We start from the raw sequence: 99,100 nt of genomic DNA, 5'->3' as shown, positions 1-99,100 counted from the left end.
AGGCTTAACCTTACAACGCCAGAGGCGTTTTTGAGAGACACGATTTTCAGCCTGTACCGGATAATAATTTGCGGAAACGAAAGATTTTGCGGCGTGACGAGGCGCAGAGCGAAGACATCAGCGGGAGCATACTGAAGTATGTGACCGGTGTGGCTGAGCGATGGCAACGCGGTCATGACGTAAAAGATTCGTTTCGTGCACAAAGAATTTGCCTGGCGGCTTTAGCGCGGTGGTCCCACCTGACCCCATGCCGAACTCAGAAGTGAAACGCCGTAGCGCCGATGGTAGTGTGGGGTCTCCCCATGCGAGAGTAGGGAACTGCCAGGCATCAAATTTAGTGTGCTGATATGGCTCAGTTGGTAGAGCGCACCCTTGGTAAGGGTGAGGTCCCCAGTTCGACTCTGGGTATCAGCACCAGTTAAGACACGAGTTCGGTAAATAAAAGAATTTGCCTGGCGGCTGTAGCGCGGTGGTCCCACCTGACCCCATGCCGAACTCAGAAGTGAAACGCCGTAGCGCCGATGGTAGTGTGGGGTCTCCCCATGCGAGAGTAGGGAACTGCCAGGCATCAAATAAGAGAGAGCCCTTCGCGTATGCGAAGGGCTTTTTTCGTTGTGGCAATCCACTTTCGTTGTGGAAGTCCGCAATAAAACGCCCTCATAGCAGCCCATCACTCTTCACGTTTATCATCGGTGCATCAGTGCATCAGTACCTCAGCAGAATGAGCGCATTCAGACAGTTTTCAGGCTATAAAAAACCCGGCACCAGGCCGGGTTGTAAGATCACTGAGCCAGTAATCAGTGAATAACCTGCGATAAAAACGCCCGTGTGCGCTCCGATTTAGGGTTCGCAAAGAACTCCTGCGGTGGCGCAACTTCGACGATCTCACCCCGATCCATAAAGATCACCCGGTCAGCCACGGTTCGGGCAAAGCCCATCTCATGGGTGACGCACAGCATGGTCATCCCGTCTTCAGCCAGACCAATCATCGTATCCAGCACCTCTTTAACCATCTCAGGATCCAGTGCTGACGTTGGCTCATCAAACAGCATAATTTTAGGCTTCATACAGAGTGAGCGGGCGATGGCGACACGTTGCTGCTGTCCACCAGAGAGCTGGCCTGGAAATTTATGGGCATGCTCGGCAATGCGCACGCGTTCCAGATAATGCATGGCCAGTTCATCTGCTTCCTTCTTAGGGATCTTTCTCACCCACGAAGGTGCCAGCGTACAGTTCTGCAATACGGTCAGATGCGGGAAGAGGTTAAAGTGCTGAAATACCATGCCCACTTCGGTGCGCACGCGCTCAATGTTACGCACATCATCGTTCAGGTGGATACCGTCAACAACAATGCGACCCTGCTGATGCTCTTCCAGATGATTAATACAGCGGATCGTCGTCGATTTGCCGGAGCCGGAAGGCCCGCACAGCACGATGCGTTCACGGGGTTTGACCTGCAGGTTGATGTCTTTCAGTACGTGAAACTGCCCGTACCATTTATTCACGTTCTCAAGCGAAATCATCAACGCGTCGGAAGTGTGTGTCATAGAGTCAGTCATGTAAAACCTCAGTGCGATGTACGCCCGGTGTGAAAGCGCTTTTCCAGATACTGGCTGTAGCGCGACATGCTAAAACAGAAAATCCAATAGACCAGTGCAGCAAAGACATAACCTTCAGTCGACATCCCCAGCCAGGTCGGATCGACCGTTGCCTGCTGGACGCTGCTGAACAGATCGAAAAGACCAATGATGATGACCAGGCTGGTATCTTTAAACAGTGCAATAATGGTGTTAACCAGACCGGGAATGGTGAGTTTCAGCGCCTGCGGCAGAATCACCAGCATCTGCGTCTTCCAGTACCCCAGCGCCAGAGACTCGGCTGCTTCATACTGGCCTTTAGGCAGTGCCTGAAGACCACCGCGAACCACCTCGGCCACATAGGCGGACTGGAACAGAATGACGCCCACCAGTGCGCGCACCAGCTTGTCGATGTTAGTACCTTCAGACATAAACAGCGGCAGCATCACTGATGACATAAACAGCACCGTAATCAGCGGCACGCCACGCCAGAACTCAATAAAGATAATCGACAGCGTGCGGACCACCGGCATACGTGAACGACGGCCAAGCGCCAGCAAAATACCCAGCGGCAGCGCACCGGCAATACCGACCGACGCGATAATCAACGTCAGCGTTAATCCTCCCCACTGACGTGTTTCGACACGCTCCAGCCCCAGATACCCGCCATACAGCAGGAACCAGACAATCACCGGATAGATCATGGCCCATGCCGCAATGTAGCGTCCACGATACGGCAGGCTCTTCAGGAACATCGGCACAATCGACACCAGGCCGATCACCAGCGCCAGATTAATACGCCAGCGCAACTCATGCGGATAAAGCCCATACATGAACTGGCCGAAACGCGCATGGATAAACACCCAGCAGGCTCCCTCTTTGGTGCAATCGGCGCGCGTGGTACCAATCCAGTTTGCCTGAAAGACCAGCCAGTTCAGCGCGGGCGGAATAACGTGCCAGATTACCCAGATGCAGAACAGCGTCAGTAACGTGTTAAACCAGCTGGAAAATAGATTTTTACGAGCCCAAAGCCAGGCGCGACTGACAGGCGTCGTCGGGACGGGGGGCGTTTCATGCGTAGTCACAGACATAGTTATCCCGTTCTCTTAACGCTCAACCAGCGCAATTTTGCGGTTATAGAAGTTCATAAGCATCGATATCAGCAGACTGATAATCAGGTAAACGCCCATCGTGATAGCGATCGTCTCAATGGCCTGACCAGTCTGATTGAGCACCGATCCGGCAAACAGCGATACCATATCGGGATAACCGATAGCGGCGGCGAGTGAGGAGTTCTTTACGATGTTCAGATACTGGCTGGTCAGCGGCGGAATAATGACGCGCATGGCCTGAGGGATGATGACCTGGCGCAGCGTTACCGGATTCGGCAGACCCAGCGACCGGGCGGCTTCATGCTGCCCATGCGGCACAGACTGAATTCCTGAGCGGATCACTTCAGCGATAAACGACGAGGTATAGATCGACAGTGCCAGCGTCAGTGCCGCCAGCTCCGGTATCATCACCGAGCCGCCGCGGAAATTGAATCCACGCAGTTGCGGCACATCCCAGTGCATCGCTGCGCCAAACCCAAGATGCGCAAGCAAAGGAAAGAGAATCAGCATTCCAACGGCTGCGGGCCAGGTGCGACGTAACTCACCGGTTTTTAACTGGTGCTGGCGGTTAAAGCGGTACAGAGCATAGCTCACCGCTACCGCCAGAAGCAGTGCGATAACAAACGGCCAGCTGCCAGGTGCATAGGTCGGCCACGGCACATAAAGTCCGCGATTACTGACATACGCCAGATCAAACGCATTCAGCGCCTGGCGTGGGCCTGGCAGATTGCGTAAAACCGCGAAGTACCAGAAGAAAATCTGAAGCAAAGGCGGGATATTACGGAAAGTTTCAATATAGATATTTGAGAGCTTCCGCAGCAGCCAGTTGTCAGACAGGCGGGCAAGACCGACCGCGAATCCGAGAATCGACGCGAAAACAATACAGAGCGCAGAGACCAGCAGCGTGTTGGTTAATCCAACCAGAAACACGCGCGCGTAGGTATCTCCCTCCGTGTACTCAATAAGATGCTGAACGATGCCGAAACCGGCAGTGCGTTCAAGAAATCCAAACCCCGATGTAATGCCGCGATTGTCCAGGTTAATAATGGTGTTATGCACCAGATAACCCACCACACCAAGCACCGCGACGACGGCGATGAGCTGATAAATCCAGGCGCGAACCGTGGGATTACCAAATGAAAAATCCCTTTTCACGGTTGGGCGTTGTGACATGTTGAAACCTCAATACGAGAGCTGGGGCAGGGCACCGCAGAATACGGTGCCCGATTGGTGAGGTCTGTTAACGTACCGGTGGTGCGTACTGGATACCGCCCTGATTCCACAACGCATTCTGGCCACGTGCGATCTTCAGTGCGCTATCTTTACCGACGTTACGATCGAAGCTTTCCTGGTAGTTACCTACCTGCTTAACGATGTTGTAGGCCCACTTATTATCCAGCTTCAGATCTTTACCAAAATCACCTTCGGCGCCCAGGAAGTGTGCCATGTCTGGTGTCGTTGGTTTGGCTGTCATCTGGTCGACGTTTTTCGAGTTAATACCCATCTCTTCCGCATTCAGCATGGCATAGAGCGACCATTTGACGATGGTGAACCAGTCATCATCACCACGACGTACCAATGGCCCCAGCGGCTCTTTGGAGATCACTTCTGGCAGAACAATAAAGTCGTCAGGCTTGCCGAGCTTAATGCGTAAGGCGTAAAGCTGAGACTGGTCAGATGCCAGCGTATCGCAGCGTCCACTATCCAGTGCTTTCGCAGATTCATCAGAGCGGTCAAAGGTCACTGGCGTATATTGCATTTTGTTGGCTTTAAAATAGTCCGCCACGTTCAGCTCGGTATCGGTACCTGACTGAATACAGACCGTCGCGCCATCCAGCTCTTTCGCACTTTTCAGGCCGGCTTTCTTGTGAGTCAGGAAGCCGATACCGTCATAATAGTTCACGCCCGCAAACAGAAAGCCCATGCCGCCATCGCGCGATGAAGTCCAGGTGGTATTGCGTGAGAGCACATCCACTTCGCCTGACTGCAGCGCGGTGAAGCGCTCTTTCGCAGTCAGCGGGGTATATTTCACTTTGGTCGCATCGCCAAACACAGCGGCAGCCGTCGCACGACACACATCTACATCGATACCGGTAAACTTGCCACCCGCATCTGCGTAGGAGAAGCCCGGCAGGCCGTCACTGATACCACATTGAACAAAACCTTTTTTCTTTATCGCATCCAGAGTGGTGCCTGCGTGTGCTTGCTGAGCAAGGCCAACCAGTGAGGCGGCGGCGATCAGCGTAGAGAGCATCATCTTTTTCATAAAGCATCCTGTGTGGCGGGATCATGTTGTTATGTTTGCGCACTTTAATGTGCGTTTTTTCCTGTCTATGGCGGTCAGCCATCCACGACTCTGCAAAGCTGATGCCAGTTTTGCAGAATCCTGAATTCATATGAAAGAACGGTTAATATTCGGAAGTACTTAGAAAGTTTCGCTAATATGGCGCACCAAAAGGAAGCAATGCGAGTCGACTCGATCACAATTAGTGCAAATAGTTTCACTATATGGGAGCAGTGTGAGCAATCGCTCATGCATATATGTACGAAGGGATGGTATTGCTTTTTTAATGCGTAGAAAGTCACATCCCCAGCACTGGCAGGGGTTTGGGCTGGGTGATTTTCAGAAGAGAGATTAAGTCAAATCAGCACAAGCAAAAGCGAGAAGGTGAAATATCACGCCAGCAATTGCAACTATAGTTACCATATTACCCGCAAATGTTTCACTGGTCTGGCGATGAATTTGTGTGAACAGGCACAAATAAAAACGCCAGCCCGAAGGCTGGCGTGATTAACAGACAGAACTAAAAATCAGTTCATGCCGTATTTTTTCAATTTCTTACGCAGCGTACCGCGGTTGATACCCATCATCAGGGCAGCACGGGTCTGGTTGCCACGGGTATACTGCATCACCATGTCCAACAGAGGCTGCTCGACTTCAGCCAAAACCAGCTCATACAGGTCGCTCACATCCTGACCATTCAGTTGAGCAAAATAGTTCTTCAGTGCCTGTTTAACCGAATCACGCAAAGGTTTTTGAGTTACCTGATCCTGTGAGTTAACGGTAGAAACGGTCAGTACGTCAGAATTTACGCGTTGTTCGAACATAGTTCTTTCAGCTCTTTATTTCGTTACGCAAGATTTTCGAAGTATGCCTCCAACGCCTCCAGCTGTTCGCTGGCATCCTCAATGGCGTTGAATGTGCGCCGAAACTGGTCATTCGGGGCGTGCTCCTGCAGGTACCAGGAGACGTGCTTTCGCGCTATACGGTATCCCTTGCCTGAACCGTAAAAGTCGTGCAGCTCACGTATATGCGAAACAAGCAAGCGCTTGACCTCTGCCATTGGCAGCGGGGCAAGCAACTCCCCAGTGTCCAGATAATGCTGGATTTCCCGGAAGATCCACGGTCTTCCCTGAGCAGCGCGTCCTATCATCAGAGCATCGGCCCCTGTATAGTCGAGCACCGCTCTGGCTTTATGCGGGTCAGTTATGTCTCCATTCGCGATAATCGGAATGGAGACACTCTGCTTAACTGTCCGAATGCTGTCATATTCAGCTTCTCCGTTGAACAGGCAGGCACGAGTGCGACCATGTATCGTCAGAGCCTGTATACCGCAGCGTTCAGCCAATTGGGCAATCGCGACACAGTTCCTGTTTTCAGGATCCCAGCCAGTACGAATTTTCAGCGTAACCGGCACATTCACTGCATTAACCACTGCGGAGAGGATAGACTCCACCACGGTGGGATATTGCAGCAAGGCTGAACCCGCCATTTTGCGGTTAACCTTCTTGGCAGGGCATCCCATATTAATGTCGATGACCTGTGCACCAGCCTCAACATTAATGCGTGCAGCTTGCGCCATTTCACTGGGATCGCAACCGGCAATTTGCACGGCGCGAATGCCTGGCTCATCACTGTGAACCATGCGTAATCGGGATTTGTCGCTAGCCCACACTTCCGGGTTAGAAGACAACATCTCAGAAACTGCCATACCTGCACCCATTTCGTGACACAGCGCCCTGAACGGCCTGTCGGTAATACCGGCCATCGGTGCTGCAATCAGTCGATTTCTCAGCTGGAGGTTTCCAATACGCATGAAGTCAGAATGGCCATACTGTGTCTGCAAGGCGGCGTATATTACGCATTTTTGCAGGAAGATGAAAGGCCAAACTTTGAACAATCAGCAAGAAAGATCAATGAAATCCGGATGATGATCGGGGATTATGATTATTCACCTTAAATATCAGTCAGTTAATTTTTTATGCTGAAATTGTGAACAAAAGTTTTTCCAGAAAAGTACGTCAATTCACCAGATAAAAAACGTCACATAACGTGATTAACGATACAAGCATCCATTTCAAATCGCAAAATCCCGCAGCTTACGCTGCGGGCTGGTTGAATGTTCTGTTAAGGCACTGCGGGCCGGCCAGTGCGATATCAGAAGGGGTAGACAGGCGCCAGATTCAGGATTTAATCCCGGTAATTCGGCACCACTCCTCTTTAACGGCAACCGGGTCGAGTGTGAACTCGCCGGCATATGCTTCACAGACGCTCTCAGCCTGGCTCTCCAGAACGCCCGAAAGGCCCAGGTGTCCACCAGACTTGGGCAGTACACTGATCAGCGGTGCCAGCTCACGTAGCGGACCGGCCAGAATATTCGCGACCACCACGTCAGCCTGCAGGTTGTCGGGTTGCTGGTGGGGCAGATAAAGTGACAGGCGGTCAGAGACGCCGTTGCGCTCTGCATTATCCCGGCTGGCCTGAATGGCCTGCGGATCAATATCAATGCCAATTGCCTGAGCTGCACCCAGCTTCAATGCGGCGATCGCCAGGATCCCCGATCCACAGCCAAAATCGATCACTGTTTTGCCGTCCAGATCCAGACCGTCAAGCCAGGTGAGGCAAAGTGAGGTAGTGGGGTGGGTACCCGTTCCAAACGCCAGACCCGGGTCAAGCATCACGTTGACGGCATCGGGATCCGGCACGTCACGCCAGCTTGGGCAGATCCAGAGACGTTCGCCGAAGCGCATTGGGTGGAAGTTTTCCATCCATTCGCGCTCCCAGTCTTTGTCTTCGATCTGCTCGATCCGGTGGCGAAAACCGGCGCCCAGCAGCGGATGCTGCTCCAGTTCGGCAGTAATGACAGCCATGTCAGTTTCAGCATCGAACAGGCCGATCACATCAGTATCACCCCACAGACGCGTTTCGCCTGGCAGTGGCTCATACACCGGCGTGTCATGGGTATCCTGAAAAGTCACTGAAACCGCACCGATGTCCATCAGCGCATCGCTCAGCGTTTCCGCATGTTCACCTGAGCTGTTAATTTTGATTTGAATCCACGGCATAACGTCTCTCTTTCCGTCAGTGTTGCGGCGCGTCGACCGCTTGCGGCGCGCGTCCAAACAGGTTGCCCACTAAAAATGCCAGCAGGCTCAAAAGCAGTGAGGGCACGATGGGGTGAAAACCCAGTATCTGCAGGTTAAGGCTCGCCAGAAAAGCGTAGCAGCCTCCCCCCACCACCATGCCGGTGATGGCCCCAGCGGCATTAGCGCGCTCCCAGTAGAGGCCCAGAACCAGCGGCCACAGGAAAACCGCCTCAAGGCCGCCAAATGCCAGCAGGTTGAGCCAGATAATCATATCGGGTGGATTCCATGCCGCCATCAGCAGCAGGAGACCCAGTGCGAAGGTAATGGTGCCAGATAACAGTCGCAGCCGCGTCTCATTTTCCAGCTGTTGCGGTGCGACACGCAGATAGAGATCTTTAATCAGCGTGGCCGAGGCCTGTAACAGCTGGGCATTAATGGTCGACATGATCGCGGCCATCGGTGCTGCCAGAAACAATCCGGCGGCTAACGGAGGCAGTACGGTAATCATCAGGACAGGAATAACACTATCCGGCACAGTCAGGTTAGGCAGAATTGCCCGGCCCAGCGCACCGGCCAGATGCATTCCCAGCATCAGAATCACCACCACAATAGTGCCGAGAATAATGGCCCGATGTACGGCTTTGCTGTCTTTATATGAGATGCAGCGCACCGCAGTATGCGGCAGGCCAATCACGCCAAAGCAGACCAGCACGACAAACGAGCTGAGGAAGGTGGGTGTAATGATTTCGCCTGGCCCCTGCGGCGACAGCAGAGCAGGATCGATGTCATGCAGTTTCTGCACGGCCGTGCTCAGGCCGCCAGCCTGATGAATCACCGCGAACAGCAGCAGAAAGGTGCCAATCAGCATCACAATGCCTTGCATCGCGTCATTCAGCACGCTGGCACGGAATCCGCCGAACGCAGTGTAAAGCGCGATAGTGCCGCCAAAAATCAGCAGACCGGTGTCATAGGGGATACCTGCGGCGGTTTCAAGCAGCCGCGCCCCGCCAATAAACTGCACTGTCATGGCACCGATAAAGGCGATCAGCAGGCTCAGGCTCGCCAGCCAGATCAGCAGCGGGCTCTGATAGCGGGCGTAGAGCATGTCATTCAGCGTCACCGCATTATGCTTACGCGCCAGAATGGCAAACTTCTTCCCCAGCACACCTAACGACAGCCAGACGGCGGGCACCTGTACCATCGCCAGCAATACCCATCCCAGCCCATATTTATAGGCAGCACCGGGGCCACCAATAAACGAGCTGGCGCTGATATAGGTGGTAGTAAGCGTCATTGCCAGCACAAACCCGCCCATGGAGCGGCTGCCAAGGAAGTATTCCGTCAGGAAACTGCCTTCACGTCTTTTACGAACGGCAAATACCGACAGCGCGGCAATGACGACAAGATAAATCAGCAATGGCAGGATAATTTCACTGTTCACTTTTATCCTCCAGCGGCATGTCGCGGAAAATGACCCGCACCATCATCCAGCACAGGAAAATGAACAACAGGGGAGCAAACAGGCAGGAGAGTTCGAACCAGCGCGGCAGACCGGTGACACCGATTTCACTGCCACCCAGCCAGGCAGAGAGCCCCCAGGCCGCGAGCCAGAGCAGCGTGAGCCAGAGCGACCAGCGCGCCTCTTTATGAGCCTGTATAAAACGAGCGTCCATGATTCAACCTTAACGCCAGCGGAAAAAGAAAAAGGCCGGATTAACCGGCCTCTGACTACTCAGCGTTGCGATTACTTCTCGTGCAGGCCGAGTTTTTTCTCCAGATAGTGGATATTGGTTCCACCGTGCTGGAAGTTTTCGTCGGACATGATTTTCATCTGCAGTTCAACGTTGGTTTTGATACCGTCGATGATCAGTTCCGCCAGTGCATTTTTCATGCGGGCGATGGCCACGTCGCGTGATTCGCCGTAAGTGATCAGCTTACCGATCATGGAGTCGTAATAAGGCGGCACGGTATAGCCTGAATAAATATGCGACTCCCAGCGCACGCCAAAACCGCCTGGCGCGTGGAAGCGAGTAATTTTACCCGGGCTTGGCAGGAAGGTCACGGGATCTTCGGCGTTGATACGGCACTCGACCGCATGTCCGCGAATGATCACATCTTCCTGTTTGATCGACAACGGCTGGCCTGCGGCGATACGCAGCTGCTCTTTGATCAGATCAACACCGGTGATCATCTCGGTCACCGGATGTTCCACCTGAATACGGGTGTTCATCTCAATGAAGTAGAACTCACCGTTTTCATACAGGAACTCAAACGTACCTGCGCCACGATAGCCAATCTCAATACAGGCTTTAGCACAGCGATTGCCGATAAAGCGACGCTGTTCCTCAGTAATACCTGGGCCTGGCGCTTCTTCAACCACTTTCTGGTGACGACGCTGCATTGAGCAGTCACGTTCGCCCAGATAGATCGCGTTGCCCTGACCATCAGCCAGTACCTGAATCTCGATGTGGCGTGGATTCTCCAGATACTTCTCCATGTAAACCATGTCGTTGCTGAATGCCGCTTTGGCTTCCGCTTTCGTCATGTTGATGGATTGTTCCAGATCTTTGTCGCTGCGCACGACGCGCATACCACGACCGCCACCGCCGCCCGAGGCTTTGATGATGACCGGATAACCGATGCGCTTAGCAAAGGCACGGTTCTTGTCCATATCATCGGTCAGTGAACCGTCAGAACCCGGTACGGTTGGGACGCCTGCTTTCTTCATCGCATTGATCGCAGAGACTTTGTCGCCCATCAGGCGAATAGTGTCTGCTTTCGGGCCGATAAAGATAAAGCCGGAGCGCTCAACCTGCTCGGCAAAATCGGCATTCTCAGAGAGGAAGCCGTAGCCTGGGTGAATCGCCACCGCGCCGGTAATCTCTGCAGCAGAGATCAGCGCCGGGATATTGAGGTAACTTTTAACTGACTGCGCCGGGCCGATGCAGACAGTTTCGTCTGCCAGCAGCACGTGCTTCAGGTCACGATCCGCGCTTGAGTGAACCGCGACAGTCTTAATGCCCAGCTCTTTACAGGCACGCAGAATGCGCAGTGCGATCTCACCACGGTTAGCAATAACAATTTTATCCAGCATGATCTGCCCCGTTACTCGATGATAACCAGTGGCTCGTCAAATTCGACCGGCTGACCGCTTTCAACCAGGATAGCTTTCACTACGCCTGACTTATCAGCTTCGATCTGGTTCATCATTTTCATGGCTTCGACGATGCACAAGGTATCGCCAGCATTCACTTTCTGGCCAACTTCCACAAAGGCTTTCGCATCCGGGCTCGGCGTACGGTAGAAGGTCCCTACCATCGGTGAACGCACGATGTGACCACTGATTTCAGCCGGTGCCGCTTCGGCAGCCGCTGCAACAGGGGCGACAGCTGTTGCCAGAGCAGGCTGTTGAACCGGCGCAGCGTAAGCCTGCTGCATCATCGGGTAACCCGTATTGACAGGGGCACGACTGATGCGAACGGACTCTTCACCTTCAGAGATTTCCAGCTCAGAAATGCCAGACTCTTCAACCAGTTCGATCAGTTTTTTAATTTTACGAATATCCATGAGTGGGGTTCCGTACTCAGTTTGATTAATGAGATTGAGACAGGCGTTTTACTGCCGTTTGTAAAGCCCATGTGTAGCCGTCAGCGCCAAGCCCACAGATCACGCCAGCAGAAACATCAGAAAGATAGGAGTGATGGCGGAAGGGCTCGCGGGCATGCACATTAGAGAGATGAACCTCGATAAACGGTATTTCTACCGCCAGCAGGGCATCACGTAATGCGACACTGGTATGGGTAAACGCGGCAGGATTAATGATGATGTAATCCACATTGCCTTTGGCCTCATGAATGCGATCAATCAGCTGAAATTCAGCATTGGTCTGCAGGTGGCTCAACTCCACATTCAACTGGTCTGCCTGACGCGTCAAATCGTCCACGATCTGACTAAGCGTGGTATGACCATACTTCTCAGGCTCACGTGTTCCCAACAGATTAAGGTTGGGCCCGTTCAAAAGCAGAATATGTAATTTATGCGCCATCGTGCTGCCATCTCCCGCAATCATTGAGGCATCGCGTAAAATACCTTGCGAATCTTCATTTGTCACCTTTCGGGGCTAAAAAGAAGACCCGACGAGCAATAAAGCCGGGCATTATATCCGTTTCGTGTCATTTCGCAGCAAAATACTGGTCTTATCTGCGAAGATGATCGGATGTAGCCTGCGGGCCACATCTTTTATCAGAAAACGGCAGAGGAAAACAACGGGTGAAGCGCTAGCGGGACCACCATTTGAGAAATTTTTTGTAACGCCACGCTAACAGTATCGCAGCAAGAAGGGCATAGATAAGTGGCTGGGGTGACAGGATTTTCACCGACCAGATATAGTGAATCGGCACAAGGATCGCGACAAGATAGACCGCGTTGTGCAGGGTTTGCCAGCGCTTACCGAGTCTGCGCTGAGCGCGCTGGAAAGAGGTTACCGCCAGGGCCAGTAATATCAGCCAGCTGATAATACCCAGCGTCAGGTAGGGACGGGAGATCAGTTCGCTGCCCAGCAGACGCAGATTGTCCACGCCCAGCTCCAGCAGGTAATAGCTCAGCAGATGAAGGGACGCCCAGACAAAGGTCCATACGCCGAGCAGACGACGCGTGCGGATAAGAAGCGGCTGCCTGCCGTAACGTGCCAGCGGTGAAACCAGTAGCGTCCCCAGCAGCAGTTTCAGCGCCATGCGGCCGGTAAAATGCTGAATATCTTTTGCCGGATCCGCACTCAGTCCACCCTGCATTGCGGCCAGAATCAGATAAACCAGCGGCAACAGGGCCGCCAGATGCAGGATCACCTTGAGCCATGTGATCTGTTTTAGCGACAGGCGGACCACCTAGTAATTCTCCCGTAAATCCATGCCTCGGTAGAGTGACGCTACCTGTTCGGCATAACCGTTAAACAACAGCGTTGGCTGGCGTTCGACCTTCAGACTGCCGCCAGGGCCAATGAATCGCTCTGTCGCCTGCGACCAGCGAGGGTGATTAACATGGGGATTCACATTGGCATAAAAGCCATACTCGTCGGCAGCAATCTGATTCCAGGTCGTTGGCGGCTGTTTGTCGGTCAGCGTGATTTTCACAATCGACTTGATGCCTTTAAAACCATATTTCCACGGTACCGTCAGACGAATCGGTGCGCCATTTTGCGGCGGCAACGCTTTGCCATAGACACCGGTGGTCAGTATCGTCAGCGGGTGCATCGCTTCATCAATGCGTAAACCTTCTACATAGGGATAGTTGAGTCCGCCGCCAATAAAGCGATCTTTCTGGCCGGGCATCTGCTCCGGGTCGTACAACGTCTGGAAGGCGACAAAGCGCGCTTTGCTGGTGGGTTCCGCCAGCGAAAGAAGCTTATTCAGCTCGAAGCCTATCCAGGGCACGACCATCGACCAGGCCTCTACGCAGCGCATGCGATAGATTCGCTGTTCCATAGCAAACCGCTTAAAGATGTCATCCATGTCCAGCGTCACAGGCTTAGCCACTTCGCCATCAATGGTCAGCTTCCAGGGGGCAGTTTTTAGCGTACCTGCATTGGCAGCCGGATCGGCCTTATCCAGCCCGAACTCATAGAAGTTGTTGTAGCCAGAGACTTTATCCTCAGGTGTTAAGGTCAGATCGGCCTGATATTTCGCCGGTTTAGTAAAGTCCAGCGCCCGGCCAGCGGGCGCGGGTGGACGGTCATTACCTTTAAACCAACTGAGAATATCGGCATTCGCCACGCCCGGCATACCCATTGCCGCCGCGCTCAGTCCCAGCGTTTTCAGCACCTGGCGGCGCTTCAGGTTAAAAATGCTTTCCGGCGTTACGTCGGCTTCGGTCAGGTGGGGTATGCGTTTCATTTGGCTTCTCCAGACAGGATGTCATCATCCAGCATGATGACTATCGCTGATATCAGCCAGTTTCGCTGTGAAAATGTGAAATTTCCTGGCTGAGCACGGCGATGAGAATGCACTGAAAGTTGCCGGGATTAACACCTGCGATGATATCCCGGGGATATACTTCGGCTTCATGCGTCCAGGCGCTGTCGGCAGGGGCAAATTATGCTATTTTGCTCGCGTTTTCGTCAGGCTAAGGGTACAAGGTCGGATGATCCGGTTATCACCGCAGTAATACAGGCACAGGGATGCGATTAACCACAAAATTATCTGCGTTTATTACCTTTTTAAGCTTGCTGGCAATGTCGTTGATGCTGGCTGGCTGCGCATTAAGTGTTTTCTGGTTCAGCCATCAGCGGGTTGAGCATCGGGCGCAGGTGCTGGCGACGGAGGTCGATCAGGCGATGTTCACTGAGTCGCCTGCAGCGTTGCACGGCTGGCTTACGCGTATGATGCCGATAATGAATGCTGAGCAGATTTCTCTTCACGACGGCAAACAGACTTTTCTCACTCTCTCCCGACACGAAAATCAGATGCTGGAAGACGAGCCCAATCGTTTTTTTCAGGTCGATGTGCCTTTAATGCATCAAACCGGATTACAGCTGCGGGTCGTTACCCTTGATCCTGCTAAAACCTGGCTACGTTCTATCACCGGAACTTACACTCTGGGCATTCTGTTTACCGTTGTGCTGGTGATGAGTCTGTTGTTGCTGATGATGCATCGCTGGCTCAGTCGGCAGTGGCGCGGCATGGAAAATTTTGAAGCACGGGCAGAGGCGATTATTAACGGTGAGCGTGGAATCATGCCAGACCGTGGTGCGGATGAGTGGCCTCCCAGGGCGAGCCGTGCCATGGATCTCTTGCTGGCGGATCTGCAGGAAGCGGGCGAACAGCGCCTGCGTATCGACACGCTAATCCGTACCTTTGCCGCACAGGACGGGCGTACCGGTCTTAATAACCGACTTTTCTTTGACAACCAGCTCGCGACTTTGCTGGAGGATCAGGAAAATGTCGGCACTCACGGTGTTGTGATGATGGTGCGTCTGCCCGATCTGGACACACTGAAAGACAGGCTGGAGCAGGGACTGGTTGAGGAGTACCTGTTTAATTTCGTCAACATGCTCTCTACTTTTGTGCTGCGCTACCCTGGCGCTTTACTGGCACGCTATTTCCGCAGTGATTTTGCCGTATTACTGCCGCATCGCAGCCTCAAAGAGGCTAACAGTATTGCTGATCAACTTATTAATGCTGTCGATTCTCTGCCGCCGATGCGCATGGTGAATCGTGATGATCTGATTCACATCGGTATCAGTGCCTGGCACAGCGGACAGACCGTGCCGCAGGTAATTGAAAATGCTGAAATGGCCACCCGACGAGCGGCACTGCTGGGCGGTAACAACTGGACTAACGGTGCTGGAAATCCTCAGGATGCCGGACGCGGAAGTGTGCGCTGGCGAACCTTGCTGGAGAACACACTCAGCCGGGGTGGCCCAAGGCTTTACCACAAACCCACCGTTAATATTGAAGGTAAAGTTCAGCATCGGGTGATGCTGACCCGCATCTTCGATGGCGATAAAGAGGTGCTGGCCGCAGAATATATGCCGCTGGTTCAGCAACTGGGGATGGCTGATGCCTGGGATCGCCAACTGATGACCCGCATTGCCGCACTCTCAGAACTCTGGCCGGAAGAGACGCTGGTCATCCCGGTGACAATAACCTCGCTCCTGCAGCGTCCATTTGTCGTCTGGCTACAGAATATGCTGTTGCAGTGTCCGAAAGCACAAAGAAAACGATTTTTATTTGAACTTGCCGAGGCAGATGTATGTCAACACATCAACCGTTTAGCGCCAGTATTCCGCGCACTTAAAGCCTTTGGCTGCCGGGTTGCCGTCAATCAGGCGGGTCTGACTGTGGTCAGCAGCGCCTATATACGACAGCTGCCGCTGGAACTGATCAAGCTTGATGCGGGTCTGGTCCGTAATATTGAGCGGCGAACAGAAAACCAGCTGTTTGTGCAGAGCCTGCTTGAAGTCTGTAAATGTACTGGCATTCAGGTGTTTGCAACGGGTGTTCGTACAAAGGCGGAGTGGCAGACATTAGTGGCGCTGGGTGTCGCAGGCGGACAGGGAGACTTTTTTGCCTCTTCGCTTCCGGTAAACAGTAACGTGAAGAAATATTCTCAACGTTACCGTATTTAATGAATTGCCGTCGTAACAACGACAATTTGCGGTTTTTTTAATGTTTAGCCGCATCTGAATCCCTGACCTTGCTGCCGGAAATGTTAGATTTTATGTCGGGCATGGCGCAGGGAAAACGCGGGAAAAGCAGTGCTGATGGCGTCTGGTCGGCATTCTGCTGTTGCAGATCGTCGGTTCAGATGACTTAAACGCAATCAGGCGTCTTTTTTCACCGAAGCAGAACGTTTTTGCGCCTTGTGGCAGCTTCGTGTGGTTGGTAAAGTAAGCGGATTTTATTTTCCGCCCCCAGCTTGCAGGATTATCCCTTAGTATGTTTAAAAAATTTCGTGGCATGTTTTCCAACGACTTGTCCATTGACCTGGGTACCGCGAATACCCTGATTTACGTAAAAGGACAGGGCATCGTGCTGAACGAGCCTTCCGTGGTCGCTATTCGACAGGACCGTGCCGGTTCGCCGAAAAGTGTCGCGGCCGTGGGTCATGACGCCAAACAGATGCTCGGCCGTACGCCAGGCAATATCGCAGCTATCCGTCCGATGAAAGATGGCGTTATCGCTGACTTCTTCGTGACCGAAAAAATGCTGCAACACTTCATCAAGCAGGTTCACAGCAACAGCTTTATGCGTCCCAGCCCACGTGTGCTGGTCTGCGTGCCCGTTGGCGCAACCCAGGTAGAACGCCGTGCGATTCGTGAATCGGCTCAGGGCGCAGGCGCGCGTGAAGTCTTTCTGATTGAAGAACCGATGGCTGCGGCGATTGGTGCAGGTCTGCCCGTTTCTGAAGCAACCGGTTCAATGGTCGTCGACATTGGTGGTGGTACAACAGAAGTGGCCGTGATCTCCCTGAACGGTGTGGTCTACTCCTCATCAGTCCGTATTGGTGGTGATCGCTTCGATGAAGCTATTATTAATTATGTGCGTCGTAACTACGGTTCACTGATTGGCGAAGCGACCGCAGAACGCATCAAGCATGAGATCGGTTCAGCGTACCCGGGCGATGAAGTCCGCGAAATTGAAGTCCGTGGTCGTAACCTGGCAGAGGGTGTACCGCGCGGCTTTACGCTAAACTCCAACGAAATTCTGGAAGCGCTGCAGGAGCCATTAACCGGCATCGTTAGCGCGGTGATGGTTGCCCTTGAGCAGTGTCCGCCTGAGCTGGCTTCAGATATCTCGGAACGTGGCATGGTGCTGACCGGTGGTGGTGCATTACTGCGTAACCTGGATCGCCTGCTGATGGAAGAGACGGGCATTCCGGTGGTGGTTGCTGAAGATCCGCTGACCTGTGTGGCTCGCGGTGGCGGCAAGGCGCTGGAAATGATCGACATGCATGGCGGCGATTTGTTCAGCGAAGAATAATTGCCTCAACCGGCTGAGAACGCAATGATCATGCGAGGGAGTGGCATGTGAACCGGCGATATCTGTGCCGGTACAGTGCGTTCAGCCCAGGGAAGCACGGTTTTTTGCCGTCGCTTCCTCTCCTGTTGTCGAGGATCACGCAGATTATATGAAGCCGATTTTTAGCAGGGGGCCTTCCCTGCAGTTGCGTCTTTTTCTGGCGGTAATTGTGGCGATTGCCATTATTATTGCCGACAGCCGTGTGGGTTCTTTTACCCAAATACGCAACTATCTGGATACGTCGGTCAGTCCGTTTTACTTCCTGGCCAATGGACCACGTCAGCTGTTGGATGGCGTGTCCGAGTCGCTGGCATCGCGTCAGCAACTGGAGCAGGAAAACAAAGCGTTACGTCGTGAACTCTTCCTGAAAAACAGTAACCTGCTAATGCTGGGGCAATATAAGCAGGAAAACGCACGTCTGCGTGAACTGCTGGGTTCACCGCTGCGTCAGGATGAGCAAAAGATGGTGACGCAGGTGATCTCCACCGGCACCGATCCTTACACCGACCAGGTTGTGATCGACAAAGGCAGCGTTAACGGTGTCTATGAAGGTCAGCCGGTCATCAGCGACAAAGGTGTGGTGGGTCAGGTCATCGCGGTCGGACAACTCACCAGCCGTGTTCTGCTGATCTGTGATGCATCTCATGCCCTGCCGATTCAGGTGCTGCGTAATGACATTCGTGTGATTGCCGCCGGCAACGGCTGTAATGAAGATCTTCAGCTTGAGCATCTGCCGGGTAATACTGACATTCGTGTCGGCGATGTGCTGGTGACGTCTGGCATTGGTGGTCGTTTCCCTGAAGGTTATCCGGTGGGTGTGGTTTCCTCTGTGAAAGTGGACACCCAGCGCGCTTACACGGTGATTCAGGCCCATCCGACCGCCGGTCTGCAGCGTCTGCGTTACCTGCTGTTGCTGTGGGGCGCTGACCGCAATGGCGATATGCCACTGCCGCAGGATGAGGTGCACCGCGTTGCGAACGAGCGTCTGATGCAGATGATGCCGCAGGTTTTACCGCCTGCCGGTGAAATGGGCCCGCCAGCGCCAGCCGCTCAGATGGGACCGCCTGCTCCGTCTGCCAGCAGCAGCGGACAGAGCAACTCCTCGCGTTCACGCGGGGGCCAGCCTTGAGTCGATATCGTAGCCAGGGACGCTGGGTCATCTGGCTCTCTTTCCTGGTTGCGTTAGTCCTGCAAATCATGCCGTGGCCGGAAGAGATTTATATGTTCCGGCCCTCATGGCTGCTACTGATCCTCATCTATTGGGTTCTCGCACTGCCACATCGGGTCAATGTCGGTACTGGATTTGTGCTGGGTGCCATCATGGATCTGGTTGCCGGATCGACGCTTGGCGTGCGTGCGCTGGCGCTCAGTATCATCGCCTACCTGATTGCCTTTAAGTTCCAGTTATTCCGCAACTTAGCGTTGTGGCAGCAAGCGTTAATGGTTATGGTGCTGTCACTGGCGATGGATGTGATTGTCTTCTGGGCAGAGTTCCTGGTAATCAACGTTTCATTCCGACCTGAAATTTTCTGGAGCAGTGTCGTCGACGGTATTCTCTGGCCCTGGCTATTCTTATTAATGAGAAAAATTCGTCGTCAGTTCGCTGTTCAATAAGGAAATTTATGGTAACCCTTTATCTTGCTTCCGGTTCACCGCGTCGTCGTGAGCTGTTAACTCAACTTGGCCTGACATTTGAGCGCATCGTGACTGACGTTGAAGAGCAACGTCAGCCAAATGAAGCGGCGGAAATTTATGTCCGCCGTCTGGCAAACGACAAAGCGCAGGCAGGTGTCAGACTGGCCGCGCAGGATCTGCCGGTGCTGGGCGCGGATACCATCGTGGTGCTGAATGGCGACGTGCTGGAAAAACCACGCGATGCCGCCCATGCCCACGCGATGCTGCGCAAACTCTCGGGCCATACACATCAGGTGATGACGGCGGTAGCGCTGGCCGACAGCCAGCAGGCGCTGGATTGCGTTGTGACCACTGATGTGACATTCCGCACCTTAACGGAGACCGACATCGACGACTATATCGCTACCGGCGAACCGATGGATAAAGCGGGTGCATACGGTATTCAGGGCAGGGGAGGAAACTTTGTCCGAAAAATTAATGGAAGCTACCATGCAGTGGTCGGATTACCTCTGGTTGAGACAGCGGAGCTGATCAGCCATTTCCAGTCACTGCGTGCTGTAAGAGGTCAACATGACGGCTGAATTACTGGTTAACGTCACGCCTTCTGAAACGCGTGTTGCCTATATTGACGGCGGCATCCTTCAGGAAATACATATTGAGCGTGAAGCGCGGCGCGGCATTGTTGGCAATATTTACAAAGGACGTGTCAGTCGTGTTCTGCCCGGCATGCAGGCCGCCTTTGTCGATATCGGGCTGGAAAAAGCGGCTTTTCTGCACGCCTCTGACATCATGCCGCATACTGAATGTGTGGCGGGTGACGAAAAGAAAAACTTCATCGTGCGTGATATCGCTGAGCTGGTGCGTCAGGGACAGGATCTGGTGGTTCAGGTCGTCAAGGATCCGCTGGGTACTAAAGGTGCCCGGCTGACGACGGACATTACCCTGCCTTCGCGTTACCTGGTCTTTATGCCGGGCGCATCGCATGTTGGTGTCTCTCAGCGCATTGAGAGTGAGAAAGAGCGCGATCGGCTTAAAGCGGTGGTGGCTGACTACTGCGACGACCTCGGTGGCTTTATCATCCGCACCGCCGCAGAGGGAATTGGAGAAGAGGAGCTGGCGCAGGACGCGGCTTTTCTCAAACGTCTCTGGACCAAAGTCAGCGAACGTAAAAAGCGCAACCAGACCCGCTGCCTGCTTTACGGCGAGCTGGCGCTGGCCCAGCGTATTCTGCGTGATTTTGCCGGCGCTGCGCTGGATCGCATCCGGGTCGACTCCCGTCTGACCTGCGACATGCTGGTGGAATTTACCGGTGAATATATCCCGGAAATGGCCGGCAAGCTGGAGCTTTACAACGGTAAACAGCCTATTTTCGACCTGTTTGATGTCGAAAATGAGATTCAGCGTTCGCTGGATCGCAAAGTTGAACTAAAGTCAGGCGGATATCTGATCATCGATCAGACCGAAGCGATGACGACTATCGATATCAACACCGGTGCGTTTGTCGGCCATCGCAATCTGGATGAGACGATCTTTAATACCAATGTTGAGGCCACTCAGGCGATCGCGCGTCAGCTGCGACTGCGTAATCTGGGAGGCATTATCATTATCGACTTCATTGACATGAGCAATGAAGACCACCGGCGCCGGGTACTGCATTCGCTGGAAAGCGCACTCAGTAAAGATCGGGTTAAAACCGGTATCAATGGGTTCTCGGCGTTGGGTCTGGTGGAAATGACGCGTAAGCGTACCCGTGAAAGCATTGAGCACGTTCTATGTCAGGATTGCCCGGTCTGCAAAGGGCGCGGCACGCTGAAAACCGTTGAAACGGTTTGCTATGAGAGCATGCGTGAAATTGTCCGGGTTCACCACGCCTATGATTCTGACCGTTTCCTGGTCTATGTTTCACCGACGGTCGGTGAAGCGTTAAAAACCGACGAGTCTCATGCACTGGCTGAAGTTGAAATCTTTGTCGGCAAGCAGGTCAAAGTCCATGTCGAAGCGCTTTACACTCAGGAGCAGTTCGACGTGGTGATGATGTAACACCAGTCCAAATACCGGTTTCTTCGGAAATCGGGCTGAAAAATCGCCCTTGTTTGAGATAAAATGCGCGCTTTTAACGCTTTCATCTGAAGACGGTCGGGTATTAAGAACCAACTATCCGTCGTTTACGGAACACAAGGAGAGGCGTGCGTGAGGCAGTTGCCGAGGATTTTGTTACTGCTGGTCGCGGCAATCATCGTGATTGTCGCGCTGCTGGTCAGCGGATTGCGTCTGGTGATGCCGCATCTCGACAGCTATCGCAGCAACCTTCTGCAATTCATCTCTGACCGCACAGGTGTGCCGGTTAACGCCAGCCAGTTAGAGGGCAAGTGGGAGAACTTTGGCCCGACTCTGCAGGTACGCGATCTCAACGTTGATCTTAATGAGAACGGTAAACTCTCGATCAATCGCATCAACCTGGCGCTCGACGTCTGGCAATCCCTGCTGCACTGGCGCTGGCAGTTTCGCGATCTGACCTTCTGGCAGCTGCACCTCGAGACTAATCGTCCTTTACTCGACAACGACAAAGAGAAAAACAGCTTCCGTCCGGCGCAGATTAATGAACTCTTTCTGCGTCAGTTTGACCACTTCGACCTGCGGGATAGCACCATCCGTTTCCGCACCCCTTCCGGCCAGCATGCTGAACTGGCGATTCCGCGACTCTCCTGGGTCAACGAAGACAACCGCCACCGGGCCGAGGGTGAAGTCAGTCTGTCGAGCTTTACCGGCCAGCACGGCGTAGTTCAGGTGCGGCTCGATCTCAATGACAGCAACGGCGTACTCAATGATGGTCGCATCTGGATGCAGGCCGACGACGTCGACATGCGTCCATGGCTGGGCCGCTGGGTGCGCGATAACACCCGCCTGGACAGCGCCCGCTTCAGCCTGGCAGCCTGGGTCAACCTGCGTGATGGCGACATTTATGCCGGTGATCTGCTGCTGCGCAAGGGGGGCGCCAGCTGGCAGGGCGAGACCGGCCGACACCGCATAGACGTCGATGGGCTGACCGCGCATTTGTCACGCTTCCAGAATGGCTGGGTCGTCAATGTGCCGCACACGCGGCTCAGCACTGACGGCCAGTCATGGCCCGCCGGCCACTTCTCTCTGTTATGGCGTCCTGAGGATAAACAGCTGCTGGGGCCGGAAGGTCAGCCGGAAGTACGTGTTCGCGCGACACAACTGGTATTGAGCCATATTGCACCTATCGTTCCGCTGTTTGCGCCGCTCTCTCCGGCGCTGTTTGAAAACTGGCAGACGCTGCAGCCACAAGGCACCGTCGATGGCCTGGCGCTGGATATTCCCTTACAGCAGCCTGAAAAAACCCGCGTCCAGGTAAAGTGGCGTGATTTCAGCTGGCAGCACTGGAAATTGTTGCCGGGCATCAGCCATTTAAGCGGTGAAGCGCGCGGCAGCCTGAGCAATGGTCAGGTCAGTGTAGATATGGGGGCGGCAACCGTTCCCTATGGCGATATGTTCCAGGCCCCTTTAGAGATTAAGCGCGTGACCGGTGCGGTGCGGTGGCTGCGTGATGAACATGGCCTCACGCTGGCGGGTGAAAACCTTGACCTGCAGGCTCGCTCGCTCTGGGCGCGTGGGGATTTCAGCTATCAGCAGAATAGCGGTGGTGAACCCCGTCTGGATATTCTGGCCGGTATCCGGCTTACCGATGCGGGCGATGCCTGGCGCTACTTCCCGGTACCGCTGATGGGTAATAGCCTGACGCACTATCTGAGTGGGGCAGTGAAGGGTGGCAGGGTGGACAATGCCACGCTGCTGTTTGCAGGTAACCCGGCGCTGTTCCCGTTCAAGCACAATGATGGCATGTTCCAGGTCTGGGTGCCGCTTCGCCAGGCGACCTATGCGTTTCAGCCCAAATGGCCGGCGTTGAGCAATCTCGATATTGACCTTAACTTCCTGAACGACGGTCTGTGGATGAAAGCACCCATTGCCCGACTGGGCGAGGTGGACGCGCATAATGTCACGGCGGTGATCCCGGACTATCTTAAAGAAAAACTGATCATCGACGGGGATATCAGCGGCGAAGGTCCGCAGATCGCTGACTATTTCGATCAGACGCCGCTGAAACCTTCATTGGGTGCCGCGCTGTCGGAGCTGGAAATCAAAGGCCGCGTCGGTGGCCATCTGAATCTGGATATTCCATTGGATGGCCAGCAGGTGCACGCCCGCGGCAATGTCGATCTGAACAATAATTCACTGTTTATCAAGCCGTTAAAAACCACGATCAACAACCTTTCAGGCCGCTTCCGTTACGACAATGGCAATCTGGAGAGTGAGGATCTGCGGGCAAACTGGTTTGGTCAGCCGACGGGCGTCCGTTTCAGCACCAAAGAGAACCCGGACGACTTTGGCGTGAACGTCAACCTTCAGGGCGACTGGCAACCCGCTAAAATCAGCGAGGTCCCGGCAGCTGTCAGTAAGCAACTGGGCGGGCATCTCCCCTGGCAGGGCGACGTGAATATCACGCTGCCCCATCATGGCGGGGCGCGTTATGACGTGGTACTGAACGGTAATGCCAAAGAAGTAAGTAGTCACTTACCTGCACCGCTCGATAAAAATGCCGGTGAGGCAATGCCGATTGCCATTCAGGCCAGCGGTGACCTGAACCATTTCGATCTCAGTGGCAGCATAGATGAAGACCACCGTTTTAACAGCCGCTGGTTGCTGGAGCCGACGTTGCGTGTTGACCGCGGCATTTGGCTGAATGATGCCCGGAAAACGCCGGCTCTGCCCGATCATGCTGGCATGGTGCTGAACCTGCCTGCGCTGGATGGCGAGGCCTGGGTGGCGATGATGGCTGCCGGAGGTTCTTCCGGGACACGTGCATCAGGCGGCGGTAGCGATTTCCAGACGGGTGGCGTCACGCTGCCGGGTAACATCACGCTGCGCAGTCCGGCAGTCACGCTGGCCGGGCAGCAATGGCATGATGTTGAGGCGACGCTGGCGCAGGGTTCAGGCGGCAATAGCCAGGTCAGCGTCAATGCGAAAGAGTTGCGTGGTGCGCTGCTAATGGCACCTAAAGCGCCGTGGCAAGTGAACCTGGATTACCTCTACTACAATCCGCAGTGGGGTAATGATGCAGGTGATGCCGATAAAGGCGGCAAAGCGTCTCCTCAGCAAGCCAAAAACATTAATTTCAGCCAGTGGCCCGCTCTGCAATTACGCTGTAAAGAATGCTGGGTGCTCGGCCAGAAATATGGTCAGATATCTGCGGCGCTGCAACCTGAAGGAGATAAGTTAGCGCTTACTAATGGTAAAGTGGATACCGGCAGTTCGCAGCTTAAAATTAACGGTGAGTGGATCAACCGTCCCGATGACCAGCGCACCTCGCTGAAGGGGACGCTCAAAGGCCCGAATGTCAATAACGCGACCAACTGGTTTGGTGTCAACACGCCGCTGCGCGATGCGCCATTTGATATTTCTTACGATCTGCACTGGCGCTCTGCCCCCTGGCAGCCCTCCGCAGAGACGCTGAGCGGTACCCTGAAGACCCACTTTGGCAAAGGCCAGATTGCGGATGTCAACACAGGCACAGCGGGAAAAATCCTGCGACTGGTGAGCTTTGATGCGCTGCTGCGCAAGCTGCGCTTCGACTTCAGCGACACCTTTACCAACTCGTTCTATTTCGATTCGATTAACGGCACCGCCTGGATCGAAAACGGCAGGATGCGCACCGATAACCTGCTGGTGGATGGGCTGGAAGCCGATATCGCCATGCAGGGCAATCTCGACCTGGTAAAACGTCAGATTGACATGGAAGCGGTGGTGGCGCCGGAAATATCCGCTTCAGTCGGCGTGGCAACCGCCTTTGCCATCAATCCGGTGATTGGTGCCGCGGTGTTTGCCGCCAGTAAAGTTCTGGGACCCCTTTGGAACAAGATATCGCTGCTGCGTTATCACATCAGTGGCCCACTGGATAAGCCGGAAATCAATGAAGTACTGCGTAAACCGCGTGAAACTGACAACAAGTGAATTTGACGCCGTACCGGAATTACCGCAGGCTATGATTATCTGAGCACATAATGAGTGAGAAACGATGACTCTGAACCTGGTAAGTGAGCAGTTACTGACTGCTAACGGCATTAATCAGCAGGACCTATTTTCCCTGTTAGGGCAGCTTTCAGAACGTCGTCTGGATTATGCCGATCTCTATTTTCAATCCAGCTTTCACGAATCCTGGGTGCTGGAAGATAAAATTATTAAAGATGGCTCATACCATATCGATCAGGGTGTGGGCGTTCGCGCGGTCAGCGGGGAGAAAACCGGCTTCGCCTATGCAGACCAGATCACACTGAATGCACTGCGTCTCTCTTCTGAAGCGGCACGTAGCATCGTACGTGAACAGGGAAATGGCAAGGCACACACGCTCTCTGCCGTAATGAACCGTTCGCTCTATTCTGCGGTCGATCCGCTGAGCAGCCTGACACGTGAAGATAAAATTGCCCTGCTGCATCGCGTTGATAAAGTGGCCCGTGCGGCTGACCCGCGCGTGCAGGAAGTCAATGCCAGCCTGACCGGTGTTTACGAGCAGGTGCTGGTGGCCGCGACTGACGGCACACTGGCGGCTGACGTTCGTCCGCTGGTTCGCCTCTCTATCAGCGTTCAGGTTGAAGATCAGGGCAAGCGTGAACGCGGCGCAAGCGGCGGCGGTGCGCGTACCGGTTATACGTTCTTCCTTGAAGATGAAAATGGCGAAGTGCGCGCTGATGCCTGGGCGCGTGAAGCGGTGCGCATGGCGTTGGTTAATCTCTCTGCTGTAGCGGCACCTGCCGGCGCATTGCCGGTGGTGCTGGGTGCGGGCTGGCCTGGCGTCCTGTTGCATGAAGCAGTTGGTCACGGTCTGGAAGGCGACTTTAACCGCCGTGGCACCTCAGTGTTCAGCGGTAAAATCGGTCAGCAGGTTGCGTCTGAACTCTGTACCGTGGTGGATGACGGCACCCTCGAAGGGCTGCGCGGTTCACTGGCGGTGGATGATGAAGGCGTTCCCGGCCAGTACAACATGCTGATTGAGAATGGTGTGCTGAAAGGCTACATGCAGGACAAGCTCAATGCGCGACTGATGGGCGTCAGCCCGACCGGTAACGGACGCCGCGAATCCTACGCCCATCTGCCGATGCCGCGCATGACCAACACCTACATGCTGGCAGGCAAATCATCACCGCAGGATATTATTGAAAGCGTTGAGTACGGCATCTATGCGCCAAACTTTGGGGGCGGTCAGGTGGATATCACCTCCGGCAAATTTGTCTTCTCAACCTCAGAGGCTTATCTGATTGAGAACGGCAAAATCACCAAACCGGTCAAAGGTGCCACGCTGATTGGCTCCGGCATTGAAGCGATGCAGCAGATCTCGATGGTGGGTAACGACCTGGCGCTGGATAAAGGCGTGGGCGTCTGCGGTAAAGAGGGCCAGAGCCTGCCGGTCGGTGTCGGTCAGCCTACGCTGAAGCTGGATAAACTGACCATCGGCGGCACCGCCTGATGTGACCTCAACAACCCGCCACCTGGCGGGTTGTTAGCTTTTACGGTGCTGCTGATACTGTTCAGCCACCTGTTCAAAATAGCCGGTCAGGTAATCGATACAGACCTGCACCTTAAGCGGCAACTTATCTTTCTCGGTATAGAGTGCGTAGACCGGCCGCGGATCGGACTGATACTGCGGAAAAAGAATATCGATCTCACCCGCGTTGATCTCATTAATCACCCACATCATTGGCACATAGGCGATGCCATTGCCCGACTTCAGCCAGCGGATCAGCGTCAGAGAATCATTCGTCACGAAACGTCCCTGCGGTGACAGGCGGGTCACCAGGCCTTCCGGCGCAATCAGCTCGAAATTGTTGTCGGGCCGTACGCTATATTCCAGCCAGGAAAAATTATCAATGTCAGCTGGTTTCTCGGGCGTGCCATGCTGCGTCAGATAGCTTTTTGCAGCGCACACCACCATTGGCATGGCACCAAGACGACGTGAAAAGAGGCTGGAGTCTTTTAGTGCGCCCACCCGAATCACCAGATCCAGACCATCCGCAATCAAATCCGGCGCCGGTACACCGGTAACCAGATTCACACTCAGTCCCGGGTACTCCCGCAGCATGTCGCTGGTCATGCCGGCTAACACATTCTGTGCCATGGTTGAGGAGCTGCCAATTCGCAGTTCGCCAATGGGCGTGTTGTTAAACGCATAGAGCTGCTCATGCACCTGCGTCGCTTCGGCCAGCATACGGCGACAACCCTGATAATAGATTTTACCCGCTTCGGTCAGCCCGATACTGCGGGTGCTGCGATTCAGCAGCTTAACCTGCAATGCATCTTCCAGTTTCGCGACAATCTGGCTAATTGATGAGACGCTAAGATGAAACTGGCGTGCCGCGGCGGTAAACGAACCCAGTTCGACCACTCTGGCGAAGACAGACATGCCTTTCAGTCGTTCCATTATTTACTCTGGCTTAAAAGTGATTTAGATCACATTCTGTAGAAAACGTATAGTCAGGCGCGTTACTATATGCGCGCCGGGGTATTTCCCGGTGATTCTTCATTGCCTGATACCCTTCGATGATACGCTATTATTAAGCCAGCTGCGGTTCGGATAGCGCTGCCAGATGGTTTTCCCGCGGAATCTGAAAAGGCAAAGGAGTATCCCGGCAAGGTCGAACTAAGGATTTTTGATGAGTGTGCTTCCGGTATTTGTCATGTTTGGGCTCTCTTTTCCGCCCGTTTTCATCGAACTTATTATTTCACTGATGCTGTTCTGGTTAGTGAAACGTGTGCTCACGCCGAGCGGTATCTACGATCTTGTCTGGCATCCGGCACTTTTTAATACAGCGCTTTACTGCTGTGTGTTTTACCTTGTCTCCCGTTTATTAGTCTGAGGTTGAAGTGAAAGCACTCATAAGAAAAATCGCGCGTTACGCGATCACTATTCTGCTGGTCATCATCGCTGTGGTAATCATTTTCCGCGCCTGGGTGTTCTACACCGAATCGCCCTGGACCCGGGATGCACGTTTCGCGGCAGACGTGGTGGCGATTTCGCCTGACGTCACCGGCCTCATTACCGATGTTCCGGTACACGACAATCAGCTGGTTAAAAAGGGCGATACGCTGTTTGTGGTTGATCGGCCGCGCTATCAGAAAGCGCTTGATCAGGCACAGGCGGATGTTGAGTACTATCAGGCACTGGTGAGTGAGAAACGTCGCGAAGCCGGACGACGAAATCAGCTTGGCACCTCCGCGATGTCGCGCGAGGCTATCGAGCAATCCAATAACGATCTGCAAACCAGTGAGCATCAGCTGGCGAAATCGGTGGCAACACGCGATCTGGCGGCGATTGACCTTGAACGCACCACTGTAAAAGCGCCATCCGACGGCTGGGTCACTAACCTTAATGTCTATAAGGGTGAGTTTATTACCCGTGGTTCTGTGGCAGTAGCGCTGGTTCAGCAGCACTCCTTCTATGTACTGGCTTACCTGGAAGAGACCAAACTGCACGGTGTTGAGAAGGGTTACCGCGCGGAAGTTACGCCGCTTGGCAGCAACATTGTATTGCGTGGCACGGTCGATAGTGTGGCGGCTGGCGTGACCAATAGCAGCAGTTCGGTCGACAGTAAAGGCATGGCAACAGTGGACTCCAACCTGGAGTGGGTCCGTTTGGCGCAGCGTGTGCCTGTGCGAATTCGGCTGGATGATCAGCCAGGTAATCGCTTCCCGGCAGGAACCACGGCAACGGTGGTGATAACGGGTCAGGTCGATCGTCAGCCTGAACAGGTGTCACCGATGATCCGACTGTTTAATCGCCTGCGTGAGTTTGGTTAAGAGGGCGATATGATCCAGTTTCTGCGTTTCCCGGTAAAGCTCACCTTTGCGCTGGTGTTAGCGCTGATGGTGGGGTTCCACCTGAACCTTGAAACGCCACGCTGGGCAGTGATGACCGCCGGGATCGTGGCGGGCGGCACCGCGTTTGCGGCCGGTGGTGATCCCTATTCAGGGGCGCTGCGTTATCGCGGTGTTTTGCGTATTATCGGGACATTCATTGGGTGTATTGCCGCGCTGACCATCATGATTGCCACCGTTCGTGCGCCGGTCGTGATGCTGCTGCTGTGCTGCATCTGGGCAGGGCTCTGCGTCTGGCTTTCGTCGCTGATCAAAGTTGAAAACTCTTACGCACTGGGACTGGCGGGCTACACGGCGCTCATTATTGTGGTCACGGCCAACGCCAGCGGCGGTCTGACACTGGTACCGCAATACGCCGTTGAGCGTTGCAGTGAAATCGTTCTCGGTATTTTGTGTGCCATTCTGGCCGACATGATTTTCTCGCCACGTTCAATCAAAAAAGTGATCGACGCCGAAGTGGATTCGCTGCTGGTGGCGCATTATCACCTGCTGCAACTCTGCGTCGCACATGGTGATAAAGAAGAGGTCGACAAAGCATGGGGAGCCCTGGTGCGTCGCACTTCAGCCCTGAACAGCATGCGCAGCCAGCTGATGATGGAGTCGTCACGCTGGAAGAACAGTCACCGCCGTTTGCAGATGCTGAACACGTTGTCGCTGACGCTGATTACGCAGGCTGCTGAAACCTTCCTCATTCAGAATTCTCGCCCTGACTACATTCCGCCTCAATATCGTTTGATGGTTGAAAAGCCCGCGTCGACGGTTGAAGAGGTGCACAAGCGGATGAAAGTGATGCGGCGGGTGATCGGTGCCAGTGGCAAATCGACGCCGGTCACGCTGGCCAGTTGGGTTAGCACTGCCACCGAATATCTCCTGCTGCTCAATGGTATTAAAAGCAACAGCCGAATCACCTCGCTGGAAGAGGAGATTTTACAGCGGGAAGTGGTGATTCAGGCGCGTTCCGCTGAAACACATCATGCCATGATCAATGGTATTCGTACCTTTGTTGCCACCGCGCTGGGTTCACTGTTCTGGCTTTATACCGGCTGGACCTCAGGCAGTGGCTGTATGGTGATGCTGGCGGTAATCACCGCACTGGCAATGCGTATGCCTAATCCACTGATGATGGCCAAAGATTTTCTCTACGGCATGACAGTCGCGGTTCCGCTGGGTGCGCTCTACTTTATGTATGTTCTCCCTGCTACTCAGCAGAGCGCATTGCTGCTCTGCATCGCAATTGGCGTGCTGGGCTTTATCGCTGGCATCTTTATTCAGCGGCGTCAGATCGGCACGCTGGGCGCCTTAATTGGTACTCTCAACGTCGTGGTTCTTGATAATCCGATGCAATTTCATACCAATGTCTTTCTGGACAACGTGCTCGGACAGGTTATCGGCTGCTTTGTGGCGATGATGGTGATCCTGTTAATTCGTGATAAATCAAAGGCGCGTACCGGACGCAAGCTGCTGAATCGCTTTATGTATGCGGCCGTCTCCGCCATGACCACCAATCAGGCGCGGCGACGTGAAAACCATTTGCCAGCGCTCTATCAGCAACTGTTTTTGCTGCTGAATCTGTTTCCAGGCGATATCAATAAATATCGCATCGCGCTGACACTGATCATTGGCCATCAGCGCTTACGTGATGCAGACGTGCCGGTTAACGCAGACCTCTCTGCGTATCACCGACAACTGCGTTACACCGCAGATCGGGTGATCTCCGCCAGCAGCGACGACAAGCGCCGTTACTACTTTGAGCGTCTGCTGAAGGAGCTGGATGTCTATCAGGAGAAACTGGTCCATTACGATGCACCCGTCAGCGTAACAGAACCCGTAAAACGACTGGCGATGATGCTGGATAAGTATCAGAACACGCTCATCCAAATCTGAAACTGGCCGCTGTCACCTGCAGCGGCCGGCGCAATCCCCGCCCGACACAAAATCTGTCGCTTTTGCCAACTATACTCTTCAGACGGAAGCGTAAAACTGACAGGAGCGAATCAATGAAATCACTGCAAGAGAGCGAACTGTTCCGGACCGGCTATTTAGCGGACGGTCAGTGGCATCAGGCTGCCTCCACTTTTGACGTCACTAACCCGGCAACCGGTGAGGTGATTGCGCAGGTTGCAAAAGCAGGGAAAGCTGAAACGGAACAGGCAATCGCCGCCGCAGAACGTGCCTTTCCTGCCTGGCGGGCGAAGACGGCGAAAGAGCGCGCTGACATTCTTACTCGCTGGTATCAGTTGATCATTGAGAATAAGCGCTGGCTTGGACAGCTAATGACGACCGAACAAGGCAAGCCCCTGAAAGAGGCGGAAGGGGAAGTCGAGTATGCCGCCAGTTTTATCCAGTGGTTTGCCGAGCAGGCGAAACGAGCTAATGGAGAGATCATTCCACCCGCAAAACCAGGCTCCCGTATTCTGGCCACTCGCGAGCCGATTGGCGTAGTGGCTGCCATCACGCCGTGGAATTTTCCGATGGCAATGCTGACCCGCAAACTGGGCCCGGCTCTGGCAGCAGGCTGTACCGGCATTATTAAACCCGCCAACAACACGCCACTTTCCGCCTTTGCCTTGCTGGCACTGGCGAAGCAGGCAGGCGTGCCAGATGGCGTACTGAACGCGGTCGCGGGTGATACTCATGCTATCAGCGATGCAATCATGGCCAGCAAAGGGGTGCGCAAAATCTCGTTTACCGGCTCTACCCAGGTGGGCAAGCTGCTGATGCGCAATGCCGCCGAAACCATGAAAAAAGTATCGATGGAGCTTGGCGGGAATGCCCCTTATATCGTGTTCGACGATGCCGACATTGAGGCTGCCGTTCAGGGTGCGATTGCCAACAAATTTCGCAATGCGGGCCAGGTGTGCGTCAGCGTTAATCGCTTTTACATTCACAACGCCGTCTATGACCGCTTCACACAACAACTGGCCGCCGAAGTGAACGCGCTGAAGGTGGGCAACGGGATGGAAGAGGGCGTCATTGTCGGCCCCTTAATTGAAGCATCAGCAGTGGAGAAGGTTGAGCAACACGTTAAAGACGCGGTAGCGAAAGGTGGCAAATTACTGGCGGGCGGCGAACGTCATGCACTGGGCGGCAACTTCTGGCAGCCGACCGTAATTACCGAGGCACACGAAGGTATGCAACTCGCCCAGGAAGAGACGTTTGGTCCGGTGGCCGCCTGTTTCCGCTTTGATGACGAAGAGGATGTCATCCGCCGGGCCAACGATACGCCGTTTGGTCTTGCCGCTTACTTTTACACTCAAAATCTGCAACGGGTGTTCCGTGTTTCAGCGGCGCTGGAAAGTGGCATGATCGGTATTAATGAATGTGCTGTTTCAACCGAGCTGGCACCCTTTGGTGGTGTTAAAGAGTCGGGTCTGGGTCGGGAAGGCTCGGTACTTGGCATGGAGGAGTATCTGGAGGTCAAAGCGCTGCATCTGGGCGGCTTGGACTAGCGGACATGAACGGGGGCGGCAAAGGCCGCCCGCAGACGGAGCATGGGAGCCGTCAGCATGAAAATCGAGCGTTTTGATTTTAATGAAATTGTCGATCAGGCCCATTTTTTCCGCCAGTTCAGCGAGCGTTTTACGCTGGAGGAACGCCGCATCTGCGACCTGGATGGATTATGGGATGTCGTGACGAGCGATCTGTTACCCATGCCACTGGAGATTGAATTTATAAATCTCGGCAGGGGACAGCGGCGTCGCTATGGTGCGCTGATTCTGTTATTTGATGAAGCGGAAGAGGAGCTGGAAGGCAGGCTGCACTTTAACGTCAGATAAAAAAAGGCCCCGGCGAGCGGGGCCAAAGGGTTCGTCATAAATCTGACGAGGAATTACTTATAAAGCTGTGCGGTGATGTGGTAGTTATCACCCGTGCGCGCTTCAATGACTTTATAGGCGCTGGCACCTTGTTCATCCGCTTTCTGTGAAAGCGCTGCACGGTAATCCATTGGTGCACCCGCGGTTCCACTGATGCTTACGGTGCCCGCAGGCTGCAGGTTCTGCGTCTGATCGCCGGTTACCAGCTGCGCAGCAGATGCGCCAAACGCCATAACGGAAAGCAGACTGACTGTAGCGATGGTTGTTTTGATATTCATGATTATCTCCTCAATACAATCAACAACCTGCGGTTACTCATAAAGGCGGGTCGTCGATATTTTCATGCGCCTTCAGGCGCCATCACGGTTAATTATTTATAAAGCTCAGCGGTGACATGCCAGGTGTTATCCTGGTTGTTTTCGATGATGCGATAGTGGCTTGCACCCTGTGCGTCCGCTTTCTCAGACAGGACCTGACGGACATGCGTCTGGTCACCGTTGCGTCCACCAATACTGATGGTCTGATTCATTGATTGCAGGCCCTGTGCCTGCTCATTGGACACCAGGCTTGCAGCACTGGCACCTACTGAGAACAGTGAAGCCAGACTCAGTGCGGCAATCGCTAATTTCGTTTTCATGGTCAAATCTCCTGAATTATTTGCTTCACTCCGGAGCGCAAAGGGCGAGTCAGACGGAGAACCACTGGCATTATCGGGCTACGCCTTAGTTATACAGTGCGGCGGTAGCGTGATAATTGCCGTTGTTGTAAGCCTCAATCACGCGATAGGCTTTTGCGCCCTGCTGATCGGCTTTGTCACTGAGTTGCTGCTTAATATCCATCGGTGAACCGGCAACGCCGCTGACACTGATGGTGCCGACTGCCTGCAGATCCTGTGCCTGAGAGGCATCGATAGATTCTGCGGCAACTGCACCAAATGAAAGGGCAGAGAGAATGCTCAGGGCAGCGATGGTAGTTTTTACGTTCATAGATATTTCCTCGTCGTCTATTTTTATCTTTTTAGTTAGTGTGATTTGCATCACGAAAAGAAGTATAGAACTAATAACGACAGAAATTAATACTCCGCTAATAATGTTTTTTTGTGATTCTTTATCCTTATGGCTACTTTTAATAACTTAACGTTATAAAAACGGGTTAAAAAGTAGCCTTTGAGGGTTTTATAATCACAAAAACAGTGAGATAGATCACTTTAACGTTTAGTGCGAAAGTTGGCGGGGATTGGACTGGAGTTTGATCTGGATCCGGGCAATGTTACCGGATCGGTGATGTAAAGCAGTGTAAAATAGCGCAAATAGTGAAGCAGAGTAAGCGATATGTCTGACGGTCAGGCGCATGAAAGCGGGCTTATGACATATTAAGCAGCGGAACAGTGTGATGTAACACGGTGAGAAGAGAAAACAAACTGACGACCTGGCACGGGAGTGCAGGCCGTCAGTCAGCAATCACAGTTCCTGTTCAAACAGGTTCAGGATTGCGCTGTGCAGTTGCTTAACCGTGAAGTCGCGCGCACGGGTGATAAAGATCGTGTCATCGCCAGCAATGGTGCCAAGAATCCCTTCCGACTTACCCAGTGAATCCAGCAGGCGTGCAATCAGCTGTGCTGCGCCCGGGCTGGTATGAATTACCACCAGGGCATCGTTGTAGTCGATATCCAGTACCAGGTTTTTTAACGGACTTGTCGTGGTCGGCACACCCAGCTCAGCAGGCAGGCAATAGACCATCTCCATCTTGGCATTGCGGGTGCGCACAGCGCCAAACTTGGTTAGCATGCGCGAGACTTTGGACTGATTGATATTTTCAAAGCCCTGATCCTGAAGCGCCTGAACAATTTCGCCCTGGGAACTGAATTTTTCTTCTTTTAATAAGGCTTTAAAAGCCTTGATCAGATCGTCTTGTTTCGATGGGTTTCGCATAGGTTACCAATAAATAGAGAGAATAACCGCGCAGCCGCCTGCGGCAGAGTAGTGATTATGCATTTTAATGCATTTTTATGCAATCGGTCGATTGATGAGCAGGGTTCGGGCGGCTAGCGGGCGGCGATAATAGCAAATAAATACGCTCAGACCAAAACCCCCGTCACAGCCCCGGAAGGCGAAGGTTGCAAAGTTGTTATATTATTGGTGGTGTAGTAACAGAAATAGCAACAGAAAACGCTCACAGCCGTTCTCTGTCTGACGACGGCAAAGTTGTCGGTCATTCAGGCGCAATGATAAGTAACTTTTGAATCCGGCGATTAACTGTGAAAACACGTAGAATTAACAGCGGATATTTATCATCGCCTGAGCAGTTGATTAAGGTCTGACACAGATAGAATTTCGGCCCATCTCTGCCCCACCTTAATAAGGAGTTAAGAATGAAAGTTGCCGTTCTCGGTGCCGCTGGCGGCATAGGCCAGGCGCTCGCACTTCTGCTCAAAACCCAGCTTCCCGCAGGTTCAGAACTCTCACTGTATGACATCGCGCCGGTTACACCGGGCGTTGCCGTCGATCTCAGCCATATTCCTACTGCAGTGTCTATCCAGGGGTTCAGTGGAGAAGATGCCACCCCCGCCTTACAAGGTGCAGATGTGGTACTGATTTCCGCGGGTGTCGCACGTAAACCTGGTATGGATCGCGCAGACCTGTTTAACGTTAACGCTGGTATTGTTCGGAACCTGATCGAACAGGTCGCTACCACGGCGCCTGAAGCATTGATTGGTGTTATTACCAATCCGGTTAACACCACCGTTGCGATTGCGGCAGAAGTGCTGAAAAAGCATGGCGTTTACGACAAAAATCGCCTGTTCGGTGTCACCACACTGGACATCATCCGTGCCAATACCTTCGTGGCAGCGCTGAAAGGCAAACAGCCAGATCAGATTGAAGTACCGGTCATTGGCGGTCACTCTGGTGTAACCATTCTGCCGCTCCTGTCGCAGGTCAAAGGTGTCAGCTTCAGCGATCAGGAAGTGGCTGATCTGACCAAACGCATTCAGAACGCCGGTACCGAAGTGGTGGAAGCCAAAGCGGGTGGCGGTTCGGCCACGCTGTCGATGGGCCAGGCAGCTGCACGTTTCGGTTTATCACTGGTTCGTGCACTGAAGGGTGAGGCGAATGTGGTGGAGTGTGCTTACGTGGAAGGTGAGGGTGAACATGCCCGCTTCTTCTCTCAGCCATTGCTGTTAGGTAAAAACGGCATTGCTGAACGCATGCCAATTGGTACTCTCAGCGCGTTCGAACAGCAGGCGCTGTCAGGCATGCTGGACACGCTGAAGAAAGATATCGCTCAGGGCGAAGAGTTCGTTAAGCAGTAACTGACGGCTCAGAGTTGTAATAACGCCCGGCTTTGCCGGGCGTTTTGCATTACAGGCCGCCAGATTTATAGGCGCGGGCTGCAGGTGCCCCGTTGCTGGCAGGCACCTTCTTGCCCAGGGTCTCCATACGCATCTGGAATGGCGGGAACGGCATCTCAATACCGTGCTGGTCAAATCCGCTCAGAATCAACTGATGCAGCTCGTGGCGCAGCGGCATTCGGTGTCCCATCTCCGCAGCATGCACACGGAGTTCAAACAACTGAATTCCCTGCTGCAGATCGACCAGGAAGGCTTCTGGCTGCGGCGTGTCCAGCACATAGCTGCAGCGCTCAGCCGCCTGAATCAGAATGGTTGTGACCTGTTCACTACTCACTTTCGCCGGTGCCGGAATAGTCAGTACCACGCGCGTGACGGAATCTGACAGCGACCAGTTAATAAACTGCTCGGTGATAAAGGCCTTGTTGGGCACGATGATCTCTTTGCGGTCCCAGTCGGTAATGGTGGTCGCACGGGTATTAATCCGCGTGATACTGCCGGTCAGGTCACGGATCGTCACGGTATCGCCGATACGAATGGGCTTTTCGAACAGGATAATCAGGCCAGAGATAAAGTTGGCAAAAATCTCCTGCAGACCAAACCCCAGTCCTACACCCAGTGCGGCAACCAGCCACTGCAGTTTCGACCACTCAATGCCGATCATTGAGAAACCAATCAGTCCGCCAATCAGCAGCAGCAGATATTTGGTCAGTGTGGTGATGGCATAACCTGTGCCAGGCGTCAGATTGAGATGCTGCAACAACGCCAGTTCAAGCAGTGCGGGCATGTTACGCACAAGCTGCGTGGTGATAATAAACACCAGAATAGCGATCAGGACTGACCCCAGCGTGATGGGTTGAATCGACTCGACGCCCTGTACGGACGTACTGACATCCCACAGCTGAATATTCTCCAGGAAGCCGAAGGCCGAGTGGATCTCTGACCACAGCACAATCACAGAGACCAGAGCGATCAGCGTCAGGATCGAGCGCACCAGCCGCAGCGACTGCGCACTGATCGCATCCAGATCGATCACAGGCTCTTCGATCTCAATCGCGTCGGTATTGAGAGAGCCTTGCTCCTTCTCTTCTTCGCTGCGCGCACGATTAGCCAGCATATCGGCACGGCGCTGACGGGCGCGATCAAAGCCAAGACGGCGGCGCTGAATCAGCATCCAGCGGCGGATGATGTGATAGATAACCAGAAGCAGGAACCAGATGGCGACCGAGGTCTCCAGTCGCGCCAGCAGCGCCTGCGCAGTAGCCAGATAACCCACAGCAGAGGCGAGGGCAGCCATCAGTGGCATGGCGATCATCAGGTTCCACAGCATCCGGTTCACCATGTTCTCGCCATTTCCTTCTTTATCGAGATAAAGCGGAATGCCGGAACGTTTCAGGCTGACGGTAACAATGCTGATTGCCCCGCAAATCAGGATGAAACAGAGACGGCCCAGTGACGAGGAGAACTGTCGATCCTCCAGATTGCCAAAGGCGATCAGCAGCATAATAAGCGGCACAATCAGGCCGATACTCAGCGAGTAGTAGCGCATGGCGCGCGCCACCCGATTTTGCGGCCAGCGGAAATGCACAATGAAGAGTCCGTTGGGACGGGCAAAGGCGGCGCTGATCATAAACGCCCACAGCAGCGGCAGCGTGGCGGTAATACCATCACCAATTGCCACGGCGATAGGGTAGGGCCAGGCGTTCTGCAGACCATAACCCAATGCCCCCCACAATACCGGTAGCGGTAGCGCCACCAGGATCGACCAGAACACGGTGCGGATGGTCAGGCGGAAACGATCCTGGGTGACCTTGCCGACTTTGCTGGCGGAGCGATCAAGGAAAGCATTGAAGTGACGACGAGAACTGATGCTGAAGCCGACCAGCAGCAAGGCACCCATAATGGGGATCACCGAATTGCGGCTGGTAAACATCATCGCCATCGCTTTGCCAAGCTGACCCAGCGTATCCAGCGACAGCAGACGGGAAAGATCTTTGGCCAGATCCAGCGGATAACTTAAACCGATCGGACTGACATCGGCGGTCCAGAAAAGATAGCGGTGGGTCGCGTCTTTGACTTCCGTCAGCGCATCCTGCAACTGGGTGTTGCCGACTTTGAGCTTGGTAATCTCCAGAATCAGCGTGTCACAGCCAGATATCAGCGAATTAAGCAGCTCCCGCTGGGTGCGTAGCTGTGCATCAAGAATACGCTTCTGTTCAGCAGTAAAGGGTTGACCATCGGCCTGTCGTCCCTTGCGCAGCGTCTCCTGGCGCTCCAGCAGATCTTCATAATAGAGACGCTGTACGCGAAGCTGTGCCATCTCATTGTCAATCTGCTGCGACTTAGGCATCTCCGGCAGGCGCGCAACCTGTGCCCGAAGCGCTTCGCCCAGCAGATTAGAAGCCCCCAGCCACTGGGACTGCTCGCGCAGTGTAGAGAGCGCCTGACGGACCTGAATAATCTGATTAGTCGCCAGCCGCTGCTGCGATGCCACCAGATCCATGCGCTGCGCCTGTTGATTCAGGGCAACCGAGAGTTCACGGTTAACCCGAAACTGATCGCTAATCTCTGGGGGCAGATCGCCACTGTTTTCCGCCAGTTGCTCGGTACGGGCCAGTGCAACTTCCGCTTCGCGTTGCCGCTGATCGTTGAGCTGGTTACGCAGTGCCTGCAGATAGTTGTCGAGCTGAGTGGCTTTGCGCTGGTGGGCTTCAGCCCGCATCCGCGCCAGTTCCTGGCGATTATTGGCAGAGAGCTGTGCCAGCTCAAGTTCATCGACGAGTGCTTTATTCGCGGCACTTTCAGCCTGACGCGCTGCCAGCTGCAACTGGCCCTGCGGTGAACTGCTGCTGACGCCCTGCAGCCGGCGTTCACTCTCCGTCATCGCCCGACGCGCTTCCGTCTGCTGCTGTGGAAGCTGCGACAATGAATCACTGATCTCCCGCGCACGATCCTGCTCCTGGCGCGCCTGACGGCCCTCTTCCAGCAACTGGCTGCTAACCTGCAGGATCTCCTGATCCAGCTCGGCGCTGCTCATGTTGCTTCGCACCGTTTTTCCGTTGTCACTCAGCGCAGCAATCTGCTGACGCAATTCGCGCGCCAGACGCGGGAAGTCATCAATCACCTGCTGATATTGCGCCGCGCGCTCCAGGGAATCATCACGTTCTGAGAGGAAGTTTAAGGCGGCTTCAATTGTCTGGATCTGTTCGGCCTGAGCCGGAGAACTTTTGGCCGATTTTATCTCTTCCAGCTGCTGTTTGAGCTGGCTGGCGTCAGGAAGGCTGGCCGCAAAGGCCGGGCTGCTGAGCCACAGGCTCAGCAGCAGGAGGAGAATCGAACGCACAGAGGACACTCAATTTAATCGACAATGACGTCGGAAATGTCTGTGGCGACCGGCAGCGCAATCGCCAGCGGTTGACCCAGACGGGTTTTGCTTTCTGCTTCCAGGCTTTCCGCCAGTTTGACGCGACCGGGCGCGAACAGGTTGATGACGGTAGAGCCGAGTTTAAAGCGGCCCATTTCCTGACCTTTCAGCAACACCACGGCGCCTTCGTCGTCCGCAGCCGGATAATGCCAGCGCTTAATTACGCCTTCACGAGGCGGCGTTATCGTGCCAGCCCAGACGGTCTCAATACTGCCGACAATGGTGGCACCCACCAGGATCTGCACCATCGGGCCGATATCGGTTTCGAAGTAGCAGATAACGCGCTCGTTACGGGCAAACAGGTTAGGAATGTTACGCGCGGTCAGCGGATTTACAGAGTAGAGGTCTCCGGGCACGTAAATCATCTCACGCAGGATACCGTTACACGGCATGTGGACGCGGTGATAATCGCGTGGAGCCAGATAGGTAGTGACGAACTCACCCTCCACAAATTGAGCGGCCATCCGCTCATCGCCGGCCAGCAGGGCATCAATGGTGTAGTGATGACCTTTAGCCTGGAAAATCTGATCGCCATGAATATGGCCGAGCTGACTGATCGCACCATCCGCAGGCAGGGCAATGAGGCTGGCGTCAGCATCCAGCGGACGCGCATCGTCTTTGAGCGGACGAACGAAAAAGTCATTAAACGTGCGATAGCTTGTGGTATCAGGCTTACGCGCTTCCGCCATATCGACTTTGTAAAACCAGACAAAGATGTCAATGACCAGTTTGGTCAACCAACCACCGCGGCGACTGGCGCCCCAACCGGCAAGTTCAGTCAGCCATTTCTTCGGGAGAATATGATTCAAGCCGAGTTTTAAACGATCAAACACCTTAGCCTCCTGGCTATTTCAGGACGTTGTAAAAAAGGGGACGGATTGTAGCAGCGCCCCGTTCAGATGGCGACTATACGCGATTTCCGGCACGCTGCACGGCCTGAACGCACCACTGGAACGCACTTCGCAAAAAGCGCCGGCTTATCCGTTCAGACGCGGTTATACCGATTAATTTTCGCTATCAGGGAAATTTTTACGCGTTTTTACCTGCGCCATGCTCTCCAGGATGCGGTGGTAGTTAGCGAAACGGGACCGGTTGATTTTTCCCTGTTCGACCGCTTCACGAATGGCACATCCCGGATCGCTGTCATGTTTACAATCGCGGAATTTGCAATAGCCCAGGAAGGGTCGGAATTCGACAAAGCCGCGTGTTACCTGTTCCGGCTCCAGATGCCACAAACCAAACTCACGGACGCCAGGAGAATCGATCACGTCGCCGCCGTGCGGGAAGTGATACAGCCGCGATGCGGTCGTGGTGTGCTGGCCTAAGCCAGAGCCATCCGACACTTCGTTGGTCAGAATCGCGACCTGCTCTTCTTTGTCGAAGCCGAGCAGGGCATTCAACAGACTCGATTTACCCACACCGGACTGACCAGCAAAGATACTCACGCGGTCGGTCAGGGCCGCTTTCAGATCGTCCAGGCCGTTTTTTGCCCGGCTGGAGACCATCACTACGCGGTAGCCAATGTTGCGATAGATATCCATCTGTTGATCGACAAAGGCGCGCGCCTTGTCATCCAGCAGATCGGTTTTGTTCAGGACCAGTAACGGTTCGATGTCCAGCGTTTCGCTGGCGACCAGATAGCGATCGATGATGTTAAGCGACAGTTCCGGCAGGATCGCAGAGACGATAATGATCTGATCGATATTCGCCGCCATGGGCTTCACGCCGTCGTAGAAATCGGGGCGGGTTAATACGCTGGTGCGCTCATGCACCGCTTCAACAATGCCTTTGCCGCCGCTGGTGGCCGGACGCCACATCACCCGGTCGCCCGTTACCAGAGAACGGATCGTGCGGCGGATATTGCAGCGGTGGGTGACGCCTGCGCTATCCTCAACATCAGCATGCATGCCAAAACGACTGACAACGACCCCATCTGCAGCTTCACCAAACATGTTGTCATCCGCTTCCGGACGCTCTCTGCGTTGGTTGAGACGGCGATCGTGGTTAGCGCTTACGCGACGTTGTTGGCCCTTCGACAGTTTATTTTTACTCACTCACCCTCACAGCGTTAGCCAGATTTCGCCCGGCTGGGCAAAACGTCTATGATACACCTTATTCATCGTGAATGACGACTACAGCAACCGCAGGAAAAAGCATGGCTACTGGAAATGAACAGAATCTGATCTGGATTGATCTTGAGATGACCGGACTGGATCCGACGCACGATCGCATTATTGAGATTGCAACCCTGGTGACTGACGCCAACCTGAACATTCTGGCAGAAGGTCCGGTCATGGCGGTCCATCAGTCCGATGCGCAGCTGGCGCTGATGGATGAGTGGAATGTCCGCACCCATACCAACAGCGGTCTGGTTGCGCGGGTGAAGGAGAGTCAGATTGACGATCGCGCAGCAGAGCTGGCGACCATTGAGTTCCTGAAACAGTGGGTTCCGGCGAAAACGTCGCCTATCTGTGGTAACAGTATCGGGCAGGATCGTCGCTTCCTGTTTAAGTACATGCCAGAACTGGAAGCGTATTTCCATTATCGCTATCTGGATGTCAGTACGTTGAAAGAGCTGGCACGTCGCTGGAAACCGGAGATCCTGCCTGGCTTCAAAAAAGGTGGTACGCACCAGGCGCTGGATGATATCCGTGAGTCTGTCGCGGAGCTGGCTTACTACCGCGAACACTTTTTGCAGCTTTAATCCACTGAGGGTGCGCATGAAATCACCAGTTTGCTGTTTTAATCATCAAACGCGCTGAAAGCGAAAATATTTGCTTTCAGACGCTTGCAGCAGCAACGATTTCTCGTATAATGCGCACCCCGTACCGGTGAAGAATTTATTAACGGTACAAGGCGCGGGAATAGCTCAGTTGGTAGAGCACGACCTTGCCAAGGTCGGGGTCGCGAGTTCGAGTCTCGTTTCCCGCTCCAGTTTTAAAATGTAAGCAGTAACCTCTTTGCGGGAATAGCTCAGTTGGTAGAGCACGACCTTGCCAAGGTCGGGGTCGCGAGTTCGAGTCTCGTTTCCCGCTCCAGTTTTGATTAAGCAGTGCCCTTCTATGCGGGAATAGCTCAGTTGGTAGAGCACGACCTTGCCAAGGTCGGGGTCGCGAGTTCGAGTCTCGTTTCCCGCTCCAGTTTTGATTAAGCAGTGCCCTTCTATGCGGGAATAGCTCAGTTGGTAGAGCACGACCTTGCCAAGGTCGGGGTCGCGAGTTCGAGTCTCGTTTCCCGCTCCAGATTTACATCACCCTGTTTCAGTCCGTTTTCCGGCTGTTTTACGCCGCGGGGTTTTGATTGTTTCCTGAAGGTTATCCACAACACTGCATCCCATCATCTGCGCCCTTTACGGCGATCTGTAAATTGTTTTTGAACAGAGTTATCCACAGCTTTGTGCTTTAACCGAAGCGATAGCCTCATTATCAAATAAACACAACTTTTACATAAGTTATTGATATTTAGATAAATGAAGATATTTCAATGTGTTATTTCGCAGCGAAATCAGTGTTATTGCATTTGAATGACAACAGCTTTTTATTTTTATTCACAGCATGTGGAAAACGATAATTCACGATCGGGCTGTACAATCACGCATCACGCGGTAATCCCTTCTCTACTGCACGAACCAGCCGCTTCTGCTGGGCAGGCTGCACTTCAACCACGATTTGCTCGCGTTTCTGCTGCTGCTGTGCGATTGCCCACAGAATGTGTTCATCCAGTAGTTCACTCTCACCCAATCGTTGCTCCAGAATCTGAATAATTTCGGGTGACCAGGGCGCATTGCCCAGCGCGACAGCGATGTTACGCAGCCAGCGTAAATGACCAATGCGACGAATCGCTGAGCCTTCTGTTATGCGTAAAAACTTCGCCTCATCCCACTGAAACAGATCGATCAGTTCCGGTGCATGTAACGCCGCTCGCGGTGAAAAATCGCTTTCGTCACTAAGTTGTCCATAGCGATTCCACGGACAGATCAGCTGGCAGTCGTCGCAGCCATAAATCCGGTTGCCCATCAGCGGACGAAACTCTTCCGGGATAGCCCCTTCCAGCTCAATGGTGAGATAGGAGATACAGCGACGGGCATCGACGACGTAAGGCTCAACGATAGCGCTGGTGGGGCAGATGGTCATGCAGGCGACACAGCGACCACACTGCTCCTCCTGCGGGGCATCTGACGGTAGCGGAATATCGATGAGCAGTTCGCCGAGGAAAAACCACGAGCCCGCTTCCCGATTCAGAATCAGAGAATGTTTGCCCGTCCACCCCAGTCCTGCTTTAGCCGCCAGTGGGCGCTCAAGCAGCGGCGCCGAATCCACGAACGGTCGAAAATTCAGCTCGCCACAATGCTGCTGGATCATTTCTCCGAGCTTTTTCAGTCGATTGCGCAATACTTTGTGGTAATCGCGACCGAGTGCATAACGGCTGACATAGCCCAATTGAGGATTTTTCAGCGTGCTGGCAAAGGCGGCTTTGGCCGGAAGGTAGTTCATGCGAACGCTGATGACACGCAGCGTGCCGGGTAGCAGTTCATGAGGACGCGCCCGCATCATGCCGTGTCGCGCCATCCACGCCATCTCGCCTTGATATTGTTTGTCCAGCCACGCCTGCAGGCGCGGCTCTTCTGCGCTGAGATCGGTGTCGGTGATGCCGACCTGCTGAAAGCCGAGATCCAATCCCCATTGTTTAATCTGTTGTGCGAGTTGATGAAGATCGAGAGGGTATGACATGAGTGACCAGGATTCGAAGAAAAACAGCCGTAGTTTACCATATTCTGTCTGGCCTGCGCAGGCTGTGCCAACGCTTGAGCAACAGGGCGCCGATGTACTCGGAATTACCCTGTATGAGCTCATGCTGCGAGCCGGGCAGGCTGCTTATAACCATCTGAATGCGTACTGGCCTGATGCCAGCCACTGGCTGATTCTGTGCGGTCACGGCAACAACGGTGGTGACGGTTATGTCGTGGCGCGGCTGGGGCAGGCGGCTGGGAAAACCGTTACGCTGCTGGCGTGCGAAAGTGAAAAAGCGTTGCCGGAAGAGGCGCAGCGCGCGCGGGAGGCATGGCTGGATGCGGGCGGTGAAATTCATGCGGCCGATGCCGCCTGGCCAGAGCGGGTGGATGTGATTGTTGATGCGCTGCTGGGAACCGGCTGTAATCGTGCGCCCGGGAAACCCTATGTCTCACTTATCCAGCGGGCCAACGCCCACGCTGCACCCATACTCGCCATTGATATGCCTTCCGGCTTATCCGCCCGCAACGGCACCGCACCTGGTGAGGTGATTAATGCCAGCCATACGCTGAGTATGGTCGCACTGAAACCGGGTCAGATCACCGGCAAGGCGCGAGACTACATCGGACAGCTCTGCTATGCCGATCTCGGCCTGGCCACCTTTCTGGCGGGCGAAGCGGCGCCCATCGCGCGTTATGACGCCAGTGCATTAACCCGCTGGCTAAAACCGCGTAAGCCGACCTCCCACAAGGGCAGTCATGGGCGGCTGCTGGTCGTCGGGGGCGATGCCGGTACCGCGGGCGCGGTACGAATGACCGCAGAAGCCGCGCTACGCAGCGGCAGCGGATTAGTGCGAGTACTTACTCACAAAGATAATATCATTCCGATTCTTACCGCCCGGCCCGAAGTTATGGTCGATGAGCTGACCGATGAACGGCTGACTGAGGCGCTGGAGTGGGCCGATGTTATTGCGATTGGGCCTGGTCTGGGTCAGCGTGAATGGGGCAAGCGGGCGCTGGAGCAGGTCGCGCTTAGTGAAAAGCCGATGCTTTGGGACGCGGATGCGCTTAACCTGCTGGCAATCAGTGCGGAGAAACGTCAGAATCGCATTATTACGCCGCATCCTGGAGAAGCGGCGCGTTTACTGAATATAGAGACCAGTGAAATTGAGAGTGACCGCTTACATGCAGCGCAGACATTGGCGCAGCATTATGGTGGCGTAGTGGTTCTGAAAGGTGCCGGCACGATCATTGCCAGTGAGCGGGGCGAACTGGCCTTTGCGGATGTGGGCAACGCCGGCATGGCTTCTGGTGGTATGGGCGATCTCCTGAGTGGAATTATCGCCTCGCTGGTGGGTCAGAAACTCACGCTGTTTGATGCAGCCTGCGCTGGCTGCGTGACACATGGTGCAGCGGCCGATGCGGTGGCTGCAGAACGCGGAACACGCGGTATGCTGGCAACTGATTTACTGGATCTGCTGTGGCAATTTGTTAATCCTGAGATGAATAAAGAAGCATGAAGACCTGTGTTATTTCTTTGCCCGATGAGGCGGCTACGCTCGATTTGGGCGCTCAACTGGCGCGCGCCTGTGGCAGCGCGGCAGTCATTTATCTCTATGGCGATCTGGGGGCGGGTAAAACCACCTTCAGCCGCGGCTTTCTGCAGGCGCTGGGTCATCAGGGCAACGTCAAAAGCCCCACTTATACGTTGGTTGAGCCTTACTCGCTTAACAACCATACGCTCTATCATTTCGACCTTTATCGACTTGCCGATCCTGAAGAGCTTGAGTTCATGGGCATCCGTGACTACTTCAGTGGCGATGCCATCTGTCTGGTGGAATGGCCGCAGCAGGGTGCCGGTTTTCTGCCCTCGCCCGACCTTACGTTAACGCTGCGCTACGTGGGCGAAGCGCGTGAGGCAGAGCTGACGGCACAGTCGGCATCGGGCCAGAAATGGCTGGAACTGTTTGATCAGAGCAGGGATAAGACATGATGTCACGGATGAAAATAGCGCTGGTAACACTGCTGCTGCTGGTCTGTACGCCTCTTTTTGCCGCTACTCTGTCAGATATCAAAGTGGCCAATGGCGACAGTCAGGCCACCATCACCCTGAACTTTGCAGGACAGCCTGCCTATGCCTTTTTCTCACTGCACAACCCGAATCGTGTGGTGCTTGATGTTAACCAAAGCGGCGTGGTTCAGGGACTGCCACTCAATTTCAGCGGCGAAAATATCGTAAAGCGGATTCGTACCAGCACCCCTAAAGATAAACAGAGTGTGCGGCTGGTGTTTGAACTGATGCAGGCGGGTAAAACCCGAGCGGTCACCCAGCGCAATGGCAATAGCTATAGCGTGGTCTTCACAATTACCGGTAAGGCGCCTGCTATTACGCGCAGTGCGCCTGCGCCGGTCACGGCCCCGAGACCTGTGCCGACACAGAGTGCCGACGCGGTTAACCCATTTAATTCCAATCCAGTGACCTCAGTGACCTCAGTGACCAGCACGGCCAGCACCGTACGTCCAGGTCGTGCGGTCAGCCAGAATGACACCGTGATTGTGGCGATTGATGCCGGACATGGCGGTCAGGATCCGGGCGCTATCGGGCAACGCGGGTTGAAAGAGAAGAACGTCACAATCGCCATTGCCCGCAAACTGCGAGTGTTGCTAAACAATGATCCGATGTTCAAAGGCGTGCTGACGCGTGATGGCGACTATTTTATCTCGGTCATGGGCCGCTCTGATGTCGCGCGTAAAGCCAATGCCAACGTGCTGGTGTCAATTCACGCTGACGCCGCGCCGAGCCATGCGGCGACTGGCGCATCGGTCTGGGTATTATCCAACCGTCGCGCAAATAACGAGATGGCTAACTGGCTGGAGCAGAAAGAGAAACAGTCTGAGCTGCTGGGCGGCGCAGGTGACCTGCTGGCCAACAGTCAGGCCGATCCTTACCTCAGCCAGGCGGTACTGGACCTGCAGTTTGGTCACTCGCAGCGCGTGGGTTATGACATCGCCCAGAAAGTGTTACAGCAGCTACGCAGCGTAACGTCGCTGCATAAACGTCTGCCTGAGCATGCCAGCCTGGGCGTGCTGCGTTCGCCAGATATCCCTTCTTTGCTGGTGGAAACCGGCTTTATCAGTAATTCCTCGGAGGAGCGACTGCTTGGCAGTAGCGCACACCAGGATAAGATTGCGCAGTCGATCTACAGAGGTCTGCGCACTTATTTCCTGGCGCACCCGCTACAATCCATCCCAAAGGAGGAAAACCGGCCGCTGGGCTCGTCGCCAGCGGTCAGCGTAGCCAGTAATCCGGCGACCGGTGTACCGCAATACACCGGTGTGACACAGCGTCATACGGTGACGCGCGGGGAGACACTTTCCGGCATTGCCGCAAAGTATGGTGTCAGCATGGACACGCTGCGTGGGATGAACGCGCTGAAGCGTGATGTGGTGTGGGTCGGACAGCGATTAAAAGTCCCGGCCAGTGCAGTGGCGAGTCGAACTGCGCGCGCGGCACCACGCGGTGTAGTACGCCATAAAGTGGTGGTCGGTGATTCGCTGACTGGCATTGCCGCACATTACGGCGTCAGCCCGAAAGCGATAATGCAGACTAATAATCTCAAGTCGACCAACGTCATGTTGGGGCAGAACCTGAAAATTCCTGCATCCTGATTGCTTGCCCGGCCGCTGCGCCGGGCTACCAGTTAAAAGGAAAACCATGCCGATTCAAATTTTACCGCCACAACTGGCTAACCAGATTGCGGCGGGTGAAGTCGTTGAGCGTCCTGCATCGGTGGTCAAAGAGCTGGTGGAGAACAGTCTGGATGCTGGCGCTACGCGCATTGAAGTTGATATTGAAAAGGGTGGCGCAAAGCTTATCCGGATCCGTGACAACGGCTGCGGCATCGTTAAAGCTGAGCTGTCGATGGCGCTGGCCCGGCACGCTACCAGCAAAATAGCCTCACTGGATGACCTGGAAGCGATTATGAGTCTGGGCTTTCGCGGTGAAGCGCTGGCCAGCATTAGTTCGGTCTCCCGCCTGACCTTAACCTCACGTACCGCCGATCAAACTGAAGCCTGGCAGGCCTATGCGGAAGGGCGTGACATGACGGTGACAGTTAAACCGGCAGCGCATCCCTGCGGCACCACGCTGGAAGTGCTGGATCTTTTTTATAACACCCCGGCACGCCGCAAGTTTATGCGCACGGAGAAAACCGAATTCGGCCATATCGACGAAGTGATTCGTCGTATTGCGCTGGCACGTTTTGACGTGGCGATATCATTAAGTCACAACGGTAAAATGATGCGTCAGTACCGTGCTGTCAGTGAGGAGAGTCAGCGTGAACGGCGACTGGCGGCAATCTGCGGCACCACCTTTATGCAGCATGCGCTGCGAATTGACTGGCAACATGATGACCTCTCGCTGCGTGGCTGGGTTGCCGATCCCGCAGGGTCGCGACAGGTCACCGATCTGCAGTATTGCTACGTCAATGGCCGGATGATGCGCGACAAGCTGATCAATCATGCTATCCGTCAGGCATTCCAGACACAGCTTCAGGATGACCAGCAGCCCGCTTACGTGCTTTATCTGGAGATCGATCCGCATCAGGTGGATGTCAACGTTCACCCGGCCAAGCATGAAGTACGATTTCACCAGTCACGTCTGGTACATGACTTTATTTATCAGGGCGTGGTCAGCGCGCTTCAGGCGATGGCGGCACCCACCTTACCCGCGCTGCAGGCCGAAGAACCCGCGCCACGCTGGCAGCCTGAAAATCGTCAGGCGGCCGGGGGAAATCATTTTGCGCAGCCTGCAGCGTCTGCCAGTGAGACAAAACCCTCGTCCGCGCGTGAAACTCCGCCTGTCTGGCAAAACAAAGAGAATGTTTATCGTCAACGCGAAGGCGCGGTTTATCAGCAACTGCTGAAAACCCCTTCCGGCCCCCCCTCGTCCGGCACCACACCGCCGCTGAGCGCCCGCGAGCCAGCACCGCGTCCGGCCCCGAAACCCTCGCCGCTGGCCCCCCATGCCCAGAGTTTTGGCCGGGTGCTGACGATTCTGCACAATCACTTTGCGCTGCTGGAGCAGGACCAGACATTAATGCTGATGTCGCTGCCGGTTGCGGCACGCTGGCTGAAACTGGCTCAGCTGGAACCGGGTGAAGAGGGGCTTAAGCCGCAGCCGCTACTGATTCCAGTCAGGCTGAAAATTGCGCTGAATGAACGACAGGCAGCAAAAGAAAACAGTAGTCTGCTCAATCAGATGGGTATCGATCTTCAGATCGATGGTGAACACGTGACGCTGCGCGCGGTGCCTTTACCGTTACGAACACAAAATTTACAAATCTTGATTCCTGAGCTGTTAGGCTATCTCGCCCGGCAGCAGGAGAACACTGCGACGCAACTGGCCCAGTGGCTGGCGCAGCGTCAGGAAACAGCGTCCTCCGACTGGAATCACTCACAGGCGATCAACCTGCTGGCAGAGCTTGAACGGCTTTGCCCACAGCTGCTTAAATCGCCGCCTTCAGGCTTATTACAGCCCATAGAGATTGAGAGCGCGGTCAACGCGTTGAAGCATGAGTGAATTAAACCAGGCTGGCCGGCCAAAGGCTATTTTTTTGATGGGACCTACGGCTTCGGGTAAGACCGCTTTAGCGATTGAGTTGCGTAAGCACTTACCCGTGGAACTTATCAGCGTTGATTCTGCCCTTATTTATCGTCAGATGGATATTGGTACGGCGAAACCGTCGGCTGAAGAGTTAGCAGTGGCGCCCCATCGTCTGCTCGACATCCGCGATCCCGCAGAAGCCTATTCGGCAGCGGAGTTCCGGCGGGATGCTTTAGCAGAAATGGCGGAAATCGTTGCAGCCGGACGAATACCGTTGCTTGTTGGTGGAACCATGCTCTACTTCAAGGCGTTACTTGAAGGATTGTCGCCGTTGCCCTCGGCCGATCCTGATGTTCGTCAGCGGATAGAGCAAACGGCGCGTGAAAAAGGCTGGGATGCTTTACACCGCCAGCTGTGTGAAATCGACCCGGTTGCCGGCAGTCGTATTCATCCGAATGATCCGCAGAGACTTTCGCGAGCACTGGAAGTTTTTTTTATTTCGGGTAAAACTTTAACGGAACTGACAAAAACATCCGGTGAAGCGTTACCCTACGACGTGCAACAGTTTGCCATCGCCCCCGCGAGCCGCGAATTGCTGCACCAGCGTATCGCGTTGCGTTTTGAGCAGATGTTAGCGTCAGGATTTGAAGCGGAGGCTCGGGCCCTGTTTGCACGAGGTGATTTGCATACGGACATGCCTTCCATTCGTTGTGTTGGCTATCGTCAGATGTGGTCTTATTTATCGGGCGAAATCGATCACAGCGAAATGGTTTATCGGGGAATTTGCGCGACCCGGCAACTTGCTAAGCGACAGATAACCTGGTTACGCGGTTGGGAAAATGTTCACTGGCTTGACAGTGACGAGCCCCGGCTGGCGCTTGATACAGTGTTACAGGTTCTTAGTGCGAAGCATGGGTGATTGTGTACAATTGATGGGTTATCGTGCGCAAATTTTTACGCAGTATTTTTCGAACCATAGGTTCTACTAGCAACAAACAACAAGCATATAAGGAAAAGATAGAATGGCTAAGGGGCAATCATTACAAGACCCGTTTTTGAACGCACTGCGTCGTGAACGTGTTCCGGTTTCGATTTATCTGGTTAACGGTATTAAGCTGCAGGGTCAGATAGAGTCATTTGATCAGTTCGTCATTTTGTTGAAAAACACGGTAAGTCAGATGGTTTATAAGCATGCCATTTCTACCGTTGTTCCTTCGCGCCCGGTTTCTCACCATAGCAATAATACCGGCGGCGGCAGCAACAATTATCATCAGGGCGGCAGCAACACAACTGCGCAGCCACAGCCACAACAAGACGGTGATAGCGCAGAATAACGCGTCATCGTACAGCCAGGCACGGAAGACAAACGTTTTCCGTCCTGGTCTTTATTTAGCGAGGTTATAGCTTGTTTGACCGTTATGAAGCCGGTGAGCAGGCCGTACTGGTACACATCTGGTTCTCCCAAGACAAAGAAGTAGAAGATTTACAGGAGTTTGAAACCCTGGTTTCTTCTGCTGGCGTTGAGGCGCTGCAAGTGGTTACTGGCAGCCGTAAAGCGCCGCACCCCAAGTATTTTGTCGGTGAAGGAAAGGCCGTTGAAATTGCCGATGCGGTAAAAACAACTGGAGCATCGGTCGTGTTATTCGATCATGCCCTCACGCCCGCTCAGGAAAGAAACCTCGAGCGCCTGTGCGAATGCCGCGTCATAGATCGCACTGGTTTAATTCTGGATATCTTCGCCCAGCGTGCACGTACCCACGAAGGTAAATTGCAGGTTGAGCTGGCACAGTTACGCCATCTTGCGACACGTCTGGTACGTGGCTGGACTCACCTTGAACGCCAGAAAGGCGGGATCGGTTTGCGTGGTCCGGGTGAAACACAGTTAGAAACAGACCGACGACTGCTGCGCGGACGAATCAGTCAGATTTTGTCTCGTCTTGAGCGGGTTGAAAAACAGCGTGAGCAGGGACGTCAGTCTCGTGCCAAAGCGGATGTGCCAACGGTTTCGCTGGTGGGTTATACCAACGCCGGCAAGTCGACCCTCTTTAACGCCATGACTTCTGCCAACGTCTTTGCCGCAGACCAGCTGTTTGCGACCCTTGATCCCACACTGCGCCGCCTGAATGTTGCCGATGTCGGAGATGTGGTGCTGGCAGACACGGTCGGCTTTATTCGCCATCTTCCTCACGATCTGGTTGCCGCTTTTAAAGCCACACTGCAGGAGACGCGTCAGGCGACGCTGTTAATGCACGTGATTGATGGCGCGGACCTGCGCGTGACAGAAAATATCGCCGCTGTTGATGCCGTACTGGAAGAGATTGAAGCGGATGAAATCCCGACGTTACTGGTAATGAATAAAATCGATATGCTTGACGGTTTTGAACCGCGTATCGATCGTAACGAAGAGAATCTGCCCATTCGCGTCTGGCTCTCCGCTCAGACCGGTGTGGGTATTCCGCTGCTATGGCAGGCGCTCTCTGAACGTCTGGCGGGTGAAATTGCCCAGCATGCGTTACGTCTGCCACCGGAAGCGGGGCGACTTCGTAGCCGTTTCTATCAGTTGCAGGCGATTGAGAAAGAGTGGAATGAAGAAGACGGCAGTGTAGGATTGCAGATACGTATGCCCATCATTGAATGGATGCGTTTATGTAAGCAGGAACCGTCGCTGACCAGTTACATCGTTTGATATTGCCCGACGCACTTACCTCAAAATTGAAGATTGTCGCATTTTCGTTGCAGGCCAGATACGCAGGATTTACCCGGGTATTTCGGATTTCAGCAAGGCGGCAACTGAGTGAATCCCTGGGTGCTTACTGCTGTAAGTGACCGGGGTGAGCGAAGGCAGCCAACATCGCTGCAATCCGAAAGATGAAGGGTAAAAACCGTAATTACAATAAATGGAGTAGAGACATGGCGTGGAATCAGCCCGGAAATAACGGACAGGACCGCGACCCGTGGGGAAGCAGCAATAATCAAGGCGGCAACTCTGGGGGAAATAAGGGAGGACGGGAATCCGGGCCTCCTGATCTGGATGATATCTTCCGTAAGCTGAGCAAGAAGCTTGGTGGACTGGGCGGTGGCAAACAGAGCGACAGCGGTCAACGCGGCTCCGGCAGCGGTGGCAAAATTGTTGGCATCGTGGCTGTTGCTGCTGTAGTCATCTGGGCTGCAAGCGGTTTCTACACCATCAAAGAAGCGGAGCGTGGCGTAGTGACGCGTTTCGGTAAGTTCAGTCACCTGGTCGAACCCGGCCTGAACTGGAAACCTACATTCATTGATCAGGTTCGTGCGGTTAACGTTGAATCAGTACGTGAACTGGCGGCTTCAGGTGTCATGCTGACTTCGGACGAGAACGTTGTGCGTGTCGAAATGAACGTGCAGTACCGCGTGACCGATCCGGAACGTTATCTTTATGCAGTCACCAGCGCGGACGACAGCCTGCGTCAGGCAACTGACAGCGCGCTGCGCGGCGTGATTGGTCGTTCCACCATGGACCGCATTCTGACTGAAGGCCGTACCGTGGTGCGTAGCGAAACCCAGCGTGAAATCGATGAGACGATTCGCCCTTACAACATGGGTGTCGCGGTTGTGGACGTTAACTTCCAGGCTGCCCGTCCGCCGGAAGAAGTGAAGTCTGCCTTTGATGACGCGATTGCGGCACGCGAAAACCGTGAGCAGTACGTCCGTGAAGCAGAAGCTTACGCCAACGAAGTTCAGCCTCGAGCTAACGGCCGTGCGCAACGTATTCTGGAAGAGGCGCGTGCATACAAAGAGCGTACCGTTCTGGAAGCCCAGGGTGAAGTGGCGCGATTCGCCAAAATTCTGCCGGAATATAAAGCCGCGCCTGAAATCACCAAAGAGCGTCTTTATATCGAGACGATGGAACGTGTGCTGAGCCATACCCGCAAAGTCCTGGTTAACGATCGGGGTAATAACCTGATGGTGCTGCCGCTGGATCAACTGATGCGTGGCACCCAGGCTGCACCGGGCCAGAGCGGTCAGAAGGGCAGTAACAGTTCTTCGCTGCCGGCTATCTCCGATCGCGGCGCCAGCCGCAATGACACGTCGTCATACAGTCCGGACAACATCATGGATCAGCGTCGGGCCAATGCTCAGCGCAGCGACAGCCAGCGCGAAGGGAGAGAGTAATCGATGCGTAAGCCAATAGTATTTTTGATCATTGTCGTGCTGGTGGCGCTCTATGCGTCGCTGTTTGTGGTGCAGGAAGGGGAGCGAGGCATTGTTCTGCGCTTCGGCAAAGTCCTGCGCGATGGTGAAAACAAACCGCAGGTGTTTGCGCCGGGCCTGCATTTCAAGATCCCATTCCTGGAAACGGTTAAAACGCTGGATGCGCGCATTCAGACCATGGATAACCAGGCCGATCGCTTCGTCACTAAAGAGAAGAAAGATCTGATCGTCGACTCTTACATCAAGTGGCGTATTAGCGACTTCAGTCGCTACTACCTGGCTACCGGCGGCGGTGATGTCTCTCAGGCGGAAGTGCTGCTGAAACGTAAGTTCAGTGACCGCTTGCGTTCTGAAATGGGCCGTCTGGATGTGAAAGATATCGTAACGGACTCTCGTGGTCGCCTGACGACGGATGTCCGTGATGCGCTGAACACCGGTTCTGCTGGCAGCGATGATGAAATCGCAACGCCTGCTGCCGATGACGCTATTGCCAGTGCAGCGGCTCGTGTAGAGCGTGAAACCAACAGCAGCGAGCCGGCGCCCAATCCGAACAGTATGGCGGCATTAGGTATTCAGGTGATGGATGTGCGTATCAAGCAGATCAACCTGCCGACTGAGGTTTCCGATGCGATCTTCAACCGTATGCGTGCCGAGCGTGAAGCGGTAGCGCGTAGCCAGCGTTCGCAGGGTCAGGAAGAGGCTGAAAAACTGCGTGCTCAGGCCGATTATCAGGTGACACGTACTCTGGCTGAAGCCCAGCGTGAAGCGCTGATTACACGTGGTGATGGTGATGCGGAAACGGCGCGGTTGTTTGCGGATGCGTTCAGCAAAGATCCTGACTTCTACGCTTTCATTCGTAGCCTGCGCGCCTATGAAAACAGCTTCAGTGAAAATCAGGATGTGATGGTGTTAAGTCCGGATAGCGACTTCTTCCGATATATGAAGGCGCCCTCTAACGCGACACGTTAAGAACTGATATAACCTGTAGGCCGACAATGTTGTCGGCCTTTTTTTTGGGTATCAGAATGAAAACGAGCATCTGGATGGCACTGGCGCTGGTATTAGTGCTGGAAGGGTTGGGACCGATGTTTATGCCACGCGCCTGGCGACGCATGATCCTGACGATGAGCCGTTTACCCGATCGCCTGCTGCACCGATTTGGTGGTGGACTGGTGGTGGCTGGCATGGTGATCTATTGCATGCTGAGTCTGCACGGCAACCTGTAAACCGGGAGAAGATCGGCTAAATTGTGCCTCTTTGCGCCGTTATCCCCAATATGTTGTAGTGATCAAAACGCAGGCAAAAAAGCGCGCAATCGTATGCTAAAAGTGCTGAAAAGCATAGGATCAGATGGTAGAATCCTTTTTTAAGCAATCGGTGATTTTGAGAAATGGGTAAGAACGTCGTCGTACTGGGCACCCAATGGGGTGACGAAGGTAAAGGTAAGATTGTAGACCTTCTGACTGAGCGCGCGAATTACGTTGTGCGTTATCAAGGCGGCCACAATGCGGGCCACACGCTTGTCATCAACGGTGAAAAAACCGTCCTCCACCTGATCCCTTCTGGCATTCTGCGCGATAACGTGACCAGCATCATTGGTAACGGCGTAGTGCTCTCTCCTGAAGCCTTAATGAAAGAGATGAAAGGCCTGGAAGCGCGCGGAATTCCGGTACGCGAGCGTCTGCTGATTTCTGAAGCCTGTCCGCTGATCCTGCAATATCATGTTGCGATGGATATGGCGCGTGAACGTGCCCGTGGTGCCAAAGCGATTGGTACGACTGGCCGTGGCATCGGTCCTGCTTATGAAGATAAAGTTGCCCGTCGTGCACTGCGCGTCAGCGACCTGTTTAATAAAGAAACATTTGCCGCCAAACTGAAAGAAGTCGTCGATTTCTACAACTTCCAGCTGGTGGAGTATTACAAAGAGCCGGCAGTCGACTTCGATAAAGTGCTGAGCGATGTGATGGAAGTCGCTGACATCCTGACTGGCATGGTGGTTGACGTCTCTGAACTGCTGGATGTCGCGCGTAAGCGTGGCGATCTGATTATGTTTGAAGGTGCGCAGGGTACGCTGCTGGATATCGATCACGGGACTTATCCGTACGTGACCTCATCCAACACGACCGCAGGTGGTGTTGCAACCGGTTCAGGCATTGGTCCGCGTTATGTCGACTACGTTCTGGGTATTGTGAAAGCTTACTCAACCCGCGTTGGTGCAGGCCCGTTCCCGACCGAACTGTTCGACGAAACCGGCGAATTCCTCTGTGCGCAGGGTAATGAGTTTGGTGCGACCACCGGTCGCCGCCGCCGTACCGGCTGGCTGGATGCAGTAGCGGTTCGCCGCGCGGTTCAGATCAACTCCCTGTCAGGTTTCTGCATGACCAAGCTGGACGTGCTGGATGGCCTGAAAGAGGTGAAAATCTGTGTGGCTTACCGTATGCCTGATGGTCGCGAAGTGACCACCACGCCACTGGCGGCAGAGAACTGGGAAGGCATTGAGCCGGTTTACGAGACCCTGCCAGGCTGGAGCGAGACAACGTTTGGCGTGAAGACGCTGGAAGGTTTGCCTCAGGCCGCGCGTGATTACATCAAGCGTGTTGAAGAGGTAACAGGTGTGCCGATTGATATCATCTCAACCGGTCCCGATCGTAGTGAAACGATGATTCTGCGCGACCCGTTTGACGCATAATCATTCAGGCCGGACACTGTCCGGCCCTTGTTTTTCCACTCTCAGATGCCACTTAATCTCCCTTCGCTTGTCAAACCTTGTGCTGGCTTAAAAAAACGCACGGCTGATCAGACTCTGGTTTATCATCGTAGTTAATCGAATGGCGATCCGATTCAATCCTGACATCAATCGTAAGGCGAATAACCTAATGGCACGCCTGAAGGTTCACCGAGGTTACTGTGCAGCTCACGAGTTTTACTGATTATGGCTTACGCGCCCTGATTTATCTGGCATCGTTGCCAGAAGGTCAGCAGACCAATATTACGGAAGTGACAAACACCTATGGTTTGTCCCGCAATCATATGGTCAAAATCATCAATCAGCTGAGCCGGGCGGGCTATGTCGCCGCCACGCGTGGTAAAAACGGCGGCATTCGTTTGGGTATGCCAGCGCGCCAGATTGTCATTGGCGACGTGGTACGTAAGATGGAGCCACTACAACTGGTTGACTGCGCCTCCTGTTCCATCACGCCAGCCTGTCGTCTGAAGCAGGCATTACATGATGCAGTGCAGCGATTTTTGCAGGAGCTGGATAACTATACCCTGGCAGACCTGGTCGAAGGCAATACACCACTTTATGAGATCATCTTGTCCAGATCGCCAGTGGCAACAAATATTAAATGACATCGGAGGAACCGCTATGTCAAAAGATCCATTTCAGGATAGAGAAGCTGAAAAATACGAAAACCCTATTCCGAGCCGTGAATTTATTCTGGCTCTGCTAGAAAAACGTGAAAAACCGGCCAGCCGTGAAGAGCTGGCTGAAGAGATGAATCTGCAGGAAGAAGAGCACCTTGAGGCGCTGCGTCGCCGCCTTCGCGCTATGGAGCGTGATGGTCAGCTGGTGTTCACCCGCCGTCAGTGTTATGCCCTGCCAGAACGCCTTGATCTCCTGCGCGGTAAAGTCATTGGCCATCGTGATGGCTACGGCTTCCTGCGGGCAGAAGGCCAGAAAGATGACCTTTACCTCTCCGCAGAACAGATGAAATTCTGTATGCACGGTGACGTGATCCTGGCGCAGCCGCTGGGTGCCGATCGCAAAGGCCGCCGCGAAGCGCGTGTGGTTCGCGTGCAGGAACCCCGCAACAATCAGATCGTTGGCCGGTACTTTACCGACGCTGGCGCAGGTTTTGTGGTACCGGACGACAGTCGCCTGAGTTTTGATATTCTCATCCCGCCTGAAGAGACGATGAATGCCCGTATGGGTTCCGTGGTGGTGGTTGAGCTGGTCCAGCGTCCGAACCGTCGCAGCAAGGCGATCGGTAAAATTGCAGAGATTCTGGGCGATGATATGGGCACCAGCCTGGCCGTAGATATGGCGCTGCGTACCCATGAAATTCCGCACACCTGGCCGCCAGAAGTGGAAGCGCAGATCAGTAAGCTGAAAGAAGAAGTGCCGGAAGAGGCCAAAAAAGGCCGCGTCGATCTGCGTAAACTGCCGCTGGTCACCATCGATGGTGAAGATGCCCGTGACTTTGATGATGCTGTCTACTGTGAGAAGAAGCGCGGTGGCGGATGGCGTCTGTGGGTGGCGATTGCCGACGTGAGTTACTACGTCCGTCCTGGCACGCCACTGGATGACGAAGCGCATCAGCGCGGCACCTCAGTTTACTTCCCGTCGCAGGTTGTTCCGATGCTGCCCGAAGTACTGTCGAATGGCTTATGTTCGCTTAACCCGCAGGTCGATCGTCTCTGTATGGTGTGCGAGATGACCATTTCGACCAAGGGCAAGCTGACAGGCTTTAAGCACTACGAAGCGGTAATGAATTCCCATGCGCGTCTGACCTATAACAAAGTCTGGAACATCCTGCAGGGCGACAAAGAGCTGCGTCAGCAGTATGCACCGCTGGTCAAAGACCTCGAAGAGCTGAATAACCTCTATCATGCGCTGGAAGCTGCCCGTGAAGAGCGTGGCGGCATCTCGTTTGAAACGGAAGAGGCGAAGTTCATCTTCAACGCCGAGCGCCGTATTGAACGTGTTGAGCGTGCATCACGTAATGACGCCCACAAACTGATTGAAGAGTGCATGATCCTGGCGAACATCGCCTCGGCACGCTTCGTTGAGAAAAATCAGGAACCGGCACTGTTCCGCGATCACGATCGCCCGACCGACGAGAGCATCAAGAGCTTCCGTACCGTGCTTAATGAGCTGGGACTGACGCTGCCTGGCGGCAATAAACCGCAGCCGGTTGATTATGCAGCGCTGCTGAAGCAGGTTGCCGATCGTCCTGATGCGGAAATGCTGCAAACCATGCTGCTGCGTTCGATGAAGCAGGCCGTTTACGATCCGGAAAACCGCGGTCACTTTGGTCTGGCACTCTCGTCCTATGCGCACTTTACTTCGCCGATTCGCCGCTACCCGGATCTGACGCTGCACCGCGCTATCAAGTATCTGCTGGCGAAAGAGCAGGGTGAAGGCAAGGGACTGGTTCAACGTGCCATCAAGTACCTGATGCCTAAAGATAAAAATGCCAAAGATCTCACTACGGCAACCGGCGGCTATCACTACGAGATGCCGGAGATGCTGCAGCTGGGTCTGCACTGCTCCCTGACCGAGCGCCGTGCGGATGAAGCGACCCGCGACGTCGCGGACTGGCTCAAGTGTGACTTTATGCAGGATCAGGTTGGCAATGTCTTCAACGGCGTCATCTCCAGCGTCACCGGATTTGGCTTCTTTGTCCGCTTAAGCGATTTGTTCATCGACGGTCTGGTGCACGTTTCAACGCTCGACAACGATTACTACCGTTTTGATCCGGTTGGTCAGCGTCTGATTGGTGAATCGGGCGGTCGCACCTATCGTCTGGGTGACACGGTTGAAGTGCGTGTTGAAGCGGTCCACATGGACGAGCGTAAAATCGACTTTGCTCTGATCTCCAGCCAGCGTCAGGTCCGTGGTGAAGGTAAAACCGCGCGTGACCGGGCAAAACGTGACGATAACGCCCCAACGAAACGCCGTCGCAATGCGAGCAGGAAGTCTAACTTCGAGCCGGATTCTGCGTTCCGGGGTGATAAAGGCAAGCCCGCCGCTGCGGATTCCGCGAATAAAAGTAAAAATGTCTCGGAAAAAACCCGTAAAATCGCCGCCGCCACCCGGGCGAAGCGCGCCAGAAAAAAGGCGCAGCCTGACTGATGCGCGCACCCGCCCTTTCTCCTGAGAAAGGGCGGTCATTTATTCATTTCCAAACACTGAGCAGATCGATGAGCGAAATTATTTTTGGTATCCATGCCGTGCAGGCGTTGCTGGAACGTGACCCACAACGTTTCCAGGAAGTCTTTATCCTCAAAGGCCGCGACGACCGTCGCCTGCAACTCGTGGTCGCCGCGCTGGAAGCTCAGGGGATTGTTATTCAGCTGGCCGAGCGCAAGTGGCTCGACAGCCAGGTTGAAGGCGGTGTGCATCAGGGTATCGTAGCTCGGGTGAAACCGGGCCGTCAGTATCAGGAAGGCGATCTGCCGGATCTGCTGCAGAGCCTGGACAAACCGTTCCTGCTGGTGCTGGACGGTGTCACCGATCCCCATAACCTGGGTGCCTGCCTGCGCAGCGCTGATGCTGCCGGTGTTCACGCCATCATCGTGCCAAAAGATCGTTCCGCTCCCCTGAACGCCACCGCCAAAAAAGTGGCCAGTGGCGCGGCAGAGAATGTGCCGTTGATCCGCGTGACCAACCTGGCGCGTACTCTGCGTCTGCTGCAGGAATATAACATCTGGGTCGTTGGCACCGCAGGTGAAGCGGACCATACCGTCTTCCAGAGCAAAATGACCGGCCCGATGGCGCTGGTGATGGGCGCAGAAGGGGAAGGCATGCGTCGTCTGACCCGTGAGCATTGCGATGAGCTGATCAGCATTCCGATGGCGGGCAGCGTTTCTTCGTTGAATGTCTCGGTCGCCACCGGCGTCTGCCTGTTTGAAGCGGTGCGTCAGCGCAACGCCTGATCCCCGATGTGATCCTCGCCACAAATTAGTTTCTGTACCAGGCATAACTGCACGTCATTCGTATATACCCAAAGAATTTCGGGTTGCATTGAGGCGGCAAGAGAACGAATCCCGATGAGCTTACATGAGTAAGTGATTCGGGTGAGCGAACGCAGCCAACAAACATGCAGCCTGAAAGACGACGGGTATACTTACTGAGTGACATCCGCGAGGAGCCGTTATGACCTGGACAACACACACTGTTTTTAATCAGCCTCATCCTCTGAGCAACAGCAATCTGTTTCTGTCTGATACGCCGCTTGGCGAGGCACTGTCACGCGAAGGTGCCGGATGGGATCGGGAATGGCTGGCATCGGTAGGTCGTCAGCTGGGCAGCGCCGAGTCTCTGGAGCTGGGCCGACTCGCCAATGCTGAGCCGCCTGAACTGCTGCGCTACGACGCCCGTGGCGAACGCATGGATGAAGTTCGTTTCCATCCCGCCTGGCATCTGCTGATGCAGGGTGTCTGCGCCAGTCGCCTGCACAACCTGAGCTGGCAGCCCACGGTTCGTGAACAGGCCAGCGTGGCGCGCGCTGCGCGCTTTATTCTGCATGCGCAGGTTGAGGCGGGCACGCTCTGCCCGGTGACCATGACACATGCGGCCATTCCCCTGCTACAGACTTATCTGCCGGCCGCCTTTGAAAGCTGGCTCGATCCGCTGCTCAGCGATCGCTACGATACCCATGCACAGCCCGGCGACCAGAAGCGGGGTCTGCTAATCGGAATGGGTATGACGGAAAAGCAGGGCGGCAGCGATCTGCTCACCAGCACCACCCACGCTGAACCGCTGGGTGCGCGTGGCGCAGGTGAAGCCTACCGCCTGACGGGCCATAAATGGTTTTTCTCCGTGCCACAGAGTGATGCGCATCTGGTGCTGGCTCAGACGCCTGCCGGATTAAGCTGTTTCTTCCTGCCGCGGCTGTTACCCGATGGGTCACGCAATGCCATCCAGCTGGAGCGGCTAAAAGATAAGCTGGGCAATCGTTCCAATGCCAGCTGTGAAGTGGAGTTTCGCGACGCGACTGGCTGGCTGCTGGGTGAGGAGGGCGAAGGCGTGCGGCTGATCCTGAAGATGGGCGGCATGACGCGTTTCGACTGCGCCCTTGGCAGTCACGGTCAGATGCGCCGCGCTTTCTCGGTAGCCGTCTCGCATGCCCATCAGCGTCAGGTAATGGGGAAAAATCTGGTGGAGCAGCCGCTGATGCGTCAGGTTCTGGCTCAGCAGGCATTGCAGCTGGAGGGACAAACTGCGCTGCTGATGCGGCTGGCGCGCGCCTGGTCACAACCGGCAAAACCGCATGAAGTCACCTTTGCCCGCCTGTTTACGCCCGCGGCAAAATATGAGATCTGCAAAGCGGGTGCGCCGTTCGTTGCGGAGTCGATGGAGGTGCTGGGAGGGATCGGCTATTGCGAGGCCAGTGAGCTCCCGCGCCTCTATCGTGACATGCCCGTCAATAGCATCTGGGAAGGATCGGGCAACGTGATGTGCCTTGATGTGCTGCGCGTGCTTGCCCGTCAGGCAGAGGTTACCGCGATGCTAAGTCAGGAATTTGAAGCAGTGAAAGGGAGTAACCGCCATTTTGATACGCGCTGGCGTCAGCTGCGTCTGAGGCTTAACCACGTTCCTGAAGAGCAGGCGCGTGAGGTTACCCGCACGCTGCTGCTGCTGGCAATGGGTGCACAGCTACTGAAATATGCCGAACCTCCGCTGGCGGATGCATGGTGCCAGCAGTGGCTCGACCAGCGTGGCTCGCGCCCGCTTGAGGCCGCGATTACCGATCGTTTACTGGACCGTGCCTGCGGCAGGTGATGCGCCGTACAGAATCGCACTGGCGTACCAGAAGCCCGGCATGACCGTTTCGCTCACCATCACGATCTGATAGTAAGCGGCTCCGGCCTGATTGGCCTGGGCGGCAACGGCACGCTGGGCATCATCCGGTGAGCCGTGTACGTTAACGGTAATATTGCCCAGCTTCGGCAAACCGCCACTCTGCGCCCGTGAAATCTCCTGTGCCTGTTGAGTCGGCGCAGGCGGGGCTTTTGGCGTGGTGTCAAACGCCGAACAGCCTGCCAGCAGCAGGCTGAACACCAGTAAATAAGCAGAACGCATAGCAAAACCCTTTTTCAGGACGAGACAATGAGTGTACGTCATCGCCCTGAAAGACGTCAGGATTTCAGGCTGAATACGCTGACCAGCTGGGTCAGGTGGTGCCCTTTATCACTCAGGTTCTGCGCGCTGTTTTCCGCCTGTGCCACCAGTTCGCTGTTCTGGTGCGTCGCCTGACTGATCTGGTTCATCGCAATATTAACCTGACCGATACCTGCCGCCTGCTCCTGCGCCGCCACGTTGATCTCGCCCATCAGTGCCTGCACCTGCTCGATGTGCGTCACAATGTTGGTCATTGCATCGCGCGTCTGCTCAGAGAGCTGATGGCCCTCTGCCACGTTGCTGATAGAGGTCGCAATCAGTCCGTCGATCTCTTTAGCGGCTTGCGCGGAACGCTGAGCCAGCGCGCGCACCTCGGCGGCTACCACGGCAAAACCCCGGCCCTGTTCGCCAGCACGCGCCGCTTCAACCGCAGCATTCAGCGCCAGGATATTGGTCTGGAAGGCGATCGACTCAATCACATGCGTGATATCCGCAATGCTTTGCGATGAAACCTTAATGGCTGACATGGTATTGACAGAGCGCACCACGGTTTTGCTGCCGTGACTGACGATATTGCTGGCTTCGGACACCAGTGACATCGCCTGACGCAGGCTTTCGGCGGTGTGTTCAACCGTGGCACCAAACTGCTCCATGCTGGCAGAGGTCTGCTCGACGCTGCTGGCCTGACGCCCGATCTGCTCGCTGATGTTATGGCTGCTGGCCGCGATGGTGTCCGTGCCGTCGCTGATCTCCTGCGCCGCACCGCGCACCTGGCCGACAATTTTCTCCAGGCCATCGCCAATGCCGTTAATTGCAATGATCAGCTGGCCAACTTCGTCGCGACGAAGCGTATCCATATGGACCTGCAGGTTGCCGGCGGCATACTGCTCCGCCAGATGAATCACCTGCTGCAGCGGACGGGTAATCGCCCGACGGCTGTACCAGACAAAGCCCAGCGCAAAGACGATTACCAGAACCAGTCCGGTAATCAGGAACAGGTTACGGCTATGCGTAATGGGCGCAAGCAGGCTGTCGCGGTTAACTTCGCCGGTAATCACCCAGTTCCAGTCCGGCAATTGCTCCCAGGCCAGAATCTGCATCTCACCATTGATCTCCACCTGCTGCATACCTTTCGGCTCCGTCAGCAGCGGTTTCAGCGTTGCATCATCCCAGTCGGGGCGTTTTCCTTCGTCGTGCTGATCGAACAGATACGCTCCCTGCGTTTTACCGGGCGTGCCGTTGAGCACGAAGAAATGACCGCTATCACCCAGCTTACGCGCCAGGATTTTTTCTCGCATCAGCGCATACTGTTTATCAATACCCACACCGACGAACAGAATGGCAACGACTTTACCGCTCTCATCTTTTATCGGCTGATACTGTGTGATATAGCGATGGCCGAACAGCGTCGCCAGCCCGCGGTAGACTTCGCCCTGGTGAACACGTTTCCAGGCCGCCCCGGTGCGGTCAAGCTGCGTACCGATTGCGCGACTGCCATCCTCTTTTTTCAGCGAGGTTGAAACACGGACAAAGTCATCGCCATCGCGCACGAAAATGGTCGCCACGGCGGCGGTGCGCTCGGTGAAATCGTCTACGGCAGTTTGATCGAGATTCAGTGTTTTCAACCCGGCACGCAGCACTGGCGTCGAAAAGGCACCGACCTGCACCCGCGAGCTTTCATCCAGGCTAAAGCGCTTAGGCAGGAAGCTGGTAAACAGATCGGTATAGTGAGCCACCTCTTCGGTGAGGGTGGCATTAAACATAGTGGCCATTTCACTGATGCCCTGCACCTGGTTGTGCATGTCATCGATGGCGAGATTTTCCAGCTGGCGCGAGGCGTTGTGGCTTTGAGTCAGTGTCAGCACCAGCAACAGCAGTGCAACGCTGAGAGACGTCAGTACAGACAGCTTAACTCCGAGACTCAGTCCGCTGAGAGAGAGACGCTTCATAAATTACCTTTGATCAAGTTAAGGGAGTACACGATCAACGGCAGAGTGCGGGAAAAGTTTAGGGAGAAGTTAGACAGCTAAGCGGAGCGGGTGATTTCGCAAATCAACCCGCAGAACACAGACTTGATCGGCATGCCTTGCTGCCTCTCAGGAGAGACCATGATTGAACTCACTACAGAAACACTGGCCGGTATCGAATGCCTGCACGCCACGCCTGCCGGACAACGGCATCAGCCACTGCCAACCGTGCTGTTTTATCACGGCTTTACCTCATCAAAAGAGGTCTACGCCTATTTCGCCGTGGCGCTGGCACAGGCGGGGTTTCGGGCGGTGATGCCAGATGCGGAGCTGCACGGCGCGCGTTATCACGGTGATGCCAATGCACGCCTGGGCCGCTTCTGGGAGATTCTGAAACAGAACATTGATGAGCTGCCATTGCTGGAGGCTGCGCTGCGTAGAGACAATCTGATCGCTGACAGGCGTTTCGCAGTGGCGGGTGCGTCGATGGGTGGCATGACGGCACTGGGCGCGATGGCGCGTTATCCGCAGATCCAGAGCGTCGCCTGTATGATGGGATCGGGCTATTTTATGCAACTGAGCGAATCGCTGTTTCCACCGCTGGTGGCTGATACGCCGGAGCAGAAAGCGCAGTTTGCGGCCCGTATGGCTCCCCTGACGGACTATGATCCCTGCAACCATCTGGAGGCACTGGCTAACCGTCCGCTACTGTTGTGGCATGGCGAAGCGGATGAGGTTGTGCCCTGGGCGGAGAGTGTCCGGCTGGAGAGGGCGCTGCGTGACAATGGACTGGCGCAGCATCTGACCTCACTGTCGGAAAAACAGATCGGGCATAAGATCACGCCCTCTGCATTAACGGCGCTGGTCAGCTTTTTTAAACAGCAGCTATAAATAATGAACGGGCGGAGAAGGACTCTGCCGCCCGTAAAGTTACCAGCACTTACCAGAACGCAGACGCTTTTTCTGCTGCGCTGGCAGGCGCATTAACCGGGTTTCTTTCCGGCGTATCCAGCCGGTTAACGTAAACATAACCCGATGCCGCTTCGCTGCTGTGACTTCTCATCTGCTGCGCACAGTCAGCATGGCTGGCAAGAGCGGGTGGAGACAGGAAGAGACCCAGTAAAGTGGCGATGACGAACGTTTTCATGCCCGACTCCTCACTTCAGGGAACACACTCTGCGTGACGCCACTAAGCGAACCGTGACGTCTCTAATCAGTTTAGCGACTGAGTAAATTATCGCCAGATCATCCACCTGAACCTCTTTGTCAGCATTTTTGAACCTTCGCCGCCCAACCTGCTGTATTTACGTCATTAGCACAAAAAGCCCCGATATCTGGCACGACGCCTGCGATTTGTTTAAATGTGCGCTTGAGTTCAGGCACCTTCGCCGGTATGATTACGCGTCAATTTTTCAGCCGCATTCTCAGGCTGTGTCCCACAAACGCTCGTCACTGCGAACCTTTGTGGGACACAGCCTATAACGTTCCTTGCTTCCATGGGCCGCGGTTGACCCCGACAGGAGGCTGAATAATCCGTAAGGAGCAATTTCGATGCGTCATTACGAAATCGTATTTATGGTTCATCCTGACCAGAGCGAACAGGTTCCTGGCATGATCGAGCGTTACACTGGTGCTATCACTGGTGCTGAAGGCACGATTCACCGTCTGGAAGACTGGGGCCGCCGTCAGCTGGCTTACCCGATCAATAAACTGCACAAAGCGCATTACGTTCTGATGAACGTTGAAGCGCCGCAGGAAGCGATCGATGAGCTGGAAACGAACTTCCGCTTCAACGACGCCGTTATCCGTAGCATGGTTATGCGCGTTAAAAACGCGGTAACTGAAGCATCACCGATGGTTAAAGCGAAAGATGAGCGTCGTGATCGTCGCGAAGATTTTGCTAACGAATCCGCTGATGAGTCAGATGCTGGGGATTCTGAAGAGTAATCCATCGTGACGGTCAATCGACTTCGCCTGTCTGGCACTGTGTGCAAGACACCGGTTCGAAGAGTTAGCCCGTCAGGAATTCCTCACTGTCAGTTTGTGCTTGAGCACCGCTCAGTGCAGGAGGAGGCCGGGTTTCACCGGCAAGCCTGGTGTCGTATGCCTGTTATTATTAGCGGCAGCGCCCATCAGGTGATTACTCAACATATAACGGTCGGCACGCAACTCACACTCGACGGTTTCATTAGTTGCCATCAGGCACGAAATGGCCAGAGCAAAGTGGTGTTCCATGCCGAGCAGATTGAATTGATAGATTCTGGAGACTAGCCTAATGGCACGTTATTTCCGTCGTCGCAAGTTCTGCCGTTTCACCGCGGAAGGCGTTGTTGAGATCGATTACAAAGACATCGCAACGTTGAAAAACTACATTACCGAAAGCGGTAAAATTGTCCCGAGCCGTATCACCGGTACTCGTGCAAAATACCAGCGTCAGTTGGCTCGCTGCATCAAGCGTGCGCGTTACCTGTCTCTGCTGCCGTACACTGATCGTCATCAGTAATCGGCAACTGTCCATTAACGACTTTAAGAGGATAAGGTAATGCAAGTTATTCTGCTTGATAAAGTAGCAAACCTTGGCACCCTGGGTGATCAGGTTAACGTTAAAGCGGGCTATGCTCGTAACTTCCTGGTACCACAGGGCAAAGCTGTTCCTGCTACCAAGAAAAACGTTGAGTTCTTCGAAGCACGCCGTGCTGAACTGGAAGCCAAACTGGCTGACGTTCAGTCTGCAGCAACTGCACGCGCTGAGAAAATCAATGCACTGGGCACTGTAACCATCACGTCTAAAGCGGGCGATGAAGGTAAACTGTTCGGTTCAATCGGTACCCGCGACATCGCTGATGCAGTTACTGCAGCTGGCGTTGAAGTCGCTAAGAGCGAAGTTCGTCTGCCGAACGGCGTTCTGCGCACTACCGGTGAGCATGAAGTAAGCTTCCAGGTTCACAGCGAAGTCTTCGCTAAACTGAACGTGAAAGTTGTTGCTGGTTAATTTTATTAACTGAGCACGACATCAACGCCGGCCTTGTGCCGGCGTTTTTGTTTTTATGCCTTTCAATAAACTGCTGTTGGCCTTACTGCGCGCGAATAAAGCTGCCATCTGGCTGACGCGTAAACAGCACCGGGCCATTTGCGCCATCAACGGTCAGACCGGTTACCACACCCTGCGCATCCTGACGGATTTTCACCTGCTGACCACTTTTCAGTGAGCTGAGCGGCTGGTCACTGCCTTCCACCCGCGCCATCGCAAACACATCATTGACCGGCAGACTGTTGTCACGAAACAGCTGCGCCAGCGTCTGACCCGACGCAATGGTCATATTGCGCCATTCGCCCTGAGAATCAGCTTTTGGCGTCTGCTGAGACGCTGAGGATGAAGGCTGACGGGCACGGTTGTTATCATAAATATCCGCCTGCATCGGCACCTCTTTCTCCGCAGAAGGCGAAGACTGCTCGACCGGATAACGCAGGGTACTGGTGGGCCAGAGAAACGCCACCAGCATCACCAGCAGTGCCGCCACAATGCCACGACGGTGCGGCGCAGGCAGCGGATCCATCCAGCGAATATGGTCGGTAAAATGCCAGATACGCTGAAGCCATGTCGGCAGGCGGGATGACGTGTCTGAAGCCATTGGGGTTTCCTCCTCTCCGGCAGTTTGCTGTAGCCTGCGTGCGGCCAGCCAGGTCTGCAGCCGGGATACCATTTGTTTTGCACGCATCCTGCGGCGGCGTGGGGCAATCTGGCCCATGTTTGCTCTCTTATTCAGGTGCTACAGATGAGGTGATCCCCATCGATAGTTATAGTATGGGCAATACCGGCGCGAAGTGCCTGCCAGCATTGATAAATTTGACGTGGCTATTGTTTCTCTTTCATCAGCAAAAGTCATCTGCGACGCAGGGCATTTTACGCCAGCGGCCTGCGCTGCTATGCTGCCGGTTCGAATTTATCCGAGAGTGAAAGGAACGAAGATGACTACCCCTTCTTTCGACAGCGTCGAAGCACAAGCAAGTTACGGTATTGGTTTACAGGTTGGCCAGCAGTTGCTGGAATCTGGTCTGCAGGGTCTGCAACCAGAAGCACTGCTCGCGGGTCTGCGCGACGCGCTGGAAGGGAACTCGCCGGCCGTACCGGTTGATGTGGTTCATCGCGCACTGCGTGAAGTGCACGAACGCGCGGAAGGCGTGCGTCGTGAGCGTACCGAAGCTATGGCCGCAGAAGGTCAGGCATTCCTGCAGGAACATGCGCAGCGTGAAGGCGTGAGCAGCACCGAATCAGGTCTGCAGTTCAGCGTGATTACTCAGGGTGAAGGTCCAATCCCATCACGTCAGGATCGCGTACGCGTTCACTACACCGGCAAACTGATCGACGGCACCGTGTTCGACAGCTCAGTTGCCCGTGGCGAACCGGCAGAATTCCCGGTAAGCGGCGTTATCCCTGGCTGGATTGAAGCGCTGACGCTGATGCCGGTTGGCTCAAAATGGGAACTGGTGATCCCACAGAACCTGGCGTATGGCGAGCGCGGTGCGGGTGCCTCTATCCCACCATTCAGCACGCTGCTCTTCGAAGTTGAGCTGCTGGAAATCCTGTAAGATAAGACGCTGCAACCACCCCGGTTGCAGCGTTTTCTCCCGCCTTATTTCTGCTGTAAATTTACCTGCCACAGTGCAAAGCCAATCGCATCTGTTCCTTTGGGCTGAAGCGGATATTGCGCATGCTGCTTAATAAATCCGGTCGCCTTATCGCCCGGTGCCGTTTCAAACTGAATATCGAGCGGAGTGGATGAGGTAATCGGTGCCAGACGCCAGTTATTGTCCGCCTTCGGCTGAACTGCGCCATGCGCTTTGGTTTCCGCGCTGATGTAGGCTGCTACCACCGAACGGTTCTCATCTGGCGAGGCAAAGGCGATGTACTTATCTCCGGTGCCGGCAAACTTGCCGCCATATGCGCGATAGTTATTGGTCGCCACCAGGAAGAGAGCCTGCGGATCGATGGGTTTACCCTGCCAGGTAAGCTGACGGATGCGTGAGGCGTCAGGATGGATCAACTGACACTCTGCGTCATAACGCGCGGGCTGGGTCACATCAATCTGATAATTGACTCCATCAATCACATCGAAGTTATAGGTGCGGAAATCCCAGTTAATCAGCGACTGCGTTTTGCTGCTGTGCGGATCGATCTGGTTAAACTGGCCTGCTGAGCATTCCAGCCACTCTTTCACCTGCGCACCCGTGACTTTCATCACGACCAGTGTATTGGGATAGAGATAGAGATCGGCCGCATTACGGAAAGTCAGGGCACCTTTCTCCACTTCGACATAGCTGGCAGGATCGTTTTTACGTCCGCCCGCTTTAAACGGCGCGGCAGCAGAGAGCACCGGCAAACGGCCCAGATCCGGATCGCCCTGAATGAAATGCTCCACATAAGCGCGCTGCGCATTATTGACGATCTGCACCGTTGGATCGTCCTGAACCAGCGACAGATAGCTGTACATTACGTCAGCCGACTTGCCGATGGGCTTCGCCACAAACTCCCGCGTGGCGCGGTGATCGTCAGCCAGCACTTTCACCAGCGCCGGATCTTCCGCCGCCAGCGATTTCTTCGCGGCAGTATCGTAGATCGGTCGCGCCTCTGCTTTGCCGCTGCTCACCTGCCAGCGTCCGCCCTCATTGTTCAGCACCAGATCGACCACGCCAAGATGATCGCCCCACATGCCTGGCATCACCGCCGGAACCCCGTTCAGCGTGCCGTTAGCAATGTCTGCGCCTTTGATGCCAGCAAACTCCTTGCTGGGGAAGACGGCATGCGCATGACCAAACAGGATGGCGTTAATACCTTCCACCTGGCTGAGGTAGTAAACCGAGTTTTCTGCCATTGCGTGATACGGCTCGCTGCTCAGGCCGGAGTGAGGGATAGCAATAATCAGATCGGCACCCTGCGCGCGCATCTCAGGCACATAGCGGCGAGCTGTTTCGGTGATGTCATCCACCCGTACCTTGCCCTGCAGATTGGCTTTATCCCACACCATGATCTGCGGCGGCACAAAGCCGATATAGCCAATCTTCAGGGTCTGCGATTTGCCCTCGCGATCAACCACCGTCGTGGATTTGATGAGGTAAGGGGTAAACAGCGGTTTGCCGCTCTTCACATCAATCACGTTGGCGTTCACATAAGGGAAGCGCGCACCCGCCAGCGCTTTTTTCAGGTAGGGCAGGCCATAATTGAATTCATGGTTACCGAGGTTGCCGACAGCGTAATCCAGCGTATTAAGCGCCTTGTAGACCGGATGGATTTCACCCTCACGCAGCCCTTTAGCCGCCATGTAGTCGCCCAATGGGCTGCCCTGAATGATGTCGCCGTTATCAACCAGCAGGCTGTTCTTCACCTCCTGCCGGGCGGCGTGAATCAGCGTGGCGGTGCGCACCAGACCAAATTTCTCGGTTGGCGTATCTTTGTAGTAGTCGAAATCCATCATATTGCTGTGCAGATCGGTGGTTTCCAGTACGCGTAAATCCACCGTCGCGGCCTGGGCGGCGACGGAAACGCTCAGGGCCAGTAACATCATTCCGGGCTTAAACATGCTTGCTCCTGCTGCAAATTAAATTCAGGCTCTCAAAATAATGTAAAAGCATGACAGATAGTCATTTTAAATCGTGATGGATATAACGTTTTGATGCATCGGCCTGCGACTCATTCTTATACGATAAAGGCTCACTGGCGTCAGCATGGCGATAAGCACGTAACTATGATATTGATATATCTATAAATTGAATCGCCGCCGGACCAGTAAACAGGCTGGTCAGGCGGAACTGCTAAAATGTCACTATCTGAAGATGGACTGATCCTGCAGCAGACAGACAAAAACGAGGTGAAAAATGTTAGAGCAAATCTGCCAACTGGCACGCGAAGCTGGCGACGCGATTATGCAGGTCTATAACGGTGCCGCGCCGCTTGACGTTTCTCACAAATCGGACGATTCGCCGGTGACCGCTGCGGATATCGCGGCGCATGAAGTCATCATGGAGGGGCTGAAACAGCTATCGCCTGACATACCGGTACTTTCAGAAGAAGATCCGCCAGCCTGGGATGTCCGTCAGCACTGGCAACGCTACTGGCTGGTTGATCCGCTGGATGGCACCAAAGAGTTCATCAAGCGTAACGGTGAATTTACCGTCAATATTGCGCTGATTGAAGCGGGCAAGCCGGTGATGGGCGTCGTCTATGCGCCAGTGCTGGGCGTAATGTATTCCGCGGCAGAGGGTAAAGCGTGGAAAGAAGAGGGCGGTCATCGCGAACAGATTCATGTCCGTGACGCACGTCCTCCGCTGGTCGTGGTAAGCCGCTCACATGGTGACGACGACGAGATGAAAGAGTACCTGAAGCAGTTGGGTGAGCATCAGACCGTTGCGACCGGCTCCTCACTGAAATTCTGTCTGGTGGCAGAAGGTAAAGCTCAGCTCTATCCCCGTTTCGGGCCAACCAATATCTGGGATACCGGCGCGGGTCATGCCGTGGCGATGGCTGCGGGTGCGCATGTACATGACTGGCAGGGCAAAACCCTGGACTATGCGCCGCGCGAATCCTTCCTGAATCCCGGCTTCCGCGTTTCGCTCTTTTAAGACGATATTGGCATAAATGCCCGGCGAGCGATTCTCTCGCTCCCGGGTGTTCAGCATTACTCTTTCAGCAGTGAGTTGACCAGCGCGATAACTTTTGTCACTTCATCCTGCGTCAGCGAACCATCCTTCACAAACTTCACTTTGCCCTGCTTATCCAGCACCACTATGGCGGAACCACCAGGCTGTAACTGCCAGCTGTGCTGCACGTTGCCTTTGCTGTCTATGACAAACTGAGACCAGGGATATTGCTGCTTGTTGGTCTCGACGCTGCTGCGCACAAACATGCCCGTGCCCGGAATCGCGTCATCGGTATTGACGATGGTGGTGGTCTGATAGCGATCATGCGGCAGCTTCGCGGCTTTGATCGCTTCTACCAGTGCCGCGTTCATCTCTTTCGCAGATGAGCGACCCGCAATATGCTGGATGACGCGAACTTTTCCGCTGAGCTGCGCGCTATTCCAGTTTTTGTAGCTAAACTTCTCCTGTTGCAATAACAGCTCGCCTTTGTCATTCACGCCTACAGCCGGTACCCGCATATCCAGTCTGAGGTTATGAGCCATCGCGCCTGCCGGTATCAACAGAGACAACGCCACAGCTGCCAGGGTTATACGCATTGTTATTTCCTTAGGTGATCAGACCAGTCAGTCATTTTACTGCAATAGTAAGCAGGGATGATGCGCCTGTCCTGGAAAGGTGTCAGGTTTGTTATGGCCGCCACAATTCCTTAATCAATGAAGGTTTATACTGTGTTGTGTGAGCCTGATAACAGAGTGTTCTGTAATGATGTGTCAATTCAGTAAAAAAATTCACTTTTAGGAACATCAGTCAGTTTTAGTGTTCTATAGTTATCGCGAATTCGCGCTTCATGGGCTGGAACCAAATTTGGAAACGGCGAAGCGTGCTTAAAAATGTACAGGAGTTAAACAGCATGAAGATCTTCCAGCGCTATAATCCGCTACAAATAGCGAAATATGTAAAAACGCTTTTCAAAGGAAGGTTGTATATCAAGGACGTGGGCGCGTTCGAGTTCGATAAAGGGAAAGTATTAATCCCTCGCGTCAAAGACAAACAGCACCTGAGCGTGATGTCAGAAATTAACCGCCAGGTCGTTCGTCTCAAACTTGAGTTCAACTAATAACAAGGGCGCCGATGGCGCCCTTAGTGTATGACCTATCAGGCTATTCCCTTTGCCTGTCCGAACACGGACGGTGCCCACAATCTCCAACTGCTACGTAAACGTTCCGGTTGTTCCGCGCGCTCTGTATCCAGGACTGCCTGGGACAATAATAGCCGCCGGGACACGCTCTGAGTCATTTACTCTTCTTCGGTTTTGGTCAGGTTCAGCACGGGTGGTCGTTCATCAATGCGGGTGACCAGCAGCTGATCGATACGGTAGCTATCGATATCTACCACTTCGAACTTATAGCCAGCAAACTTCACAAAATCGGTACGCTTTGGAATCTTACGCAGCATATACATCATAAAGCCGCCGATGGTTTCGTAGTTGCCTGACTGCGGGAAATCATCGATGTCCAGCACGCGCATCACGTCATCAATCGGTGTGCCGCCTTCAACCAGCCATGAATTCTCATCGCGCGCCACGATCTGCTCTTCCATGCCCTGACCGACCAGATCGCCCATCAGTGTGGTCATGACGTCATTCAGCGTAATGATGCCCACGACCAGCGCATATTCGTTCATGATCACCGCGAAATCTTCACCAGCGGTTTTAAAACTTTCCAGCGCTTCTGAGAGCGTCAGCGTGTCCGGCACGATTAGCGCAGAGCGAATCTGCAGGCCGCTGTTCAGCGCCATGCTCTGATTGCCGAGTACGCGCAGCAGCAGCTCTTTTGAGTCGACATAGCCAACGATATGATCGATGTCGCCGCTGCAGACCAGAAACTTCGAATGAGGATGCTGGGCGATTTTGGTCTTGAGGCTGGTCTCATCTTCGTGCAGATCAAACCAGACAATATTCTCGCGTGAGGTCATTGAAGAGGGAACGGTACGTGACTCCAGCTCAAACACGTTTTCAATCAGCTCATGCTCCTGCTTGCGCAGAACGCCCGCCAGCGCACCGGCTTCCACCACCGCGTAGATATCGTCGGAGGTGATGTCATCTTTACGCACCATCGGCAGCTTGAAAATACGGAAGAAGACGTTGGCCAGGCCATTAAACAGAAATACCAGCGGACGCATCACTAACAGGCAGAAACGCATCGGATTGATGATGCGCAGCGCGATGGTTTCCGGTGCGACCATGCCAACCCGCTTTGGTGTTAAGTCGGCAAACAGGATAAACAGGCTGGTCACGATGGTGAATGAACAGATAAAGCTGAGCTGTTCCGCCAGTTCCGGCGAAACAAAGCGGTTAAACAGGCCGCTGAAAACCGGTGAAAATGCCGCGTCGCCGACAATACCGCCCAGGATGGCGACAGCGTTAAGGCCAATCTGCACCACGGTGAAGAACATGCCCGGCGTTTCCTGCATTTTCAGCACACGCTGGGCATTGACGTTGCCTTCGTCGGCCAGAAGTTTCAGTTTGATCTTACGGGCGGCCGCCAGCGAGATCTCCGACAGGGAGAAAAAGGCACTGATTACAATCAGCAATAAAATGACAAGCAAGCTATCTAACATATGAGATCCAAAGGGTTATCCACTTGTCATTTTTGGCCTGGGCAGCGTGGGTAAGCGCAAACAGAGTTGGTTTATCCGTGAAACAGAGCTATCCGTGCCAAAAATGTCTGCGCCAGTTCGACAACGTACATGTCGGGGCAGAAATGAAAACAGGCGGAATGCCTGTGGTGGCAGATTATAGCAGGAGCGCTCATCGGGCCGCCAGAGGGCAATCTGCCGCTTCCCTCAGGATTAGCAGGCAGAACGGTGCGTTATCGACTCAGATTTATCTGAGTGAATCATTTTGGACCGCTCATTCCCGCCTGCAGGAGTTGTATCAATCCCCCCATTTACCGACAATAGCCGCGTTATTTGAGTTAGAAGTCGATTTTGCGCCGCCGTTTGCCATAAAGTGCGGCTATGATGAGGATGTTGCCGTTGCGGTAGTGCGGGCAAAGATGATTAATAAGTGCCCCGCGGAAAAGGGGCCGGCATGATTAACAGGAGTACAGGTGCCACGATTTTATGTTTATTGCATAGCTGGCCTGCTGCTTGCCGCGCCCGCCCTTGAGGCGGCGACCGTGCGATTACAGGTAGATGGCTTAACCGGGGATCTGCAAAAGAATGTCAGAGCGCGCCTTTCCACCATCGGCAGCGACGAGGTCTCGAATGATGGCCGTTTTCGTGCACGTGTCTCTGTTGCAATAAAAGAGGGGCTACGCGCCCTTGGTTATTACGAGCCGACCATCGACTTCGAATCCCGCCCCGCGCCTGCGAAGGGAGGACGGCCGGTATTAATCGCACATGTGACGCCGGGCGAGGCTGTCAAAATTGGCGGCAGCACCATTGTGGTGGAAGGTGATGCGCGCAATGATCCTGATTACAAAGCCTGGGTGAAGCAGGGACGGCCCAAAGTGGGCACGCAGCTTAACCACGGGCAGTATGACAAATTTAAAAGCGGCTTCTCTAATCTTGCGCTGCGTAACGGCTACTTCGACGGCACCTTTAAAAAAAGCCAGCTCGGCGTCTCGGTTGAGCGCCATGAAGCGTTCTGGGATATCGACTACGACAGCGGCGAGCGCTATCGCTTTGGTGACGTCACTTTTCAGGGATCGCAGATTCGTGAAGAGTATCTGCAAAATCTGGTGCCCTTTAAAGAAGGGGATTACTACAGCTCACGCGATCTGGCCGAACTGAATCGCCGCCTCTCCGCCACCGGCTGGTTTAATTCGGTGGTGGTCGCGCCGGAATTCAGCAAGGGACGACAGACTAAAGTGCTGCCGCTGAGTGCCGTGATGTCACCCCGCACCGAAAACACCATTGAAACCGGCGTCGGCTACTCAACTGACGTCGGTCCGCGGCTGAAAGGAACGTGGAAAAAACCGTGGATCAACGACAGCGGCCACAGCCTGACAGCCAGCGCCTACGTGTCTGCGCCGGAACAGCAGGTCGACCTCAGCTATAAAGTCCCGTTACTGAAGAGCCCACTGGAGCAGTACTACACCTTCTCCGGAGGCCTCAAGCGTACCGACCTTAACGACACCAAAGCCGACACCACCACGCTTGCGATGTCGCGCAACTGGGACAGCAGCAGCGGCTGGCAGAAGGCGGTCAACCTGCGCTGGAGCCTGGATCACTTTACGCAGGGCAGTGTGACCAATACCACCATGCTGCTCTATCCCGGCGTCAGCGTAAACCGCACCCGCTCGCGCGGCGGTCTGATGCCGACCTGGGGCGACTCACAGCGCTACTCCGTCGACGTTTCCGATACGACATGGGGCTCCGACGTCGACTTCCTGATTCTGCAGGCGCAAAACGTCTGGATTCGCACTCTCGGTGACAGTCATCGCTTTGTGGCGCGCGGCAATCTTGGCTGGATTGAAACCAACGACTTCGACAAGGTGCCACCGGATCTGCGCTTCTTCGCGGGTGGTGACCGCAGTATTCGCGGTTACAAATACAAAAATATTTCACCGCGTGACGACGACGGCAAACTCACCGGGGCATCAAAACTCGCCACCGGATCGCTGGAATATCAGTATAACGTCACCGGTAAATGGTGGGGCGCGGTGTTTGTCGACTCAGGCGAAGCGGTTAACGACATTAAACAGAGCAATATCAAAACCGGTGCAGGTGTCGGTATGCGCTGGTCTTCACCGGTTGGCCCCATCAAATTTGATATTGCCAGACCTATCGGGGATGACGAGGAGCATGGATTGCAATTTTACGTAGGACTGGGGCCTGAACTATGAAGCTGTGGAAAAAGGTCCTGATCGGTATTCTGATCTTTCTGGTTGTGCTGTTGGGTGGCGTGGCATTTTTAATCGGGACCACGCCGGGACTGCATTTAGTGCTCAAGGGTGCATCGCGCTGGGTGCCTGGCCTGTCGATCAAACAGGTCGATGGCGGCTGGCGTAACCTGACCCTTAACGGTCTGCGCTTTGAGATGCCCGGCGTCAGTGTTGATGCCGGGCAGATTCACCTGGCGGTAGATCTTAACTGCCTGCTGCACTCCTCCGTGTGCGTCAACGATGTCTCCCTGCGCGATATCAGCGTGGTCGTCGACAGCAAGAAAATGGCACCTGCCGCCGCCGCACCGGAAGAGGAGAGTAGCAACGCTAACCTCAGCACACCATACCCCATCACGCTGCGTCATCTTGGCCTGCACAACATCAATGTGAAGGTTGATGACACCGCGATCTCGCTGCTTGATTTCACCACGGGCCTGCAGTGGCAGGATCGTGCGCTGACGCTGAATCCGACCCATATCCAAAGCCTGCTGATTGCGCTGCCAAAAGCGGCAAAAGTGGTGAAGGAAGAGGTGGTCGATCCGAAAGTTCAGCAGCCGCATCCCGCTGAGAAACCGCTGGGCGAAACGCTGCAGGCGATGTTTGCGCAACCGCTGCTACCGGCATTGCCTGATTTCCGTCTGCCGCTGGATATTGACGTACAGCAGATTCTGGGCGAGCAGCTGCGCGTGACCGGCGACACCGATATCGCTGTCAGCCGGTTGTTGCTGAAAGCCAAAACCGCCGATCGGCAGATGCAGTTAACGACGCTGGAAGTGGACTCGAATCTGGGCAATCTGACGGGGAGTGGGCAGGCGACGCTGGCGGATAACTGGCCGGTCGATTTCTCCCTGAATGGCACGGTCAATACCGATCCGATTAAAGGCGAAAAGCTGGCGCTGAAACTTAACGGCGCGATGCGCGACACGCTGAAGCTGGGCCTGAATCTCTCAGGTCCGGTCAATGCGCAGCTGGATGCGACGACCCAACTGGCTGTCGCGGGACTGCCGCTGTCACTTCAGCTGACCAGTCCGCAACTGCGCTGGCCGCTAACCGGACCGATACAGTATCAGGCCGATAACCTGGACTATCAGTTCAAAGGCAAAGCCACCGACTATGTGATGTCACTGCAGACCGCCGTGAAGGGCGAATCTGTGCCACCGGCCAATGTCTCGCTGACGGGTAAAGGTAACGTTGAGCAGTTCAGCCTCGATCGCCTGCGCGTAGCCGCGCTGCAGGGCAATATCGATCTCACCGCGCTGGTGGACTGGAGTAAGGCAATCAGCTGGCGCAGTGAGCTGACGCTGGCAGGGATCAATACTGCGAAACAGTATCCTGACTGGCCCGCGCGGCTGGATGGCAAAATCACCACGCGCGGCAGTCTGTATGGCGGCACCTGGCAGCTGAGCGTGCCGCAGCTTCAGCTAAAAGGTAACGTGAAAAAGAATGCCGTAACCGCTGACGGCTCACTGACCGGTAACAGCTACAACCAGTGGACGGTGCCGGGTATTAAGCTGGCGCTGGGACGCAACCATCTGGATGTCAAAGGGGCGCTGGGCGACAGTCTGGATCTTGATGCCAGTATTGATGCGCCACAGCTCGACAATGCGCTGCCGGGTCTGGGCGGCGTGGTCAACGGCACGATTAAAGCGCGTGGCACTCTGAAGACACCGCAGCTGCTGGCCGATCTCAATGCCCGTGGTCTGCGCTGGCAGCAGATGCAGATTAATCGCGTCACCCTGAATGGCGATGTCCGCTCCGGCGAACAGGTCGCCGGTAAACTGCAACTTCGCGTTGAGCAACTGAAGCAGGATGCGCTGAACATCGGCCTGCTGACGCTGAATGCAGAGGGGAATGAGCGTCAGCATCAGATGAAGCTGACTGTGCAGGGCAAACCGGTCTCGGGTCAGCTGGCGCTCAACGGCAGCTTTGATCGCCAGACCGAGCGCTGGAAAGGCTCGCTAAACGATACCCGCTTTGACACGCCCGTGGGCGAGTGGCGTCTGACCCGCGCCATGGCCATCGACTATCTGAACAGCCGTCAGACGGCGACCATCGGGCCGCATTGCTGGCAGAACCCCAATGCACAAATTTGTGTACCGGAGCCGATTGAAGCGGGCCCGGCAGGTAAGGCGCATGTGGTGCTGAACCGTTTTGACCTTGCGATGGTCAAGCCATTTATGCCGGAGGCAACCCAGCTCAGCGGCCTGTTCAGTGGCGATGTACGCGTTAACTGGACGGCGGATGGCAGCCTGCCAACCGGTACTGTGGCGCTGAAGGGTAACGGCGTAAAAGTGGTGCAGGATGTTCAGGGCAACAGCCTGCCGATCGCCTTTGACACGCTTAACCTGAATGCCGCACTGCGAAACGGTCGCGCACAGCTCGACTGGCTGATCCGCATTGCCAAAAACGGGCAGCTGGATGGCAACGTGCAGATCGACGATCCGCAAAATCGCCGCACGCTGGGCGGTAACGTGAACATCCGCAATATCTCGCTGGCGATGATCAATCCTGCGCTGATGCAGGGCGAGAAGATCAAAGGCAGCCTGAACAGCAGCCTTCGCCTGGGGGGAAGTGTGCAGCAGCCGCAGGTGTTTGGGCAGTTGGGTCTGACGGGTGTGGATGTGGATGGCAACTTTATGCCGGTCGATCTGACCGCCGCCAACCTGAATCTGGTGTTCAACGGTATGAGTTCTACTTTGAACGGACTGGTCCAGACTGCACAGGGCAACATCAATCTTAGCGGTAACGCCGACTGGAGCCAGCTCGATAACTGGCGTGCGCGCATCGCGGCGCAGGGCAGTCGGGTTCGCGTCACCGTTCCGCCGATGGTGCGTATGGATGTCTCGCCGGATCTGGTATTTGAAGCGACGCCAGCCGCCTTTAACCTTGATGGCAGCGTCGATATTCCGTGGGCGCGCATCACGGTGCAGGAAGTGCCGGAAAGCGCGACGGGCGTCTCGTCAGATGAGGTGATGCTGGATAAACAGCTGAAGCCAATTGCACCGCAAACCGCTGCGATTCCGATTAACAGTAACCTGGTGATCCACGTCGGCAACGATGTGCGCCTGTCTGCATTTGGTCTGAAAGCGAAGCTGAATGGCGATCTGAAAATGGTGCAGGATAAGTCAGGACTGGGCTTAAACGGCCAGATCAACATTCCATCCGGTCGCTTCCACGCCTATGGTCAGGATCTGATTGTGCGTAAAGGTGAGCTGCAGTTTGCCGGGCCGCCTGATCAGCCTTACGTTAACCTGGAAGCCATTCGTAACCCGGATGCGACGGAAGATGGCGTCACTGCCGGTCTGCGCGTGACCGGCCTTGCCGATGAACCTAAAGCGGAAGTCTTCTCCGATCCGGCGATGTCGCAACAGGAAGCGCTTTCCTACCTGCTGCGTGGTCAGGGATTAGGCAGCGACGGCGACAGTAACGCTCTAACGTCGGCACTTGTTGGCTTAGGGGTTGCACAAAGTGGTCAGGTTGTGGGTAAAATCGGAGAGACCTTCGGTGTCAGCAATCTCGCCGTTGATACTGCCGGTGTTGGCGATAGCCAGCAGGTGCAGGTCAGCGGCTACGTGCTACCGGATCTGCAGGTAAAATACGGTGTTGGCATATTTGATTCACTGGCGACGTTAACCTTGCGTTACCGCCTGATGCCTAAGCTCTATCTGGAAGCCGTGTCCGGTGTGGATCAGGCTCTCGATTTGCTCTATCAGTTTGAGTTTTAGCAATGCGAATAATTGTCTACGGCAGTTTACGGCGCAAACAGGGAAACAGTCACTGGATGACCAATGCGCAGTGGCTGGGTGATCACCAGATTGAAGGCTTTGAGCTGTATAGTCTGGGCCATTATCCCGGCGTAATAGAGGGCAATGGAGCGGTACATTGTGAGGTGTACCGCATTGATGCCTCAACCCTGGCGGAGCTGGATGCGCTTCGCACCAAAGGGGGAGAGTACAAACGATTTCTGACTCAGACGCCGTTTGGCAGTGCATGGCTTTATGTCTATCAACGCTCAGTGGCAGGACGCCAGCGCATTATGAGTGGTGACTGGCTAAAGCGTGATGAGGAGCCAGAGGCCTGAACAAAAACACCGTCCATTTGGACGGTGTTTTTTTTTCGACTTACAAACCGGCAGCAGAATTACTTCTTCTGTGCGCGCTCATAAGAGGAGATGATTTCAGCTTTAGCGGCTTCGGCGTTATCCCAGCCATCCACTTTCACCCATTTGCCTTTTTCCAGATCTTTGTAGTGTTCAAAGAAGTGGGTGATCTGTGCACGCAGCAGTTCTGGCAGGTCGTTCACATCTTTGATGTGATCGTACTCTTTAGAAAGCTTGGTGTGCGGAACGGCAACCAGTTTGGCATCTTCACCAGACTCGTCGGTCATTTTCAGCACGCCAACCGGACGGCAGCGGATCACGGAGCCTGGGACCAGTGGATACGGGGTTGGAACCAGTACGTCAACCGGATCACCATCCAGAGAAAGGGTATGGTTGATGTAACCGTAGTTGCACGGATAGAACATGGCGGTAGACATGAAACGGTCTACAAACAGGGCACCAGACTCTTTATCAACTTCATATTTGATCGGATCAGCGTTCGCTGGGATCTCAATGACAACGTAGATATCTTCTGGCAGGTCTTTACCTGCTGGCACCTGGTTCAAACTCATCTGGTATTCCTTCAGTAGTCGTATGTTGAGTGTCGGCTATTATAGCCAACTGACTCTGAATGTATGCCCCCTTTTTGGCGTTTCGGAATGCGCCCAAACGCTACTTAGCTGCCACAAACAGTGAAACAATGCCTGCGGCAATCAGTGGCCCTACTGGCACGCCACGAAAGAACGCGACGCCTATCACCGTACCAATCAGCAGACCTCCGATTACAGAGGGTTGTACGCTCATAAAATTCACGCCACGACCGCCCAGCCAGGCGACAAAAATCCCCACCAGAATCGCCACAATCGACTTCCAGTTGGCAAAGGATTTGATTAAGGCGGAGGCGGGCAATGAGCCGCTGGCCAGCGGCGCCATGACTGCCACAGTAAGAATAATGATGCCTAAGGTAATGCCCTGTTTTTCGACGTAGGGGAAGAACTGCGCCAGCGGGGTAATTTTAATCGCCAGCAGCACCAGAATCGAAATTGTGACCGCATTGTTGTGTACGAAATAACTCAGCACGGCGAGGCAAATCAGAATGATGGTCGAGGCGTAAGCAGCCATGGTTTCTCCCTGAAGGTTATGGAACGCACTGACTTCCGCCAGTGCAAAAGCCAGTTATCGATCAGCAGTCATCGGGATTCGCACAACTGCCTTTAGAAAGTGATTGCAACATCAGCGCCTGATTACGTACCAGGCTCAGATGCTGCGCGCTCAGGGCCACGCTACCCAGTGTTCCCTGAGAACTGAGCTGACTGCGACTCGCCTCCAGCCAGCTGTCGCGGTAGCTCAGCCAGGCACGCTGAGCGGCACGCAGTTTGTTCTTCGGTTCGCCGGAGAGCGTTTTCATCAGCTTGTTGTACTGCTTATTCATCGCCTGATCCCAGACCTTGCTTGCTGCCGCGTAGCACTGATTCATTGCAAGAGTCGTTGAGGCATTATTGAGGCAGCGATCAGGCGAAGCGTCTGACGGCATATCCTCTGCCAGCGCCGATGTGCTGAGGCAGATCAGCATCAGAAACAAACCTGGTTTCATTCTTTTCTCCGGATAACGGATGGGCGGCAATCAGCTTGATGGATGTTTCTGTGATGATCAAGTTGTTAACACTAATCAGCGTTAAAGTTTCGGACCGTTACTGCCGATAATTCCTCCGCTTTGAGGCCGCTTGAAATTCGCCTTTTCACATACACGGAAACTATCAGGATGAAACAGTTATCACTTCGCACGGGGTTGCTGGCTTTGCTGGCATTTATGACACTGCTGCTGTTGGCGGTGAGTTCTATGGGTATCGTGGCAATTAACAAAGGAAACCGCTCGCTGGATGTGGTTAACCGCATTCAGGGGATCGAGCTGAACAGTCTTTATAAGAGCAATTCAGATCTGATGCGTGCCCGCGCTAACGCAGCGCTGGCAGTGCGTAAAATTGAAATTGGTATGCTGGAAGAGGGCGCGGCAGTTACAAAACTCTCACAGGCGGATGTGGTGTCATCACAACTCAACCTGAAGCGCTTTGTGGACGCAGGAACGGTGACGGCGCACGGTAAGATGCTGGCGGATGCGGTTTCAGCCAGTTACAAAGCCTATCTCGACCAGGGCATCAAACCGATGATGGACGCGCTGGATAAGCAATATACCGACGAATATTACCAGCTGCTGGAAGGCAACCTGGCAACACTGGCGGCCAGTTACGATAAGGCGGTCACTGACTTCAGCCAGTTTGCTGACCAGGTCACGCAGGCTCAGCTGGTGCAGGCGGCCCAAAACGAAACCAAAATGAAAATCCTGATCGGTGTGGCAGGGATATTAACGTTGCTGCTGCTGGTGCTTGCCTGGCAACTGCTGCGCCGGATGCTGCTGCAGCCGCTGAACCAGGCGATTGTCCATCTTGAGCAGATCGCGGCGGGTGATCTGTCGCAGGCGCTGCCACCGTCCAGCAACAATGAGCTGGGCCGGCTTAACCATGCACTGAGCGGGATGCAGGACTCATTGCGGACCTCAGTGAGTCAGGTGCGTGAAGCGAGTATGCAGATCGACATCGGCAGCCGTGAACTGGCGGCCGGTAACGTCAATCTGTCTCAGCGCACCGAAGAGTCCGCCGCCTCGCTGGAGCAGACGGCGGCCAGTATGGAGCAGCTTACAGCCACCGTGCGACTTAACGCCACAAATGCTCAGCAGGCGAACCAGCTGGCAAGCGCGGTCTCCGATACTGCCGATCGCGGCGCTGAGGTCGTCAGCTACGTGATGGAAAAAATGAATGAGATCACCGAAAGCGCCAATCGTATCGGCGACATTCTCAGCGTGATTGATGGCATCGCTTTCCAGACTAACATCCTGGCGCTCAATGCCGCCGTGGAAGCGGCGCGTGCAGGCGAGCAGGGCCGTGGCTTTGCGGTGGTGGCAAATGAAGTGCGCACGCTGGCACAGCGCAGTGCTAACGCAGCCAAAGAGATCCGCACGCTGATCAGTGACTCACAGTCTCGGGTGAAAGAGGGCAGTGAGATGGCGACGCGCGCCGGGGAAACCATGGATGAGATTTCTGGTGAGGTGATGCGCGTCACGGCACTGATGAAAGAGATCTCGATGGCCTCCGACGAACAGAGCCGTGGTATTGAGCAGGTCAATCTGGCCGTCACGCAGATGGATGCGGCAGCTCAGCAGAACGCCGCGCTGGTGGAGCAGGCAACGGCTGCGACTCAGTCGCTGGAAGCACAATCCGACCAGCTTCAGTCAACGATGGCGCAGTTCAGATTGCAGACGGCGTAAAAAACAGAAAGGGCGCGAAATCGCGCCCTTTCTACATGACTTTTTATACTACTTCCGGATTAACCCTGACGGCAATCCGGGAACTCAGCCAGGAAACGCTCAACGTCGTTAACCATCGCCTCGTTACCGCAGTAGAACGGGCAACGCTGATGCAGCGTGACCGGTGGAATATCCAGAATACGTCTCTGACCGTCGGTCGCTTTACCGCCCGCCTGCTCGGCCAGGAACGCCATCGGGTTGCACTCATACAGCAAACGTAGCTTGCCCTGAGGATGGCTGGCGGTACTTGGATAGAGGTAGATACCGCCTTTCAGCAGATTACGGTGGAAATCCGCAACCAGCGAGCCGATGTAACGTGAGGTATAAGGACGATGCGTTGGCAGATCCTCTTCCTGACAGAACTTCAGATATTTCTTCACACCCTGCGGGAAACGAATGTAGTTACCTTCGTTGATCGAATAGGTGTATCCGGTTGGCGGATAGGTCATACGTTCGTGACTGAGGCAGAATACACCCAGTGACGGATCATAAGTAAACGCATGCACACCTGCGCCGGTGGTATAAACCATCATGGTGGATGAGCCGTAGACCACGTAACCGGCAGCAACCTGCTTGTTGCCTGGCTGCATGAAGTCCGCTTCAACCACTGGCGTGCCGGGCTCGCTAACGCGATGATAAATAGAGAAAATGGTGCCGACGGAAACGTTAACGTCGATGTTAGAAGAACCATCCAGTGGATCCATTAACACCACGTACTTACCGTTTTCCTCACCTTCAAAGATAACGAACTCGTCTTCTTCCTCAGAAGCGATACCGGCGACGATGCCACGTGCTTTCAGTGCTGCCTTCAGTTTTTCGTTGGCAAACAGATCAAGCTTCATCTGCTGTTCACCCTGAATATTCTCCACGCCGCTGGCACCGAGAATATCCACTAAACCGGCTTTGTTGATGTCGCGGTGGATAATTTTGGCACCCAGCTTGATAGCTGAAATCAGCGCCGTCAGTTCACCTGTGGCGTGCGGAAAGTCGTGCTGCTTCTCGACGATAAATTCGCCCAACGTTTTCATAACACATTCCCTGAATCTTCTATGGAGTGGCAGCACGCGTAACAGTCTGCCAACGGATGCGTACGCAGTTTAGCCGAATGAACTTCAAAAACCATAGTCCTAATCCGTTTCTTCCGTCTGCGAGCGGCGTTACACTGTGCGCCGAACTTTTGAGTAATGGATCATGTTATGCGCATTCACATCCTCGGGATTTGTGGCACTTTTATGGGCGGTCTGGCGATGCTGGCACGTTCACTTGGTCATCAGGTGACCGGTTCAGACGCCAACGTTTATCCGCCAATGAGTACCCTGCTCGAACAGCAAGGCATTGAATTGACTGAAGGTTATGACCCCAGCCAGCTGGATCCGATGCCTGACTTAGTCATCATCGGCAATGCGATGACGCGGGGTAATCCTTGCGTGGAAGCCGTACTGGAACGCAACATTCCCTACCTCTCTGGCCCACAGTGGCTGCACGATTTTGTGCTGCGCGATCGCTGGGTACTGGCAGTGGCCGGAACCCACGGTAAAACCACCACAGCAGGCATGGCAGCGTGGATTCTCGAGGCATGCGGCCTTGAACCCGGCTTCATTATTGGTGGTGTACCAGGAAACTTCGATGTCTCAGCAAAATTAGGAAAAAGTCCATTCTTCGTCATTGAAGCGGATGAGTATGACTGCGCGTTTTTCGACAAGCGTTCCAAGTTCGTCCATTACTGTCCGCGTACCCTGATCCTCAACAACCTTGAGTTTGATCATGCTGACATCTTTGATGATCTGCGGGCGATCCAGAAGCAGTTCCACCATCTGGTGCGGATCGTGCCGGGTCAGGGCAAGATCCTGTTGCCGGAACATGATCCTAACCTCAAACAGGTAATGGCGATGGGCTGCTGGAGTGAGCAGGAGAGCGTTGGCGAGCACGGGCGCTGGCAGGCGAAGAAGCTGACCAACGATGCCTCTCACTGGGAAATCTGGCTCGACGGCGAAAAAGTCGGGGAAGTGAACTGGGGCCTGGTTGGCGAACACAACATGCACAATGGCCTGATGGCGATTGCGGCCGCGCGGCATGTCGGTGTGAAGCCGGAAGATGCAGGCCAGGCGCTGAACACCTTTATTAATGCACGTCGCCGGCTGGAGCTGCGCGGTGAAGTGAACAGCATCAAAGTCTATGATGACTTCGCGCATCATCCGACCGCGATTCTGGCAACACTGGCTGCGCTGCGCAGTAAAGTGGGCGGCAGAGCACGTATCCTGGCGGTACTGGAGCCACGCTCCAACACGATGAAGATGGGCGTCAGCAAAAACGATCTGGCCCCGTCTCTGGCACGGGCTGATGAGGTCTTCCTGTTCCAGCCTCACCATATTCCGTGGCAGGTTTCAGACGTGGCAGAAGCGTGTATACCGCCTGCGCACTGGAGTGCGGATATCGATACCCTGGTCGAAATGGTGGTCAAAGCCGCTCAGCCAGGCGACACGATTCTGGTCATGAGCAACGGCGGGTTCGGCGGTATTCATCAGAAGCTGCTGGACAGGCTGGCCTGATATGACAGGCGCCCGACAGGGCGCTTATTTTGCAGGAAAATCCTGGTAAATCCTTTCATCTCTTGCCGTTACAAATCCGCTCAGACTTCCTGCCCTGGCCGTGCGCCGTCTGAGCACGTCTGCCATGGCATTACTTCGCTTCGGCCAGCTCGCGCAGATACTGGAAAATCTGACGTGCAGACTTCGGCGGCTTATTGCCCGCTTTCTCTTTCTGCGCGTTACGAATCATGCTGCGTAACTGCTGACGATCGGCTTCGGGATAGAGCGCGATCACATCGCCCATCGCCTCATCGCCCTGCTCAATCAGACGATCGCGCAACATTTCCAGTTTATGGAACAGTGCAACCTGCTGATTGTGGCGATTATTGAGCTTGTCCAGCGCAACACGAATCGGCTCCACATCTATACTGCGCAGCAGTTTACCGATCAGCTGCAGCTGACGGCGGCGACCCTCTTTCTTAATGCGCTGCGCCAGTTCAACTTCGTTACGCAGGCGCTCATCCAGCGGGATTTTATCCAGCGAGTTTTTACCCAGATCAACCAGTTCGGCACCCAGGCGCTTTAACTCTTCTGCATCGCGTTTAATTTCACTCTTACTGACCCAGATAATCTCTTCATCTTCTTCTTCGTCATTATCTGGCACATCGTCGAGCCACTCATCGGGCTGTTTGGTCATTTCCGGGCTCCCAAAAAAAAGAGGCTAATCGTACCAGTTTATCGGGTGACTGCGAAATTGTTCTCTGACTCTGATAGACTCAAATCATTCACACATAAGATTATGGGCAGGTCGATGAACGTATCTACTCAGGTTGCAGAACAGCGAAAAGTCCTGGAGCAGGCCATTGCGCAGGCACTTGAACTGGCTAAAGCAAGCACTGACAGCGCGGAAGTGGCAGTAAGTAAAACTACCGGCATCGGGGTCAGCACCCGCTATGGCGAAGTGGAAAACGTCGAATTCAACAGCGATGGTGCGCTGGGCATCACCGTCTATCATCAGAATCGTAAAGGCAGCGCCTCATCGACCGACCTCAGTCCGGACGCCATCAAACGCACCGTGCAGGCGGCGATTGATATTGCGCGCTACACGTCGCCCGATCCGTTTGCCGGCCCGGCTGACGCGGAGTTACTCGCGTATGATGCGCCGGACCTGGATCTCTACCATCCGTGGGAGATTGACGCCGACCGCGCCATTGAACTGGCGGCACAGGCGGAGCAGGCGTCGCTGCGTGCAGACAAGCGTATTACGAACACCGAAGGGGGCAGTTTCAATAGCCACGTCGGCATCAAAGTCTTTGGCAACAGCCACGGTATGTTGCAGAGCTATTGCTCAAGCCGCCACTCGCTCTCCAGCAGCGTCATTGCCGAGCAGGATGGCAATATGGAGCGTGATTACGCTTATACTATTGGCCGTGCGTTTGAGGATCTGAAAAGCCCGGAGTGGGTGGGTGCAGAGTGCGCACGCCGTACGCTCTCCCGTCTGGCTCCGCGTAAACTGCCGACCATGAAAGCCCCGGTGATTTTTGCTTCTGAAGTGGCGACCGGCTTGTTTGGTCATCTGGTGGGCGCGATCAGCGGTGGCAGCGTGTACCGTAAATCGACCTTCCTGCTGGATTCCATGGGGCAGCAGATCCTGCCGGAGTGGCTCACTATTAATGAGCAGCCGCATCTGCTGAAAGGGCTCGCCTCCACGCCATTCGACAGCGAAGGGGTGCGGACTCAGGCGCGCGACATCATCAAAGATGGTGTGCTGCAGACATGGCTGTTGACCAGCTATTCAGCCCGTAAACTGGGCCTGACCAGCACCGGTCATGCTGGTGGCATCCATAACTGGCGCATTGCGGGCCAGGGCCACAGCTTTGACGAACTGCTGAAGCAGATGGGCACCGGATTAGTGGTGACTGAACTGATGGGCCAGGGCGTCAGCGCCATTACTGGGGACTACTCACGCGGTGCAGCCGGTTTCTGGGTCGAGAATGGTGTTATTCAATACCCGGTCAGCGAAGTCACTATCGCCGGAAATCTCAAAGAGATGTGGCGCAACATGGTGACCATTGGTGACGATATTGAAACCCGCAGTAATATCCAGTGCGGTTCAGTGTTACTGCCTGAGATGAAAATAGCGGGACAATAAGATGGATTCCTGAAGCAGCCTGTTGGCTGCTTTTTTTTCATCACAATAAAAAGGAAGTAATGATGCGTAAGCATGTGATTGCAATGTTGTCGGCTTCTCTGTTGTTCTCCAGCGTCAGCCTCTATGCGGCGGATCTGGAAAAGGATATGGACACGCTGAATGCGAACCTGAAAATCGTCAAGAAAAGTGAAAATGCTCAGGAGATGCAGCAGGCGTTAACCAAAATGCGTGCCGCGGCGCAGGATGCCAAAAAATCAACGCCGGATAAGCTGGAAGGTCAGCCTGCTGACAGCGCGCAGGTCAAAGATTATCAGGCGGGCCTCGATTCGCTGATTGCGCAGATCGACGTGGTCAGTGCACTGGCGAAAGCCAACAACGTGGATGGCGCTAAGCGCGAAGCTGCTAAATTTGATGACATCCGCAATACCAACCATAAGAAATTCCGTTAATCAGATCGCCGGTCACCCTGACCGGCGATTTTTACCATCACTTCTGCTTATTACCGCGCCGTAAAGCCTCTTGCAACGCGCCTGTCGCCGCACAACATCGTCGTCTTTACCTGTTAAAACCCGCATTTTGCGCATTATGCGACGCCTGTCGCACTAAGCGTGCAGGCTGCGATCTGACGCACAACCTTCACGTCAATTTCCACTTACTGCTGGAAATGTTGCCTCTCCACAGTCGGGGTGATGACCGTTAATTTATTTTTAACGCGAATTATCCGGTTTAACAGGAGTAGCAAGGTGAGCAATAAGGGCGTCCCGGTGTATGAAGCGTCACCGGAGAAAGTGCAGCAACTGGCTGACAGCGTAATGACGCAGATTGCGGCGCTCTATCAGCAGCATGGCATTCAGCCCAACGCGGTCCAGCAGCAGATGCTGCAATCCCATGTCGGCGCCATGGCGTCACGCTCGCTGAGCGGAGAGCCGCTGCCGGACGTGGAAGCGGAGCTGTTTGAAGATATTCCACCGGAAACCGTGGCACTGGCGCAGCAGGTGGTCGATCTGTTTGGCAATCTGCCCCGGGAAGAGGCCTGGCTGCTGTCAGTGCATATTGAAGTCGCGCGATCCAACAACTAGAGAGGAAGACAACATGGTAACAGTAGTGATTGGCGATCGTTTAGGTAAAGGCCAGAAAGTGGCTATTGGCATCGAAAAAGCAGGTGGCCGTGCTGTTGTGGTACCCGGTGTGGCGGCTGATATGAAACTGGGTGACGTGATGAAGGCAGAAAATGCCGATTTCGGTATCTCCTTCTGCGGCAGCGGCGGCGCTGGCGCCATTACCGCCCAGAACAAATATGGCTACAAAGCAAAGCATGGTATGCGCTCTATCGATGAGGGCGTCACCGCCATTAATGAAGGTGCCACGGTACTGGGTTTTGGTTTCATGGATAAAGAAGAGTTAGGCGAGCGGCTGGTGCAGGCCTGGAACAAGAAGCACGGCAGCTGATTATGAAAGAACAATACGTTACTCAGGTGACGGTCGAAGGCAAAGGCGATACCAAAGCGAAAGCCTTTGCAGACGCGCTGAGTCGGGTGCAAAACCAGGTTCTGCGCGCGACGCAAAAAATTCTGCTGCGCATCGAACCGCAGGATGTCCGGGTGCTGTGCGCGCAGGAGAGCGTCAAAACCGAGAAGTTTCTCTTCTTCTTTCTGGCACGTCAGCGGCGAAGCTTCAGCGTCACCCTGGAGATCACTGTCAGCGTCACCGTTTTCGACACCGAACGCGTGACGTTTACGGCGGCATCGTAAAACAGAACCTGTTTACATCAGCCCGCTACTGAACCGAATCTCAGCTGTCGCGATAGCGCGACGCTAAGACCGGAGCGACGCGGGCGCTGAGGCAGGATGGGTAAAAACGACAACAAGGTACAACAACATGTTTTTAATCATTTTGTTTAAGTCGTTGATCATTGGCGGACTGGTCGGTGTGGGTGTGGGGGCGGGTGCTGCACGCATGTTCCACGCGCCCACTACCCAGGGCATGGGCGCCTTTCGTACGCTGGGCGAGCTGAACTCGTGCGAAGGCGATCCGGCCTCTCACTTCTCCTTTGGTCTTGGCTTCTTTTTCAATGCCTGGGCATCGTCGGTTGCAGCCGGTTCATTCACGCAGGATGTCGATCACCGCATCATCCCAAACTGGGGCGCGGCCGCGCTGATGGTGAAGAATCGTAATGTGGCAGAGACGCTGCACGACCCGAAAAAAATGGCCATCGCCTGCGGCATTATCGGCATGATCGTCGTTGCCTTTCTCAACTCTACCGCGTCAGCTGTTCCCGCAGCGCTGCAGGTTACCGCAGTCAAAGTGCTGGTGCCCGCCGCTAACCTGCTGGTGAACACGGTGATGCCGGTAATCTTCTGGCTGGCAGCAATCGACGCAGGTAAAAAGTCAGGCTTCTGGGCCACCATTTTTGGCGGTCTGGCACAGCTAATCATGGGCAATGCCGTGCCTGGGCTGGTGCTGGGTATCCTGATCGGCAAAGGGGTGGAAGAGAGCGGCTGGAATCGGGTTACCAAAGTGATGATGACCGCTATCGTGCTGCTGTTTGTGCTGAGCGGCTTCTTCCGTGGTTTCGATATGAAGCTGTTGCAGTCCTTCCAGCTCGGCATTCCCGGCTGGCTCGACATGATCCACAACTCAGTCAGCGGCAAATAAGAGGCGATGCGATGAACGAAAATAAAGGCTTCTGGTATGCCGACTGGTCTTTCCCGATCTTTGTTGGCCTGCTCTCCTCGGGCGTCTTTGCCGGGACGCACATGTATTACCTCTACGGCATCGGCGCGTTCAACGAGGTGGCATTTGTGTCGATGCTGCGCGCAGGCATGGAGACCGGCGTCTACGGCGCAGTCGCCGCTTTTGGTGCCAGTTTCCTGTTTGCCCGCATTATTGAAGGTTCACTGGTGGGCATTCTGGATATCGGCGGGGCGATTCAGACCGGCGTCGGCCTGGGCGTGCCGGCACTGCTGCTGGGCGCGGGCATCGTCTTTCCGGTAGCGAATTTTGCGGCCTCGCTGGTGACGGGCCTGGTGATTGGTGTGGCGATTGGCTACCTGATTATTCTGGCGCGTAAATTCACCATCAATCAGAGCGACTCCACCTACGGCGCAGACGTGATGATGGGAGCCGGTAATGCCTCAGGGCGCTTTCTGGGTCCGCTGATTATCCTGTCCGCCATGGCGGCCTCGATTCCGATTGGTCTGGGTTCGCTGCTGGGTGCGCTGCTGTTCTATCTCTGGAACAAGCCGATCACCGGCGGTGCGATTCTCGGCGCGATGATCCTGGGTGCGCTGTTCCCGATTGCTCTCTGATCTCACCGGCAGCCCGGCAGCGGGCTGCCGTTAAGGAGAAACCATGTACGACTTGATTATCCGCAATGCGCGCCTTAGCGATGAGCAGGTGGTCGACATTGCGCTGCAGGATGGCCGCATCGCCGCCGTGGGCAACGTGCAGGGCACGGCACGGCGCGAGCGCGATCTGGCGGCTCGCTTCTACCTCAGTGCGGGCTGGATCGACTCCCACGTTCACTGCTATCCCAAATCTCCCCTTTATCATGATGAAGCGGACGCGATTGGCGTAGCGCACGGTGTCACCACGGTGGTCGATGCAGGCAGCACCGGCGCAGAGCACATCGATGATTTCTACCAGCTGACGCGCGCAGCACAGACCCAGGTGTATGCGCTGATTAATATCGCCCGCACCGGCATCGTCACTCAGAATGAGCTGGCCGACATGACGCAGATCGACGGGGAGGCGGTGAAGCAGGCTGTAGCGCGACTGCCGGATTTTATCGTCGGCCTTAAGGCGCGCATCAGCAGCAGCGTGGTCGGTCAGAACGGCGTCCAGCCACTGATAAAAGCGAAGGCTATTCAACAGGCGAGCGGCGGTCTGCCACTGATGGTTCATATTGGCAATAATCCGCCCAATCTTGACCAGATTGCCGATCTGCTCACCACGGGCGACATCATCACGCACTGCTTTAATGGCAAACCCAACCGCATTCTGACGCCGCAGGGTGAACTCAAAGCAGCGGTTAAACATGCCATTGCGCGCGGCGTAAAACTTGATGTCGGCCACGGCAGCGCCAGCTTCAGCTTTGAGGTCGCCCGGGTGGCGATTGCGCAGGGCATTCTGCCCGACACCATCAGCTCTGACATTTACTGCCGCAATCGTCTGGCCGGGCCGGTTCACAGCCTGGCGCATGTGATGTCGAAATTTTTCATCGTCGGCATGACGTTGCCGCAGGTCATCGACTGCGTGACGATAAACGCGGCCGCCGGATTGCGCCTGCTGCGTAAAGGCCAGCTGAAAGTCGGCTACGACGCCGATCTGACTGTTTTTAGTATCAAAGAGGAAACCCGGCCCTTTATCGATTCCGAAGGTGAAGAGATCGCCGGTGAGAAGCATCTGGTTCCGCTGGCGGCGGTGGTCGCTGGTACGTGGATCGCCACTGAAGAAGGAATAGCGCATGACCTCGGTTTATGAAAAGTATGGCCTGAAGCCGGTGATTAACGCCTCTGGCCGTATGACGATCCTCGGCGTATCGACCCCATCGAGTGACGTGGTCGATACGGTGAAGTATGGCCTCGATCACTACTTCGAAATGAAAGATCTGGTGGATAAGACCGGTGCGTATATCGCCGGTCTGCTGAAAGTGGAGAACGCGCTGGTGGTCTCCTGCGCCTCGGCCGGAATCGCCCAGTGCGTGGCGGCGGTGATTGTAAAAGACAACGACTGGCTGGTGGATAACCTGCACGCCGCGCCGCTGACCGTTCCGCACCAGATTGTGGTGCCGAAAGGGCACAACGTGAACTATGGCGCGCCGGTCGGCAGCATGGTGGCGCTGGGTGGCGGGCAACTGGTGGAAGCGGGTTACAGCAACGAATGCTCACCTGCCCAGCTGGCGGCGGCGATCACGCCACAGACGGCGGCGATCCTCTATGTGAAATCGCATCACTGCGTGCAGAAGAGCCATCTTGATGTCGGGCAGGCCGCGGCAGTTGCGCGTGAGCATGGCCTTCCGCTGATCGTCGATGCGGCAGCAGAAGAGGATCTGCAATGCTATTACCAGGCGGGAGCCGATCTGGTGATCTACAGCGGCGCAAAAGCGATTGAAGGGCCGACCAGCGGGCTGGTGATTGGCAGACACCACTACGTTGAGTGGGTCAAACGCCAGACCAACGGCATTGGCCGCGCAATGAAAGTGGGCAAAGAGGGGATTCTGGGGCTGACCCAGGCGATTGAAAATTATCTGTCACAGCCAAAAATCAGCGGCGCGCAGATGGTGGAAAAAATGACGCCGTTTATTGAACAGCTTAACAGCCTGAACGGCGTGACGGCCCGCGTCGTGTGGGACAGTGCCGGACGCGATATCGCCCGCGCTGAAATTAAGTTCGATGAAGCCGCGATCCAGCAACGCACCGGCGATCTGGTGCAGGCGCTGAAAAAGGGCGATGTAGCGATCTATTTCCGCGGCTATAAAGCCAACGAAGGAATCATTGAAGCGGATGTGCGCAGCGTCAGCGCCGATCAACTGCACACTATTTTTACCCGCATTCAGGCACTGTTAAACGGGGAGAAACACGCATGACGCTGACACCTAATTTTTATCAGGATCGTCTCTGCCTTAACGTCCTTGCGGGATCAAAAGAGAATGCGCGCGCTATCTGGCAGGCAGCAGAAGGACACGTGCTGGTCGGCGTGCTGTCAAAAAACTACACCAGCAATGACGCCGCTATCGCTGATATGCGTGAATATGCTGCGCTGATCGATAATGCCCTCTCGGTGGGCCTGGGCGCGGGCGATCCAAATCAGTCACAGATGGTCAGTGAGATTTCGGCGGTGCTGCAACCGCAGCATGTGAATCAGGTCTTTACCGGTGTCGCCACCAGTCGTGCGCTGCTGGGTCAGTCACAGACTATTGTGAACGGTCTGGTCTCGCCAACCGGCACGCCAGGTCAGGTAAAAATTTCTACCGGACCGCGCAGCGCAAAACGGCAGGATGGGATTGTGTCCATCGAAACGGCGATTGCGATGCTGCAGGATATGGGCGGCAGCTCGGTGAAATATTTCCCGATGGGCGGTCTGCAGGCGGTGGATGAGTACCGCGCTGTGGCGGTAGCCTGTGCAAAACAGGATTTCTGGCTGGAGCCCACCGGCGGCATCGATCTGGAAAACGTCGGCGAGATCGTGCGCATTGCGCTGGACGCGGGCGTCAGCAAAGTGATCCCGCACGTCTACAGTTCGATCATTGACAAAGCCAGCGGAGAGACCCGCATTGACGATGTGAAGCAGCTGCTGGCCATCTGTAAAACAGTACTGGCCCGGTGATCGACACGATCTGCCTTTGACAGGCAGATCGTGCAGCATGGACGTTGCGTGACGAACGCCGTAGGCTGAAGTTTTCACTCTCTGCCAGCAAACAGGTAACGCTTGTGAGATTTCCCAATCAGCGCCTTGCGCAACTGTTCGATGCCCTGCAAAACGAAACACTGCCTCAGGATGAGCTGGCGCGGCGTTTTGCTGTCTCGACACGCACCGTGCGTACCGATATTACGGCGCTGAATGCGCTGCTGGCAGATCATGGTGCGCAGTTTATCCTGAGCCGTGGCGCGGGTTATCAGCTGAAGATCGAGGATGCTCAGCGCTTTCAGCATCTGCAGCAGCATACTGCCTCACCGCTGCGGGTGCCGCGTACCTCGCAGGACCGGGTTCGCTACCTCCTGACCCGTTTTCTTACCGCTGCCTATTCACTGAAACTTGAAGAGCTGGCGGAAGAGTGGTTTGTCAGCCGCGCGACCCTGCAGAACGATATGGCAGAGGTGCGCGAGTGGCTGGGTCGCTATCACCTCACCATTGAGAGTAAACCGCACTACGGCATGAAGCTATTTGGCAGCGAAGTGGCGATTCGGACCTGTCTCACCGACCTGTTATGGCAAATCGATCAGGCGATGCCAGAGAGTCCGCTGCTGACTATTGAAGCGCTGAACAGCGGCATGCTGGAGACGCTGCGTCCGCTGCTGCAAAGCTGTTTTGCGCAGCACAACATTCGCCTCAGTGATGAGGGCGAGCGCTATCTGCGGCTCTATTGCGCCGTTGCTGTGCGTCGCATCAGCGAAGGTTATCCGCTTAACGATCCCGGTGCTGAGGAGATTGGCGATGAGGTGCGTGAAGCGGCACATCAGCTGATTAATCTGATGCGTCCACTGGTCAGCAAACCAATTTCACCCGCTGAAGAAAACTGGCTGCGGGTTAACATTGCCGCGCGGCGCATTCAGGCGATCGCTCCCAGCGCCATCAATGCCGATGATGCCGACGCGCTGGTGGATTACCTGCTCAGCTTTATCAACACGCACTACAACTTCAATCTGCAAAACGATCAACAGCTGCGAGCCGATCTGCTTACCCACATCAAAACCATGATTACCCGGGTGCGCTATCAGATTCACATCCCTAACCCGCTGCTCAGCAACATCAAGCAGCACTATCCGATGGCCTATGATGTCACCCTGGCGGCGGTGACCAGCTGGGGGAAATATACGCCTTACGTCATTACCGAGAATGAGATTGGCTTTCTGGTGCTGCATATTGGTGTCGGACTGGAGCGCCACTATGACGTGGGCTATCAGCGTCATCCACAGGTGCTGCTGGTGTGCGACAGCGGTAACTCCACGCTGCGCATGATTGAAGCGATGTTGCTGCGAAAATATCCGCAGTTGCAGGTCACGGCCCGACTGTCACAGCGCGAGTATGAAGCGCGCAGTCGCATTGACGAAGATTTTGTCATCTCAACCATCCGGCTCAGCGAAAAAGAGAAACCCGTGGTGGTGATGTCACCGTTTCCCACCGGTTTTCAGCTGGAGCAGATTGGCAAGCTGGTGCTGGTCGATCGTACCCGGCCCTATATGTTGGCGAAATTTTTTGATGCCCAGCACTTTCATATTGTCGACCAGCCGACGACCCGGTCTGAGCTGTTTCGCCAGCTGAGCGATCAGCTGCAGGAGGAGGGGTTTGTGGATGAGGCGTTCTATCCGTCGGTCGAAGAGCGTGAAGCGATTGTCAGCACGATGCTGGGCGAAGGCATTGCGCTGCCGCACTCGCTGGGACTCCTGGCAAAGAAAACCGTGGTCTATACCGTGCTGGCCCCACACGGTATTCCCTGGGGAGACGATACCGCCTATGTCATCTTCCTGCTGGCGATCAGCAAAAGTGAATATGAAGAGGCGATGGCGATATACGATCTGTTTGTGACGTTCCTGCGTGAAAGGGCGATGACCCGACTGCGGGACTGCACCGATTTCACCTGCTTCAGGGCGGTGGCGATGGATTGCCTGAGTCGGCCATAGGCTTTTAGTTTTTCTTCGCCAGCAGGCGGGGGATCTCGCGCAGGCACCAGGATTTGGCTTCGCCCATGCTGTCGCGCCGCCACGCCATAATAATATCAACCTCGCGAGTGTATTCCGGACTCACCACGCGCAGGCGGCCTTCCGCGATATCCTGCTCCACCAGTGAATAGGGCATGGTTGCGACACCCAGCCCCGCCAGCAGGGCACGGCGCTTATCATCCATGCTGCTCACGGTCAGGCGCTGCTGTTTATCCAGTAACTGCACGGTCAGCACCGGGCGCTCACGCGCGGTATCTGCCACTGCAATGCCCCGGTATTTCACCCGCGTCACTTCAGACTGAGGTTCAGGCTCGTTATGGATTGGATGGTCAGCACTGGCGACGTAAACACTCATCATGGTGTAGAGCTTACGGGTATTGATCTCGGTGGAGGCACGGAAGTGCATATCGGGGGCGATCACGATATCGGCACGGCCCTGTTCCAGCCGCTCCCACGCGCCTGCCAATACTTCGGTAACCAGCGAAAATTGTGTATTGGCTTTGTCAGCCAGCTTTGTCACCAGCGGAAACAGTGCATCAATGGGCACCAGCGCTTCAGTAACGATGGTCAGATGGGTTTCCCAGCCACGCGCCAGCGCTTCCGCATCGGTGGTGAGCTTATCGGCCGCTTCCAGCAGTACCCGGCCACGCTCCAGCAGCATGCGTCCCACGTTGGTAAATTTAGTGCGGTGACCGGAGCGGTCAAACAGCACCACATCCAGCTCCTCTTCCAGCTTTTGCATGGTGTAGCTGAGGGCTGAAGGGACACGCCCCAGTTCATCTGCTGCTGCTGCAAAACTGCCACGTCGATCAATCGCATCCATAACGCGTAAAGATTCAAGGGTTAACGCACGCTCTTTGGCCATCCCGGTTCTCTGTCAGGAAATTTGAACATGCCGGGCAGATTAACTGGCTAACAATCCGGCGTCCAGACTTTTACCATGGGTGCATAAAGTCCGTGGCCGATCCTCGTCACCGGATGC

At 54.8% G+C, this 99,100-nt stretch carries 90 protein-coding genes, 5 tRNA genes and 2 rRNA genes; 61 read left to right on the top strand and 36 right to left on the bottom strand.

Annotated features, from left to right (window positions below):
• Window positions 1-211: 211 nt before the first annotated feature.
• The 3 genes from rrf (H7K52_RS13950) to rrf (H7K52_RS13940) all read left to right on the top strand — a co-directional run bounded on the left by rrf (H7K52_RS13950) (window position 212) and on the right by rrf (H7K52_RS13940) (window position 567).
• Window positions 212-327: ribosomal RNA gene (gene rrf, locus H7K52_RS13950) — 5S ribosomal RNA — on the top strand.
• Between the two features lie 14 nt (window positions 328-341).
• A tRNA-Thr gene (locus tag H7K52_RS13945) sits at window positions 342-417 on the top strand.
• 34 nt (window positions 418-451) lie between these two features.
• A 5S ribosomal RNA gene (gene rrf, locus H7K52_RS13940) occupies window positions 452-567 on the top strand.
• A gap of 230 nt (window positions 568-797) precedes the next feature.
• On the opposite strand, the gene H7K52_RS13935 is transcribed toward rrf (H7K52_RS13940), so the two are convergent.
• From H7K52_RS13935 to msrP, 14 genes are all read right to left on the bottom strand, one after another.
• Entirely contained in the window at window positions 798-1,559 is a 762-nt protein-coding gene (locus H7K52_RS13935) for an amino acid ABC transporter ATP-binding protein (RefSeq protein WP_003855214.1), read from the bottom strand.
• An 8-nt stretch (window positions 1,560-1,567) separates the two neighbouring features.
• Window positions 1,568-2,668, bottom strand: coding sequence for an amino acid ABC transporter permease (locus H7K52_RS13930; RefSeq protein ID WP_182630146.1), 1,101 nt, complete (start codon window positions 2,666-2,668; stop codon window positions 1,568-1,570).
• A gap of 15 nt (window positions 2,669-2,683) precedes the next feature.
• Complete coding sequence (locus H7K52_RS13925) at window positions 2,684-3,862, bottom strand: amino acid ABC transporter permease (RefSeq protein ID WP_008925815.1); 1,179 nt, start codon at window positions 3,860-3,862, stop codon at window positions 2,684-2,686.
• A 67-nt stretch (window positions 3,863-3,929) separates the two neighbouring features.
• The gene (locus H7K52_RS13920) at window positions 3,930-4,955 is read right to left on the bottom strand and encodes an amino acid ABC transporter substrate-binding protein (RefSeq protein ID WP_003855224.1); all 1,026 of its coding nucleotides are present in this window, start codon (window positions 4,953-4,955) and stop codon (window positions 3,930-3,932) included.
• A gap of 545 nt (window positions 4,956-5,500) precedes the next feature.
• Window positions 5,501-5,797 carry a DNA-binding transcriptional regulator Fis gene (fis, locus tag H7K52_RS13915; RefSeq protein WP_003855228.1) on the bottom strand — a complete coding sequence of 99 codons (297 nt, stop codon included), beginning with the start codon at window positions 5,795-5,797 and terminating at the stop codon, window positions 5,501-5,503.
• Window positions 5,798-5,820: 23 nt separating this feature from the next.
• Window positions 5,821-6,786: a tRNA dihydrouridine synthase DusB gene (dusB, locus tag H7K52_RS13910; RefSeq protein WP_008925814.1), complete on the bottom strand. Its 966-nt coding sequence runs from the start codon at window positions 6,784-6,786 to the stop codon at window positions 5,821-5,823.
• A 367-nt stretch (window positions 6,787-7,153) separates the two neighbouring features.
• Window positions 7,154-8,035: a 50S ribosomal protein L11 methyltransferase gene (gene prmA / locus H7K52_RS13905; RefSeq protein ID WP_003855234.1), complete on the bottom strand. Its 882-nt coding sequence runs from the start codon at window positions 8,033-8,035 to the stop codon at window positions 7,154-7,156.
• Between the two features lie 16 nt (window positions 8,036-8,051).
• Entirely contained in the window at window positions 8,052-9,497 is a 1,446-nt protein-coding gene (gene panF / locus H7K52_RS13900) for a sodium/pantothenate symporter (RefSeq protein WP_003855236.1), read from the bottom strand.
• Entirely contained in the window at window positions 9,487-9,729 is a 243-nt protein-coding gene (locus tag H7K52_RS13895) for a YhdT family protein (RefSeq protein WP_003855238.1), read from the bottom strand. Before H7K52_RS13895 ends, panF begins: the two co-directional genes overlap by 11 nt.
• A 71-nt stretch (window positions 9,730-9,800) precedes the next feature.
• Complete coding sequence (accC, locus tag H7K52_RS13890) at window positions 9,801-11,150, bottom strand: acetyl-CoA carboxylase biotin carboxylase subunit (protein ID WP_003855240.1); 1,350 nt, start codon at window positions 11,148-11,150, stop codon at window positions 9,801-9,803.
• An 11-nt stretch (window positions 11,151-11,161) separates the two neighbouring features.
• A complete protein-coding gene (gene accB, locus H7K52_RS13885) occupies window positions 11,162-11,623 on the bottom strand; it encodes an acetyl-CoA carboxylase biotin carboxyl carrier protein (RefSeq protein WP_003855242.1) in 462 nt (153 codons plus the stop codon).
• Window positions 11,624-11,648: 25 nt separating this feature from the next.
• Window positions 11,649-12,101 carry a type II 3-dehydroquinate dehydratase gene (gene aroQ / locus H7K52_RS13880; RefSeq protein WP_008925813.1) on the bottom strand — a complete coding sequence of 151 codons (453 nt, stop codon included), beginning with the start codon at window positions 12,099-12,101 and terminating at the stop codon, window positions 11,649-11,651.
• A 232-nt stretch (window positions 12,102-12,333) separates the two neighbouring features.
• Window positions 12,334-12,939, bottom strand: a complete 606-nt coding sequence (msrQ, locus tag H7K52_RS13875; protein WP_003855248.1) for a protein-methionine-sulfoxide reductase heme-binding subunit MsrQ — start codon at window positions 12,937-12,939, stop codon at window positions 12,334-12,336.
• A complete protein-coding gene (gene msrP, locus H7K52_RS13870) occupies window positions 12,940-13,944 on the bottom strand; it encodes a protein-methionine-sulfoxide reductase catalytic subunit MsrP (RefSeq protein ID WP_078805026.1) in 1,005 nt (334 codons plus the stop codon). It lies immediately after the preceding gene.
• A 284-nt stretch (window positions 13,945-14,228) separates the two neighbouring features.
• Here msrP and csrD point away from each other — a divergent pair, with 284 nt between their 5' ends.
• The 8 genes from csrD (at window position 14,229) to tldD (ending at window position 26,746) form a co-directional block, all read left to right on the top strand.
• Complete coding sequence (gene csrD / locus H7K52_RS13865; RefSeq protein WP_003855254.1) at window positions 14,229-16,178, top strand: RNase E specificity factor CsrD; 1,950 nt, start codon at window positions 14,229-14,231, stop codon at window positions 16,176-16,178.
• A gap of 310 nt (window positions 16,179-16,488) precedes the next feature.
• The gene (gene mreB / locus H7K52_RS13860; RefSeq protein ID WP_003855260.1) at window positions 16,489-17,532 is read left to right on the top strand and encodes a rod shape-determining protein MreB; all 1,044 of its coding nucleotides are present in this window, start codon (window positions 16,489-16,491) and stop codon (window positions 17,530-17,532) included.
• 148 nt (window positions 17,533-17,680) lie between these two features.
• Complete coding sequence (mreC, locus tag H7K52_RS13855; protein ID WP_003855263.1) at window positions 17,681-18,700, top strand: rod shape-determining protein MreC; 1,020 nt, start codon at window positions 17,681-17,683, stop codon at window positions 18,698-18,700.
• Window positions 18,697-19,185: a rod shape-determining protein MreD gene (gene mreD, locus H7K52_RS13850; protein ID WP_003855265.1), complete on the top strand. Its 489-nt coding sequence runs from the start codon at window positions 18,697-18,699 to the stop codon at window positions 19,183-19,185. Before mreC ends, mreD begins: the two co-directional genes overlap by 4 nt.
• Before the next feature lie 8 nt (window positions 19,186-19,193).
• The gene (locus tag H7K52_RS13845; protein ID WP_003855266.1) at window positions 19,194-19,787 is read left to right on the top strand and encodes a Maf family protein; all 594 of its coding nucleotides are present in this window, start codon (window positions 19,194-19,196) and stop codon (window positions 19,785-19,787) included.
• Window positions 19,777-21,246 carry a ribonuclease G gene (gene rng, locus H7K52_RS13840; protein WP_182630145.1) on the top strand — a complete coding sequence of 490 codons (1,470 nt, stop codon included), beginning with the start codon at window positions 19,777-19,779 and terminating at the stop codon, window positions 21,244-21,246. The genes H7K52_RS13845 and rng overlap by 11 nt, the downstream gene beginning before the upstream one ends.
• 150 nt (window positions 21,247-21,396) lie before the next feature.
• Window positions 21,397-25,236, top strand: a complete 3,840-nt coding sequence (gene yhdP, locus H7K52_RS13835; RefSeq protein WP_182630144.1) for an AsmA2 domain-containing protein YhdP — start codon at window positions 21,397-21,399, stop codon at window positions 25,234-25,236.
• Between the two features lie 64 nt (window positions 25,237-25,300).
• Window positions 25,301-26,746, top strand: a complete 1,446-nt coding sequence (gene tldD, locus H7K52_RS13830) for a metalloprotease TldD (RefSeq protein ID WP_008925809.1) — start codon at window positions 25,301-25,303, stop codon at window positions 26,744-26,746.
• Window positions 26,747-26,779: 33 nt separating this feature from the next.
• On the opposite strand, the gene aaeR is transcribed toward tldD, so the two are convergent.
• Window positions 26,780-27,697 carry an HTH-type transcriptional activator AaeR gene (gene aaeR, locus H7K52_RS13825; protein ID WP_182630143.1) on the bottom strand — a complete coding sequence of 306 codons (918 nt, stop codon included), beginning with the start codon at window positions 27,695-27,697 and terminating at the stop codon, window positions 26,780-26,782.
• A gap of 232 nt (window positions 27,698-27,929) precedes the next feature.
• On the opposite strand from aaeR, the gene aaeX reads away from it, so the two are divergent.
• The 5 genes from aaeX (at window position 27,930) to H7K52_RS13800 (ending at window position 32,927) form a co-directional block, all read left to right on the top strand.
• On the top strand, window positions 27,930-28,133 hold the full coding sequence (aaeX, locus tag H7K52_RS13820; RefSeq protein WP_003855277.1) for a p-hydroxybenzoic acid efflux pump operon protein AaeX: 204 nt from the start codon (window positions 27,930-27,932) through the stop codon (window positions 28,131-28,133).
• A 7-nt stretch (window positions 28,134-28,140) separates the two neighbouring features.
• Entirely contained in the window at window positions 28,141-29,073 is a 933-nt protein-coding gene (aaeA, locus tag H7K52_RS13815) for a p-hydroxybenzoic acid efflux pump subunit AaeA (RefSeq protein ID WP_182630142.1), read from the top strand.
• A 9-nt stretch (window positions 29,074-29,082) separates the two neighbouring features.
• The gene (gene aaeB, locus H7K52_RS13810) at window positions 29,083-31,035 is read left to right on the top strand and encodes a p-hydroxybenzoic acid efflux pump subunit AaeB (protein WP_039659442.1); all 1,953 of its coding nucleotides are present in this window, start codon (window positions 29,083-29,085) and stop codon (window positions 31,033-31,035) included.
• A gap of 113 nt (window positions 31,036-31,148) precedes the next feature.
• Window positions 31,149-32,600, top strand: a complete 1,452-nt coding sequence (locus H7K52_RS13805; RefSeq protein WP_003855282.1) for an NAD-dependent succinate-semialdehyde dehydrogenase — start codon at window positions 31,149-31,151, stop codon at window positions 32,598-32,600.
• A gap of 57 nt (window positions 32,601-32,657) precedes the next feature.
• Window positions 32,658-32,927: a barstar family protein gene (locus H7K52_RS13800; protein WP_003855285.1), complete on the top strand. Its 270-nt coding sequence runs from the start codon at window positions 32,658-32,660 to the stop codon at window positions 32,925-32,927.
• Window positions 32,928-32,980: 53 nt separating this feature from the next.
• Here the strand turns inward: H7K52_RS13800 and yhcN (H7K52_RS13795) are convergent, their stop codons facing one another.
• From yhcN (H7K52_RS13795) to argR, 4 genes are all read right to left on the bottom strand, one after another.
• Window positions 32,981-33,244 carry a peroxide/acid stress response protein YhcN gene (gene yhcN, locus H7K52_RS13795; RefSeq protein WP_003855286.1) on the bottom strand — a complete coding sequence of 88 codons (264 nt, stop codon included), beginning with the start codon at window positions 33,242-33,244 and terminating at the stop codon, window positions 32,981-32,983.
• Window positions 33,245-33,336: 92 nt separating this feature from the next.
• Window positions 33,337-33,603, bottom strand: coding sequence for a YdgH/BhsA/McbA-like domain containing protein (locus tag H7K52_RS13790; protein WP_003855289.1), 267 nt, complete (start codon window positions 33,601-33,603; stop codon window positions 33,337-33,339).
• 85 nt (window positions 33,604-33,688) lie between these two features.
• Entirely contained in the window at window positions 33,689-33,952 is a 264-nt protein-coding gene (gene yhcN, locus H7K52_RS13785; RefSeq protein WP_003855290.1) for a peroxide/acid stress response protein YhcN, read from the bottom strand.
• 474 nt (window positions 33,953-34,426) lie between these two features.
• Entirely contained in the window at window positions 34,427-34,897 is a 471-nt protein-coding gene (argR, locus tag H7K52_RS13780; RefSeq protein ID WP_003855293.1) for a transcriptional regulator ArgR, read from the bottom strand.
• A gap of 440 nt (window positions 34,898-35,337) precedes the next feature.
• Between argR and mdh the strand changes: the two genes are divergently transcribed.
• On the top strand, window positions 35,338-36,276 hold the full coding sequence (mdh, locus tag H7K52_RS13775) for a malate dehydrogenase (RefSeq protein ID WP_003855294.1): 939 nt from the start codon (window positions 35,338-35,340) through the stop codon (window positions 36,274-36,276).
• 49 nt (window positions 36,277-36,325) lie between these two features.
• Here mdh and mscM read toward each other — a convergent pair whose 3' ends face one another.
• The 3 genes from mscM to rsgA form a co-directional block, all read right to left on the bottom strand.
• The gene (gene mscM / locus H7K52_RS13770) at window positions 36,326-39,655 is read right to left on the bottom strand and encodes a miniconductance mechanosensitive channel MscM (protein WP_039659456.1); all 3,330 of its coding nucleotides are present in this window, start codon (window positions 39,653-39,655) and stop codon (window positions 36,326-36,328) included.
• A gap of 14 nt (window positions 39,656-39,669) precedes the next feature.
• The gene (gene asd, locus H7K52_RS13765) at window positions 39,670-40,569 is read right to left on the bottom strand and encodes an archaetidylserine decarboxylase (RefSeq protein ID WP_182630141.1); all 900 of its coding nucleotides are present in this window, start codon (window positions 40,567-40,569) and stop codon (window positions 39,670-39,672) included.
• A 171-nt stretch (window positions 40,570-40,740) separates the two neighbouring features.
• Entirely contained in the window at window positions 40,741-41,790 is a 1,050-nt protein-coding gene (rsgA, locus tag H7K52_RS13760; RefSeq protein WP_008925804.1) for a small ribosomal subunit biogenesis GTPase RsgA, read from the bottom strand.
• A 101-nt stretch (window positions 41,791-41,891) separates the two neighbouring features.
• Between rsgA and orn the strand changes: the two genes are divergently transcribed.
• From orn to H7K52_RS13735, 5 genes are all read left to right on the top strand, one after another.
• Window positions 41,892-42,440: an oligoribonuclease gene (orn, locus tag H7K52_RS13755; RefSeq protein WP_182630140.1), complete on the top strand. Its 549-nt coding sequence runs from the start codon at window positions 41,892-41,894 to the stop codon at window positions 42,438-42,440.
• A gap of 154 nt (window positions 42,441-42,594) precedes the next feature.
• A tRNA-Gly gene (locus H7K52_RS13750) sits at window positions 42,595-42,670 on the top strand.
• Window positions 42,671-42,698: 28 nt separating this feature from the next.
• Window positions 42,699-42,774: transfer RNA gene (locus H7K52_RS13745), tRNA-Gly, on the top strand.
• 26 nt (window positions 42,775-42,800) lie between these two features.
• Window positions 42,801-42,876: transfer RNA gene (locus H7K52_RS13740), tRNA-Gly, on the top strand.
• Window positions 42,877-42,902: 26 nt separating this feature from the next.
• Window positions 42,903-42,978: transfer RNA gene (locus H7K52_RS13735), tRNA-Gly, on the top strand.
• A gap of 348 nt (window positions 42,979-43,326) precedes the next feature.
• Here the strand turns inward: H7K52_RS13735 and queG are convergent.
• Window positions 43,327-44,466, bottom strand: coding sequence for a tRNA epoxyqueuosine(34) reductase QueG (gene queG, locus H7K52_RS13730; protein ID WP_033763336.1), 1,140 nt, complete (start codon window positions 44,464-44,466; stop codon window positions 43,327-43,329).
• On the opposite strand from queG, the gene nnr reads away from it, so the two are divergent.
• The 15 genes from nnr to H7K52_RS13655 all read left to right on the top strand — a co-directional run bounded on the left by nnr (window position 44,465) and on the right by H7K52_RS13655 (window position 62,767).
• The gene (gene nnr / locus H7K52_RS13725) at window positions 44,465-45,985 is read left to right on the top strand and encodes a bifunctional ADP-dependent NAD(P)H-hydrate dehydratase/NAD(P)H-hydrate epimerase (protein WP_182630139.1); all 1,521 of its coding nucleotides are present in this window, start codon (window positions 44,465-44,467) and stop codon (window positions 45,983-45,985) included. The genes queG and nnr overlap by 2 nt on opposite strands.
• Window positions 45,982-46,458 carry a tRNA (adenosine(37)-N6)-threonylcarbamoyltransferase complex ATPase subunit type 1 TsaE gene (gene tsaE, locus H7K52_RS13720; protein WP_003855306.1) on the top strand — a complete coding sequence of 159 codons (477 nt, stop codon included), beginning with the start codon at window positions 45,982-45,984 and terminating at the stop codon, window positions 46,456-46,458. Before nnr ends, tsaE begins: the two co-directional genes overlap by 4 nt.
• The gene (amiB, locus tag H7K52_RS13715) at window positions 46,455-48,134 is read left to right on the top strand and encodes an N-acetylmuramoyl-L-alanine amidase AmiB (protein WP_182630138.1); all 1,680 of its coding nucleotides are present in this window, start codon (window positions 46,455-46,457) and stop codon (window positions 48,132-48,134) included. The genes tsaE and amiB overlap by 4 nt, the downstream gene beginning before the upstream one ends.
• A 46-nt stretch (window positions 48,135-48,180) precedes the next feature.
• Window positions 48,181-50,046: a DNA mismatch repair endonuclease MutL gene (gene mutL, locus H7K52_RS13710; RefSeq protein WP_105100027.1), complete on the top strand. Its 1,866-nt coding sequence runs from the start codon at window positions 48,181-48,183 to the stop codon at window positions 50,044-50,046.
• Window positions 50,039-50,989 (top strand): tRNA (adenosine(37)-N6)-dimethylallyltransferase MiaA, encoded by a 951-nt coding sequence (gene miaA / locus H7K52_RS13705; protein ID WP_033743148.1) that lies wholly within the window; start codon window positions 50,039-50,041, stop codon window positions 50,987-50,989. Before mutL ends, miaA begins: the two co-directional genes overlap by 8 nt.
• Window positions 50,990-51,092: 103 nt before the next feature.
• Window positions 51,093-51,404, top strand: coding sequence for an RNA chaperone Hfq (hfq, locus tag H7K52_RS13700; protein WP_182630137.1), 312 nt, complete (start codon window positions 51,093-51,095; stop codon window positions 51,402-51,404).
• Window positions 51,405-51,475: 71 nt separating this feature from the next.
• A complete protein-coding gene (gene hflX / locus H7K52_RS13695; RefSeq protein WP_003855317.1) occupies window positions 51,476-52,756 on the top strand; it encodes a ribosome rescue GTPase HflX in 1,281 nt (426 codons plus the stop codon).
• A gap of 224 nt (window positions 52,757-52,980) precedes the next feature.
• Window positions 52,981-54,219, top strand: coding sequence for an FtsH protease activity modulator HflK (hflK, locus tag H7K52_RS13690; RefSeq protein WP_003855318.1), 1,239 nt, complete (start codon window positions 52,981-52,983; stop codon window positions 54,217-54,219).
• 3 nt (window positions 54,220-54,222) lie between these two features.
• Window positions 54,223-55,227, top strand: coding sequence for a protease modulator HflC (gene hflC / locus H7K52_RS13685; RefSeq protein WP_003855319.1), 1,005 nt, complete (start codon window positions 54,223-54,225; stop codon window positions 55,225-55,227).
• A gap of 56 nt (window positions 55,228-55,283) precedes the next feature.
• The gene (locus H7K52_RS13680; RefSeq protein WP_033743145.1) at window positions 55,284-55,484 is read left to right on the top strand and encodes a DUF2065 domain-containing protein; all 201 of its coding nucleotides are present in this window, start codon (window positions 55,284-55,286) and stop codon (window positions 55,482-55,484) included.
• Window positions 55,485-55,648: 164 nt separating this feature from the next.
• Window positions 55,649-56,947, top strand: a complete 1,299-nt coding sequence (locus H7K52_RS13675) for an adenylosuccinate synthase (protein WP_008925795.1) — start codon at window positions 55,649-55,651, stop codon at window positions 56,945-56,947.
• Window positions 56,948-57,165: 218 nt separating this feature from the next.
• Window positions 57,166-57,609 (top strand): nitric oxide-sensing transcriptional repressor NsrR, encoded by a 444-nt coding sequence (gene nsrR / locus H7K52_RS13670; RefSeq protein ID WP_182630136.1) that lies wholly within the window; start codon window positions 57,166-57,168, stop codon window positions 57,607-57,609.
• A gap of 16 nt (window positions 57,610-57,625) precedes the next feature.
• Window positions 57,626-60,115 carry a ribonuclease R gene (gene rnr, locus H7K52_RS13665; protein ID WP_039659429.1) on the top strand — a complete coding sequence of 830 codons (2,490 nt, stop codon included), beginning with the start codon at window positions 57,626-57,628 and terminating at the stop codon, window positions 60,113-60,115.
• A 68-nt stretch (window positions 60,116-60,183) separates the two neighbouring features.
• Window positions 60,184-60,918: a 23S rRNA (guanosine(2251)-2'-O)-methyltransferase RlmB gene (rlmB, locus tag H7K52_RS13660; protein ID WP_182630135.1), complete on the top strand. Its 735-nt coding sequence runs from the start codon at window positions 60,184-60,186 to the stop codon at window positions 60,916-60,918.
• A 220-nt stretch (window positions 60,919-61,138) separates the two neighbouring features.
• The gene (locus H7K52_RS13655; protein ID WP_003855329.1) at window positions 61,139-62,767 is read left to right on the top strand and encodes an isovaleryl-CoA dehydrogenase; all 1,629 of its coding nucleotides are present in this window, start codon (window positions 61,139-61,141) and stop codon (window positions 62,765-62,767) included.
• Here the strand turns inward: H7K52_RS13655 and bsmA are convergent.
• The gene (gene bsmA / locus H7K52_RS13650) at window positions 62,741-63,067 is read right to left on the bottom strand and encodes a biofilm peroxide resistance protein BsmA (RefSeq protein ID WP_003855330.1); all 327 of its coding nucleotides are present in this window, start codon (window positions 63,065-63,067) and stop codon (window positions 62,741-62,743) included. The two genes, H7K52_RS13655 and bsmA, sit on opposite strands and share 27 nt — an antisense overlap.
• Window positions 63,068-63,123: 56 nt before the next feature.
• Window positions 63,124-65,055 carry a methyl-accepting chemotaxis protein gene (locus H7K52_RS13645; RefSeq protein WP_182630134.1) on the bottom strand — a complete coding sequence of 644 codons (1,932 nt, stop codon included), beginning with the start codon at window positions 65,053-65,055 and terminating at the stop codon, window positions 63,124-63,126.
• Between the two features lie 159 nt (window positions 65,056-65,214).
• Here H7K52_RS13645 and yjfP point away from each other — a divergent pair, with 159 nt between their 5' ends.
• Window positions 65,215-65,964 (top strand): esterase, encoded by a 750-nt coding sequence (gene yjfP, locus H7K52_RS13640; RefSeq protein WP_008925791.1) that lies wholly within the window; start codon window positions 65,215-65,217, stop codon window positions 65,962-65,964.
• A gap of 49 nt (window positions 65,965-66,013) precedes the next feature.
• Here the strand turns inward: yjfP and H7K52_RS13635 are convergent, their stop codons facing one another.
• Entirely contained in the window at window positions 66,014-66,220 is a 207-nt protein-coding gene (locus H7K52_RS13635) for a hypothetical protein (protein ID WP_003855333.1), read from the bottom strand.
• A gap of 404 nt (window positions 66,221-66,624) precedes the next feature.
• On the opposite strand from H7K52_RS13635, the gene rpsF reads away from it, so the two are divergent.
• From rpsF to rplI, 4 genes are read left to right on the top strand one after another with little or no spacing between them, the layout of a single operon-like run.
• A complete protein-coding gene (gene rpsF, locus H7K52_RS13630) occupies window positions 66,625-67,020 on the top strand; it encodes a 30S ribosomal protein S6 (protein ID WP_003855334.1) in 396 nt (131 codons plus the stop codon).
• A 6-nt stretch (window positions 67,021-67,026) separates the two neighbouring features.
• Complete coding sequence (priB, locus tag H7K52_RS13625) at window positions 67,027-67,344, top strand: primosomal replication protein N (RefSeq protein WP_010256154.1); 318 nt, start codon at window positions 67,027-67,029, stop codon at window positions 67,342-67,344.
• Between the two features lie 4 nt (window positions 67,345-67,348).
• On the top strand, window positions 67,349-67,576 hold the full coding sequence (rpsR, locus tag H7K52_RS13620) for a 30S ribosomal protein S18 (protein WP_002210155.1): 228 nt from the start codon (window positions 67,349-67,351) through the stop codon (window positions 67,574-67,576).
• A gap of 39 nt (window positions 67,577-67,615) precedes the next feature.
• Window positions 67,616-68,065 carry a 50S ribosomal protein L9 gene (rplI, locus tag H7K52_RS13615; RefSeq protein ID WP_003855506.1) on the top strand — a complete coding sequence of 150 codons (450 nt, stop codon included), beginning with the start codon at window positions 67,616-67,618 and terminating at the stop codon, window positions 68,063-68,065.
• An 82-nt stretch (window positions 68,066-68,147) separates the two neighbouring features.
• On the opposite strand, the gene H7K52_RS13610 is transcribed toward rplI, so the two are convergent.
• Window positions 68,148-68,822, bottom strand: coding sequence for an OapA family protein (locus H7K52_RS13610; RefSeq protein ID WP_164913074.1), 675 nt, complete (start codon window positions 68,820-68,822; stop codon window positions 68,148-68,150).
• 220 nt (window positions 68,823-69,042) lie between these two features.
• Here H7K52_RS13610 and fklB point away from each other — a divergent pair, with 220 nt between their 5' ends.
• Window positions 69,043-69,663, top strand: a complete 621-nt coding sequence (gene fklB / locus H7K52_RS13605) for a BamJ family beta-barrel-assembly machinery protein (RefSeq protein ID WP_003855508.1) — start codon at window positions 69,043-69,045, stop codon at window positions 69,661-69,663.
• Window positions 69,664-69,707: 44 nt separating this feature from the next.
• Here fklB and H7K52_RS13600 read toward each other — a convergent pair whose 3' ends face one another.
• A complete protein-coding gene (locus tag H7K52_RS13600) occupies window positions 69,708-71,651 on the bottom strand; it encodes a bifunctional 2',3'-cyclic-nucleotide 2'-phosphodiesterase/3'-nucleotidase (RefSeq protein WP_003855510.1) in 1,944 nt (647 codons plus the stop codon).
• Between the two features lie 295 nt (window positions 71,652-71,946).
• Here H7K52_RS13600 and cysQ point away from each other — a divergent pair, with 295 nt between their 5' ends.
• Window positions 71,947-72,690 carry a 3'(2'),5'-bisphosphate nucleotidase CysQ gene (gene cysQ, locus H7K52_RS13595; protein WP_003855511.1) on the top strand — a complete coding sequence of 248 codons (744 nt, stop codon included), beginning with the start codon at window positions 71,947-71,949 and terminating at the stop codon, window positions 72,688-72,690.
• A gap of 56 nt (window positions 72,691-72,746) precedes the next feature.
• Here the strand turns inward: cysQ and H7K52_RS13590 are convergent, their stop codons facing one another.
• Window positions 72,747-73,304, bottom strand: coding sequence for a YtfJ family protein (locus tag H7K52_RS13590; protein WP_003855512.1), 558 nt, complete (start codon window positions 73,302-73,304; stop codon window positions 72,747-72,749).
• Between the two features lie 314 nt (window positions 73,305-73,618).
• On the opposite strand from H7K52_RS13590, the gene H7K52_RS13585 reads away from it, so the two are divergent.
• Entirely contained in the window at window positions 73,619-73,825 is a 207-nt protein-coding gene (locus H7K52_RS13585; RefSeq protein ID WP_003855513.1) for a DUF1107 domain-containing protein, read from the top strand.
• A 179-nt stretch (window positions 73,826-74,004) separates the two neighbouring features.
• Here the strand turns inward: H7K52_RS13585 and paeA are convergent, their stop codons facing one another.
• Window positions 74,005-75,327, bottom strand: coding sequence for a polyamine export protein PaeA (paeA, locus tag H7K52_RS13580; RefSeq protein WP_008925787.1), 1,323 nt, complete (start codon window positions 75,325-75,327; stop codon window positions 74,005-74,007).
• A gap of 491 nt (window positions 75,328-75,818) precedes the next feature.
• On the opposite strand from paeA, the gene tamA reads away from it, so the two are divergent.
• The 3 genes from tamA to H7K52_RS13565 are packed head-to-tail and all read left to right on the top strand — an operon-like array spanning window position 75,819 to window position 81,678.
• The gene (gene tamA / locus H7K52_RS13575; RefSeq protein WP_182630133.1) at window positions 75,819-77,558 is read left to right on the top strand and encodes an autotransporter assembly complex protein TamA; all 1,740 of its coding nucleotides are present in this window, start codon (window positions 75,819-75,821) and stop codon (window positions 77,556-77,558) included.
• Window positions 77,555-81,322 (top strand): autotransporter assembly complex protein TamB, encoded by a 3,768-nt coding sequence (gene tamB, locus H7K52_RS13570; protein WP_182630132.1) that lies wholly within the window; start codon window positions 77,555-77,557, stop codon window positions 81,320-81,322. The genes tamA and tamB overlap by 4 nt, the downstream gene beginning before the upstream one ends.
• A 2-nt stretch (window positions 81,323-81,324) precedes the next feature.
• Window positions 81,325-81,678 (top strand): gamma-glutamylcyclotransferase family protein, encoded by a 354-nt coding sequence (locus H7K52_RS13565; RefSeq protein WP_008925784.1) that lies wholly within the window; start codon window positions 81,325-81,327, stop codon window positions 81,676-81,678.
• A gap of 59 nt (window positions 81,679-81,737) precedes the next feature.
• Here the strand turns inward: H7K52_RS13565 and ppa are convergent, their stop codons facing one another.
• The 3 genes from ppa to H7K52_RS13550 all read right to left on the bottom strand — a co-directional run bounded on the left by ppa (window position 81,738) and on the right by H7K52_RS13550 (window position 83,290).
• A complete protein-coding gene (ppa, locus tag H7K52_RS13560; protein WP_003855519.1) occupies window positions 81,738-82,268 on the bottom strand; it encodes an inorganic diphosphatase in 531 nt (176 codons plus the stop codon).
• A 100-nt stretch (window positions 82,269-82,368) separates the two neighbouring features.
• Window positions 82,369-82,818, bottom strand: a complete 450-nt coding sequence (locus H7K52_RS13555) for a DUF441 domain-containing protein (protein WP_003855520.1) — start codon at window positions 82,816-82,818, stop codon at window positions 82,369-82,371.
• Between the two features lie 61 nt (window positions 82,819-82,879).
• The gene (locus H7K52_RS13550; RefSeq protein WP_039659418.1) at window positions 82,880-83,290 is read right to left on the bottom strand and encodes a lysozyme inhibitor LprI family protein; all 411 of its coding nucleotides are present in this window, start codon (window positions 83,288-83,290) and stop codon (window positions 82,880-82,882) included.
• 168 nt (window positions 83,291-83,458) lie between these two features.
• Between H7K52_RS13550 and H7K52_RS13545 the strand changes: the two genes are divergently transcribed.
• Entirely contained in the window at window positions 83,459-85,018 is a 1,560-nt protein-coding gene (locus H7K52_RS13545) for a methyl-accepting chemotaxis protein (protein WP_003855522.1), read from the top strand.
• A gap of 59 nt (window positions 85,019-85,077) precedes the next feature.
• Here the strand turns inward: H7K52_RS13545 and fbp are convergent, their stop codons facing one another.
• Entirely contained in the window at window positions 85,078-86,085 is a 1,008-nt protein-coding gene (gene fbp / locus H7K52_RS13540) for a class 1 fructose-bisphosphatase (protein WP_003855523.1), read from the bottom strand.
• Between the two features lie 168 nt (window positions 86,086-86,253).
• On the opposite strand from fbp, the gene mpl reads away from it, so the two are divergent.
• Window positions 86,254-87,606, top strand: a complete 1,353-nt coding sequence (mpl, locus tag H7K52_RS13535; RefSeq protein ID WP_182630131.1) for a UDP-N-acetylmuramate:L-alanyl-gamma-D-glutamyl-meso-diaminopimelate ligase — start codon at window positions 86,254-86,256, stop codon at window positions 87,604-87,606.
• A gap of 130 nt (window positions 87,607-87,736) precedes the next feature.
• On the opposite strand, the gene yjgA is transcribed toward mpl, so the two are convergent.
• Window positions 87,737-88,282: a ribosome biogenesis factor YjgA gene (gene yjgA / locus H7K52_RS13530; protein WP_003855525.1), complete on the bottom strand. Its 546-nt coding sequence runs from the start codon at window positions 88,280-88,282 to the stop codon at window positions 87,737-87,739.
• 114 nt (window positions 88,283-88,396) lie between these two features.
• Here yjgA and pmbA point away from each other — a divergent pair, with 114 nt between their 5' ends.
• The 11 genes from pmbA (at window position 88,397) to H7K52_RS13475 (ending at window position 98,079) form a co-directional block, all read left to right on the top strand.
• On the top strand, window positions 88,397-89,737 hold the full coding sequence (gene pmbA, locus H7K52_RS13525) for a metalloprotease PmbA (protein ID WP_003855526.1): 1,341 nt from the start codon (window positions 88,397-88,399) through the stop codon (window positions 89,735-89,737).
• Between the two features lie 62 nt (window positions 89,738-89,799).
• A complete protein-coding gene (gene cybC / locus H7K52_RS13520) occupies window positions 89,800-90,186 on the top strand; it encodes a cytochrome b562 (RefSeq protein ID WP_105100033.1) in 387 nt (128 codons plus the stop codon).
• A gap of 294 nt (window positions 90,187-90,480) precedes the next feature.
• Complete coding sequence (locus H7K52_RS13515; protein ID WP_003855528.1) at window positions 90,481-90,816, top strand: glycine dehydrogenase; 336 nt, start codon at window positions 90,481-90,483, stop codon at window positions 90,814-90,816.
• 13 nt (window positions 90,817-90,829) lie between these two features.
• Window positions 90,830-91,186: an SFCGS family glycine-rich protein gene (locus tag H7K52_RS13510; protein ID WP_003855529.1), complete on the top strand. Its 357-nt coding sequence runs from the start codon at window positions 90,830-90,832 to the stop codon at window positions 91,184-91,186.
• Window positions 91,187-91,188: 2 nt separating this feature from the next.
• Window positions 91,189-91,488 carry a DUF4312 family protein gene (locus H7K52_RS13505; RefSeq protein ID WP_003855530.1) on the top strand — a complete coding sequence of 100 codons (300 nt, stop codon included), beginning with the start codon at window positions 91,189-91,191 and terminating at the stop codon, window positions 91,486-91,488.
• Between the two features lie 127 nt (window positions 91,489-91,615).
• Window positions 91,616-92,392, top strand: a complete 777-nt coding sequence (locus H7K52_RS13500; RefSeq protein WP_008925780.1) for a DUF4311 domain-containing protein — start codon at window positions 91,616-91,618, stop codon at window positions 92,390-92,392.
• An 11-nt stretch (window positions 92,393-92,403) separates the two neighbouring features.
• Window positions 92,404-93,045, top strand: a complete 642-nt coding sequence (locus H7K52_RS13495; protein ID WP_008925779.1) for a DUF4310 family protein — start codon at window positions 92,404-92,406, stop codon at window positions 93,043-93,045.
• A gap of 43 nt (window positions 93,046-93,088) precedes the next feature.
• A complete protein-coding gene (locus H7K52_RS13490) occupies window positions 93,089-94,219 on the top strand; it encodes an amidohydrolase/deacetylase family metallohydrolase (RefSeq protein ID WP_182630130.1) in 1,131 nt (376 codons plus the stop codon).
• Window positions 94,203-95,324: a DgaE family pyridoxal phosphate-dependent ammonia lyase gene (locus H7K52_RS13485; protein ID WP_182630129.1), complete on the top strand. Its 1,122-nt coding sequence runs from the start codon at window positions 94,203-94,205 to the stop codon at window positions 95,322-95,324. The genes H7K52_RS13490 and H7K52_RS13485 overlap by 17 nt, the downstream gene beginning before the upstream one ends.
• Complete coding sequence (gene dagF / locus H7K52_RS13480; protein ID WP_078805005.1) at window positions 95,321-96,064, top strand: 2-dehydro-3-deoxy-phosphogluconate aldolase; 744 nt, start codon at window positions 95,321-95,323, stop codon at window positions 96,062-96,064. The genes H7K52_RS13485 and dagF overlap by 4 nt, the downstream gene beginning before the upstream one ends.
• A gap of 104 nt (window positions 96,065-96,168) precedes the next feature.
• Window positions 96,169-98,079: a BglG family transcription antiterminator gene (locus tag H7K52_RS13475; RefSeq protein WP_003855534.1), complete on the top strand. Its 1,911-nt coding sequence runs from the start codon at window positions 96,169-96,171 to the stop codon at window positions 98,077-98,079.
• A 4-nt stretch (window positions 98,080-98,083) separates the two neighbouring features.
• Here the strand turns inward: H7K52_RS13475 and H7K52_RS13470 are convergent, their stop codons facing one another.
• Complete coding sequence (locus H7K52_RS13470; RefSeq protein WP_003855535.1) at window positions 98,084-98,983, bottom strand: LysR family transcriptional regulator; 900 nt, start codon at window positions 98,981-98,983, stop codon at window positions 98,084-98,086.
• Between the last annotated feature and the right edge of the window lie 117 nt (window positions 98,984-99,100).

The organism is Pantoea hericii, assembly GCF_014155795.1.
GTDB lineage: Bacteria > Pseudomonadota > Gammaproteobacteria > Enterobacterales > Enterobacteriaceae > Pantoea > Pantoea eucalypti.
Note: the sequence above shows the minus strand (reverse complement) of the source record. Positions and strands in the feature narration are given on the sequence as shown.

Coding starts and splice junctions, on each gene's coding strand:
- H7K52_RS13675 (WP_008925795.1), top strand. CDS start 55,649: ATGGGTAAGAACGTCGTCGTACTGGGCACCCAATGGGGTGACGAAGGT.
- rnr (WP_039659429.1), top strand. CDS start 57,626: ATGTCAAAAGATCCATTTCAGGATAGAGAAGCTGAAAAATACGAAAAC.
- bsmA (WP_003855330.1), bottom strand. CDS start 63,067: ATGCGTTCTGCTTATTTACTGGTGTTCAGCCTGCTGCTGGCAGGCTGT.
- aaeX (WP_003855277.1), top strand. CDS start 27,930: ATGAGTGTGCTTCCGGTATTTGTCATGTTTGGGCTCTCTTTTCCGCCC.
- fbp (WP_003855523.1), bottom strand. CDS start 86,085: ATGAAAACGTTGGGCGAATTTATCGTCGAGAAGCAGCACGACTTTCCG.
- mdh (WP_003855294.1), top strand. CDS start 35,338: ATGAAAGTTGCCGTTCTCGGTGCCGCTGGCGGCATAGGCCAGGCGCTC.
- rpsR (WP_002210155.1), top strand. CDS start 67,349: ATGGCACGTTATTTCCGTCGTCGCAAGTTCTGCCGTTTCACCGCGGAA.
- dagF (WP_078805005.1), top strand. CDS start 95,321: ATGACGCTGACACCTAATTTTTATCAGGATCGTCTCTGCCTTAACGTC.
- accB (WP_003855242.1), bottom strand. CDS start 11,623: ATGGATATTCGTAAAATTAAAAAACTGATCGAACTGGTTGAAGAGTCT.
- H7K52_RS13490 (WP_182630130.1), top strand. CDS start 93,089: ATGTACGACTTGATTATCCGCAATGCGCGCCTTAGCGATGAGCAGGTG.
- yjgA (WP_003855525.1), bottom strand. CDS start 88,282: ATGACCAAACAGCCCGATGAGTGGCTCGACGATGTGCCAGATAATGAC.
- paeA (WP_008925787.1), bottom strand. CDS start 75,327: ATGTTAGATAGCTTGCTTGTCATTTTATTGCTGATTGTAATCAGTGCC.
- rpsF (WP_003855334.1), top strand. CDS start 66,625: ATGCGTCATTACGAAATCGTATTTATGGTTCATCCTGACCAGAGCGAA.
- H7K52_RS13565 (WP_008925784.1), top strand. CDS start 81,325: ATGCGAATAATTGTCTACGGCAGTTTACGGCGCAAACAGGGAAACAGT.
- H7K52_RS13590 (WP_003855512.1), bottom strand. CDS start 73,304: ATGCGTATAACCCTGGCAGCTGTGGCGTTGTCTCTGTTGATACCGGCA.
- H7K52_RS13500 (WP_008925780.1), top strand. CDS start 91,616: ATGTTTTTAATCATTTTGTTTAAGTCGTTGATCATTGGCGGACTGGTC.
- H7K52_RS13645 (WP_182630134.1), bottom strand. CDS start 65,055: ATGAAGCGTCTCTCTCTCAGCGGACTGAGTCTCGGAGTTAAGCTGTCT.
- mreC (WP_003855263.1), top strand. CDS start 17,681: ATGAAGCCGATTTTTAGCAGGGGGCCTTCCCTGCAGTTGCGTCTTTTT.
- argR (WP_003855293.1), bottom strand. CDS start 34,897: ATGCGAAACCCATCGAAACAAGACGATCTGATCAAGGCTTTTAAAGCC.
- orn (WP_182630140.1), top strand. CDS start 41,892: ATGGCTACTGGAAATGAACAGAATCTGATCTGGATTGATCTTGAGATG.
- prmA (WP_003855234.1), bottom strand. CDS start 8,035: ATGCCGTGGATTCAAATCAAAATTAACAGCTCAGGTGAACATGCGGAA.
- H7K52_RS13495 (WP_008925779.1), top strand. CDS start 92,404: ATGAACGAAAATAAAGGCTTCTGGTATGCCGACTGGTCTTTCCCGATC.
- aroQ (WP_008925813.1), bottom strand. CDS start 12,101: ATGGCGCATAAATTACATATTCTGCTTTTGAACGGGCCCAACCTTAAT.
- H7K52_RS13635 (WP_003855333.1), bottom strand. CDS start 66,220: ATGAAAACGTTCGTCATCGCCACTTTACTGGGTCTCTTCCTGTCTCCA.
- hflK (WP_003855318.1), top strand. CDS start 52,981: ATGGCGTGGAATCAGCCCGGAAATAACGGACAGGACCGCGACCCGTGG.
- H7K52_RS13925 (WP_008925815.1), bottom strand. CDS start 3,862: ATGTCACAACGCCCAACCGTGAAAAGGGATTTTTCATTTGGTAATCCC.
- H7K52_RS13655 (WP_003855329.1), top strand. CDS start 61,139: ATGACCTGGACAACACACACTGTTTTTAATCAGCCTCATCCTCTGAGC.
- H7K52_RS13845 (WP_003855266.1), top strand. CDS start 19,194: ATGGTAACCCTTTATCTTGCTTCCGGTTCACCGCGTCGTCGTGAGCTG.
- H7K52_RS13790 (WP_003855289.1), bottom strand. CDS start 33,603: ATGAAAACGAAATTAGCGATTGCCGCACTGAGTCTGGCTTCACTGTTC.
- csrD (WP_003855254.1), top strand. CDS start 14,229: ATGCGATTAACCACAAAATTATCTGCGTTTATTACCTTTTTAAGCTTG.
- hflC (WP_003855319.1), top strand. CDS start 54,223: ATGCGTAAGCCAATAGTATTTTTGATCATTGTCGTGCTGGTGGCGCTC.
- nnr (WP_182630139.1), top strand. CDS start 44,465: ATGAGTGACCAGGATTCGAAGAAAAACAGCCGTAGTTTACCATATTCT.
- fis (WP_003855228.1), bottom strand. CDS start 5,797: ATGTTCGAACAACGCGTAAATTCTGACGTACTGACCGTTTCTACCGTT.
- tldD (WP_008925809.1), top strand. CDS start 25,301: ATGACTCTGAACCTGGTAAGTGAGCAGTTACTGACTGCTAACGGCATT.
- H7K52_RS13920 (WP_003855224.1), bottom strand. CDS start 4,955: ATGAAAAAGATGATGCTCTCTACGCTGATCGCCGCCGCCTCACTGGTT.
- H7K52_RS13805 (WP_003855282.1), top strand. CDS start 31,149: ATGAAATCACTGCAAGAGAGCGAACTGTTCCGGACCGGCTATTTAGCG.
- rng (WP_182630145.1), top strand. CDS start 19,777: ATGACGGCTGAATTACTGGTTAACGTCACGCCTTCTGAAACGCGTGTT.
- H7K52_RS13610 (WP_164913074.1), bottom strand. CDS start 68,822: ATGGGCCAGATTGCCCCACGCCGCCGCAGGATGCGTGCAAAACAAATG.
- yhcN (WP_003855290.1), bottom strand. CDS start 33,952: ATGAACGTAAAAACTACCATCGCTGCCCTGAGCATTCTCTCTGCCCTT.
- yhcN (WP_003855286.1), bottom strand. CDS start 33,244: ATGAATATCAAAACAACCATCGCTACAGTCAGTCTGCTTTCCGTTATG.
- miaA (WP_033743148.1), top strand. CDS start 50,039: ATGAGTGAATTAAACCAGGCTGGCCGGCCAAAGGCTATTTTTTTGATG.
- aaeR (WP_182630143.1), bottom strand. CDS start 27,697: ATGGAACGACTGAAAGGCATGTCTGTCTTCGCCAGAGTGGTCGAACTG.
- H7K52_RS13505 (WP_003855530.1), top strand. CDS start 91,189: ATGAAAGAACAATACGTTACTCAGGTGACGGTCGAAGGCAAAGGCGAT.
- amiB (WP_182630138.1), top strand. CDS start 46,455: ATGATGTCACGGATGAAAATAGCGCTGGTAACACTGCTGCTGCTGGTC.
- dusB (WP_008925814.1), bottom strand. CDS start 6,786: ATGCGTATTGGAAACCTCCAGCTGAGAAATCGACTGATTGCAGCACCG.
- H7K52_RS13600 (WP_003855510.1), bottom strand. CDS start 71,651: ATGTTTAAGCCCGGAATGATGTTACTGGCCCTGAGCGTTTCCGTCGCC.
- yjfP (WP_008925791.1), top strand. CDS start 65,215: ATGATTGAACTCACTACAGAAACACTGGCCGGTATCGAATGCCTGCAC.
- H7K52_RS13585 (WP_003855513.1), top strand. CDS start 73,619: ATGAAGATCTTCCAGCGCTATAATCCGCTACAAATAGCGAAATATGTA.
- cysQ (WP_003855511.1), top strand. CDS start 71,947: ATGTTAGAGCAAATCTGCCAACTGGCACGCGAAGCTGGCGACGCGATT.
- mutL (WP_105100027.1), top strand. CDS start 48,181: ATGCCGATTCAAATTTTACCGCCACAACTGGCTAACCAGATTGCGGCG.
- ppa (WP_003855519.1), bottom strand. CDS start 82,268: ATGAGTTTGAACCAGGTGCCAGCAGGTAAAGACCTGCCAGAAGATATC.
- hfq (WP_182630137.1), top strand. CDS start 51,093: ATGGCTAAGGGGCAATCATTACAAGACCCGTTTTTGAACGCACTGCGT.
- tsaE (WP_003855306.1), top strand. CDS start 45,982: ATGAAGACCTGTGTTATTTCTTTGCCCGATGAGGCGGCTACGCTCGAT.
- aaeB (WP_039659442.1), top strand. CDS start 29,083: ATGATCCAGTTTCTGCGTTTCCCGGTAAAGCTCACCTTTGCGCTGGTG.
- mreB (WP_003855260.1), top strand. CDS start 16,489: ATGTTTAAAAAATTTCGTGGCATGTTTTCCAACGACTTGTCCATTGAC.
- H7K52_RS13935 (WP_003855214.1), bottom strand. CDS start 1,559: ATGACTGACTCTATGACACACACTTCCGACGCGTTGATGATTTCGCTT.
- H7K52_RS13510 (WP_003855529.1), top strand. CDS start 90,830: ATGGTAACAGTAGTGATTGGCGATCGTTTAGGTAAAGGCCAGAAAGTG.
- H7K52_RS13485 (WP_182630129.1), top strand. CDS start 94,203: ATGACCTCGGTTTATGAAAAGTATGGCCTGAAGCCGGTGATTAACGCC.
- cybC (WP_105100033.1), top strand. CDS start 89,800: ATGCGTAAGCATGTGATTGCAATGTTGTCGGCTTCTCTGTTGTTCTCC.
- msrP (WP_078805026.1), bottom strand. CDS start 13,944: ATGAAACGCATACCCCACCTGACCGAAGCCGACGTAACGCCGGAAAGC.
- rlmB (WP_182630135.1), top strand. CDS start 60,184: ATGAGCGAAATTATTTTTGGTATCCATGCCGTGCAGGCGTTGCTGGAA.
- fklB (WP_003855508.1), top strand. CDS start 69,043: ATGACTACCCCTTCTTTCGACAGCGTCGAAGCACAAGCAAGTTACGGT.
- tamB (WP_182630132.1), top strand. CDS start 77,555: ATGAAGCTGTGGAAAAAGGTCCTGATCGGTATTCTGATCTTTCTGGTT.
- mpl (WP_182630131.1), top strand. CDS start 86,254: ATGCGCATTCACATCCTCGGGATTTGTGGCACTTTTATGGGCGGTCTG.
- H7K52_RS13680 (WP_033743145.1), top strand. CDS start 55,284: ATGAAAACGAGCATCTGGATGGCACTGGCGCTGGTATTAGTGCTGGAA.
- pmbA (WP_003855526.1), top strand. CDS start 88,397: ATGAACGTATCTACTCAGGTTGCAGAACAGCGAAAAGTCCTGGAGCAG.
- H7K52_RS13895 (WP_003855238.1), bottom strand. CDS start 9,729: ATGGACGCTCGTTTTATACAGGCTCATAAAGAGGCGCGCTGGTCGCTC.
- H7K52_RS13545 (WP_003855522.1), top strand. CDS start 83,459: ATGAAACAGTTATCACTTCGCACGGGGTTGCTGGCTTTGCTGGCATTT.
- queG (WP_033763336.1), bottom strand. CDS start 44,466: ATGTCATACCCTCTCGATCTTCATCAACTCGCACAACAGATTAAACAA.
- H7K52_RS13930 (WP_182630146.1), bottom strand. CDS start 2,668: ATGTCTGTGACTACGCATGAAACGCCCCCCGTCCCGACGACGCCTGTC.
- H7K52_RS13555 (WP_003855520.1), bottom strand. CDS start 82,818: ATGGCTGCTTACGCCTCGACCATCATTCTGATTTGCCTCGCCGTGCTG.
- H7K52_RS13800 (WP_003855285.1), top strand. CDS start 32,658: ATGAAAATCGAGCGTTTTGATTTTAATGAAATTGTCGATCAGGCCCAT.
- accC (WP_003855240.1), bottom strand. CDS start 11,150: ATGCTGGATAAAATTGTTATTGCTAACCGTGGTGAGATCGCACTGCGC.
- H7K52_RS13470 (WP_003855535.1), bottom strand. CDS start 98,983: ATGGCCAAAGAGCGTGCGTTAACCCTTGAATCTTTACGCGTTATGGAT.
- H7K52_RS13550 (WP_039659418.1), bottom strand. CDS start 83,290: ATGAAACCAGGTTTGTTTCTGATGCTGATCTGCCTCAGCACATCGGCG.
- rplI (WP_003855506.1), top strand. CDS start 67,616: ATGCAAGTTATTCTGCTTGATAAAGTAGCAAACCTTGGCACCCTGGGT.